Annotated in this window: 99 protein-coding genes and 8 pseudogenes (1 of these 107 cut by a window edge); 46 read left to right on the top strand and 61 right to left on the bottom strand. The window is 71.7% G+C overall.

Annotated features, from left to right (window positions below; genetic code table 11):
* Positions 1 to 425, bottom strand: partial view of a cytochrome P450 gene (locus ACZ4TG_RS17375; RefSeq protein ID WP_468163420.1) — the beginning only. 805 nt of this gene lie to the left of the window's left edge; only the first 425 of its 1,230 coding nucleotides appear in the window; it begins with the start codon at positions 423 to 425; its stop codon lies off the left edge, out of view.
* Positions 426 to 858: 433 nt separating this feature from the next.
* Between ACZ4TG_RS17375 and ACZ4TG_RS17370 the strand changes: the two genes are divergently transcribed.
* Positions 859 to 2,586, top strand: coding sequence for a 2-isopropylmalate synthase (locus ACZ4TG_RS17370; protein ID WP_468163479.1), 1,728 nt, complete (start codon positions 859 to 861; stop codon positions 2,584 to 2,586).
* A gap of 34 nt (positions 2,587 to 2,620) precedes the next feature.
* Positions 2,621 to 3,955, top strand: coding sequence for a cation:proton antiporter (locus tag ACZ4TG_RS17365; RefSeq protein WP_468163418.1), 1,335 nt, complete (start codon positions 2,621 to 2,623; stop codon positions 3,953 to 3,955).
* Between the two features lie 98 nt (positions 3,956 to 4,053).
* Here ACZ4TG_RS17365 and ACZ4TG_RS17360 read toward each other — a convergent pair whose 3' ends face one another.
* The 8 genes from ACZ4TG_RS17360 to ACZ4TG_RS17325 all read right to left on the bottom strand — a co-directional run bounded on the left by ACZ4TG_RS17360 (position 4,054) and on the right by ACZ4TG_RS17325 (position 13,755).
* A complete protein-coding gene (locus ACZ4TG_RS17360; RefSeq protein WP_468163416.1) occupies positions 4,054 to 4,572 on the bottom strand; it encodes a toxin-antitoxin system, toxin component in 519 nt (172 codons plus the stop codon).
* Positions 4,573 to 4,637: 65 nt separating this feature from the next.
* On the bottom strand, positions 4,638 to 5,348 hold the full coding sequence (locus ACZ4TG_RS17355; RefSeq protein ID WP_468163414.1) for a hypothetical protein: 711 nt from the start codon (positions 5,346 to 5,348) through the stop codon (positions 4,638 to 4,640).
* Positions 5,349 to 5,453: 105 nt separating this feature from the next.
* A complete protein-coding gene (locus tag ACZ4TG_RS17350; protein WP_468163411.1) occupies positions 5,454 to 6,704 on the bottom strand; it encodes a DUF6545 domain-containing protein in 1,251 nt (416 codons plus the stop codon).
* A 146-nt stretch (positions 6,705 to 6,850) separates the two neighbouring features.
* The gene (locus ACZ4TG_RS17345; RefSeq protein ID WP_468163409.1) at positions 6,851 to 7,321 is read right to left on the bottom strand and encodes a hypothetical protein; all 471 of its coding nucleotides are present in this window, start codon (positions 7,319 to 7,321) and stop codon (positions 6,851 to 6,853) included.
* Positions 7,322 to 7,470: 149 nt separating this feature from the next.
* On the bottom strand, positions 7,471 to 8,361 hold the full coding sequence (locus ACZ4TG_RS17340) for a DUF4436 family protein (protein WP_468163407.1): 891 nt from the start codon (positions 8,359 to 8,361) through the stop codon (positions 7,471 to 7,473).
* A 31-nt stretch (positions 8,362 to 8,392) separates the two neighbouring features.
* Positions 8,393 to 10,018: an alpha/beta fold hydrolase gene (locus ACZ4TG_RS17335; RefSeq protein WP_468163404.1), complete on the bottom strand. Its 1,626-nt coding sequence runs from the start codon at positions 10,016 to 10,018 to the stop codon at positions 8,393 to 8,395.
* Positions 10,019 to 10,030: 12 nt separating this feature from the next.
* Positions 10,031 to 11,596, bottom strand: coding sequence for an alpha/beta fold hydrolase (locus ACZ4TG_RS17330; protein ID WP_468163401.1), 1,566 nt, complete (start codon positions 11,594 to 11,596; stop codon positions 10,031 to 10,033).
* A 512-nt stretch (positions 11,597 to 12,108) separates the two neighbouring features.
* Entirely contained in the window at positions 12,109 to 13,755 is a 1,647-nt protein-coding gene (locus ACZ4TG_RS17325) for a hypothetical protein (RefSeq protein ID WP_468163399.1), read from the bottom strand.
* Between the two features lie 353 nt (positions 13,756 to 14,108).
* Here ACZ4TG_RS17325 and ACZ4TG_RS17320 point away from each other — a divergent pair, with 353 nt between their 5' ends.
* A complete protein-coding gene (locus ACZ4TG_RS17320) occupies positions 14,109 to 14,324 on the top strand; it encodes a DUF6243 family protein (protein WP_468163397.1) in 216 nt (71 codons plus the stop codon).
* A gap of 127 nt (positions 14,325 to 14,451) precedes the next feature.
* On the opposite strand, the pseudogene ACZ4TG_RS17315 reads toward ACZ4TG_RS17320, so the two are convergent.
* A pseudogene (locus ACZ4TG_RS17315) lies at positions 14,452 to 14,616 on the bottom strand (HTH domain-containing protein); the annotation flags it as partial.
* 878 nt (positions 14,617 to 15,494) lie between these two features.
* Here ACZ4TG_RS17315 and ACZ4TG_RS17310 point away from each other — a divergent pair.
* Entirely contained in the window at positions 15,495 to 16,082 is a 588-nt protein-coding gene (locus ACZ4TG_RS17310; RefSeq protein ID WP_468163395.1) for a sulfite oxidase-like oxidoreductase, read from the top strand.
* A gap of 764 nt (positions 16,083 to 16,846) precedes the next feature.
* On the opposite strand, the gene ACZ4TG_RS17305 is transcribed toward ACZ4TG_RS17310, so the two are convergent.
* The 4 genes from ACZ4TG_RS17305 to ACZ4TG_RS17290 all read right to left on the bottom strand — a co-directional run bounded on the left by ACZ4TG_RS17305 (position 16,847) and on the right by ACZ4TG_RS17290 (position 19,810).
* Positions 16,847 to 17,089 carry a hypothetical protein gene (locus ACZ4TG_RS17305; protein WP_468163393.1) on the bottom strand — a complete coding sequence of 81 codons (243 nt, stop codon included), beginning with the start codon at positions 17,087 to 17,089 and terminating at the stop codon, positions 16,847 to 16,849.
* A gap of 384 nt (positions 17,090 to 17,473) precedes the next feature.
* On the bottom strand, positions 17,474 to 18,166 hold the full coding sequence (locus ACZ4TG_RS17300; protein WP_468163391.1) for an alpha/beta fold hydrolase: 693 nt from the start codon (positions 18,164 to 18,166) through the stop codon (positions 17,474 to 17,476).
* A 213-nt stretch (positions 18,167 to 18,379) separates the two neighbouring features.
* Positions 18,380 to 18,742 carry a hypothetical protein gene (locus tag ACZ4TG_RS17295; protein WP_468163389.1) on the bottom strand — a complete coding sequence of 121 codons (363 nt, stop codon included), beginning with the start codon at positions 18,740 to 18,742 and terminating at the stop codon, positions 18,380 to 18,382.
* Positions 18,743 to 18,949: 207 nt separating this feature from the next.
* Positions 18,950 to 19,810, bottom strand: a complete 861-nt coding sequence (locus tag ACZ4TG_RS17290; protein WP_468163387.1) for a LysR family transcriptional regulator — start codon at positions 19,808 to 19,810, stop codon at positions 18,950 to 18,952.
* An 86-nt stretch (positions 19,811 to 19,896) separates the two neighbouring features.
* On the opposite strand from ACZ4TG_RS17290, the gene ACZ4TG_RS17285 reads away from it, so the two are divergent.
* Positions 19,897 to 20,643 carry an SDR family oxidoreductase gene (locus tag ACZ4TG_RS17285; RefSeq protein ID WP_468163385.1) on the top strand — a complete coding sequence of 249 codons (747 nt, stop codon included), beginning with the start codon at positions 19,897 to 19,899 and terminating at the stop codon, positions 20,641 to 20,643.
* Between the two features lie 118 nt (positions 20,644 to 20,761).
* Here ACZ4TG_RS17285 and ACZ4TG_RS17280 read toward each other — a convergent pair whose 3' ends face one another.
* On the bottom strand, positions 20,762 to 21,712 hold the full coding sequence (locus ACZ4TG_RS17280) for a GlxA family transcriptional regulator (RefSeq protein WP_468163383.1): 951 nt from the start codon (positions 21,710 to 21,712) through the stop codon (positions 20,762 to 20,764).
* A gap of 71 nt (positions 21,713 to 21,783) precedes the next feature.
* Here ACZ4TG_RS17280 and ACZ4TG_RS17275 point away from each other — a divergent pair, with 71 nt between their 5' ends.
* Entirely contained in the window at positions 21,784 to 22,434 is a 651-nt protein-coding gene (locus ACZ4TG_RS17275; RefSeq protein ID WP_468163382.1) for an HD domain-containing protein, read from the top strand.
* Between the two features lie 450 nt (positions 22,435 to 22,884).
* Here ACZ4TG_RS17275 and ACZ4TG_RS17270 read toward each other — a convergent pair whose 3' ends face one another.
* A complete protein-coding gene (locus ACZ4TG_RS17270) occupies positions 22,885 to 23,496 on the bottom strand; it encodes a TetR/AcrR family transcriptional regulator (RefSeq protein ID WP_468163381.1) in 612 nt (203 codons plus the stop codon).
* A 166-nt stretch (positions 23,497 to 23,662) separates the two neighbouring features.
* Here ACZ4TG_RS17270 and ACZ4TG_RS17265 point away from each other — a divergent pair, with 166 nt between their 5' ends.
* The 3 genes from ACZ4TG_RS17265 (at position 23,663) to ACZ4TG_RS17255 (ending at position 26,299) form a co-directional block, all read left to right on the top strand.
* Positions 23,663 to 24,508, top strand: coding sequence for an alpha/beta fold hydrolase (locus ACZ4TG_RS17265; protein WP_468163380.1), 846 nt, complete (start codon positions 23,663 to 23,665; stop codon positions 24,506 to 24,508).
* Positions 24,509 to 24,611: 103 nt separating this feature from the next.
* Positions 24,612 to 25,508 (top strand): MBL fold metallo-hydrolase, encoded by an 897-nt coding sequence (locus tag ACZ4TG_RS17260; protein ID WP_468163379.1) that lies wholly within the window; start codon positions 24,612 to 24,614, stop codon positions 25,506 to 25,508.
* Positions 25,509 to 25,579: 71 nt separating this feature from the next.
* Positions 25,580 to 26,299 carry an alpha/beta hydrolase gene (locus tag ACZ4TG_RS17255; RefSeq protein WP_468163378.1) on the top strand — a complete coding sequence of 240 codons (720 nt, stop codon included), beginning with the start codon at positions 25,580 to 25,582 and terminating at the stop codon, positions 26,297 to 26,299.
* Between the two features lie 82 nt (positions 26,300 to 26,381).
* Here the strand turns inward: ACZ4TG_RS17255 and ACZ4TG_RS17250 are convergent.
* A pseudogene (locus ACZ4TG_RS17250) lies at positions 26,382 to 26,567 on the bottom strand (MmyB family transcriptional regulator); the annotation flags it as partial.
* Between the two features lie 375 nt (positions 26,568 to 26,942).
* Between ACZ4TG_RS17250 and ACZ4TG_RS17245 the strand changes: the two are divergent.
* A complete protein-coding gene (locus ACZ4TG_RS17245; protein WP_468163377.1) occupies positions 26,943 to 28,442 on the top strand; it encodes an MFS transporter in 1,500 nt (499 codons plus the stop codon).
* 125 nt (positions 28,443 to 28,567) lie between these two features.
* On the opposite strand, the pseudogene ACZ4TG_RS17240 reads toward ACZ4TG_RS17245, so the two are convergent.
* Together ACZ4TG_RS17240 and ACZ4TG_RS17235 are read right to left on the bottom strand one after the other, a co-directional pair.
* Positions 28,568 to 28,849, bottom strand: a pseudogene (locus ACZ4TG_RS17240) (DUF1275 family protein); the annotation flags it as partial.
* 16 nt (positions 28,850 to 28,865) lie between these two features.
* Positions 28,866 to 29,540, bottom strand: coding sequence for an NAD(P)-dependent oxidoreductase (locus tag ACZ4TG_RS17235; protein ID WP_468163376.1), 675 nt, complete (start codon positions 29,538 to 29,540; stop codon positions 28,866 to 28,868).
* Between the two features lie 204 nt (positions 29,541 to 29,744).
* On the opposite strand from ACZ4TG_RS17235, the gene ACZ4TG_RS17230 reads away from it, so the two are divergent.
* Entirely contained in the window at positions 29,745 to 29,870 is a 126-nt protein-coding gene (locus ACZ4TG_RS17230) for a hypothetical protein (protein WP_468163375.1), read from the top strand.
* Positions 29,871 to 30,114: 244 nt separating this feature from the next.
* On the opposite strand, the gene ACZ4TG_RS17225 is transcribed toward ACZ4TG_RS17230, so the two are convergent.
* From ACZ4TG_RS17225 to ACZ4TG_RS17210, 4 genes are all read right to left on the bottom strand, one after another.
* On the bottom strand, positions 30,115 to 31,371 hold the full coding sequence (locus tag ACZ4TG_RS17225) for an esterase/lipase family protein (RefSeq protein WP_468163374.1): 1,257 nt from the start codon (positions 31,369 to 31,371) through the stop codon (positions 30,115 to 30,117).
* A 910-nt stretch (positions 31,372 to 32,281) separates the two neighbouring features.
* A complete protein-coding gene (locus tag ACZ4TG_RS17220) occupies positions 32,282 to 32,422 on the bottom strand; it encodes a pirin (RefSeq protein WP_468163373.1) in 141 nt (46 codons plus the stop codon).
* Positions 32,423 to 32,876: 454 nt separating this feature from the next.
* Positions 32,877 to 33,110 carry a hypothetical protein gene (locus ACZ4TG_RS17215; protein WP_468163476.1) on the bottom strand — a complete coding sequence of 78 codons (234 nt, stop codon included), beginning with the start codon at positions 33,108 to 33,110 and terminating at the stop codon, positions 32,877 to 32,879.
* A gap of 171 nt (positions 33,111 to 33,281) precedes the next feature.
* A complete protein-coding gene (locus ACZ4TG_RS17210) occupies positions 33,282 to 33,515 on the bottom strand; it encodes a hypothetical protein (protein ID WP_468163372.1) in 234 nt (77 codons plus the stop codon).
* Between the two features lie 332 nt (positions 33,516 to 33,847).
* On the opposite strand from ACZ4TG_RS17210, the pseudogene ACZ4TG_RS17205 reads away from it, so the two are divergent.
* Together ACZ4TG_RS17205 and ACZ4TG_RS17200 are read left to right on the top strand one after the other, a co-directional pair.
* Positions 33,848 to 35,011: pseudogene (locus tag ACZ4TG_RS17205) on the top strand (cytochrome P450); the annotation flags it as partial.
* Positions 35,012 to 35,453: 442 nt separating this feature from the next.
* Positions 35,454 to 36,167, top strand: a complete 714-nt coding sequence (locus ACZ4TG_RS17200; protein WP_468163474.1) for a terpene synthase family protein — start codon at positions 35,454 to 35,456, stop codon at positions 36,165 to 36,167.
* Positions 36,168 to 36,270: 103 nt separating this feature from the next.
* Here the strand turns inward: ACZ4TG_RS17200 and ACZ4TG_RS17195 are convergent, their stop codons facing one another.
* Positions 36,271 to 37,410, bottom strand: a complete 1,140-nt coding sequence (locus ACZ4TG_RS17195; RefSeq protein WP_468163370.1) for a PucR-like N-terminal domain-containing protein — start codon at positions 37,408 to 37,410, stop codon at positions 36,271 to 36,273.
* A gap of 131 nt (positions 37,411 to 37,541) precedes the next feature.
* On the opposite strand from ACZ4TG_RS17195, the gene ACZ4TG_RS17190 reads away from it, so the two are divergent.
* Both ACZ4TG_RS17190 and ACZ4TG_RS17185 read left to right on the top strand, forming a co-directional pair.
* A complete protein-coding gene (locus ACZ4TG_RS17190) occupies positions 37,542 to 38,552 on the top strand; it encodes a ferredoxin reductase (protein ID WP_468163368.1) in 1,011 nt (336 codons plus the stop codon).
* 7 nt (positions 38,553 to 38,559) lie between these two features.
* Positions 38,560 to 39,678: a fatty acid desaturase family protein gene (locus ACZ4TG_RS17185; protein ID WP_468163366.1), complete on the top strand. Its 1,119-nt coding sequence runs from the start codon at positions 38,560 to 38,562 to the stop codon at positions 39,676 to 39,678.
* Between the two features lie 360 nt (positions 39,679 to 40,038).
* Here ACZ4TG_RS17185 and ACZ4TG_RS17180 read toward each other — a convergent pair.
* Positions 40,039 to 40,278, bottom strand: a pseudogene (locus ACZ4TG_RS17180) (beta-galactosidase); the annotation flags it as partial.
* 21 nt (positions 40,279 to 40,299) lie between these two features.
* On the opposite strand from ACZ4TG_RS17180, the gene ACZ4TG_RS17175 reads away from it, so the two are divergent.
* Positions 40,300 to 40,464: a winged helix-turn-helix transcriptional regulator gene (locus tag ACZ4TG_RS17175; RefSeq protein ID WP_468163364.1), complete on the top strand. Its 165-nt coding sequence runs from the start codon at positions 40,300 to 40,302 to the stop codon at positions 40,462 to 40,464.
* Positions 40,465 to 40,484: 20 nt separating this feature from the next.
* Here the strand turns inward: ACZ4TG_RS17175 and ACZ4TG_RS17170 are convergent, their stop codons facing one another.
* The 11 genes from ACZ4TG_RS17170 to ACZ4TG_RS17120 all read right to left on the bottom strand — a co-directional run bounded on the left by ACZ4TG_RS17170 (position 40,485) and on the right by ACZ4TG_RS17120 (position 53,391).
* Positions 40,485 to 41,291 (bottom strand): DeoR/GlpR family DNA-binding transcription regulator, encoded by an 807-nt coding sequence (locus ACZ4TG_RS17170; RefSeq protein ID WP_468163362.1) that lies wholly within the window; start codon positions 41,289 to 41,291, stop codon positions 40,485 to 40,487.
* Positions 41,292 to 41,398: 107 nt separating this feature from the next.
* The gene (galK, locus tag ACZ4TG_RS17165) at positions 41,399 to 42,532 is read right to left on the bottom strand and encodes a galactokinase (RefSeq protein ID WP_468163360.1); all 1,134 of its coding nucleotides are present in this window, start codon (positions 42,530 to 42,532) and stop codon (positions 41,399 to 41,401) included.
* Positions 42,529 to 43,488 carry a UDP-glucose 4-epimerase GalE gene (galE, locus tag ACZ4TG_RS17160; RefSeq protein ID WP_468163358.1) on the bottom strand — a complete coding sequence of 320 codons (960 nt, stop codon included), beginning with the start codon at positions 43,486 to 43,488 and terminating at the stop codon, positions 42,529 to 42,531. The genes galK and galE overlap by 4 nt, the downstream gene beginning before the upstream one ends.
* The gene (galT, locus tag ACZ4TG_RS17155; RefSeq protein ID WP_468163356.1) at positions 43,485 to 44,534 is read right to left on the bottom strand and encodes a galactose-1-phosphate uridylyltransferase; all 1,050 of its coding nucleotides are present in this window, start codon (positions 44,532 to 44,534) and stop codon (positions 43,485 to 43,487) included. The genes galE and galT overlap by 4 nt, the downstream gene beginning before the upstream one ends.
* A 98-nt stretch (positions 44,535 to 44,632) precedes the next feature.
* Positions 44,633 to 45,757 carry a heparin lyase I family protein gene (locus ACZ4TG_RS17150; RefSeq protein ID WP_468163354.1) on the bottom strand — a complete coding sequence of 375 codons (1,125 nt, stop codon included), beginning with the start codon at positions 45,755 to 45,757 and terminating at the stop codon, positions 44,633 to 44,635.
* A 220-nt stretch (positions 45,758 to 45,977) separates the two neighbouring features.
* Entirely contained in the window at positions 45,978 to 46,220 is a 243-nt protein-coding gene (locus ACZ4TG_RS17145) for a hypothetical protein (protein WP_468163352.1), read from the bottom strand.
* A 167-nt stretch (positions 46,221 to 46,387) separates the two neighbouring features.
* Positions 46,388 to 47,197: a DeoR/GlpR family DNA-binding transcription regulator gene (locus tag ACZ4TG_RS17140; RefSeq protein ID WP_468163350.1), complete on the bottom strand. Its 810-nt coding sequence runs from the start codon at positions 47,195 to 47,197 to the stop codon at positions 46,388 to 46,390.
* A gap of 353 nt (positions 47,198 to 47,550) precedes the next feature.
* The gene (locus ACZ4TG_RS17135; protein ID WP_468163348.1) at positions 47,551 to 48,582 is read right to left on the bottom strand and encodes an ABC transporter permease; all 1,032 of its coding nucleotides are present in this window, start codon (positions 48,580 to 48,582) and stop codon (positions 47,551 to 47,553) included.
* On the bottom strand, positions 48,579 to 50,168 hold the full coding sequence (locus ACZ4TG_RS17130) for a sugar ABC transporter ATP-binding protein (protein WP_468163346.1): 1,590 nt from the start codon (positions 50,166 to 50,168) through the stop codon (positions 48,579 to 48,581). The genes ACZ4TG_RS17135 and ACZ4TG_RS17130 overlap by 4 nt, the downstream gene beginning before the upstream one ends.
* A 132-nt stretch (positions 50,169 to 50,300) precedes the next feature.
* Positions 50,301 to 51,350, bottom strand: a complete 1,050-nt coding sequence (locus tag ACZ4TG_RS17125) for a substrate-binding domain-containing protein (protein WP_468163344.1) — start codon at positions 51,348 to 51,350, stop codon at positions 50,301 to 50,303.
* A gap of 448 nt (positions 51,351 to 51,798) precedes the next feature.
* Positions 51,799 to 53,391, bottom strand: a complete 1,593-nt coding sequence (locus tag ACZ4TG_RS17120) for a ricin-type beta-trefoil lectin domain protein (protein ID WP_468163342.1) — start codon at positions 53,389 to 53,391, stop codon at positions 51,799 to 51,801.
* Positions 53,392 to 54,100: 709 nt separating this feature from the next.
* Here ACZ4TG_RS17120 and ACZ4TG_RS17115 point away from each other — a divergent pair.
* Positions 54,101 to 55,027 carry a peptidoglycan-binding domain-containing protein gene (locus ACZ4TG_RS17115; protein ID WP_468163340.1) on the top strand — a complete coding sequence of 309 codons (927 nt, stop codon included), beginning with the start codon at positions 54,101 to 54,103 and terminating at the stop codon, positions 55,025 to 55,027.
* Between the two features lie 66 nt (positions 55,028 to 55,093).
* Here the strand turns inward: ACZ4TG_RS17115 and dgoD are convergent, their stop codons facing one another.
* From dgoD to ACZ4TG_RS17090, 5 genes are all read right to left on the bottom strand, one after another.
* Positions 55,094 to 56,239, bottom strand: a complete 1,146-nt coding sequence (gene dgoD, locus ACZ4TG_RS17110) for a galactonate dehydratase (protein ID WP_468163338.1) — start codon at positions 56,237 to 56,239, stop codon at positions 55,094 to 55,096.
* Positions 56,236 to 56,988 carry an SDR family NAD(P)-dependent oxidoreductase gene (locus ACZ4TG_RS17105; RefSeq protein WP_468163336.1) on the bottom strand — a complete coding sequence of 251 codons (753 nt, stop codon included), beginning with the start codon at positions 56,986 to 56,988 and terminating at the stop codon, positions 56,236 to 56,238. The genes dgoD and ACZ4TG_RS17105 overlap by 4 nt, the downstream gene beginning before the upstream one ends.
* A gap of 65 nt (positions 56,989 to 57,053) precedes the next feature.
* Entirely contained in the window at positions 57,054 to 57,998 is a 945-nt protein-coding gene (locus ACZ4TG_RS17100) for a sugar kinase (RefSeq protein ID WP_468163334.1), read from the bottom strand.
* A complete protein-coding gene (locus ACZ4TG_RS17095; protein WP_468163332.1) occupies positions 57,995 to 58,627 on the bottom strand; it encodes a bifunctional 4-hydroxy-2-oxoglutarate aldolase/2-dehydro-3-deoxy-phosphogluconate aldolase in 633 nt (210 codons plus the stop codon). The genes ACZ4TG_RS17100 and ACZ4TG_RS17095 overlap by 4 nt, the downstream gene beginning before the upstream one ends.
* Positions 58,624 to 59,586 carry an SMP-30/gluconolactonase/LRE family protein gene (locus tag ACZ4TG_RS17090; RefSeq protein WP_468163330.1) on the bottom strand — a complete coding sequence of 321 codons (963 nt, stop codon included), beginning with the start codon at positions 59,584 to 59,586 and terminating at the stop codon, positions 58,624 to 58,626. The genes ACZ4TG_RS17095 and ACZ4TG_RS17090 overlap by 4 nt, the downstream gene beginning before the upstream one ends.
* 134 nt (positions 59,587 to 59,720) lie before the next feature.
* Between ACZ4TG_RS17090 and ACZ4TG_RS17085 the strand changes: the two genes are divergently transcribed.
* Positions 59,721 to 60,971: an ROK family transcriptional regulator gene (locus ACZ4TG_RS17085; RefSeq protein WP_468163328.1), complete on the top strand. Its 1,251-nt coding sequence runs from the start codon at positions 59,721 to 59,723 to the stop codon at positions 60,969 to 60,971.
* 22 nt (positions 60,972 to 60,993) lie between these two features.
* Here the strand turns inward: ACZ4TG_RS17085 and ACZ4TG_RS17080 are convergent, their stop codons facing one another.
* The gene (locus ACZ4TG_RS17080; RefSeq protein WP_468163326.1) at positions 60,994 to 61,977 is read right to left on the bottom strand and encodes a LacI family DNA-binding transcriptional regulator; all 984 of its coding nucleotides are present in this window, start codon (positions 61,975 to 61,977) and stop codon (positions 60,994 to 60,996) included.
* 387 nt (positions 61,978 to 62,364) lie between these two features.
* Here ACZ4TG_RS17080 and ACZ4TG_RS17075 point away from each other — a divergent pair, with 387 nt between their 5' ends.
* The 6 genes and pseudogenes from ACZ4TG_RS17075 to ACZ4TG_RS17050 all read left to right on the top strand — a co-directional run bounded on the left by ACZ4TG_RS17075 (position 62,365) and on the right by ACZ4TG_RS17050 (position 70,678).
* Positions 62,365 to 64,383: a glycoside hydrolase gene (locus ACZ4TG_RS17075; protein ID WP_468163324.1), complete on the top strand. Its 2,019-nt coding sequence runs from the start codon at positions 62,365 to 62,367 to the stop codon at positions 64,381 to 64,383.
* Positions 64,384 to 64,579: 196 nt separating this feature from the next.
* The gene (locus tag ACZ4TG_RS17070) at positions 64,580 to 65,596 is read left to right on the top strand and encodes a metallophosphoesterase family protein (protein WP_468163322.1); all 1,017 of its coding nucleotides are present in this window, start codon (positions 64,580 to 64,582) and stop codon (positions 65,594 to 65,596) included.
* Between the two features lie 217 nt (positions 65,597 to 65,813).
* Positions 65,814 to 67,262, top strand: a pseudogene (locus ACZ4TG_RS17065) (RICIN domain-containing protein); the annotation flags it as partial.
* Positions 67,263 to 67,832: 570 nt separating this feature from the next.
* Complete coding sequence (locus tag ACZ4TG_RS17060; protein WP_468163320.1) at positions 67,833 to 68,783, top strand: DUF916 domain-containing protein; 951 nt, start codon at positions 67,833 to 67,835, stop codon at positions 68,781 to 68,783.
* A gap of 294 nt (positions 68,784 to 69,077) precedes the next feature.
* Positions 69,078 to 69,860 carry a calcium-binding protein gene (locus ACZ4TG_RS17055; protein ID WP_468163318.1) on the top strand — a complete coding sequence of 261 codons (783 nt, stop codon included), beginning with the start codon at positions 69,078 to 69,080 and terminating at the stop codon, positions 69,858 to 69,860.
* 35 nt (positions 69,861 to 69,895) lie between these two features.
* Complete coding sequence (locus tag ACZ4TG_RS17050; RefSeq protein WP_468163316.1) at positions 69,896 to 70,678, top strand: calcium-binding protein; 783 nt, start codon at positions 69,896 to 69,898, stop codon at positions 70,676 to 70,678.
* Positions 70,679 to 70,767: 89 nt separating this feature from the next.
* Here the strand turns inward: ACZ4TG_RS17050 and ACZ4TG_RS17045 are convergent, their stop codons facing one another.
* Positions 70,768 to 71,448 (bottom strand): Ig domain-containing protein, encoded by a 681-nt coding sequence (locus tag ACZ4TG_RS17045; RefSeq protein ID WP_468163314.1) that lies wholly within the window; start codon positions 71,446 to 71,448, stop codon positions 70,768 to 70,770.
* 184 nt (positions 71,449 to 71,632) lie between these two features.
* On the opposite strand from ACZ4TG_RS17045, the pseudogene ACZ4TG_RS17040 reads away from it, so the two are divergent.
* Together ACZ4TG_RS17040 and ACZ4TG_RS17035 are read left to right on the top strand one after the other, a co-directional pair.
* Positions 71,633 to 71,803: pseudogene (locus ACZ4TG_RS17040) on the top strand (HAD-IA family hydrolase); the annotation flags it as partial.
* A gap of 309 nt (positions 71,804 to 72,112) precedes the next feature.
* Positions 72,113 to 72,889, top strand: coding sequence for a hypothetical protein (locus tag ACZ4TG_RS17035; protein WP_468163312.1), 777 nt, complete (start codon positions 72,113 to 72,115; stop codon positions 72,887 to 72,889).
* 1,227 nt (positions 72,890 to 74,116) lie between these two features.
* On the opposite strand, the gene ACZ4TG_RS17030 is transcribed toward ACZ4TG_RS17035, so the two are convergent.
* Entirely contained in the window at positions 74,117 to 75,082 is a 966-nt protein-coding gene (locus ACZ4TG_RS17030; protein WP_468163310.1) for a pirin family protein, read from the bottom strand.
* A 105-nt stretch (positions 75,083 to 75,187) separates the two neighbouring features.
* On the opposite strand from ACZ4TG_RS17030, the gene ACZ4TG_RS17025 reads away from it, so the two are divergent.
* From ACZ4TG_RS17025 to ACZ4TG_RS17000, 6 genes are all read left to right on the top strand, one after another.
* The gene (locus tag ACZ4TG_RS17025; RefSeq protein WP_468163308.1) at positions 75,188 to 75,538 is read left to right on the top strand and encodes a tetratricopeptide repeat protein; all 351 of its coding nucleotides are present in this window, start codon (positions 75,188 to 75,190) and stop codon (positions 75,536 to 75,538) included.
* A gap of 61 nt (positions 75,539 to 75,599) precedes the next feature.
* On the top strand, positions 75,600 to 76,796 hold the full coding sequence (locus tag ACZ4TG_RS17020; RefSeq protein ID WP_468163306.1) for a methyltransferase: 1,197 nt from the start codon (positions 75,600 to 75,602) through the stop codon (positions 76,794 to 76,796).
* 81 nt (positions 76,797 to 76,877) lie between these two features.
* Positions 76,878 to 77,633, top strand: coding sequence for a MerR family transcriptional regulator (locus ACZ4TG_RS17015; RefSeq protein WP_468163304.1), 756 nt, complete (start codon positions 76,878 to 76,880; stop codon positions 77,631 to 77,633).
* Between the two features lie 238 nt (positions 77,634 to 77,871).
* Complete coding sequence (locus tag ACZ4TG_RS17010) at positions 77,872 to 78,414, top strand: DUF6230 family protein (protein WP_468163472.1); 543 nt, start codon at positions 77,872 to 77,874, stop codon at positions 78,412 to 78,414.
* Positions 78,405 to 78,914 carry a DUF6114 domain-containing protein gene (locus ACZ4TG_RS17005; RefSeq protein ID WP_468163303.1) on the top strand — a complete coding sequence of 170 codons (510 nt, stop codon included), beginning with the start codon at positions 78,405 to 78,407 and terminating at the stop codon, positions 78,912 to 78,914. The genes ACZ4TG_RS17010 and ACZ4TG_RS17005 overlap by 10 nt, the downstream gene beginning before the upstream one ends.
* Entirely contained in the window at positions 78,911 to 79,561 is a 651-nt protein-coding gene (locus ACZ4TG_RS17000) for a hypothetical protein (RefSeq protein WP_468163301.1), read from the top strand. The genes ACZ4TG_RS17005 and ACZ4TG_RS17000 overlap by 4 nt, the downstream gene beginning before the upstream one ends.
* 70 nt (positions 79,562 to 79,631) lie before the next feature.
* On the opposite strand, the pseudogene ACZ4TG_RS16995 reads toward ACZ4TG_RS17000, so the two are convergent.
* A pseudogene (locus ACZ4TG_RS16995) lies at positions 79,632 to 80,048 on the bottom strand (penicillin acylase family protein); the annotation flags it as partial.
* A 238-nt stretch (positions 80,049 to 80,286) separates the two neighbouring features.
* On the opposite strand from ACZ4TG_RS16995, the gene ACZ4TG_RS16990 reads away from it, so the two are divergent.
* Positions 80,287 to 80,595 carry a DUF2087 domain-containing protein gene (locus ACZ4TG_RS16990; RefSeq protein ID WP_468163299.1) on the top strand — a complete coding sequence of 103 codons (309 nt, stop codon included), beginning with the start codon at positions 80,287 to 80,289 and terminating at the stop codon, positions 80,593 to 80,595.
* Here the strand turns inward: ACZ4TG_RS16990 and ACZ4TG_RS16985 are convergent.
* Together ACZ4TG_RS16985 and ACZ4TG_RS16980 are read right to left on the bottom strand one after the other, a co-directional pair.
* Positions 80,568 to 81,332 (bottom strand): metallophosphoesterase, encoded by a 765-nt coding sequence (locus tag ACZ4TG_RS16985; protein ID WP_468163296.1) that lies wholly within the window; start codon positions 81,330 to 81,332, stop codon positions 80,568 to 80,570. The genes ACZ4TG_RS16990 and ACZ4TG_RS16985 overlap by 28 nt on opposite strands.
* Positions 81,333 to 81,521: 189 nt before the next feature.
* Complete coding sequence (locus ACZ4TG_RS16980) at positions 81,522 to 82,736, bottom strand: hypothetical protein (protein ID WP_468163294.1); 1,215 nt, start codon at positions 82,734 to 82,736, stop codon at positions 81,522 to 81,524.
* 132 nt (positions 82,737 to 82,868) lie between these two features.
* Here ACZ4TG_RS16980 and ACZ4TG_RS16975 point away from each other — a divergent pair, with 132 nt between their 5' ends.
* Positions 82,869 to 83,447 (top strand): dienelactone hydrolase family protein, encoded by a 579-nt coding sequence (locus ACZ4TG_RS16975; protein ID WP_468163292.1) that lies wholly within the window; start codon positions 82,869 to 82,871, stop codon positions 83,445 to 83,447.
* A 34-nt stretch (positions 83,448 to 83,481) separates the two neighbouring features.
* Here the strand turns inward: ACZ4TG_RS16975 and ACZ4TG_RS16970 are convergent, their stop codons facing one another.
* The 5 genes from ACZ4TG_RS16970 to ACZ4TG_RS16950 all read right to left on the bottom strand — a co-directional run bounded on the left by ACZ4TG_RS16970 (position 83,482) and on the right by ACZ4TG_RS16950 (position 89,657).
* Positions 83,482 to 84,912, bottom strand: coding sequence for a dihydrolipoyl dehydrogenase family protein (locus ACZ4TG_RS16970; RefSeq protein ID WP_468163290.1), 1,431 nt, complete (start codon positions 84,910 to 84,912; stop codon positions 83,482 to 83,484).
* Positions 84,913 to 84,954: 42 nt separating this feature from the next.
* Positions 84,955 to 85,356, bottom strand: a complete 402-nt coding sequence (locus ACZ4TG_RS16965) for a thioredoxin family protein (RefSeq protein ID WP_468163288.1) — start codon at positions 85,354 to 85,356, stop codon at positions 84,955 to 84,957.
* A gap of 115 nt (positions 85,357 to 85,471) precedes the next feature.
* A complete protein-coding gene (locus ACZ4TG_RS16960) occupies positions 85,472 to 86,911 on the bottom strand; it encodes an aldehyde dehydrogenase family protein (protein ID WP_468163286.1) in 1,440 nt (479 codons plus the stop codon).
* Positions 86,912 to 87,121: 210 nt separating this feature from the next.
* Positions 87,122 to 88,321, bottom strand: a complete 1,200-nt coding sequence (locus ACZ4TG_RS16955; RefSeq protein ID WP_468163284.1) for a thiolase family protein — start codon at positions 88,319 to 88,321, stop codon at positions 87,122 to 87,124.
* Between the two features lie 232 nt (positions 88,322 to 88,553).
* Positions 88,554 to 89,657, bottom strand: a complete 1,104-nt coding sequence (locus ACZ4TG_RS16950) for a LacI family DNA-binding transcriptional regulator (protein WP_468163282.1) — start codon at positions 89,655 to 89,657, stop codon at positions 88,554 to 88,556.
* 253 nt (positions 89,658 to 89,910) lie between these two features.
* Between ACZ4TG_RS16950 and ACZ4TG_RS16945 the strand changes: the two genes are divergently transcribed.
* From ACZ4TG_RS16945 to ACZ4TG_RS16930, 4 genes are all read left to right on the top strand, one after another.
* The gene (locus ACZ4TG_RS16945) at positions 89,911 to 91,176 is read left to right on the top strand and encodes an MFS transporter (RefSeq protein WP_468163280.1); all 1,266 of its coding nucleotides are present in this window, start codon (positions 89,911 to 89,913) and stop codon (positions 91,174 to 91,176) included.
* 87 nt (positions 91,177 to 91,263) lie between these two features.
* Entirely contained in the window at positions 91,264 to 91,959 is a 696-nt protein-coding gene (locus tag ACZ4TG_RS16940; RefSeq protein WP_468163278.1) for an alpha/beta fold hydrolase, read from the top strand.
* Positions 91,960 to 92,017: 58 nt separating this feature from the next.
* Complete coding sequence (locus ACZ4TG_RS16935; protein ID WP_468163276.1) at positions 92,018 to 93,478, top strand: amidase; 1,461 nt, start codon at positions 92,018 to 92,020, stop codon at positions 93,476 to 93,478.
* 196 nt (positions 93,479 to 93,674) lie between these two features.
* Positions 93,675 to 94,148, top strand: a complete 474-nt coding sequence (locus ACZ4TG_RS16930) for a type II toxin-antitoxin system PemK/MazF family toxin (protein ID WP_468163273.1) — start codon at positions 93,675 to 93,677, stop codon at positions 94,146 to 94,148.
* 70 nt (positions 94,149 to 94,218) lie between these two features.
* Here ACZ4TG_RS16930 and ACZ4TG_RS16925 read toward each other — a convergent pair whose 3' ends face one another.
* Positions 94,219 to 95,043, bottom strand: a complete 825-nt coding sequence (locus tag ACZ4TG_RS16925) for a TIGR02452 family protein (protein ID WP_468163271.1) — start codon at positions 95,041 to 95,043, stop codon at positions 94,219 to 94,221.
* A gap of 120 nt (positions 95,044 to 95,163) precedes the next feature.
* On the opposite strand from ACZ4TG_RS16925, the gene egtA reads away from it, so the two are divergent.
* The 4 genes from egtA to egtD are packed head-to-tail and all read left to right on the top strand — an operon-like array spanning position 95,164 to position 99,533.
* Complete coding sequence (gene egtA, locus ACZ4TG_RS16920; RefSeq protein WP_468163269.1) at positions 95,164 to 96,477, top strand: ergothioneine biosynthesis glutamate--cysteine ligase EgtA; 1,314 nt, start codon at positions 95,164 to 95,166, stop codon at positions 96,475 to 96,477.
* Positions 96,474 to 97,787 (top strand): ergothioneine biosynthesis protein EgtB, encoded by a 1,314-nt coding sequence (gene egtB, locus ACZ4TG_RS16915; RefSeq protein WP_468163267.1) that lies wholly within the window; start codon positions 96,474 to 96,476, stop codon positions 97,785 to 97,787. The genes egtA and egtB overlap by 4 nt, the downstream gene beginning before the upstream one ends.
* A complete protein-coding gene (egtC, locus tag ACZ4TG_RS16910; protein WP_468163265.1) occupies positions 97,787 to 98,566 on the top strand; it encodes an ergothioneine biosynthesis protein EgtC in 780 nt (259 codons plus the stop codon). The genes egtB and egtC overlap by 1 nt, the downstream gene beginning before the upstream one ends.
* A complete protein-coding gene (egtD, locus tag ACZ4TG_RS16905; RefSeq protein ID WP_468163263.1) occupies positions 98,559 to 99,533 on the top strand; it encodes an L-histidine N(alpha)-methyltransferase in 975 nt (324 codons plus the stop codon). Before egtC ends, egtD begins: the two co-directional genes overlap by 8 nt.
* On the opposite strand, the gene ACZ4TG_RS16900 is transcribed toward egtD, so the two are convergent.
* The 3 genes from ACZ4TG_RS16900 to ACZ4TG_RS16890 form a co-directional block, all read right to left on the bottom strand.
* Positions 99,416 to 100,375 carry a lysophospholipid acyltransferase family protein gene (locus ACZ4TG_RS16900; protein ID WP_468163261.1) on the bottom strand — a complete coding sequence of 320 codons (960 nt, stop codon included), beginning with the start codon at positions 100,373 to 100,375 and terminating at the stop codon, positions 99,416 to 99,418. The two genes, egtD and ACZ4TG_RS16900, sit on opposite strands and share 118 nt — an antisense overlap.
* Complete coding sequence (locus ACZ4TG_RS16895) at positions 100,372 to 101,211, bottom strand: GNAT family N-acetyltransferase (RefSeq protein ID WP_468163259.1); 840 nt, start codon at positions 101,209 to 101,211, stop codon at positions 100,372 to 100,374. The genes ACZ4TG_RS16900 and ACZ4TG_RS16895 overlap by 4 nt, the downstream gene beginning before the upstream one ends.
* Before the next feature lie 191 nt (positions 101,212 to 101,402).
* The gene (locus ACZ4TG_RS16890) at positions 101,403 to 102,665 is read right to left on the bottom strand and encodes an extracellular solute-binding protein (protein WP_468163257.1); all 1,263 of its coding nucleotides are present in this window, start codon (positions 102,663 to 102,665) and stop codon (positions 101,403 to 101,405) included.
* Positions 102,666 to 102,828: 163 nt separating this feature from the next.
* Between ACZ4TG_RS16890 and ACZ4TG_RS16885 the strand changes: the two genes are divergently transcribed.
* Positions 102,829 to 103,044, top strand: coding sequence for a dodecin (locus ACZ4TG_RS16885; protein ID WP_468163255.1), 216 nt, complete (start codon positions 102,829 to 102,831; stop codon positions 103,042 to 103,044).
* Between the two features lie 117 nt (positions 103,045 to 103,161).
* On the opposite strand, the gene ACZ4TG_RS16880 is transcribed toward ACZ4TG_RS16885, so the two are convergent.
* Positions 103,162 to 103,659: a phosphatase domain-containing protein gene (locus ACZ4TG_RS16880; RefSeq protein WP_468163253.1), complete on the bottom strand. Its 498-nt coding sequence runs from the start codon at positions 103,657 to 103,659 to the stop codon at positions 103,162 to 103,164.
* 133 nt (positions 103,660 to 103,792) lie between these two features.
* On the opposite strand from ACZ4TG_RS16880, the gene ACZ4TG_RS16875 reads away from it, so the two are divergent.
* Positions 103,793 to 104,782: an LLM class flavin-dependent oxidoreductase gene (locus tag ACZ4TG_RS16875; protein WP_468163251.1), complete on the top strand. Its 990-nt coding sequence runs from the start codon at positions 103,793 to 103,795 to the stop codon at positions 104,780 to 104,782.
* Positions 104,783 to 104,912: 130 nt separating this feature from the next.
* Positions 104,913 to 107,357 carry an excinuclease ABC subunit UvrA gene (locus ACZ4TG_RS16870; protein ID WP_468163249.1) on the top strand — a complete coding sequence of 815 codons (2,445 nt, stop codon included), beginning with the start codon at positions 104,913 to 104,915 and terminating at the stop codon, positions 107,355 to 107,357.
* A gap of 20 nt (positions 107,358 to 107,377) precedes the next feature.
* Here the strand turns inward: ACZ4TG_RS16870 and ACZ4TG_RS16865 are convergent, their stop codons facing one another.
* From ACZ4TG_RS16865 to ACZ4TG_RS16850, 4 genes are all read right to left on the bottom strand, one after another.
* The gene (locus tag ACZ4TG_RS16865) at positions 107,378 to 107,788 is read right to left on the bottom strand and encodes a hypothetical protein (protein WP_468163246.1); all 411 of its coding nucleotides are present in this window, start codon (positions 107,786 to 107,788) and stop codon (positions 107,378 to 107,380) included.
* A 233-nt stretch (positions 107,789 to 108,021) separates the two neighbouring features.
* Positions 108,022 to 108,762, bottom strand: coding sequence for a succinate dehydrogenase/fumarate reductase iron-sulfur subunit (locus ACZ4TG_RS16860; RefSeq protein WP_468163244.1), 741 nt, complete (start codon positions 108,760 to 108,762; stop codon positions 108,022 to 108,024).
* Positions 108,759 to 110,711, bottom strand: coding sequence for a fumarate reductase/succinate dehydrogenase flavoprotein subunit (locus ACZ4TG_RS16855; RefSeq protein WP_468163242.1), 1,953 nt, complete (start codon positions 110,709 to 110,711; stop codon positions 108,759 to 108,761). The genes ACZ4TG_RS16860 and ACZ4TG_RS16855 overlap by 4 nt, the downstream gene beginning before the upstream one ends.
* A gap of 1 nt (position 110,712) precedes the next feature.
* Positions 110,713 to 111,417: a succinate dehydrogenase gene (locus tag ACZ4TG_RS16850; RefSeq protein ID WP_468163240.1), complete on the bottom strand. Its 705-nt coding sequence runs from the start codon at positions 111,415 to 111,417 to the stop codon at positions 110,713 to 110,715.
* Positions 111,418 to 111,511: 94 nt separating this feature from the next.
* Here ACZ4TG_RS16850 and ACZ4TG_RS16845 point away from each other — a divergent pair, with 94 nt between their 5' ends.
* On the top strand, positions 111,512 to 112,390 hold the full coding sequence (locus tag ACZ4TG_RS16845; protein ID WP_468163238.1) for a LysR family transcriptional regulator: 879 nt from the start codon (positions 111,512 to 111,514) through the stop codon (positions 112,388 to 112,390).
* Positions 112,391 to 112,671: the final 281 nt, after the last annotated feature.

The raw sequence follows: 112,671 nt of genomic DNA, 5'->3' as shown, positions 1-112,671 counted from the left end.
ATGACGTCCATCCGTCCCTGGTCGATGATCCTGTCCAGCAGTTCATCGGTGAGCTGCTCGATGACCGGGCGCATCTCGCGGATGAACCGGGGGGTCAGGCCCGGCCGTATCAGGTGTCGCAGTCGGGTGTGGCGGGGCGGCTCGTGGAAGACCATCATGTCCGCCAAAGCGTCCTTGAGCGGCTTCAGTTCAGCACGTGCGTCGGGCGGCAGCGCCTCGTGGAAGCTTTCGATCCGGGCGCCCGAGAGGCGGTCGTCCTTGGACAGGGAGCTGATGTCCTCGTAGCCGAGGACCACCCAGCTGCGCATCCAGGTGTCGTAGTGGACCGGGTGCTTTTCGCGGAGCTCGCGATAGAAGGCGTAGGGGTCGGCGGCCAGCTCCGGGCTGAACAGTTTCAGCAGGCTCGGCACCTCTTGGACGGGCATGGTTCGACCAGCTTTCTTTCGGCACGGGAGGGAGCTGAGGACAGTACTTCGAAGTCCTGGGAACACCGGTCAGGCCGGGTTCGCCGGCATGGACGACCGCGGCAACAGCAGCGCGGGCGGCGGGAGAAACAGCGGCGAAAGGGCCGCTCGACCGGCTCGAACCTACCACCGCGCACGGCTTTTCCCAGCGATCTCCGGACCTGACAGATCGGTTGCCGGAGGGTGGACAACCCCTCGGCGTTCCTGGGGAATGAAGCCATGTTCCGCCGGCGAGGGTTGACCGCCGGCCAACCTTGGAGGCTGGCTGAGATTGTCCGAACTCATTGAGGTGGCAGGGGCAGTGACCTCGCCGTGGGGGATGGAATCCGCGGTCGGCGCGGGGGGTGCGGCAGGGACCGGACAGCCCTCGTGGAACGCGCAGCTCGCCTCGCCGATGCCGTTCCACCGCTATGCGCGTGAGGGGAGCAGGCTGCCGCAGGAGCTGACCGACCGCAGGTGGCCCGGGCGGGAGATCATGAAGGCTCCGCTGTGGGCATCGGTGGATCTGCGCGACGGCAATCAGTCACTCGCGAACCCCATGGACGCGCGCCGCAAGAGGATGATGTTCGATCTGCTGGTGCGGACCGGCTTCAAGGAGATCGAGGTCGGCTATCCCGCCGCCAGCGCCGCGGAGTTCGAGTTCGTCCGCGAGCTCATCACGCACGACAGGATTCCCGACGACGTGACCATCGTCGTGTTCACACCGGCGCGGCTGGACCTCATCGACCGGACCTTCGAGGCGATCCGGGGTGCGAAGCGAGCGGTGGTGCACCTGTGTCTGGCGACCGCGTGCCTGTGGCGGGACGTGGTGTTCTCCATGTCTGCCCAGGAACTGCGGGACTTCACGCTGGAGGGGGCGGAGCACGTGGCCGCGCGTGCGGCCGCGATGCGCACGACGGACCTGCGCTTCGAGTACTCGCCCGAGACGTTCAACGTGACCGAGCCGGAGTTCGCGCTGGACCTGTCCAACGCGGTCGCCTCGTTGTGGGAGGCCGGCCCGGACCGGCCGGTGACGCTGAACCTTCCCACCACGGTCGAGACCGATTCCCCCAACGTCTTCGCCGATCAGGTCGAGTGGATGCACCGGAATCTGGACAACCGCGGCTCGATCATCCTGTCCGTCCACCCGCACAACGACCGGGGTACGGCGGTGGCCTCGGCCGAACTGGCGGTGATGGCCGGCGCCGACCGGATCGAGGGCACGCTGTTCGGCAACGGCGAACGGACCGGCAACGTGTGTCTGGCCACTCTGGCGCTGAATCTGTTCAGCCGGGGCATCGATCCGCAGCTCGACTTCTCCGACATCGACGCGGTCCGCCGTACGGTCGAGGAGAGCAACCAGATGCCCGTGCCCGCGCGCCACCCGTACGTCGGCGATCTCGTCTACACGGCCTTCTCCGGCACCCACCAGGACGCGATCGGCAAGGGACTGGCCGCCCTCGAACAGCAGGCTGCCAGCACCGGACGCCCTGCGGCCGAGCTGCCGTGGCAGGTCCCCTACCTGCCCATCGACCCCAAGGACGTGGGCCGGACGTACGAGTCCGTCGTCCGCGTCAACAGCCAGTCCGGCAAGGGCGGTGTCGCCCAGGTGCTCAAGACCCACTACGGCCTCGACCTGCCGCGCGCGCTGCGGGTGGAGTTCGCCAAGGCCGTCCAGCGGATCACCGACGAGACCTGTGTCGAGGTCACCTCCCGCCGTCTGTGGGAGATCTTCAGCGATACCTACGTCGAGCCCCGGCCCGGGCTGCTGCTGAAGGAGGTCCGTGCGACGCGTGAGGAGAACCGCAGCCGCCTCTCGATCACTCTGGTCGAGCACGGCGGGAACGAGCAGACGTTCAGCGGCTCCGGCGAGAGCCCCACCGACGCCCTGGTGGACGCGCTCAGCGGTACGAGCCACCAGGTCCGGCTGCACGCCGTCACGGAGCACGAGATCGACGGCGCGGCCCACCCGCGCACCGCCGTCTACCTTCGGGCCGGCAGTGGCCCGTTCACCGCCTACGGCGTGGGCATCAATGCCGACCCGGCCGTCGCGACCGCCACCGCGCTCGTCAACGCCGTCAACCGCGCCCGCGCCACCTCCCGTGATCTCCCGCCCGTGCGGCTGACCGCAGCCTCCCAATAGCGCGGGACCCACAGATGCCGAGAAAGCGAATCCCTTGAACAGACTCAACGGTCCTCTGGACGTCCCGATGGCCGCCGCTGCCACCCCTTCGGCCTCGGTCGGCACCGCCAGCGTGCTGCTGGGCCTGGCGGTTCTTCTCGCCGTGGCCTACGTGTTCGGCAGGCTCGCCCAGCGGTTCCACCAGCCCGTCGTGATCGGAGAGATCGTCGCCGGCATCGCCCTGGGACCCAGTCTGCTCGGGCTGCTCCCGGGCGACCTCTCCCATCTGTTCTTTCCGCCCGCCGTACGGCCGTTCCTGCAGATCATTGCCCAACTCGGGCTGGTGCTCTTCATGTTCGGAGTCGGCTACCGGCTCGAACTCTCACACCTGCGGGGTGCCGGCCGCCAGGTCACGGCCGTGTCCCTGAGCTCGGTCACTCTGCCGTTCCTCCTGGGCATGGGCCTGGCGGCGGTCATCGCGCCGTGGTTCATCACCTCGGAGATGCAATCGGACGGTCTGCTGGAGCCGGCCCTCTTCCTGGGTGTGGCGATGTCCATCACCGCGTTCCCCGTACTGGCCCGGATCATCGACGAGCGTGGCCTGCACAAGAGCCGACTCGGCTCGATCGCGCTCACCTGCGCCGCGGTCCAGGATTTTCTGGCGTGGTGCGTGCTCGCCGTGGTCGTCGCCCTCGTGCACGCCACCGGCACGGCGTCGCTGGCATGGATGGCCGTTGAAGCGGCCGCGTTCGTCATCGGCCTGCTCTACGTCCTGCGGCCCGCCCTGCGGTGGCTGCTGGCACCCGAGCGGCGTTGGTCGGGAAGTCCCGTCACCCACGCCGCACTGGTCATCGGCCTGCTGATGTGCGCGTGGACGACCGAGGAGATCGGCCTGCACGCCGTGTTCGGCGCCTTCGCCTTCGGCGCGGTGGTCCCGCGCGAGCACATCGGCGCTGTGGCTCCGGAGGTCCCCGAGCGTATCGACCAGACCAGCCTCTTCCTGCTGCCCGCCTTCTTCACCGTGACCGGGCTCTCGGTGAACCTCGGCGGTCTCGGCTGGCAAGGCACGCTCATGCTCCTGGCCGCGGTCGCGGTGGCGTGCGCAGGCAAGTTCGCGGGCGCGTTCGGCGCCGCCGTGCTCACCGGCGCATCGGCTCGTGAGTCGACCGCACTGGGCATTCTCCTCAACGCGCGCGGCCTGACCGAACTGGTCATCCTCAATGTCGGTCTCTCCCTGAAGGTCCTGGACTCCAGGATGTTCACCGCCATGGTCTTCATGGCGGTGATCACCACCATCATGACGGGACCCCTCCTGCAACGGATCTATCCGCTGGAGGGGCAGCCGACGACACGGAAGCGCACACCCGACCCGGTAGGCGCCACACGGTGAACCCACCGTCGCGGGAGCGTGAAGAGCAGCGCCCCGGAACCCGTGAGCGGTACCGGGACGAAGGCGGTGAACCGGCCGGCACCTGCGGTGCCGTGCGGTCAGCCTTCCAGTGACGCCCAGATGCGTCCGGCCACGCCGGACGCGGGCGTCTTGCCGAGGCGCATGGCCTCCAAGGGCGAGCGGAACTTCGCGGCCAGCATGCGACCGAACCTCTCGGCCCTTCGCTCCTCGTCGAGATCGACATCGGTGCGGGCGGCGACATGGGCGACAGCCTCGGCAAGGCTCCACCGGTCCCCGATCATGCGCGCCGCGACAGCGGCGCCTGCGGCGCCGGCGTGCTGCCCGCAGCTTCCTTCCTTGCGGTGCCACAGCTCGTGCCCGAAGATCACCATCTGGTGCAGCGGCGACGTGTTCTCCTCGACCACGATCACCTCGAAGTCACCCATGTCGAGCCACAGGCCGCTGACGGTGTCCTGAGGAAACGGCTCGAGCATCAGGCGCACCTCGCGCCCACTGGTCTTCGTCACGTACGCACAGATCGCCTGGAGCAGCTCGACCGGGGTGGTCGGCGACGAATCGGCCACGCCCGCGAAGAGCTCGTCGCGATGCCGCTTCATCTCTCGGTACGTCCCCACTGTGCCCCCCATGCATCACATCCCGTACCGTCCCCGCAGGTGGGGGTCTACTTGCGCCTGGCCTCCCGGTCCCGCTCCTCACGTGCCCGCCGAGCGACCGATTCGATCAGCGCGATGAGCGGCTGCGCCGTATCGTCGGGCACCTCGGCCAGAGCGCGCGCCGCGTAGCCGACCACTCCGATTCCCGGATCCAGGTCGGGTGCCGCATCCCTGTCCTTCAGGCGCTGGAGGTCCTGGTCCTGGCGCTCGAAGGCCCGTTCCAGGAGATCCTTGTGGATCTCGCGCAGGACCCGGTCCAGCGCCTCCGGCGGCTCGGCCACCAGGAACTCGATGCTCTCCCCGAAGAACTGCGCGATCCCGGCGGCGTGGTCCAGGTTCGGGGCCTTCCCCGTCTTGATCATTTTGTCGAGCCACTGAGGGCTCGTGCCCGCCCCCGCCGCGATCTCCGCCAGCGAGTAGATACGTCGCTGCCCGTCGGCCGAGGGCCGCAGACGCGTGGCGCGCAGGAAGAGGATCCGGTCCAGCACTCGCCGATGGCGTGCCTCCACGGCGTCCGCACCGCCCTCGGCAGCGGCGGACGCCACCGGCTCGCCGCGCAGCAGCGCCTCGACTTCCGCCACGGGCAGCCCGGAAGCGTGGGACAGTCCTCCCTCGCCCTCGACCCTCAGCGCCTCCTCGCGTTCATCACCCAACCGGTCGAGAAGGGGGAGAATGCGCTGGAGCGTGCTTGCAGGATCGGCGGTAGGTCTGTCAGTCAACGCTTACTCCCACAGACTCCGACGGCCTTGACGTTTTGAGCAGTGACCGTAGCCGCTCACTCAACCCGAGAGCAATGACGAACGGTCCGCCCTCAGCGGGAGATTCTACGTGGGAGGCCGTTGCGCCCCGGCCATGGGTGCTGCGCCGTGGCGGTGGGGCTCGCGCCGAGGCGGCAGGGCCCGGGAGATGCGGACCATGAGGTCGCCGTACTCGGTCTCGGACGAGCGCAGGGCGTGGGCGGCGCGACGGCTCCCGTCCTCGCCGGCAGGCGTGCAGCGTGCGCGGGCGTCAGCCGCTGCCTCCAGCATGGCTGCCAAGCCGGCCGCGACGGCGTCCGGCCGGCGCACACCCTTCTGGGCCGCCTCGCGCTGGGCCAGTTCGCGTATTGCGTCGTCGCAGTAGGGGCGCAGTTGGAGTATCCAGTCCTGGATGTTGGTCATGCGGTTGACCAGGTGCTGTTCGGGGCCCGCGTACCAGGGTGTGGTCAGCGCGAGGGAGCCCGGGCCGCTGGTGACGGGCGGGCGCACGAGCCGCATCAGCGGTGCGAGCGCGAGGAACGTCCGCCCGGGCTTGACGAGGCGTTCGGTGAGCCAGGGGCCGAGAACCGGGAGGAGGAAACCAATCGTGACGATCATGGCTCCGAGGGGGCTGAACGAGGTCCCCCTCTCGTTGAGTACGTCCCAGTTCCGTCCGCTCCAGCGGGCGGCGATGGCGAGCAGCTTGGAGGTTCCGATGACGAAGTTCGACAGGAATCCGGCGGCGAGTACGTACAGGCTGGCCCGCAGCCACCCGTCGGCCGTGGCCGCTCCGTCCGTCCGGATCTCTTTGCGGATGGCGAGCGACCAGCTCCAGCACACGACCGTGGCGCCGGCCGCGGCCATGACGTTCGAGGACAGGTAGAGCAGCAGCATCTCGCCGATGAAGGGGGTGGTGGCGTAGTAGGTGTCGAAGTCGCTCGGTCGCTCGTCCGGCGCGTCGCCGAGGATGAAGCAGACGATGACCGCCAGGACCACGAGGCAGTGCCCCAGGATCCAGACGCGTACGCGCCAACTGGTACGGGCCCGTCCTTCCTTGTCCCCTCTCCAGTTCTCCATCAGCGCCAGGCAGGTACACGCGTACGCGCAGAGGATGCAGTGGACCAGCAGGGCCGAGAAGTTGCAGACGCCGGTGATCCGGTTGACCGCCGTTACGGTCGGCGGGGCGGCGAAGAAGAATCCGGCGCAGTGCAGGAGGATCAGGGTGTTGACGGTGCGGACCAGCGGGCTGCGCCATCCCCTCACCAGAGCGGGCAGCTTCACCAGCAGGACGGCGCCCAACGCGGCTGCGGGTACGTAAAAGTTGACGCCCTGTTGCATGGTCAGCCTTCCGATGGTGCCCGCATGCGGCCGGTCACGCCGGTGGGTACGGCGCCGTCCTTCCGGCCCGGCGCGTCGGTCCCCCCGTGCATCACTCCGAGATCATGCCAGTGAAGCGCGGCGCTGCCGAAACCACGGGACGCCTCTCAGTCCACCTTCGCCGCCCCCGGCGCGTCCGGGGCCTCGCGGTTCTCTCGCGCCCGATCCGCACGCGCCCGGCGTGCGATCGATTCGATGAGCTCCACGATCGGCTTGGCCGTCTCATCGGGTACGTCGGCCAAACAGCGGGCCGCGCTTCCGACGAGGCCCAGCTCGCCGGTCACGTCGTCGGCCGGTCCAGCTCTCCTGAACCTCCGCACGTCGGCGTCCCGCTGCTCTACCGCCTGCTCCAAGCCCGAGTGGATGTGCCGCAGTACGCGATCCAGAGCCTCCACCGGGTTCGCCCGGCCGGCCGCCGTACCGGACGGTGTCCGGTCGCCGCGCAGCAGGGCTTCGACGTCCTTGGCCGGCAGTCCGGAGGCGTACGACAGCCCGCCCTCGCCCTCGACCCGCAGCACGTCGTCACGATCACGGCCGGCCCGGTCGAGGAGGGCCACGATGCGTCGTACGGTGCTCACCGGATCAGGAGCAGACCTGTCACCCACCGCACACTCCTACCGGACTCCCGAGCACTGACCATCCGAGCGTGACCGTAACCGCCCCCTACCGCGATAGCAACCACGAATGACAAGCCATCAGCCAGGGTTGCGTCAAAGGGACCCAACCTTCAGGTGGGGTCGGTGTCGTCGTGTCGGAGGGCGGTGCGGACGCCGGTGATGACGACGGCGATCAGGCAGAGGGCGATGACGGTCTCGGCCCACAGGAAGGCGAACCAGTCCAGCACGCAGCCGATCGGGGGTGTGCCGGGGGCGGTGTTGCGGAACGCCGAGAGGGCGAACAGGGTGGCGGCCATCCAGGCGAGTGCGGGCCAGACCAGCCCCTCGCCGCGGGTCGTCAGGTACCAGGCCCCGATGAGCACGGAGGCGGCCAGCGCCCACATCACGATCATCATGAAGACCGCGAAGACGAGCAGGCTGCCCGATCGGGCCAGCCCCAGCGCCACGCCGGCAGCCCCTTGCTCGGGCGGGGTGGGTGTGGCGGAGATCCTGAAGACCGTGTCGTTGTTGGAGAACATCATCCGCACCGGCACCTGCTTGCCGTCCAGCTGTGCCCAGAACTCGATGTCGGTCTCGTAGGTGTCGAACGGGTAGTCGCTGATCGATCCATCCGTGATCGCGACCTGCACGTCCCTGATCGTGAGCCGCTCGTGCGCCTTGAACTCCAGGTCGCCGAGGGTCTGCGCGGAGGTCTGGAGGCTGAGATCAGCCACCGGGGCCGTCCCGCCCTCCTCGCCGAGGGTCCCGCGGGCGGTGACCCTGACCCGCAGTGCCAGCTCTCTGGCCGCGGCGTCGACGCGTTGGACGCTGGCCTCCACGTCCACCCGGTCGGCGGCTTGGGATCCGACCGTGTGGACCGTGTCGAGCGCCTGCCGCTCGGAGAACTGCAGCCACGACCCCACGGCCACCGCCACCACGATCAGGACCGCGATGGGAAACAGGATCGGCAGGAGCGAGGCCCCGGAGCGGTGTGGGTGACGTGAGTCCCAGGTTGGGGCCATGGTGACTCCGACGACGAGGTGGGAAGCGGTTTCAGGGAGCGATCTCGAACGCGGGCGGTTCGAGGCTCTTCAGGCATCCGGTCTTCGGCGCGGCCGGGTTGTCGAAGAACGAGACGGCGATCTCCTGGGCGCACTTCGAGGTGGCGAACACCACGTGCGGCTGGTAGGGGATCGTGACGACCTTGGCCCTGGGCAGCGTACGGGCGACGTACGGGCCGTTGTCCGCGCCGGTCTGGGAGTCGAAGCTGCCCGACAGGGCGAGGGTGGGGATGTCACCGCGCGTGGCGTCCCGGATCGAGGGCGCCGCTGCGGGGACGTTCCAGACGTCGCAGTCCGGACGGAGGAAGGTCAGCTGTGGGGCCTGGGCCTGCACCGAAGGGGGGAAGGTCGGGAACGTTTCCCGCCCGCCCTTGAGCGCCTGTTCCTGGGTCTCGTACGGCGTCCACTCGCTGCAGAAGACTCCGTAGACGAGGCCGTGCGCGATCCGGCCCACGGCCGCCGGGCTGAGCTTGCCGCCCGCCCACTGCTGGGCGATCCGCTCCGGTTTGCCGTGGGCCAGCTCGTCGAGGGCGGCGGGTACCTGGGGCGCCACGTGGGTGGCGGACGTCATCCAGTTCACCAGGGCTCCGCCGTCCAGTACGACCTTCACCGGCTTGTCGCTGCCGGGGAGCGTGACGGTGGTGGTGACCGGCTTGGCTTCGAGGTCGCGGACGAGCTTGTCGAAGGTGGCCGACAGGTTCGGGTAGCGCTTGTTGCACGCCGGCTGTTCCGCGCAGGCCTTGAACAGACCGTCGAAGCCCTGCCGGGCGCTGCTCCAGGTCGCCGCTGACCCGGCCCTGGACGGCGGCAGGATGCCGTCGATGCCCACCGAGCGGAGTCCCTCGGGGTGCAGGCGCATGTAGACCAGCGCCAGGTGGGTGCCGTAGGAGATGCCGTACAGGTTCCACTGCTTGATGCCCAGCGCGGTGCGCAGGTCGTCGTAGTCGGCGGCGCTCTCGGTGTCGTTGTAGGTGCTGAGGTCGAGTCCGCGGGCCGCCAGTTGGTCGCGGCAGGCCTTCGTGGCCGCGACGTGCAGGCGCTCGGTGGACGGAGCGTCGGAGACGAGGCCGACCGCCCGTGCGTTGAACTCGTCGATGTTGGGGCAGAGGGCCGTCGGGACGGCCGAGTACGTACCGCGCTGGGACATGAAGATCACGTCACGGTCCCGGTTCAGGCCGCCGTCGATCGCCATCTTCGCCTCCCCCACGGCATCGTCACCGGGCCCGCCCGCGAGCCATACGATGGGGTCGGGCTTCGGCGTGTCGGTCGCGGCGGGCACGATCGCGACACCGAGTTTGATCGTTCGGCTACTCGGTTTGGCGCGGTTCTCGGGCACGGTGAGCGTTCCGCAGCGGGCTCCCTTCAGCGCCTCGATCGGTTCTGGCGTCTTCGGGCAGGGGCCCGGCTCGAAGCGGGCGTCCCCCACCGTCCGGGCGACCGTGCCGATCGGCGCTTGGGGGGTGGGGGTGGTGTCGGTGCGGGATTGCCCCCGGGCGGGCGCCGCGAGCAGTCCGGTGACGAGGAGGCCGGTCGCCATGGCGGCCGACGTGGCTCGCAGGCGCCGTACGGTGCGGCGGCTGCGGGGCGCGTGGTGGCGGGGCGCGTGGTGGCGGGTCATCTGGTCTCCCGGTCATCTCGGGATGATCGTGAACGGTTCGGGCTCGAGACCGTCCACGCAGGAGGTGTCGGGATCGGTCGGGCGAGCGAAGAACGAAGCCAGCACGCGCTGCGCGCACGGCGACTGCGGGACCACCCAGTGGCCGATTCCGGGGACCTCTATGGCGGTCGAGCGGGACAGGTTGCGGGCCACGCCCTTCGCCCAACTCGCCCCGGTCTTCACGTCGAACGTGCCGGAGATGACGAGCGCGGGCACCGAGCTGACCGTGGCCACCCGCTGGACCTTCGCGCGGTCCGGAACGTTCCAGATGCCGCATGCCGGGTACTGGAAGGGCAGCTGCGGCACTTGGGCCAGGACGGTGTCCGGCCACCCGGGGAAGGCCTTCTGCCCTGCCTTCAGCACGTCGGACTCCGAGTACCCCGGCGCCCACTCGCTGCACGCTATCGAGTTCGTCAGGCCGTGCGCGAACTCGCCGACCTTCTGCACCGAGCCGCCCGCGCGGGCCTGCGCGAAGCGCTCCGGGTTTCCGCGGCCGAGTTCGTCGAGCGCCGCCGGGATGTCCTTGGGCCGGGGGGTGAAGGCGACGATCAGGTTCAGCAGCGCGCCCCCGTCGAGGACGGTCTTGACCGGCTTGCCACCGTCCGGCGGCGTGACGTTCAGCGTCAGGGGGTGGGCCTCCAGCTTGCGCACCTGCTCCGTCAACAGCTGCGGAAGGTCCGGGTACCGGTCCTTGCAGGCGGGCTGCGCCGCGCACGCCTCGAAGATGGTGCGGATCCCCTCGGCGGTGCTGCCCCATGTCCACGGCAGGGTCACGTCCTGGGGAGGGGTGATCGAGTCGATCGCGAACGCGCGGATTCCCTCGGGGTGCAGACGCAGGTACGTGAGGGCCAGGTTGCTGCCGTAGGAGTACCCGTAGACGTTCCACTGGGGGATGCGCAGCGCGTTGCGCAGGTCGGCGAAGTCGTCGGCGTTCTCCGTGGTGTTGTAGGCGCTCAGGTCGGTGCCGGCGGCCGTCAGGCGGGCCCGGCAGTCCTTCACCGCTTTGAGGAAGAGCTGTCGTGCCTCCTGCGCGTCGTAGCCCAGGCCGACGGCCTGCCCGTTGAACCGGTCGACCTCCGGGCAGGCGAGATTCGGCTGGTCGTAGAGGTTGCCGCGCTGGGCCATGACGATCAGTTCGCGGTCCTTGTTCAGGCCGGAGTCGACGAGGAACGGAATGTCGTCGAACGTGTCGGCGCCGGGGCCGCCCGCCATGAACACCACCGGGTCCGCGGCGGGCTTCGCGGAGGCGGCAGGAATGCGTGCGACGGCCAGCTTGATGGTCCGGCCGCCGGGGCGGGAGCGGTTCTCGGGGACCTCCAGGACGCCGCACCGAGCGCCGTTCAGCGCTGCGATCGGCTCGGGCGGCTCCGGGCAGGGACCGGGCACGAACCGGGACGAGCCGGCCGGGCTGGGCTGCCCGGTGGGCTGGTCGAGCGCGGACGCGGCTGCTGACGCGGCGCTGCTGGGTGCGGGGCCGAGTGCTGCCAGACAGACCAGAGCGGCCGCGGCAGTCACCCCGGGGATGCTGTGCTTCGGCATGTGATCTCGTTCCTCTGCCGGCAGAGGCGGCGGCCCTGCGGGCCAGGCCGCAGCGGTTTGGGCGGAACGCGCGATTTCGACGCTACCGGGTGGCGCGTACGCCCGCCACGCGGAGCGGTCGAGCCCCGTCGGCCCGCGAGTACCGGTAGCCGCCTCCCGTCCCTTGTGCGCGTCTCCGGACCAGCCGGTAGCGTTGATTCCATGCGTCCCCCGCACCGCCACGGCATCGCCCGGCGGGGCAGCCGTCGGCGTTCGGCAGAAGAAGATGGGGGGCGTGCATCGGATGGCGTCGTTGTGCGCCGCCGGGGGCGCCATGGTCGTGGTCGTACTGGCCGGTGCCGCAAGGCCGCAGGCGTACGCGACCGGCGATGACCGCGAGAAGCGCGGCGTAGATGTTCTTGTTGGCCGGTCGCGACGACGCGGCGGGCTCCTCGGTCCGGTCCTTCCCGCGTGACGGACGGTGGGCCGTGCGACCCTCGACCGCCCGTCACGCAGCCCGCCCGGCGACCTGGTCAGGAATCGGAGCGGAATGCTCCGTGGACGCGCAGGTCGCCGTTGATCGCCACCTTCCCGTCGTTCGTGTGCATGATCCAGTCGCCTCCGTTACGGACCGACAGATGGGCGCCGGCGTTCACCTTCCCCTGCAAGCGCGACTCACCTTGAACGCGCAGCATGCCGAGGGTGGTGAGGTCTCCGGTGACAGTGACCGTCTGGTCGGCCGTCACCTCGCCCTCGGCATCCAGGCGGCCGTGGACGATCAGCCGCGGCGGACCGTCCTGCGTCTCCAGCACGTTGTCGACGCTCAGCCCGCCCTGGAGGATGAGCCGTTCCTTGACCTGGGCCCGGTGGGTGACCAGGTCGTTCAGGTCTGCCTTGTCGGCCGCGACGGTCCCCCACTGGCGGCTACCGGCGCCCTGGAACACGTTCATCCCGGAGGCCGGGAACTCGATCCATCCGTCGGCAGCCGTGCGGCCCTGCACCCACTTCGTGTTGATGCCGTTCAGGTCCGCCAGGTCGGCGGCGACGGTTCCCCAGTCCTGCTTTCCGTCCTTGCGGACGTTCACTCCCGACTGCGGGAACTCGACCCATCCCTTGCCCGAGTCCCGGTCCCCCACCCACTGGGTGTTGATGCCGTTCACGCTGATCTTGTCGGCCGTGACGGTTCCCAAGTCGCTTCCACCGCCGCGGCCGACCCTGATTCCGTCGGACGGGAACCCGATCCACCCGGCGTCGCTCTCGCGCCCCCGGACCCACGCCGCGGTCACGGTCTCGACGTCGGTCCTGGCGGCGGAGAGGGTGCCGAGGCCGCCCGCGGCGTCGCGGATCTGGGCGCCCTGCGCGGTGAAGGTGATCCGACCCTGGTCCGTCGTGCCCTCGACCCACGGGCTGTGGATACCGGTCGTCGCGGTGACGCTCTCGAACTCGGGGCTGCGCAGGTGGACGGTGGTGGTGAGGAAGTACCCGGGCTGCTGCCCGCCCGGGGAGCTGGCGATCAGGGTGTACGTGGCATCCCGCTTCGGCTCCTGGCCCGCCGCCGGCGACCACTGCCAGCCCGTTGCGCCCTGCGTCGGCGTGACCGTCTCCGGGGGGCCGTCCGGACCCTGGATCCGGTAGGTGAGGGTGTCGGGCCCGTCCCACTGCAGGACGACGTCCTGGCCTCCGGCCACCAGGGACTGCTTCGCACGGAAGTTGCGCGGCACCTTGGGCAGCTGCTTCAGCAGGCTCAAGGTGATGGGGTTCTTCTGCACCCTGGCGCCGTTCGCCGCCCTCTCCATCACGCGCAGCAGCACCAGTCCCGCTGCGCTGGAGACGGGGAAGCCGTCCAGGACCAGGGCCATGGAGCCGGCCTCCTGGAACAGCGTGTTCGGCTGGGCGGTCACGGTGAGGACACCCGTGTTGTCGTCCCAGGCGACGATCGGCTCCTCGCCCTGCTTCGTCGCCGTGTTCCGCTCGACCCGCGCGGTGATCGTCTTCGGATGCGCCGTCAGATCACCGTCCGCCTGGCCGCAGGGCACCCGTATCTCGATGGAGTACCAGATCACCTCGTCCATGGTCGGATTGGAAACGACGATGTAGACCGATCCCTGGCGTTCTTCGCCCGCGACCGGCACCTGGAGCGGAGCCGGATCGGTGAGTATTTCGTAGTGCAGAGAAGCCATCGCTGAAGACCCCCTGTTTACGCTGTCCGAACGCTTGCCCCCGACGGGCGCAGCCCCTTCAGCACAGCACTTATCGGACAACCCGACACCCGGACCCGCCCTAACCGGCGCGAAACAGACGCTCAGTGGCCGAATCGGGAATCTCCTACTTTCCGAGAGCGCGGCTCACGGCCTCGCCGGCACTGGCGCGCGGGGCCGAGGGAACCGGGTAACGTCTTTGTCATGTTCTTCCAGACGCCGATTTACGAGTCGAACGTGACGGGCACGGGCCCCGCTGACGTCCTTCGACGTCGCCGCACCCGTCCCGCACCGATGAATCCGTAGATCACTTCACATCACCACCGGGAGAACCCGTGACCGACAGCAAGAACATCAACAACCCCGTGGGCCAGGGCGGCGGCCAGCGCAAGAAGCTGTCCCGCGCCGAACGGCAGAACAACGGTCCGCACCGCAACCTCGACCGCCAGGGTGCTGCCGACCAGAAGGCGGAGCTGGTGCGCAAGATGCGCGAGAAGGCACGCGCAGCCGAGGAAGCCGGGCAGGCGGGCGACGACACCGCGCAGAGCTGAGGCACCACCGCCGCAGGGCGGCACCGCACGGGGCAGGGCCCGGACCGCGACGCACGGTCCGGGCCCTGCTGCCGTTTCGGAGCTGAATCAGCACGCGCTGCGACGCAAACGCCGCTCCAAGACGAGGCGACCCCTCGACTGGGTAGCCGAGCTCGCGCAGGCGGTCGATGTCGCGGCGCACCGTGCGCAGGGTGACGTTCAGGCGGTCCGCGAGCTCCTGACCTGGCCATTCGCGGCGAATCTGCATCAGGGACAGCAGACGGAGTATCCGGGCGGGCATATCGCTCGTCATGTCTTCCACGATGCGCCGGATTAAGGACGAGTCGTGTCCTAAACCGCTCCTAGCGTGGAGGTCACCGACGGGATGAACCGCAAGATTCCCGCACAGACCCCTCAGGAGAGGAGCCGCCATGAAGATCGGACTGCTCGGTACCGGATTCGCCATCGCCCACGCCGCCGTCTACGCCGCACGCCCCGGCACCGAGGTCGTGGTGTTCGGCCGCAGCCCCGAGAAGCTCGCGTGTTCGCGAGAAGTCCGGCTTTGCAGACGTCCCACACGTCCCGGGCCCTGCGGGAGGACCTGGGCGTGTGAGACGACGCTGCCCCTTTCGCCCTACACGGATGCGGGCAGCTCGGCCGGCATCGAGAAGAGACCGAAGCGCTTGCCTCTCGGGTCGACGAGCCGGGCGAACACCAGCCCGTCGGGATTCCCGTCCGGGCCGTGCTCGTACGCGCCCTCGCCAAGCTGGAGCAGGTCCTGCCGTCCCGGCTGCGCCGCCGGGTCACCGTCCTCCAGGAGGCCGCGGTCGCCTTCCGCCGGGACGCCCAGCCCTCTTCGACGCGGCCGAAGTCACCCCACCGCCCCTGCCCGGACCCGGATTCCAGGGCGTCACCCTCCACGAGCAGCGCGCCCGCACCCTCCTCACCACGCTCCCCGTCGGCGTGGCCTGGACCCTCAACCTGTACCGGAGCTGGACGCGAGGTATTCGGCCGTGCCCACGGAGCGCCCCGTGGTGAATCGCGCGATCAGGTCCGCCAGTGCCTCGGGCCGCTCGCCGCTGTCGGCCTCCGCGTCTCCGACGCGGGTGAGCAGCGGATGCTGGCAGACTTCTGCCCGCGGAGAGGCGTTCGCCGTCACCGCGTCGGCAAGCGGGAGAACAGGGCGGCATCGTGGGATCGGGACAACTTCCTCCTGGCCAGAAGCTGGCGAAGGGCTGGCCGGTGTCGCACTACGGGCCGGTGCCGAAGTTCCGGCCCGAGCGGTGGACCCTGCAGGTCTTCGGCGCCACTGCCTCGGGCGAGAAGTACAGCTGGACCTTCGACGAGGTCTCCGCCCTCCCCGGCACCACGATCGTCACCGACATGCACTGCGCGTCGGGGCCCTCGACGACCGACCACGAGTTCTACGGCGTGCCCGCCCGGGCCTTGCTGGAGCTGGCGCCGCCGGCCCCCGAGGTCACCCACGTCATGGCGTGGGCCGAGTACGGATACAGCGCCAACCTGCGCCTGGCCGACTTCGCCTCGGACCGGACCCTGCTGGCCATGCACCACAACGGGGAGCCGCTGACCGTAGAGCACGGCTTCCCCCTGCGCCTGGTCGTACCGCACCTGTACGGCTACAAGGGGCCCAAGTGGCTGCGCGCGATCGAGTACATGACCCAGGACCGGCGGGGGTTCTGGGAGGAGCGCGGCTACCACAACATCGCGGACCCGTGGAAGGAACAGCGGCACTCCTACCAGGAGGACGACTCCCCTTAGGGCCTGCCCAGCGGATCGGATACCGCCGGACAGGCCCCGCGTTGGAAGGACTCAGCCCTTGAGCTCAGCCCTTGAGCGTAAAGGTGAAGCGCCCGAGAGCTAGCCGCTCAGGCGGACCGGCCGCACAGGTATTCGCGCGGCAAGGAGGACCGGGGATGTGCCACCCCCGGCACGGGGGCCCAACGGCCGCGGTGGGCCCGGTGCGACGGCGGACCGTACGGCGACTGCCAGGCCGGCCGGTCGCTTCGACCCGAGACACCCGGGTAGAGGAGCTGGTGGTGCGGGTTGACGTGGAACTTGCCGTGCGCCCGGAAGTGCCCGGAGGGGCACCCGCGGCAACGGCGGAGGACGATCGGCAGGCAGGTGGGCACGACCACCCAGTTTTTGGACACAGAGATACACCGGTTCCAGTGAGAAGACCGCAGCGAAAAGGAGCGCGGCGCACAGGTGCGACGCGCGACGGTTCAGCGCTCGGGGTGTCTCACTTGGTGTACAACGGCACGTCCTTGCCAGGGGCGACAGCGATCGGGAGCACGCTAACGGCCCGCGGGAGCACGACTCCACTGAATTTCGGGCGGATGGCGATGCCCCGCGGCGAGCAACACCCACACAAGACGAGTGTGCGGCCGGGTTACACGCCGTGCCCGAAGGGCGTGACGGCCCGGTACTCCGATCTTCCCACGATCTTGGGGCGCGGACCGGCTCTCGGATGACGACGCCGACGCAGACGGCCGACTCGGGTCGCCGTCGGGACTCCGACCCACCTACGCGCCGAGGTAGACCCATGCCTTCGTGCCGGAGCGCAGGACGACCTGGGTCCTGGCGTAGTCGTCGACCTCGTAGCCGTCCGCCGAACCGAGTTCCTCATCGGTGAGCGCGAAGACGGTGCCATCGATGGCGCGCGGGTCCGGGCATGCGGAGATCCTCCAGGAGCAACTGCCTCTGAACTGGCCGTCCCGACCTATCGAATGGGGACCGACCCCGACCACGGCGGAGGCGTCACCCACCGGCACCCCGGGAAGGGACGCCTCACGGCGCCGTCGACGATCCGGGCGACGGCGCCCGCGATCTGGTTGCGGACGGAGATGCCCTCGACCGGTCCGGTCGCGGTGTTCGATGTGCACGGGCTCCGTCAGACCCGGACCTCTTCGGGCGCCTCTGCGAGCGGCTCTGGCCCCGCTACGCACGGCCCGGGTCACGGCGACCTGACCCACTCGGTCGCGTCGGCCGATGGACCTCCGCCGCACCGGCCGACCCGCCCACGCCGACCGCGTCGATCGTGGGCGCACGGACTTCGTTCGCCGCGCCACAGAGAGGGAGGGGCTCCGGTGCGCGGATGTTGGTGCGTATCCGCCAGGGCTGAGGCACTGCTGGGCCGGCTGTCGTCGGGGTCAGCTGCGGGCGGCCTGTCGGATCAGGTCGGCGACGGCGTCGGGCTGGGAGACGTACACCGAGTGACTGGCGGCCACTTCGACGGTCTGGGCTCCGATCCGCTCGGACATCGCGTGCTGGGCCGGGGGCGGGATCATGCGGTCGTCGGTGGCGATCAGGTACCAGGCCCGCTTGGTCCGCCAGGCGGGCTGGGACACCGCGCCGCCCAGTGCTTCCACGCCCCAGGGGACCTGGGAGTCGGCCATGAACTCGGCCTGGGCGCGGGGCAGGTCACCGGCGAAGGACTCGGCGAACTTATCGCGGTCCAGGAAGAGGAAGCCCTCGTCCGGCGGCAGGATGGGCGGGACGGGGGCACCGGGGGGCGGGTCGGCGATCAGGGTGCTGACCGACTCGCCCTTGTCGGGAGCGAACGCGGCGATGTAGACGAGCGCATTCACCTTCGGGTGGTTGCCGGCCTCGGTGATCACGACGCCGCCGTACGAGTGGCCGACCAGGGTCACCGGTCCCGGCAGGCGGTCGATCACCTGCTGGGTGGCGGCTACGTCGCCTTCGAGGGAAAGGGTGGGGTTCTGCACGACGGACACGTGGTACCCGTCGGCCCTCAGGGCGTCGTACACGCCCTGCCAGCCGGAGCCGTCCACGAACCCACCGTGGACGAGCACGACATTCCCGCGCGGTGCGTTGTCTGCCATCTTTCCTCCAATGATCTGCGGGCCCGGTCTGCTCGGGCCGTGCGACGAAGGTGCGAATGCGGCCAATTTCGCCGCTTCCAAAGTGCTGAGCCATCGAGCACGGATGGAGGCGCTTCCGTGCCGCCGCTGGGCGGCGCCGGCTCACTCCGGGCGGGGCCGCGTGCCATGTCGGCAACTCGGCTGAAGCCAAAGCCCTGAGCGGGTGACCCTCGGTCAGCAGGGCCGGTAGGACGAGATCTTGTTGTCGATCCAGGAGGGGATCGTGGCCCACCACTCGCCGGGGCCGATCCTGAACTCGAGACCGCCGTAGTTCTTGTGCTCGTAGAAGCACATGGAGAGGTTCGTGCTGTTGCCGATGGAGGAGGTGGAGTCCTTCCCCGACCCCGTCAGCTCGGCGACCTGCACGGGAGCGCCGCTGGGGTAGACCGGGATGGAGTAGTTGGGGTTGGCGTAGATGAAGACGCCGGCGAACGCGGCGGCCGGAGTGGCAGTCGCCACGACGCCCGTCGATCCGGCCAGGGCGCCTAAGACGCCTACCACGGCCAGGCGCTGCTTGGTCTTGCGCAGGAACGACATGAACTCTTCCTTCTCTTCAGGGGAGGAATCCGGCCGTGGAGCGACTCGAGCCGGGCCGGATGGGAGCCGTACCGTGACGCCATGCAAGAACTTTCCGCAAGCATTGAAAGGGTTTCACGGCAACGGCCGGTAGACAACTCCCCTGCACGGATGAACAGTTCCTGACTCAGACCGATGGTCGGGAGGACGCCGATGCTGGGATCGCGGTCAACACAGCGGCTGGAGACGTGTCGCGGTTCGGACCAGGTCGGCGACGGCTCTGGACCGGCTGTGCGGCGGCCACGCGATCACGGTGGTGACTGGCGGCGCATCCAGCACGGGCACGGCGGCTAGGTCATCGTGCAGTTGGGCTCGGCACGACTCCGGGGAGACCGCGCAGGCACGGCCGAGGGCGACGAGCTGCAACAACTGCGCGTGGTCGCGGACCTGCGGGCCGGGGCCGGGCGGGTAGGTGCCGTCGGGGTCGGGCCAGCGTGGCAGCGGCAAGCCGGGCAGCCCGCTGATGTCGGCCATGCGCACATGGGGCCGGGCCGTGAGCGGATGCCCGGCGGGCAGGACCACAACCTGCTTCTCCGTGCCGAGTTCCTCGGTGTCGAATCCGGCCGTCGAGTCGAACGGACGGTGCAGCAGCGCCACGTCGGCCCGGCCTTCCCGCAGGAATCGCTCCTGCTCGGCCGGACCACACAGGATGACGTCGACAGCAACCGCGCCGGGTTCGGCGGCGTACGCGTCGAGCAGTTGCGCCAGCAGCTCTCTGGACGCGCTGGCCTTCGCGACAAGGACCAGGCCGGGACGGCCGGGTACGGAAAGCGCGGCACGGCGGGTCCGGCGCTCGGCCGCGTCGACCGCGTCGAGGGCCGCCCGCCCCTCGGCCAACAGCACCGAACCGGCCTCGGTCAGCGTGACCGTGCGGCTGGTCCGATCCAGCAGCGCCGCCTCCAGCCGACGTTCGAGCTGCTGGATCGCCCGTGACAGAGGCGGCTGCGAGATCCCGAGCCGCTGCGCGGCACGCCCGAAATGCAGCTCTTCGGCGACAGCGACGAAATATCGCAGTTCCCGGGTCTCCATGCGGCTACGTCACTCCGGTTCCATACCCTGACGGTATCGATGGCCACCCTATCGGTCTTGGACCTCGCGCCGGGTCCGGAGGCAGCATGATTCCCATGAGTGAACGTGAGCGAACGATTGCGCTGGTCACCGGCGCGAACAAGGGAATCGGCTACGAGATCGCCGCAGGCTTCGGCGCCCTCGGCTGGAGCATCGGAGTCGGCGCCCGCGACGATCAGCGACGCAAGGCCGCGGTGGAGCGCCTACGCGGGGCCGGAGTCGACGCGTTCGGGGTACCACTGGACGTGACCGACGACGCGAGCGTGACCGCCGCAGCACGACTGATCGAGGAACGGGCTGGACGCCTCGACGTGCTCGTCAACAACGCCGCCATCACCGGCGGCATGCCGCAGGAACCCACCCTGGTCGACCCCGCCACCATCCGTACGGTCGTGGAGACCAACGTGATCGGCGTCGTCCGCGTCACCAACGCCATGCTGCCGCTGCTGCGACGCTCCCCCTCACCGCGGATCGTGAACATGTCCAGCAGTGTCGGATCCCTCACCCGCCAGTCAGGAACCGCTGCCGAGCAGACGACGGTCCCGGTGGCCGTCGCGTACGCGCCGTCGAAGACGTTCCTGAACGCCGTCACCCTCCAGTACGCCCGGGAGCTGAGCGGCACGAACATCCTGATCAACGCCGGCTGCCCCGGCTACGTCGCCACCGACCTCAACGGCTTCCGCGGCGTGCGCACCCCCGAACAGGGCGCGGCGATCGCCGTCAAACTCGGCACCCTGCCCGACGGCGGTCCGACCGGCAAGTTCTTCGAGGACGCCGGCGAAGTGCCCTGGTGATGTGCACGACGGACGTGCAGAGGGCACGGCACTCACCCGCGCTACGCCCAGCAGCTGCGGCAACCTCCTTGGGAGCGCACCTGTGCACCCCTGGGAGGAGACTGCGCCCGGGCGTCCGTCAGCCGGCGAACGTCTCGCGGTAGACGCTGGGCGGTATTCCGACGTGTGTCTTGAAAAGCGTGCGGAAGTTGGCTGGGGTTCCCAGGCCGCAGTGGCGCGCGATGGCCTCGACGGTGAGGTCGCCGGATTCGAGGAGTTCGCGTGCGCGGGCAAGCCGGGCGTCGAGCAGCCACCGCATGGGCGGCAGGCCGGTGTCGGTGTGGAAGCGGCGGATCAGCGTCCGGCGGGACATGCCGGCCTGGCGCGCCAACTGGTCGACGGTAAGCGGCTGGTGCAGGTTGCGCACGGCCCAGTCGTACAGCGCAGCACCGTCGGCCGGCTCCGGTCGCACCGGCAGGTCGATGAACGGGCTCTGGCCGCCGGTACGGTGCGGGGCGGCCACCAGCAGGCGGGCCTGCTGGTTCGCCAGGCGGGGGCCGTGGTCGCGGCGGATGAGGTGGAGGCACAGGTCCAGGCCGGAGGACACGCCGCCCGAGGTGAGCACCTGGCCCTCGTCGACGTACAGGTCCTCGGGCACGACCGTCACCCGGGGGTACCGCCTCGCCAGCGCCTGCGCGTACAGCCAGTGCGTGGTGGCCCGGCGGCCGTCGAGCAGGCCGGCTGCGGCGAGGGCGAACGCGCCGGTGCAGATGGACGCCATGCGGGTGCCACGGGCTGCCGCCCCCGCCAGTGCGGCGGTCACCTCGTCGCCGGGCGCGTCCGGCTCCAGGTAGCCCGGGACGATCACGGTGTCGGCGGATGCCAGGACGTCCAGACCGTGCGCGACGGACAGTGCAGGGCCGCCGTGCATCGGGACGGGGCCGGGCCGCTCCGCGCAGACCGTGAGCGTGTACGGGCTGTCCCGCCAGCTCCCGAAGACCTGCCAGGGGATCCCGATGTCCAGCGCGAGGACGTTTTCGAGGGCCACCACGACCACGTGGTGTGCTCCGCCTGATGCCCGACCGGTCATGGCACGATCCTATCGCCTCATGGCATGGGTGCCACTGACGGTTGGGTCCGATACGCGCCTACGGTCGCCTCATGGACACCGAACCCCGCCTCCTGCCGGCGCTCCCCGACTCACCCGTCGCCCGTGCCGCCGTCGAGCTCGTCCGGTCGAGCGAGAGCGAGCCCGTCGCGAACCACAGCATCCGCAGCTTCGTGTTCGCCGCGCTGCTGGCCGAACACGAAGGGCTGAGGCCCGGCGTCGACTTCGATGCCGATCTCCTCTTCCACGCCTGCGTCCTGCACGACCTCGGGGCCTCGCCGGCGGCCCCGGGCAAGGCCCGCTTCGAGGTCGAGGGCGCCGACATGGCCGCCCGGTTCCTCACCGAGCACGGTTACGGCGCCGACAAGACCGACCCGGTCTGGGAGGCGATCGCCCTGCACACCTCGGACGGCATCGCGGAGCGCCGTGGCGTGCTGGCCTACCTCACCCGCCGGGGCATCGGCGTCGACATCGGCTTCGGCACCGAGTTCGTCACCGACGCCCAGGGCGAGGCGCTCCACGGCCGCTACCCGCGGCTGGACATGGCCGGCGTCCTGGTCGACGACGTCGTGCGGCAGGCCGCCCGCTCCCCGCAGGCCGGCGCCCGCTACACCGTCCCCGGTGAATTCCTCCGCGAACGCGGCGAACCCGGCGCCGTGACCGCCCTCGAACTCGCGGCACGGGCCTCCCGCTGGGGCTCCTGACACCGACACCGCGCCGCAGGGCGGCCCGTCGGCACCGGGCGCTCCCGACGGGCCGCCGCGCACCCGATCCCCTGCCGTGCAGGGCAGGCTGCGTACCGGCGTTGGCGAGGTACAGCTCGCGGTCCGCACGCGTGTCCGCCAGCTCGGTGCACAGCAGGTAGCAGAGGATCTCCTGGCGCCGCTCCGGCAGGAGAAGCAAGGAGGACTCCGGCCTGAAGTACGAGCTTCCGGTCACCGAATGGCGCCAAGTCCGCGCCGTCATCGGGACGCTGCCCCAGTTGTCGGCGAAGATCTCGTTGCGGGCTTGCAGCAGCATCGCGTCGTACCTGTCGTCGAAGGGCACGATCCGCGTGCCGGACGCAAGCTCCGGCGGGTCCACGGGCCGATGCTCCTCCGCCAGGTCCAGCCGCATGCCCCAGTACGTACGCTCGCGCTCGTGACCCGCTGCGGTCACCCTCCGGGCGCAGCGGCCAAGGCAACGTTCAGGAGCGTCTTGGCGGCCCGCCGGGCATCCGTGAACACCTGCGCGTCGTTGCACGAGGCTGCCAGAGCATTGGCTCCTTCGAAGATCACGGCCAGTTGCCTGCCGAGGACCTCCGGGTCGGCTGCTCCGGCTTCTGACGCGGTGGCCACGAGGCGATCGCGGAATGCCTGCTTGTGCCGCTCCGTGAGGCGGGTGATTTCGGGGAGTTCTCCGGCGCCCTCGATGACGGCGTTGTGGAAGGGGCACCCGCGGATGAGCGCCGGCGGGTGGCCCTCAACGGGCGCGAAGATCGCCAACAGTCGCTGGGCCGGGGACAAGTCGTCGCGGTCCAGCTCTGCTTCGGCGGCGATCGGCTTCTCCGACTCGAACCGGCGGAGGTACTCCTCCACCAGTGCGTTCTTGGTCGGGAAGTGCACGTAGAAGGTCCGGGACGAGACGTGTGCGGCCTCGATCAGCGCCGCCACGCCCGTGGCGTGTATTCCGCGCGTGTAGAAGAGCTCCTCCGCCGCCCGCAGGATGCGCTCACGCGCACCGCGTCCGCCGCGGGACGTCCCGGTGGTCGATATCGCTGCCCCCATACCCACAAGTATAGCGATCGCTTTACTTTCAACGGGCACGGGCGTAGCGTCGACATCAGGTAAGGCGATCGCTATACCTTCCTGGGGTTCAGTGGCCCGCTGCCGGTTCACGCCCGTCCGAGCGTCGACCGCGACGCCTGCAGTGCAGGCCCGACGGGAGGCTCCGATGAAACGCTCCTACGCGCAGGCGCCGATCACGACGGTGTCTGCCGCCAACGGCATCGAGTACGCGTTCCGCGAGGTCGGCGAGGGCGGTGTGCCGCTGGTCCTGCTCATGCACTTCCGGGGCAACCTCGACAACTGGGATCCCGCCCTGGTCGACACCCTGGCCCGAGACCGGCGCGTCATCGCCTTCGACAACACCGGCGTGGGCCGGTCCAGCGGCATGACGCCAGGCACGATCGGGCAGATGGCACTGGACGCCATCGCCTTCACCGACGCCTTGGACCTGACCCAGGTCGACTTCCTCGGCTTCTCCCTGGGCTCCTTCGTCGCCCAGGAGATCGCCCTGATCCGGCCCGCGCTCGTACGACGCATCGTGCTCGCCTCGTCGGCGCCACAGGGTGCACCCGGTATGCACGGTTGGGCGCAATGGGTCATCGACGCGGTGGGCGAGCCGGAGATCGTCCCCGCATCGGTTCTGGACGTCTTCTACACCCGATCGCCGGAGAGCCGGTCGGCCGGCGAGGAGGCCATGGGGCGGATGTTCACCCGCGCCGAGCTGGACGCGCCCACGACGTGGCAGACGCGCCAGGCGCAGTACGACGCGATCTGCGCCTGGGGCATCCCCAACGTCTCGCTCCTGGAGCGGGTGACCGCGATCCAGGCACCGGTGTTCGTCGCCAACGGCGACAGCGACCCCATGATCCTCCCGCGCTACTCCCACCTGCTCGCCGGTCTGATCCCGCAGGCACGGCTGAAGATCTACCCCGACTCGGCCCACGGGTTCCTGTTCCAGCACCACGCGGAGTTCGCCGCCGACGTCGAAGCGTTCCTCGCCGCTCTGCAGTAGCCGACTCGACGACCTTCACAGAAGGGTGGCCGACGCCCCCGGCGGACAGCCCGCGCCCGTCCACCCGAACCGCACCGTCCACCCGACAGAAGGGCCGGCCCCCATGGCCACGCAATCTCTCGGCTACGCCGTACACGTCTGCGACCCGGTCCCGATCAGCGTCACCGAACCCCTGCCCAACGGCGAAGGGCGCACCTTCCAGCCGATCTCGACCACCCTCGTCCACGGCGAGCGGGACGCCGTCCTCGTCGACCCGCCGTTCACCGCGGACCAGATCCAGGAGGTCACCGCATGGGTGGCCGCCAGCGGGAAGAACATCATCGCCATCGTCGCCACCCACGGCCACGGCGACCACTGGTTCGGCGACAACGAGTTCGTCAAGCGGTTCGACGCGCCCGTCGTGGCCACCGCCGGGACCATCACCGTCATGCACGGCAACGTGGGAGCCCGGCCCTTCGCCTGGGACAGGCTCTGGCCCGGGCAGATCCCCGACGCCCCGGTCACCGCCGTCACTGTCCCCGACAACACCCTCACCCTCGAAGGGCACGAGCTGCACCTCGTCGATGTCGGCCACACGGACACCGAGAAGACCAGCGTCCTGCACGTCCCCGACCTCGCACTCGTGGTCGCCGGCGACGCGCTCTACAACGGCGCCCACATGTACATCGGCGAGTCCGCCGGAGGCGGCCTGGACGCCTGGCGGGGCGCCATCAGCACCGTCGAGGACCTCGCACCCCGGCACATCGTCGCCGGCCACAAGAACAAGGACCTCGACGACGACGCCACCCGTGTCATCGCCGAGACCCGCCGGTACCTCGACGACGCCGAGGCGGCCCTGGAGGAGTGCTCCTCCGCCACCGAGTTCTTCCACACGATGGTCGACCGCCACCCTGACCTCCCTTACGGCAAGACCCTCTTGTGGGTCGGCGCGAAGACGATCTACGCCCTGCGCGAGCCGGGCGCCGACCCCGTCGCCGCTGCTGTGGGCGGCTGGTTCTAGCAGCGACCGTCCGGTGGATCCGCCGACCTGCCGCGCGGCGGCGGCGTCCATGAGCAAGCTCGGAGGCGGGCATGAGCAATCCATTCGAGACGGCACCAGCATCTCGCGCGCGTGCCGAGCGGATGCACCCCCCGCCGACACATCTGATCGTCCTGCCGGGCGGAGGCTATGCCTCGCACGCCCCACATGAGGCGGAGCCGGTCGTTGCGTGGCTCTCCACGCTGGGCCTGTCGGCAAGCGTCTTCCGCTACCCGCTCCACGTGCGGCATCCCGAACCCCTCCTGGCGCTGCGGGCCGAAATCCGCAGCAGGCGCGAGCAGGGGGCGGACCGCATCGGGGTGATCGGCTTCTCGGCCGGCGGGCATCTGGCGGGCCTGGCCGCACTCTCACCCGGCGACGATCGACGCGAGTCCGTCCAGTTCGCCATCCTCGGCTACGCGATCACATCGATGGAGACCGAGACCTACCGACCCGCTCGGATGATCCTGCTCGGCGAGGACGCTCCACCGGACCTGCGCCGCCGGACATCCCTCGACGCGCTGGTGACCACCACGTCTCCGCCCTTCTTCCTCTGGCACACCGCCGAAGACATCTCCGTCCCGCCGGAGCACACCTACCGCCTCGCCTCGGCACTGGCCGCGCACGAGGTACCGCACACGGTGCACGTCTTCGCCCACGGGCCGCACAGTCTCGGTCTTGCCCAGGGCTCCGGCGATACCGCCGCCTGGACGAAGTTCGCGGAATCCTGGATCACCGAACAGGTCCGTATGCCTCACCAGAACACGTCCTGACAGATCCCCCACAGCTCACCGATCCAGACCGGTCGCTGCCGCCGATGGCAGCGAGATGCACTACCGCTGACCCGCAGCGGCGTCACGCCCGTCCCGTTCCGCTGCCTTCGAGCGCGCACGAGGACGAGCCGATGAGGGCGAGGGTGTCGGCATCCGGGCTGCCCGGCTCCGCGGTGCCGATCAACAGGTGCTGGCCGGGGGCGCTCTGGACGTCGAAGGACTGGTACGTAAGGGTGAGCCGGCCGACGAGGGGATGGTTGAAGGTCTTGGACCTGAGGCCGAGAGAGCTGCCGCGGTGGGGAAGGCCAGCCCGTCGAGGTCGACGTCAGCGAGATCGTCGTGCGACCCACCGCCCAGGGCTGAGACGGCAGACCACGCAGATGCGTCGTACGGAGATTCGACAGCGACGGGAAGTGCACGGTGTTCCGCATGTGGAACACCGAGGTCTGACGCGCACCGCGCCGCAGGTGCCGACCGCCACGCCGCGCCCACGCGTCTTCCACCGGCGAGCGCGACCACTATGGCTACGCTTGATCTTCGGCGCGCGGGCGCTGGACCACGGCTGGGAACCGGCGTACGGATCCTCCGGGATGCCGGATATCGCAGGAACGCTGGGCTGCCTCTCCGTCGAAAGGAGCCCCCCGTGAAACCGAGTAGGCGCCAATCAGGCACGGCGACGTCAGCCAGCCGGCCAGGTCCGAGCCGGTGGCATGCCTTGTGGGTCACCCTGGTGGCGGGCTTCATGATCCTTCTTGATGTCACGATTGTCGCGGTCGCCCTGCCCTCGATGCAAAGGGGTCTGGGCGCCTCCCCGGCCTCAGTGCAATGGGTGGTGTCCGGGTATGCGCTGACGTTCGCCCTTGCGCTGGTACTGGCCGGACGTCTTGGCGACGCGATCGGCCGGCGCCGGATCTTCCTCGGAGCGCTCGCGGCCTTTGTCTTGTGCAGCGTCGCGGCGGGGGCGGCCCCGACGATCACGGCGCTCGTCATCGCCCGCATGGCGCAAGGAATCGCCGCCGGCTGCCTTGCTCCTCAGAATTCCGCGCTGATCCAGCAGATGTTCACCGGAGCCGAGCGTGCTCGCGCCTTCGGCTTGTTCGGCGCCATCGTCGGCATCTCCAGTGCGGTCGGTCCGATCACCGGAGGCCTCATCCTCGCCTTGGCCACCGGACCCCAGGGCTGGCGCTGGATCTTCTTCGTCAACGTTCCCATCGGCGCCGTGGCACTCGCGTTCGGCCATCGGCTGCTGCCCCGCGTCGCCCCGGGCAAGAGGGGGCACCTCGATCTGCCGGGTGTTGCCCTGCTTGGCTGCGGTGTCCTGGCGGTCATGCTGCCGTTGGTCCTGGCCGACTCAGGCGGCCTGCGCCGTCTGTGGTGGCTCTTCCCAGCAGGGGCAGCGCTGCTGATCGGCTTCGGGTGGTGGGAGCGCCGAGTCGCGGCGCACGGCGGCCAACCGCTGCTGGATCCACGGTTGATCACCGAAACCCGCGGCTACGCCACCGGAGCCGGCCTGGCGACGCTCTACTTCATGGGATTCAGCGGTGTGTGGATCGTGTTCGCACTGTTCTTCCAGAACGGCCTGGGCTATTCACCGCTGCAGTCGGGACTGGCTGTGACACCGTTCGCGGTGGGCTCCGCGGGCGCGGCCGTCGTAGCCGGACGGCTCGTGGAGCGGATGGGCAGGCTGCTGACCGTGCTCGGCCTGGTCGGCGTGATCGTCGGGCTCGCCACAGCGGCCTTGCTGCTCAGGTTCGCCCCGCCATCGGTCGCCGTCTGGGCCGCTGTGCCCGCCCTCCTCGTGGGCGGTATCGGCAGTGGCTTCGTCATCTCCCCGAATGTGACGATGACGCTGCGGGATGTGCCCGTGCGGATGGCGGGCGCCGCAGGCGGCGCGCTGCAGACCGGACAGCGGCTGGGCGGGGCAGTGGGGACGGCCGCGCTGCCCGGCACGTACTACCTGGTACTGGCCTCCAGCAGGGACGACTACCGGCTGGCCGTGGCAGCGTCCGTCGGCGTCGGCATCGCCGCCATCTGCGCGGCGTTGGGCATCGCACTGATCGAGTGGCGTACCGACCGAGGCGCAAACGCGGCCCCGTGCCCAACCGAAGTCGCCCACAGCCACTGCCATGCCACCCACATCTGAGTCTGGTCGGACCAGACCGCCACGCCGCCGCGCGGTCCTGTGCTGCCTGCCGCCGTGGAGTCGGCGGCGAGTCCGGTGAGAGTCAGCGTGAGAGTCAAGGTGAGGACGGTCGTGGTGAGGTCGGGAACGCCGAGGCGCCGGACGACAGCGTTCTGCACCCCCATGCCCATCGCGACCCCCATGCCCATCGCGAGGAGCACGATGAGCACGATGAGCACGTACTGGACACCCGAAGTCACCTCGTCGTCGGTGGCCGCAGCCACGACCACCGCCACAGCCACCAACAGCACTTGTGCCCCGAGGGCGACGGTGAGCAGCCGACCGCGATGCGTGCCCAGCCGGGCGTGCAATACGACGTTGCCGGTCATGTTGGCGACGAAAACGTGGCCGAGTCCCAGATAGCTCACCGCATCGACCAGGGCCTCAGCGAACGACGGCCCACACGCGGACTACGGCGGCGGCTTCCGCAGGTAGTCGACGGCAGCGAGGTCGTCGTTGTCGTGGCCGGCCTCGACCGTTGCTCCCAGCCGGTCCCGGACGACCGACCGTCGCGGCAGCCATCCAGGCGTTGACCGCAAGCTTGACGGCGCTGCCCTCGGTCCCCGTCCCGACGTGGAGCACGGACGAGCCAAGATCGTCGAGAACGGGTCGCGCCCGCGCGAGGGCGTCCTCGGTGCCGGCGGCCAGCCAGACGAGTTTGCCCTGCCGAGCGGGCGCGGTGCTTCCCGAAACCGGTGCGTCGAGGTAGGCGATACCGTGATCACGCGCCAGACCGGCCAAGGCGCCTGCGCTCTGTGGCCCTACCGTACTCGCCTGCACCCAGACGGCATCTCTGTCGAGCCGGTCGATGGCCTCCGACATGACGTCCGCGACCGCATCGCCGTCACGGAGCACGGTGACGACGACGGACGCGCCGGAGACCGCACCGCCCACCGAGCTCACTGCTGTGACCCCGGCAGCGCCGTCCGCCACCGCACGGGCCCTCTCCTCCGTACGGTTCCACAGCCTTACCTCGTGGCCAGTGTCTCCGAGCCGCGTTGCCATCGCGGCACCCAGCGCGCCTGCTCCGAGAACAGAGACGGTGGAAGCGTGAGCCATGGGGAACTCCCTATCTGTCTCCCCTTACCCATGTTCCACCAGCAACCCGACTCCTTCCTGGCAAAGGAGCGCGCACCGAGATCGTAACGGCGCCTACTGCGACCGCTCCGAGCCCCTCGCCCCGGCCGTCCGCCCGCCACCAAGGCGCCTCCACAAGCTCGCCGACCTCCTCGTCGGCCACACCACCTGAAACGATCCACACACGTGTCCAAGCGCGCCCGCAAGAGCAGACCCGCCGCAGGAGACGTCCTCGACCAGGCCCTCTTCCATGTGGAGCACCTGCGCCTGGGGCTGCACGACACCCCCATGGCCGAATCCGTACGGCCTTGAGGCTCACGGACTGCCGAGGAGGCGGTCGGGCGTGGCTGCCCAGCCGTCCCGGCCCGAAGGTGCGCACCGGCCGAGCGCCACGCGACGACGGCATCAGGGCGGCTCGACAGCCATAGGTGCCCGCGACTGCGCGACACACCGGCCAAGCCGTACACCTCCGCGACAGCCACGCCCCTCGGCGACATCCCGGGGCGAGCCGGGGTGGGCGGGACGGCCGTCGGGCCAGCCCCGCCCACCCCGCTGGTCACTCGGCCGCGATCTCGTTCACCAGCCACGCCCCGAGTTCTTCGGTCATGGTGGTGTGGCCCTCGTTGCGGCCGGCACAGTGGAAGGCGTCGAGCGCGCTGTCGCCCGCGGCGATCGGGCGGTACAGCGCCTTCTGGTCATTGATGTCGCCGGACGCGACGGCGCTGATCGCGGGGATGAAGCAGGACGTGGTGATGACGTCCGGGTCGACCACGTTGCCCAGAAGGCTCATGAGGAGGGCGGCGAGGCCGAAGCTGCCGGTGTCGCCGGCCGGGGACTGCATGGTGAACAGGCCGCCGGGAGCGCCGTCGATGTCGGGCAGCCCGCTGGTGCGCACCAGGGTCTCCTCGTCGCCGGCCTTCTGCAGCCTGGCGACGATCTGGTCGCCCTGGGCCTGGATCTTCAGCCAGGTGTCCTGCAGGGTTTCACCGTCGCCCCGCACCGCGATCTCGCCGGCCTCGGCGCCGTTTCCGACTCCGGTCTTCACGCCGTTGGCGACACCGATCTTGCGGACGGTCCGCGGCCACCCGCCGAGTTCGTCGAGCTTGTGGAGGAACGCCAGCCGCTCCGGTGCCTGCTCCGGCTCGGCGTCGACCTTGCCGATGTGCCACCGCGCCATCTCCTTCGCCGCCGGGCTGTTGAGCAGCCCGGAAAGCTGGCGCAGCACGGGGCCCAGCGTGGGATTGTCTCCCCACTTGTCCGTCGCGTAGTGGGTGAAGGCCTGGAGGGAGACGGGGAACCAGGCCCCCTGGTGAGGGGTGTCGTAGGAGAGATACGTGGCTGTCTCGTGGTCCGGAAGGCCGGGGTCGTTCTCCATCCTGGCCAGCGCGTAGCGGGTGATGAGCCCGCCCATGCTGAAGCCGCCCACGGCCAGCTTCCGGTTACCCACCCGCTCGGCGATGGCCCGGCGGATGCACTCGATTGCGGTCTCCGCGTTGGCTGTGATCGAGGCGGTCCGGTCGTGGTAGCCGAGGATGATCACATCGCGGCCGGCGCCGTGCAGTTCACTGATGAAGCGGTAGTTCCCGTTCTCCTCCAGCCCGTGCCAGAGCTGGTCCAGGTTGGTCGATCCACCCGAGAAGCCGTCGGAGAGGATGACGGGCCGAAGGAGCTGGCGGCGGTTCAGCGGGCTGTAGTACACCCAGGCCGTGCCGCCCTCCAGGGGCCACTCGGCGTGCGCGTCCGGCGCGGGAGGAAAGGAGGAACGGGCCTGCGGGGAGGCAGGCCCCCAGATGTCAACGACGGTGTTGGACATACTCGGTCGGCTCCTTGCGTAGTCATGGAGTCTCCGCACGCACGCGCGGTGACTCGGGGAGGGCCGGGAGTTCCTGAGGCCCAGCAGCTCCCTGCCGCACGGCATCCTCACAGCATGACTCCGGCCGCTCCCCGCGCCTCTGACCAGGGAAACCATCCCTCCGAGTGATCATCTTCGGCATTCGGACGAGACGCGGCACGCCAAAATCGTTTCGCCATCAGGGAGTTACGCAAGGGATCCCTACGACTAGGGGTGCCTTTCCGATCACCGTTGGTCCGGGTGTCAGAGAAGCCGAGTTGCCTGACGCCGTGTGGGCGGTGATGGCGCCGCTGTTACCGCCGGTTAGAAGGGTTCGTGACAATGGCGTGGGACCATCAGGTCTCTGCCCGCGAACGCGCCGTCGCTGCAACCGGGCTGGGCTGTCCGCCGTGGGAGATCGGACCGTGCATGCTCTGTGCGGAGCCCATTCACCGTTACGCCCGATCCGGCCCACTCACCTGCTCCGGCTGCCAGGCACCACCCAAGTCCGGTATGGGTCACCGCCGCGGGCGGCGATTCACCCCGGCAGCGGCACGGGCTGTTACATCGGTGTGCTCCGAAGCACGCTGCCGGATACTCACCGTCTGGTGCCCTGACGATGGGGTGCGGAGCCAGCCGCTGCGGGGAGATTTGCCGTTCGCCGCAGGCCCCGGACCAGGACATCCATGACGTTGTCAGCAGACTCCAACCCGCGCTGGTTGACGGAGCCCTGGAGCAGGGCCGTCGGCTCCTAACCTGCTCGTTCGGCTTCGTCGAGCGTGGCCGCGAGTGCGTCCCAACCAGGATCGGCGAGAACCTGATCGACGCGATCGGGAAGAGCCAAGCTCACGGCGTCGGCATGTCGTCGCCGAGTGGATGGCGTGAGCAGGTATCAGCGCACCCGACCCCGTGCCTTCAGCGGCCCCGGCGGGAGCTGCGGGGCGGGGATCGGGGGGCCGTCGTAGCCCTTTACCTCGCCGTAGCGGGTGCCGTTCGTCCGGTCCTCGCGGAACTGGACGATCTCGGCGGGCATGCACAGGCACCCGAACGTGCGCCCAGCCGCTCGACGTATCCGCCATTGCCGCCGAGGCCACGTCGCGCGTCGTCGGGAACAGGTCGGGGACTGGCCACCAGCGACTGAGGGCAACGAGACACAGTGCGGCCATCGCGGACATCGACAGTGCGCGGTCCTCGAGGTTTTCCAGCCGCAGCAGCCTTCGTCGGCGTTCACCCCCCGGGCACAGCGCCCAAGGCAATGTCCAGCAGCGTCCGGGCCGCCTGCCTGACATCCGTGAACACCTGCCTGTCGTTGCAGGAGGCTGCTGGCGCATTTCCCTCGAAGAGGACGGCGAGTTACCTACCGAGGGCTTGGGGGTGGCCGCCCCGGCTGCTGCGGCCGTGGCCACAAAGCGATCACGTAGGGCCGCTTGCGCCGCTGCGCTGGGCGGGCAACCTCAGGAAGTTCTCCTGCCCCCTCGATGACGGCATTACGGAAACGCCATCCGCGGATCAGCGTCGGCGGCGGCGAGGATCGCCAGCAGCCGCTGGGCCGGGGGTAGGTCCTCGCGCTCCAGTTTGGAGTCGGCAGCGATCGACTTCTCCGACTCGAACCGATGCGGGCACTCCGCCACCAGCGCCTTCAGGGTCGGAAAGTGCACGTAGAAGGTCCTGGGTGAGAGGTGGGCGGCTTTCATCAGCGCCGCCACACCCGTGACATGTATGCCACGGGCCTAGAAGAGCTCCTCCGCCGCCCGCAGCATGCACCCACGCGCGCCGCGGCCGCCGCGAGTTGTCTTGTCCCGTTCGCGGTCCTCGGCTACGCGATCACCTCGATGGAGACCGACACCTACCGACCCGCAAGGCCGATCACCGGCGGCCCGCCCCTGTGACCCCTACCCGCCCTGTGGGCCGGGGTCGCGGGGCGGCCAGGAGACCCCGCGCAGCGCGGCGACCGCCTGGAGCGTCCCGTCCGTATGGCCGGCCAACAGACCCCGGGGCGTGCGAACGCTCCAGAGGGTGTCCGCACAAGGTGCGGCCCGGCCCAGGGAAAGCGGATGCGTAATGTCCGTGACGTCCTGGATGACGACCTCCTCGTCGGAGCGGGCCGCGCTGTAGCTGCGCCCCATGCATTTGAAGACCGTGGGCCTCGAAGTGACATCGGCGAGCCCCAGGGGAAATACCCCCGGCTCAGGACCGCTACCGGACAGTGGACCGCGCATGACGCCTCCGTTACAGCACGCGACCGATCAAACGCTCATCGTAGCCACGAGGCGGCAGTGATCCTGCGGCCCAACGAGTTCGCCCGTCCGCGATACCTGCGCGGCAGTCCAGAACGGGCAGTGGCGGACTCTCGCGCAGGAAGCCCGGACGGTTGCGCATTCCGTCCCGATAGCGGGCAAACCTAGCCTGGCTCTCCGCGGGCGCCGGAAGCCGGCCAACGGGCCCGCTGGGCGACCTGGTGGAGATCCGGCTCGGCACCCTGTCCGTGTACGCCGTGAACTCGCCCGCGCTCCTGCGGGAGATGCTCGTGACCGACGCGGTCTCTTACGAGAAGGGCCGCTACTTCCAGAAGTCCCGCCCCTTCCTCGGCAACGGACTGCCCAACTCCGAGGGCGACTTCCACCGCCGGCAGCGCCGCCTGATGATCCCCGCCTTCCACCGCGAGAAGCTCAACTCCTACACCGGCGTCATGCGCCTGAGCGCCACCACGTACTCCGAGGCCTGGACACCGGACAGCACGATCGACGTGGCCTCCGAGATGTACGCGATCGGCAGCGAGGCCGTGGCCAAGGCCCTCTTCGGCAGCGCCCTGGGCAACGAGGAGGTGCGCCTCATCCGGCGCTGGCTGCCCACCTACGTCCACGAGCTGATGCGCCGCGTCGTCTCGCCCGTCGACTGGCTGGACCGCCTCCCCACCCCCGGAAACCGCCGCTTCCGGGAATCGGGCACCCAGCTGCGCAAGGTCGTCGACCGGCTGATCCGCGAACGCCTCGACGACGGACGGCCCCGCGCGGACCTCCTCGGCATGCTGATGGCCGCCCGCGACGCCGACACCGGTGAACCGATGAGCCCGGACCAGCTCCACGACGAGGTCATGACCGTCATGGCCGCCGGGATCGAGACCGCCTCGACCAGCCTGACCTGGCTCTTCCACGAAGTCGGCTCCCGGCCCGACATCGAGCGACGGCTCCACGCCGAACTCGACGAGGTCCTCGGATCGAGGCCGGTCACCTTCGAGGACCTGCCAAAGCTCGTCTTCACCCAGAACCTGGTCAGGGAGACGCTCCGGCTGCGCAGCCCGGCCTGGATCCTGATGCACCAGCCCGCCCGCCCCGGCGTCGTCCTCTGCGGAGTGGAGAGCCCCGCGGGGACCGAGTTCCTGTTCAGCCCGCTCACCATCCACCGCGACCCCGGCCTCTACCCGGACCCGATGGAGTTCGACCCGGACCGGTGGCTGACCGCCGACCCCCGCGGCTGGGCCTTCCTGCCGTTCGGCGCAGGCCCCCGCAAGTGCATCGGCGACCACTTCGCCCTCACCGAGATGGCCACGGTCGTCGCCACCGTCGCCGCCCGCTGGCGGCTGGTCCCGCTGTCCGAGGAGCCGCCCCGCGAGGTGCCCGGGGCCGTACTGGTCCCGAGCCTGTTGCGGATGTCCCCGCAGCCCCGCGCCGCGCAGACCCGCAGCGGCGGCAGCCGGAGCGACGCCGGCCTCCGCCTTCCGTTCCCCGCACGGATCAGCCCCGACGCCGCACGCGCGGCCGCCGAACACCTGCAGTGGCCGCGGTCCCTCGGCCTGCTCCCCACCGACGCAGCCGCCGAGCGCCACGCCCGCGGCCACTACGCCGAACTCGCCGCCCGCTTCCACCCGGCCGCGACCGGGCCGGACCTGGCCCTGGGCGTGGACCAGATGAGCTGGTTCTTCTGCTTCGACGACGCCTTCGACGGCCCGGCCGGCGACGACCCCGAACAGGCCCGCACGGTGGTCGACGCGGTCGCCGCCGCCCTGGACCAGCACCCCGCCCCCCGACGCACCACCACTCGCCCGCGCCTTCCGCGACCTCTGGCTGCGCAGCCGCGAGGGCATGTCACCGTCCTGGTCCGAGCGGGCCGCCGCCCATTGGCGGGCGTACCTCTACGGGCACGTCCAGGAAGCAGCCAACCGGCACTCCGGCACCCCGCTGACCGTGGACGAGTACCTGCGGCTGCGCCGCGACACCATCGGCGTGCAGCCCACGCTCGACCTCGCCGAACGGATCGGCCACTACGAACTGCCCGCCGTCCTCTTCGCCTCGGACACCGTGACAGCTCTGCGCACCCTGGCCGCCGAGATCGACTCCCTCCACAACGACCTCTACTCGCTGGCCAAGGAAGACGCGCTTTCGGACCCGCACAACCTCCTGCTGATCCTCCAGCGCACGGACGGGGCGGACCAGGATGCCGCCTCCGCGAAGGTGCTCGGCATGCTGCACGAGCGCATCACCCGCTTCCGCAGCCTCGAAGGCGAACTGCGCGCCCCGACGGCACGGCCCTGGACCTCTATCTCCGGGACGCCCTGCACACGGTCATGCGCGGCCCCTACGACTGGGCACCACGATCCGGGCGCTACAGCACCGGCCCGGTGTGACCACCGAAACCGTCCCAGACGCCGCTCGTACGGATGGCGTCACGGTACTGGCGCCAGGCCTGCCGGTCGTGCGCAGCCCTCGGGTGTACGCCGGGCTGGTACGGCACTGCTTCGGCATCCCAAGGCGAGAGTCGACGAGCGTGGCAGCACATGACGCGGCACCACTTCCAACCGCCGGTCCTCACTCAAGTGCTCGACCCACCACCAGCCAGACCCCGCCATGACCGAGCTGAGGCACGGCTGGCGTGGAGTACGCGTCAGCTGACCCGAAGACCGACCGCCAGCGTCAGCTCGAGGACCCGGTGTGGCGATGCGAGATCCGGAAACAGCTCCCGCAGCTGCGACATCCGGTATCGGACGGTCTGGGGATGGACGAACAACGCCGCCGCCACCTCGTCCCGCCTGCCTTGGTGAAGCAGCCACGCCCGCAACGTCTCCTCCAGCCGCCGTGCGGTCGCGACAGGCAAGGTCCTCAACGGTGCGAGGGCTCGGGCCCGCAGATCTGCGAACGCGTCCACGTCGGCACTCAGCACCAGCTCGGGCAGGTGGTCCTCGGTATCGCGGATATCGGAGGAGAGGGAGCGCGCGCGTGCGGCTCGTGCGTACGAGGCGGATGCACGAGTCCATGGCCGGGCCGGGCCGACCACGGCGGTGCGGTCGGTCAGCTGACGCAAGAGATGCGGCCGGTCGGCATCGGGGACGAGCAGCACGCCGAAGGCGTCCGGCAGATCGTCGAGGACGAGGGTGCTCGGGTCGAGCGCGCGGTAGGCAGGCCGGGCCTGGGCGGCGGGCAGCAAGACGGCGGTCAGCGAAACCGGAGGCTGCCACCCGGCCCGTTGAACCGAGGCCAGCAGGACGTCCGGGGTCGCGCCGGCGAGGAGGTCGCGGGCCAGGTGTTCCAGGTGGCGCTCGTGGTCACGGCCCCGGGCGGCCAGTTCGTCGGCGTGGCCCGCGGCGCTCGCGGCGGAGAGCTCGTCGATGTAGGCGAAGGTCAGCTCGGCGAACTTGGCGACCTCGGCGGCGGGCAGACCTGCGGGTACGGCGCCCGCCGCCAGGCATCGCCAGGCCACGCGGGCGCCGACGCGGTAGGCGCTGAGCAGGGCGTCCATCGAACGCCCGTCGCGCACCTCGCCGCGGCCCAGCTCGTAGGCTGCGTCACCGGCGTCGCCGCCTGTGGCGTTCCCGCTCGCGAGGTCCAGGTAGTGCCCCAGGGCGGTGCGGACGGCTCGGCGGATGGTGACGCCCATGCGGCCCGAAAGGGCGTTGGCGTAGGGAGGGACCTCGTCGATGATCGCCTGGACGACCTCGTCGGCGGTGGTCTTCAGCGCGGCCCGAACTGCGGTGACCGTTGTCTGATCCAGGGCCAGTTCGGTGACCCTCCGGATTGGATGGCTCATGTTTTATTCCCTGCGAACAATTCGTCCGACTAAATTCACGTCTTGCGGTCAGGACTTTACGCCTTGAGACGTATCAAGCTGGGGTCATGACGCGTGCAGCCCTCCGGAGTAGGGCGTGGAAACTGCTGGAGATGATCACGACGCCGCTGCTGCCGTCGGACTACCTCGACCTGGTCAGCCCGCTGCGTGCGGGCGCTGACCTGCGTGGGCGCATCGAGGCCGTGCACCCCGAGACGGGTGACGCCGCGACCATCGTGATCAGGCCGGGAAGAGGCTGGCGCGGTCACACGGCCGGTCAGTACGTGCGGATCGGGGTCGACGTCGACGGGAGGCGCCTGTGGCGTGCCTACTCCATCACCTCGCCGACAGACCGCCAGGACGGCCGCGTCACGATCACCGTGAAGGCGATCCCGGACGGCAAGGTCAGCAACCACCTGGTCCGCAGGGCGAAACCGGGCACGCTGGTCCAGCTCGACCAGCCAACCGGTGACTTCGTACTGCCGAAGGCCAAGCCCGCCAAGGTGCTCTACCTGACGGCCGGCAGCGGCATCACGCCTGTGATGGGCATGCTGCGTGACATCGAGTTCGACGACGTCGTCATGGTCCACTGCGCGCCACAGCCGCAAGATGTGATCTTCCGCGACGAACTGCACGACCTGGTCGCGGCCGAGAAGCTGCGGCTCACCGAGGTGCACACCGACACGGACGGCGTGCTCGACATCGCCCGGCTCGACGAACTGGTACCGGACTGGGCCGAGCGCGAGACATGGGCCTGCGGGCCCGCGGGCCTGCTCGATGCCGCCGAGGAGTTCTGGAGCGGCCACGGCGTCGGAGAGCGCCTGCACACCGAACGCTTCCGCCCCGGCATCGTCGTCGCCGGTGACGGCGGCGAGGTCACGTTCAGCGCCACCGGCAAGACCGTCGACGCGGACGGCGCCACGCCGTTGTTGGACGTCGGCGAGGAGGCCGGCGTGCTCATGCCGTCCGGGTGCCGCATGGGCATCTGCTTCGGCTGCGTCACACCGCTCAAGGCGGGCGCCGTCCGCGACCTGCGCACCGGCGCGATCACCGAGGCCGAGCCGGGCGTCCTCATCCAGACCTGCGTGTCCGCCGCGGCGGGCCCCTGCGATATCGAACGGTAGGAGCACCTTGACCGCCATCGACCCCACCGCCCACCTGACCGCGGAGCAGATCGAGGAGCTCGGCCGCGAGCTGGACGCGATCCGCGATGAGGTCATCGCCAGCCGCGGCGAGAAGGACGCCGCCTACATCCGGAAGGTCATCTCGGCGCAGCGCAAGCTCGAGCTGGTCAGCAGGGGCGTGCTGCTGTTCTCGTTCTTCCCGCCCGCTTGGCTGATCGGCACCGCCGGGCTGTCCGTGGCGAAGATCATGGACAACATGGAGATCGGCCACAACGTCCTGCACGGCCAGTGGGACTGGATGCGGGACCCGAAGATCCATTCCACCACCTGGGAGTGGGATCACGTCTCGCCGTCCGATCAGTGGAGGCATTCGCACAACGAGCTGCACCACACGTACACCAACGTGATCGGCAAGGACAACGACCTCGGCTACGGCATCATGCGCGTCGACGAGGACCAGAGGTGGCACCCGTTCCACCTCGGCCAGCCGCTGTGGAACTTCGTCAACGCCTGCTTCTTCGAGTACGGCATCGCGGCGTACGATCTGGAGCTCGGCAAGAACCTGCACAAGCGGCGCCGCAAGAACCCTGAGTTCCGCGCGCGGGCCAAGGCCGTTGGCCGCAAGATCCGCAAGCAGGTGCTCAAGGACTACGTGATCCACCCACTGCTGTCGGGCCCGTCGTTCCTCACCACGCTCGCCGCCACGTTCACCGCGAACCTGGTCCGCAACATCTGGTCCCACTCGGTGATCATGTGCGGGCACTTCCCCGAGGGCGTGCAGGTCTTCGAGCGCCGGTCGATCAAGGGCGAGACGCGCGGCCAGTGGTACCTGCGCCAGATGATGGGATCGGCGAACATCAGCGGCAGCAGGGCCATGCACTTCATGACCGGCAACCTGTCGCACCAGATCGAGCACCACCTGTTCCCGGACCTGCCGAGCAACCGGTACGCCGAGGTCGCGGTGAGGGTGCGCGCGCTGTTCGAGAAGTACGAGCTGGAGTACGTCACCGGGCCGCTGCCCAAGCAGGTGTTCTCCGCGTGGCACAAGGTCTTCCGGCTCTCGCTGCCGAACAAGAAGCCCAAGGTCGATGCGCCGGACCGCGAGCAGGAGCTCGTCGCTGCCTGATTTCCCAGTATCGGTTCAGATCCTTCGGCCGTACCGGCGGCACCGCCGGGTTCGGTGATGGGGTGAGTGCTGCGTGTGCGTGACCCAGGGTGTGCAGGTCCGGTAATCCGGGAGCGAGGTCAGGGTGCCGGCCTGTGAGGTAGTCGAAGGCGAGCGCGATCCAGCTGCCCGGACAGAAGTGGAGGACGTCCCGGGCGGGCCCGACCGGCACGCGGCTCGTCCCGTGGACGTGCAACGGAGGCGACAACCAGAAGTGGCTGCGCTCGGCGGTCTGACCCGCCCCGCCCCTTCGCCCCGGCACCGGTGGGGGCCGTGTGGACCCGCGACGTGGGACACGGCCCCGCACGGCCGCCGGGGCGGTCAGTCCTCGACGGGTCCGAGGTCGGGCGCGTCCCAGAAGGCCACCTTCCGGTCAGGGCCGGGTGCGTGGAGTTCGAGTACGACGACCTCGTTCGCCCCCCTGCGCAGCACCGGGCCGGGGACGTACAGCGCGCGCTGGGGGCCCCGGGACCAGTAGCGGCCGAGGCCGAAGCCGTTGACCCAGACGCTGCCCCTCCGCCAGCCGTCGAGGTGGAGGAAGGTGTCGGCCGGCCGGTCCACGTGACCGGCACGCTGCGCCGCTTGGAGGAGAAGGGGTTCGTCGACCGGACCGTGTACCCGGCGGTGCCGCCGCACGTGGAGTATGCGCTCACGGCGCTCGGCCACAGCGTGGCGGAGCCCTTGGGGCAGCTGCGGAACTGGGTCGAGAACCACCTCGACGAGATCCGGGCCCTCGATCCCGCCTGAGACCTTGTCGGTGCCGGCCTTCAGGGCTGGGTGGTGCCCAGGAGCAGTTCTCCCACCGAATCCCTCAGGACGGAGCACGCCTCGGGGTCGAGGCCGTCGTCGGAGACGAAGTAGTCGATCTCCGGGAGGGCGATGAACCGGCTGAGACCGACGACGCCCCATTTGGTGTGGTCCGCGACCACGGCCACCTGAGTGGCGCAGTCGATCAGAGCCCGGTTGGTCTGGGCTTCCGCGAGGTTCGGAGTCGTCGCGCCGGCGCGCTCGGAGACGCCGTGCGCCCCGATGATGAGCAGGTCCACCTGGAGGGAGCGGATCGCCTGGTCGGCGAGTGGTCCGACGAGCGAGGCCGACTTGGTGGGAGTGCCGCCGGTCAGGAGCAGCGTGGGACCCGCGGGGCCGGCCTCGGCCCCGGTGGGCCGCAGCAGTTGGGCGACCGGCAGGGAGTTGGTCACCACCGTCAGACCCGCGACGCCCCGGATCCGGGCCGCCACCGCGTAGGACGTCGTTCCGCCGGAGATGGCCACGACACTGCCCGGTTTCACGAGGGCGGAGGCTGCCTCGGCCACCGCCGACTTGGCCCGCGACTCCAGACCGGCCTTCGTTTCGAAGGGGGGTTCGTCTCCTGTGGTGACGGAGGCGCTGATCGCGCCCCCGTGCACCTTCGACAGGGAACCGGTGCGGGCGAGCACGTCGAGGTCACGGCGAATCGTCATGTCGGAGACGCCCAGCTGTTCCACGAGATCGGCCACCCGCACGGCGCCCTCGCGGCGCACGATGTCGAGGATGAGAGCCCGCCGCTGCGGTGCAAGGCGTGCTGTCTCGGTCACGATCTCGTCCCCGGTCCTCTGCACGTCGTCCGTGTATGCCGCCGCATTCGCACGGCATTCCTCACGAACGAACAGTCTACGTCGCAGGGCTTGGCCTCACCGTGCTCTTACGCAATGCGCCGGGCGCCGGCGGCCGGGGAGACCGGGAACAGGTGCGGAGCCTGGTACCCGGCCGCACCGAACGCGGTGGTGACCGCGGCGCCGATCGCTTCCACCCGGTCCTCCTCCGCCAGCACGATGACGGACCCTCCGAAACCGCCACCGGTCATGCGCGCGCCGAGGGCTCCGTACGCCAGGGCGGTGTCCACGACGAGGTCGCTCTCCGGGCAGGAGATCCGGAAGTCGTCGCGCAGCGATGCGTGGCCGCCCGTGAGGATCGGTCCCAACGCCGCCAGGTGCCCGGCCCGAAGGCGGGCGACGGCGTCGGTGACCCGCGCGTTCTCCGTCACGACGTGCCGGACCAGGGGCACCAGGCGGTCGGGGAGCGCTCCGGCCGCCCCGTGCAGGTCCGCGGGAGTGAGGTCGCGCAGTGCCGCCAGCCCGAGCAGCCGGGCGGCTTGCTCGCACCCGGCGCGCAGAGCCGCGTACGCGCCGTCGCCGAGGTCGTGCTTCACCCGGGTGTCGACGACCAGCAGGCTCATCCCCTGGGCCTCGGGGGCGAACGGGACCTGCTCGTGGGCGCCGGCGCGGATGTCCAGGTGCAGGGCCGAACCGGCGGTGCAACAGGCGGAGGCCAACTGGTCCATGGCTCCGCACGGCACTCCGGCGAAGCCGTTCTCCGCACGCTGGCCGATCAGTGCGAGGGCGGGTGCGCTCAGCTTCAGCCCGTAGAGGTCGTTGTAGGCGAAGGCGACGGCGCACTCGAGGGCGGCGGAGGACGAGAGGCCGGCGCCGGTGGGCACCGTGCTGTCGATGTGGAGGTCGGCGCCGCCGGGCCGGTGTCCGGCTTCGCGCAGCGCCCAGACGACCCCCGCCGGGTAGGCGCCCCAAGTGGTGACGGCGCCGGGGGTGAGCCGGTCGACGTGGAGGTCGATGACCGGGCCGTCCCCCTGGGCGCTGTGCAGCCGCAACCGGCCGTCCTGGCGCCTGCGGGCCGCGACCAGGGTGTGCTGGGGGATGGCGATGGGCAGTGCGAAGCCGTCGTTGTAGTCGGTGTGCTCGCCGATCAGGTTGACCCGGCCGGGCGCGGCCCAGACCCCTTCCGGGTAGGCGCCGTAGATGCGCCGGAAGGCCTCCTTCATGCGGTCACCTCGCGTGCGAAGGCCCAGGCGTCGGCCACGATGGAGTCCAGGTCGGTGTGGCGGGGCCGCCAGCCCAGGCGCTCGCGCGCGCGGGCCGCGGAGGCGACCAGTACCGCGGGGTCGCCGGGGCGGCGGGGGCGGACGACCTCCGGGATCGTCCGGCCGGTGACCCGTCGTACGGAGTCGATCACCTCCCGGACCGTGAAGCCCTCGCCGTTGCCCAGGTTGCAGATCAGGTGCTCGCCGGGGCGGGCTGCCGCGAGGGCCAGCAGGTGGGCCTCGGCGAGGTCGGCGACGTGGATGTAGTCGCGTACGCAGGTGCCGTCGCGCGTGGGGTAGTCGTCGCCGTGGACGTCGATGTGCGGGCGGCGTCCCAGGGCGACTTGGAGGACGAGCGGGATGAGGTGCGACTCTGGTTCGTGGCGCTCGCCGTGGCCCGCGTGGGCGCCCGCGACGTTGAAGTACCGCAAGGAGACGGCGGCCAGGCCGTGGGCGGCGGCCTCGCCGGTGATCAGGTGGTCGACGGCCAGTTTGGTCGCGCCGTAGGGGCTGGTGGGCGCGGTGCGGGCGTCGTCGGTGATCGGCAGCCGGTCGGGTTCGCCATAGACGGCAGCGGTGGAGGAGAACACCAGGGTGCGCACGTCCGCGTGCCGCATGGCGGCCATCAGCTCCAGCGAGCCGGTGACGTTGTTGCGCCAGTACTTGTCCGGATCGCGTACGGACTCGGCCACCTGCGAGGAGGCGGCGAAGTGCAGGACGGCGGCGTGGTCGGCGGACAGGAGGGCGGCGGCGTGCCCGAGACCGCCCCGGACGAACTCGGCGCCCGCGGGTACGGCTTGGGGCGTACCGGTCGACAGGTCGTCGAGCACCGTCACGCGGTGGCCGGCTTCGAGGAGGTGGGCCACGACCACGCTGCCGATGTAGCCGGCTCCCCCGGTGACGAGGTACCGGCTCATGACGCGACCTCGCGGAGCCGTCGGGCCGCGTCCTCCGGGGCGATGTCGTTGACGAAGGAGTCCATGCCGGATTCCACCCCGGCCAGGAACTTGAGCTTGCCCGCCGATCTGCGCACGGTGAACAGCTCCAGGTGCAGAGCCAGTTCCCGGCCGCCGGTCTTCGGCGCCTGGTGCCAGGCGGAGATGTAGGGGGTGGGGGCGGTCCGGGCCGGCTCCCCTTCCTGCCGGAACAGCCGGTCGAACCTGCGCAGCAGCTCCAGGTACATCCCGGGGAACTCGGCGCGCTCGGCCTCCGTGAGGTGGGTGAGATCGAGGACCCGGCGATGGGGGTAGAGGTGCACCTCGTACGGCCAGCGGGCGGCATAGGGGACGAACGCCGTCCAGTGCTCCCCCGCCAGCACCACGCGCGAGGTGGCGGCCCGGGCCTCGGCGAGCAGGTCCTCGAAGAGGTTTCCGCCGGTGACGGCCCGGTGGGTGTCGGCGACGGCGATCATCTTGGCGGTCCGCGGCGGGACGAAGGGGAAGGCGTAGACCTGGCCGTGCGGGTGCGCGAGGGTGACCCCGATCTCCGCGCCGCGGTTCTCGAAGCAGTACACCTGCTCGATGCCGGCGAAGGACGACAGCCGCTCGGTGCGGTCCGTCCAGGCGTCGAGTACGAGCCGGGCGCGGTCCTCGGTCAGATCGGCGAAGCTCGCGCCGTGCTCCGGGGTGAAGCACACGACTTCGCAGTGTCCGAAGCGCCCCGCCAGCGAGGGGAAGCGGTTCTCGAACACGGCCACCTCGTAGTCCGCCGCCGGTATCTCGCTGTGGCGCCCGTTCCCCGAGGGGCACAGGGGGCACGCTTCGGCCGGCGGATGGTGGACGCGCCCCTGCCGGTGCGAGGCGATCGTGACCCAGTCACCGGTGGCCAGATCCAGGCGCAGCTCCGGGTGGCTGTCGACGGGTTCCAGCGCGCGCCGGTCGACCGTGTCGCGCTCTGCGCTCTCGTCGAGGTCGAAGTAGATCAGCTCGCGGCCGTCCGCGAGCTTCGTCGAGGTTCTCTTCACGGAAACGTGCCCGTCTCTCGGAGTACGGTACGGCGCTGTCGCGAGCCATACGTCGACAAGAGTAAACAGAAAACAACTAAAGTCAACGTTTGGACTTGTCAGGTGCGTGCCCGGCGATGCGCGCTGCGGGGCGAGCCCTTCGCGGTGCGCCGCCGCAGCAGGACGAAAGCGCCTCCTGCCAGGGCTGCGGCGCCGCCCACGGCACCCCCGACGACGCCGATCCGACCGGCGCTCCCGTGCGCGGCCGCGTCGGTCCGCACCTCGTGTGCGGGCCCACCGGGAGCGGTGTCACCGGGAGCGGTGTCACCGCCGGCCGGCGCTTCACCGGCCGGGGCGGACGAGGAGGCGGAGGGCGAGCCCGTCGGGGTGGGGCCGGTCGACGCCGCCGGGGACTGCGAAGGGGAGGCAGCACCCCCCGGGGTGGCCGCAGGGACGTCCGGTCGGGAGTCGGCGGTCGTGCTGGTGATGGCGATGTCGTCGATGAAGAGGACCGCTTCGGCTGCTCCGGCCCGCTTCTCCGGGCCCTTCTCAGGACGCCAGTTGGGGCGGTAGGCGCCGATCCTGAAGTGCGGCGGTTCGCCGCGGTGGTAGTTGTTGGCGCCCTGGTGCGAACCGACGGTGACGCCGTCCCGCGCGACGCGGATCGAGCCGGGCCTGCCCGCGGAGGACCACGTGATGTCGAAGGCCCACCGGTTCCAATGCCCAGGACGCGCAGCGCCGAGCGGGATGAGGGCCTCCTGTATCTCACCGTTGGCCATCCAGTGGACCTTCAGCTGCCAGTTGCCGCCGTGGACCGACAGCGCGACGACGGGCTTGATGCCCTCGCCGTCGTCCTGCGTGCTGAACCACTGGGCGACGATGGTGTCGAGGTCCCGCTCCTGCCAGTCGCCGGGCAGGTAGTTGGCGAAGTCGAACCGATGACTGCCCGCGTCCAGGCCCTTGATGACCAGTTCGGACTTGAACGAACGTCCGTCGTTGGGGATGTTGACGCGCGCCGCCTGCCCCGACCTCCCTCCCGGCGCGGGCCCGACGAGGACACGGCCGAAGCCGTTGATCGCCATGAACGGCAACTTCTGGGAGGGGGACTCGAAGTCGTAGGACACGGAGTCGGCGGCGGATGCCGGGGAGGCGGCGGCCAGGCCGGCGACGAGCAGGGCGCCGGTGCAGGCGGCGACGAGGCGGACCGGCCGACCGGTGGGCGACAGCGGTATGGCGAGGGGCATGTACATATGTCCTTGCAGGAGGAGGTGATGACGATCGGTCGACAGGGACCGGTACGGCAGGACGGGCTCGGCGCCCTCACGCGCACCGTCGCTGCGCGGGGTTCGGCCTTCCGGTACGGCGCTCACAGGCGCTCGCCCGCCGGCCGAAAGTGTCGCGACCCTGCTGGGCAGGGAGCCGGACGGACCGGCAACTACGGTAAATCCAGGGTTGGTTGTCGGCTCAGCCGGGCAGCCTGAGCCCTTCGACGGCGGTGTCGAATACGGGTCGGTGCCGGTCCCCATCCGCATCCGCATCCGCATCCGGCGCAGAGAAGTAGACGACGTACTGCGTACCGGCGGTGTCGGCGCCCGCGGAGGCGTCGGCCCTGACGCGCAGCCCGAGGAGGCCCGACGGATCGACGAAGGCGATTTCTCCTGCGCGCCCGTACGGCGGACCATAACGCCACGCCGTATATCCGGCCAAGAGGTGCCGGGAAATACCTTGCGCCGCCGCCCGAGGCTCCGAGTGGCGTGCAGCGCAATGTATTTCGGTCCGGCTTCTCACCCGCCACGATGAACGCAGAAATACAACTTTGGCACGGAACGTTTTTCGGGGCGCCGGAAGCCGTTGGACGGAGCGGTCGGGGCCCCTCAGGCCCGCTGGGTCTCCGCCAGGATCAGCCGGCCGGCCTGTTCGCCGAGGACGGTGCGCGCCTGCTCGGCGAGTCCGTCGTCGGACACGAAGTAGTCGATCTCGGACAGGCCGGCGAACCGGCTCAGCCCGACGACGCCCCACTTGCTGTGGTCGGCCACCACGGCCAGCCGGGTCGCGGCGGAGATCAGGGTGCGGTTGGTCTCCGCCTCCGCGAGGTTCGGGGTGGTCACCCCGGCCCGCTCGGAGACGCCGTGCGCGCCGACGATGAGCAGGTCGACCTGCAGGGAGCGGATCGCCTGGTCCGCCAAGGGCCCGACCAGGGACGCGGACTTGGTGGGGGCCCCGCCCGTGACCAGCAGGGTCGGGGCCGCGGCCCCGTCCTCCGTCCCGAACGACCGCAGCAGCTCCGCGACGGGCAGGGAGTTGGTCACCACGGTCAGGTTGGGGATGTCGCGCAGCCGGTGGGCGACGGCGTACGTCGTCGTCCCACCCGAGATCGCCACGACGCTTCCGGGCTGGACCAGTTGGGCGGCCGCTTCGGCGATCGCCGCCTTGGCCGCGGACTCGAGCGTGGACTTGGTCTCGAAGCCGGGCTCGTCGCCCGTGGTGCCCGAGGTACTCACCGCGCCGCCGTGCACCTTCTCGACCGACCCGGTCCTCGCGAGCACGTCCAGGTCGCGGCGGATGGTCATGTCGGACACCCCGAGCTGCTCCACGAGCGCGGCGACGCGCACCGCTCCCTTGCGGCGCACGATCTCGAGGATGACTTCCCGCCGCTGGGCCGCCAGCGGTGCCGACTCCGTCACAGTCCCACCCAATGATCTCTAGCGAATTCCAGACAGAGATCAATTGTACACTGCATCCAATAACGGCAGGCAAGGGGTTCGCGGCACCCGGTCCTGCCGAACCTTCGTACCGAAGGGCGGATTTGCCGGGATGCGTATCCAATTGACCATCCCTCGTGACCGTCCCACTCCTTTGCCCCTGCGTGCAATTATCGGCGGCGCATCCCGAAATGCTTCTCCCCGATTCCCCGCGGCCTCTGTGTGATTGATCGTGTTTCAGGCCGGTGGACCCATTTGCCGGGCGAGGCCCGTCCCTTGCGGGGCGGGCCTCGTCGACCGACCGCGCCACCGTCGCGTACGTCGCGTTCGCCGTGTCAGTGCGGCAGTCCGACGGCCCGTTCGCCGCTTCGGCGCTGCTGGATGACGACGGCGGCGACGAGGAGGGCGCCCTGGGCGACGTTCTGCCAGAAGGTGTTGATGCCCTCGACGGTCAGGCCGTTCTCCAGCGCGCCGAGCAGCGCCACGGCCAGCAGCGTGCCGCCGATGCCGCCCTTGCCGCCCTTGAGCGCACAGCCACCCAGCGCCGCCGCCGTGATGGCCTTGAGTTCGAGGCCCTCGCTGCCCGAGACGGGCTGCCCCGATCCGGTCCGCGCGGTGAGGAGGATGCCCGCGACCGCCGCCACCACACCGATGAGCGCGTAGACGGCCACCAGGTACTTGTTGATGTTGATGCCCGCCAGTCGCGCCGCGGTGTCGTTGCCGCCGATCGCGTAGATGTTGCGGCCGATGTCCGTGTACTTCAGCATCACGTGCACCGCCAGCGCCACGATCACCAGGATCCAGATCATCACCGGCACCCCGGCGATCTTCCCCCGCCCGAGGAACACGAAGAAGGGGTCGTTGAGTACGTAGCCCTGCGCGCGGCCGTCGGAGACGAGCTGGGCCACGCCCTTGTAGGCGGCCAGGCCCGCGAGCGTCGCGATGGTGGGGTTGACCCGGCCGTAGACGATGGCGACGCCGTTGACCACACCGACGAGGATGCCGATCCCGATGGCGGCGGCCATCCCCAAGTAGGGGTTGGACCCGCCGGAGGTGAAGACCATGGCGCTCACGACGGACGCCAGGCCTGCCTGGGAGCCGACGGATATGTCGAGGCCGCCGCAGATGATCACGACCGTCTGGACGATGGCGAGCAGCCCCGTGATCGTCACCGCCTCGCCGATGACCTGGATGTTGGCGAGGCTGAGGTAGTTGTCGTTGAGGAACCCGAACAGGGCCAGGACGAGGACGAGGGCGCCGATCAGGCTGAGGTTCTGCCCGCCGAGCGAGGTGAGCAGGGCCCCTGCGGTCTTCCGCGCCGGAGCGGGGAGGGTCTCGGTGGTGGCCGGCGTCTGGGTGGTGGTCATCGAGCGTCTCCATCGGCGGAGTCGGTGAGCGGTCGGTCGGATGCGGCGGGGGCGAGGTCGTCCGCCATGGCGAGGCCCAGGATGGCTTCCTCGGTGGCTTCCGCCCGGCCCAGTTCGCCGGTGATGCGGCCGTTCTGCATCACGACGATCCGGTCGGCGAGGCCCAGGACCTCGGGGAGTTCGGAGGAGATCACCAGCAGGGCGACCCCTTCCCGGGCGAGGTCGGCGATGATGCGGTAGATCTCGGCCTTGGCACCGATGTCGATCCCGCGCGTCGGCTCGTCCAGGATCAGGACCTTGGGCTTGCGCAGCAGCCAGCGGGCGAGCACGACCTTCTGCTGGTTGCCGCCCGACAGTTTGCGCACTTCGTGCTCGATCGAGGGGGTGCGCACCCGCAGCCTGTCGGAGAAGTCCTGCGCCACCGCCTTCTCCTGGCGGCTCTGGACGAAGCGCCAGCGGCGCAGCCGGTCCAGGCTGACGAGAGAGGTGTTGTCGCGGATGGAGCGGTGGAGGAACAGCGCCTGGGCCTTGCGCTCCTCGGGGGCGAGCCCGATGCTCGCGCGGATCGCGTCCCGGGGGCTGCGCAGACGCAGGGGACGACCGTTCACGCACACGCGGCCCGATCGGATGGGACGGTCGCCGGCGAGGGCGAGGGCCAGCTCGGACCGCCCGGCCCCCATGAGCCCGGCCAGGGCGACCACCTCTCCGGCACGGACCTGGAGGTCGATCCCGCTGACGTCGTCCGTGGTGACGTCCTCCAGCTCCAGGACCACCTCGTCACGGGCGACGTCCTGTCGCACGAACAGGGAGGACAGGTCACGGCCCACCATCAGGCGGACGACCTCCCCCTCGTTGGTGTCGCGGGCCTCCAGCACGCCGGCGACCGTGCCGTCGCGCAGTACGGCGATGCGGTCGGCGAGGCGGAAGATCTCCTTCATGCGGTGGGAGACGTAGATGACGGCGATGCCCTGGTCCCGGAGCCGGTCGATCAGGCCGAAGAGGGCTTCGACCTCGTTCTCGGAGAGGGAGGAGGTGGGTTCGTCGAAGGCGATGACCTTGGCGTCACCGGTCAGTGCCCGCAGGATCTCCACCAACTGGCGTTGTGCTGGGGTGAGTTCGGATCCCAGCTGATCGGGGTGGATGACCTTCTCAAATCCGAGCCGGGCCAGGTCCGCGGTGATGCGGCGCCGTAGCTCCGCCCGGTCGAGGCGGCGCAGGGCGGTGCGCGGCAGGGCCCCCGCGTACACGTTCTCGGCGACCGAGACGTGCGGGATGATCTCGGGTTCCTGGGGGATGATGCGGATCCCGGCCTTGTGGGCGTCGTGCGGTGAGGACAGGGTCCGCGGGCGCCCGTCCCAGAGGATGCTCCCCTCGGTGGGCTGGTGGTCGCCGGTGAGGATCTTCAGCAGGGTCGACTTGCCCGCTCCGTTCTCCCCCATGAGGGCGGTCACCCGGCCGCGGAGGAAGGTGAGCGTGACGCCGCTGAGCGCCTGTACCGCACCGAACCGTTTGGTGATGTTCTCGACGGAGATCTCTTCGCCGGGATCCCGGACGGGGACGGGTGGCTCTGTACCGGCTGTGGTCATGGGGGCCTCGCAAGCTGGGGTTACGTGGGGCGTTCGGGCCGGCGGCGCTGCCGGCCGGCGATGGTGCTCTGGGCGGGGGCGGGTACGGCCGCCGGTGCGGCGGCCGTACCCGTCCTGGCCGCGGGCGCGGGCTCAGCCGCAGGTGACTCCCGCGTCCTTCCAGTTGGAGGCGTCGACCATCTTGGTCGGGGCGAAGGCTTCCTTCGGGAAGTCCTTGCCGTTCTTGAGCTTGTCGTAGATCGTCTGCACCGCCAGGGCGCCGACGTCCCGGCCGTTGATGAACAGCGCGGCCTTCATCCCGGACGGCTTGCCGGAGCTCCAGTTCTTGCAGGCGAGGTAGGCGCCGAGGCCGACGCCGATCACGTTGTCGGCCGTGAAGCCGGCGTTCTCCAGGGCGGTGACCCCGCCCTGGACGTTCTCGTCGTTGCAGCCCCAGACCACCCAGTGCTTAACGGAGGCGTTGGCGGTGACCGTCGCGGCGATCTTGTCCTGGGCGCCCGTCGGGGAGTTGTCCGTCGGCACGTCGATGTTCTGCACCGCCGTGCCCGCGGCCTCCGCGAATGCCTTCTTCGACGCGTTGACACGGTCGGTGCACACGGTGACGTCCTGCTTCCAGGCCGATATGGTCCGCGTCTCCGCCGGGTTCCAGCCGGCCTTCTTGAACTCCTCGGCGGCCCGCTTGCCGACCTCGCCGCCCATCTGCTGGCCGCTGAACCCGATGCGGGGCACCAGGTCGTCGGCGCCGCAGGCGGAGGGGTCCGGGCCGGTGCTGCAGATCTGGTCGTCCGACGTCAGGAGGGCCACCTTGCCGGTCTTCGCCTGCTGTACGACCTGCGGGCCCACGGCCGGGTCGGGAACGACCACGATCAGCCCGTTGCTCTTCTGCGAAATGGCCGCCTGGGCCTCGCTCACCGTCTTGTTCGCGTCGTTGCCCAGGTTCACCACCTTCAGGTCGATCCCGAGCTCACTCGCCTTCGCCTTCGCGCCGGCGGCCTCGCCGATGAAGTACTCCTGGTCGCCCTGCTTCTGCAGATAGGTCAGGGAGATCTTCCCGTCGACCTTCCCGATCTCCGCGGCGGCGCCCGTCGTCTCCTGACCACTGGAGCACGAGGACAGGACGAGCATCGTGGCCAGGCCCAGGGCCGCGGCCGCTACCGGACGGCGGTGGTGGTGAGTGAGCATGTCGATCCCTTTGCTTGAACGGGTCGCACCGGGCGACCAGTGGGGCACGTGCGATGGGGTGGGGGTCCGGCCGCCGTCGTGAGCGCCGCCCGGGGCTGCAGGTCCCTGGAGACTCGCAGGGAGGGGTGTCCGGCCTCGGCCGACGAGTCCCCGGCGGTGGATCCCTCACTGGGTAATCCGCCACAGTCGGCCGTTTTCAAACTTGATGCAACAGAGAAAAGCGCCGTTTCCGCCATAAGTCAACAGTGTGAACCGAGGGTTTCCGATTGATGCACCCCCGTGACCTCCGGGGACGCCACAGCGCGACAGGACCGCCCCAGCAGCGCTTCCGGGCGAAACCCGGCAAAGGCGCAGGGCGGGAGGCCGCACGGCATGACGGCGTCGCAGGTCTGGACCTGGACGGATCCCGCCTGTTGATTTCCATCGGAACGTGTCTGAATCTGTTTGGCTACTGACGCGCCGTCGATGGCCCGGCGGGCTCGTTCCAGCGCTGCTCGGCCGCCGGGCCCGTGCGGCCGAAGGTGACGGGCGCTCCGGGCTCACCGCTCCCGGCGGTCACGGCGTAGCCCGGTGCGATCCGCGGCTTGATGCGTCCTGTCGCATCGGTGGAGAAGACCAGGTTGTTCCCCTCGGGCCGGCCGAATGCCGAGCACGACCAGATGCCCACGCCGTCCCCTGCGGAACCGCGTGCGTCCATGCAGTAGCCCGGGTTGGCGGCATTGCGCAGGAGTCCCTTGTCGTCCAGGCGCCACTGCTGGACCGGTGCTCCGGCGCGGCAGTGTGCCGTGATCACGTCGACGCCGTTGGCAAAGGTGCCGCCGCGGACGTCCAGGCACAGACCGGTGGCGGAATTGACGGCCGGAACGAACGACGAGGCCCTGAAGGGTTGAACGGGATCGGCCGTCGCGGCCTCCGTGGTCGGCGTGGGGCTGGGCGTGGGCTCGTCACTGGGCGACGGGCCCGTCGCGGACGGCGACGCGCTGGGGGAACGGGTGGGCGAGGCGGATGCGGAGGGGCGCGGCCTGCTCGCCGACGGCGCCGGCGACCCCGCGCCGCCCGCCTCTACGCGTGCTCGCGGTGGCTGTTCCTGGGCCGGGGCGGGCGGTTCGGGCCCCCAGGCCGTCGGGACGACGACGGCGAGGGCCGCCGTCGTGATCAGGACCGCCGCGACACCCAGGGAGATCCGCCCTGCCGGCCTCCGTAGAAAGACGGACGGTTTCCGGTCGCCGGCGGTCTGCTCCGGCCCGCCCGCGACCGCCGTCCCGGTCGTGACCGGGAGGGACAGCGTGTCCTCGGTGTCGGCGTCCTGGTCCGTGCGGGTTGCCGCGGAGAGGTAGAGCGGGCCGACAGTTCCCAGCAGGGAGCCTGCCAGCAGCGGGCCGGGGGTCTCGCAGAGGGCGACCAGGCCGCGCAGCGCGGCCGCGCACCCGGGGCATCCGTCGACATGGCGCGTCAGGTCGGGGTTCCCCCGCACGTCGGCGCGCCCCGCGGCGGCGTCCAGCATGCGCGCGTACGCGGGACAGTGCGGGGTCGGTCGCGCCTGCAGGTGGACCCGCAGGAAGGCATCACGGCACGCGGCCAACGCCCGGTGAGCCAGGTCCGGTACGGACTCGGGCCGGTCACCGGTGATCGTCGCGACATGCTCGTCCGGCTCCCGTTCGACCACCGAATGCCACAGGACGGACTGCGTGCGCGGCGACAGGGTGATGAACCCCTTGCTGACGAACGACCGGAGCCCCGGGTCCAGCGGAACGGATCCCGCCCCGGCGGGCGCGGGCGGTGCGGCGGACGCGGACACGGACACCAGCGCCAGCAAGGCCAGGCGAGGGGGCTGGTCCGGGGCCTCGGTCGCGGCGGCCAGCAGGTCGAGGAACTCCTCCGTCGCGCGGTCCGCGGCGCGCCGGGCCGCTGCCGGGTCGCCGCAGACCGTTCGCGCGAAGGCGGAGACCCTCGGCCCGTGGCGTCGGCGCAGCTCGGTCTCGGCCGACGGGGCGGCCGGGTCCGCGGTGCGGATGGTGTCACACAGTTGCTGGTCGGTCATTCGACCCACAGCAGAGGGATGATTCGTCGACACGTGGGACATCCTGGGTGGGAGGGAAAGTCGCCCTATTGTTCAGGACACGACACGTCCGTCGATAGTTCTTTCCGGCGGGAATTCAAGAAACCGTCCTCGGAAATGCGGACGTGTTTTATCCGGGCAGGGCGAGCCACCGGAATTCTCCGCGCACAGAGAGATCCGGTCTCGATTTCGCCCGCCGTCGGCTGGATAGCACGCGGTCGCCGCCGGGGAGAACCCCCGGTCGGCGCGCCTCGCCAAGGGCGGCTGCAACCACCCTTGCACCGAACAGAATCAGACACACGCGCAAGGAAGTCAACACTGACGATCTTGCGCGATCGGCCGCAGCACCCGCCGATCCCCCAAGGCTGACACGGCAGGAGCCGGACCGTCCTATTGACAGAAATTCGAACAGTTCAAGACATCGCCCGCTGCGGGTCCTTCCAGGGGGAGGGCCGGGGCGGCGCCGGTCGGACGTTTAGCCGATCGTTATCAACTGGGCCCCGACCGGGCTGGATTCAAGAGCTCCGCACACAGTAGATTCACCGTTCACTCCCTCCTTCCCCACACGCATGTCCCACATCGGACAACCATCGGGGCACCCTCGACATAAGGGCCCGGCAATTCAAGAGCGGTGCGATGTGGCACGCCGAGGGCTCATTCTGCATTTCCCGGAACAGCCGACTGGAGTTTGGTGAGCACCCCTTTCTGCCCCCGATGCGGTGACCCCTTGCGCTGCGCCTGCGCCATCGCGCACCACGACGCGAGCGCCGGGCGGACCGCCGCCCCGGCGCGGTTCGACCGCGACTGGGTCAGGCCGTACATCGCCCCGCACGAACCCGCGCCGGGGGGCGCACCGAGCACCATGGACACCGCCACGGTGTCGTGGGTCGCAGCGCAGGCCGCGTACGAGAGCGGCCCACCGTCCGGCGGTGACATCATCGGCCAGCCCGTTGTCATGAGCAGGTCGGCGAGTCACCGGGCGCACCGGCCCGGGAAGCAGCGTCGGCCGCTGCGGGTCACCGCGGCCCTCGCCACCCTGATCGGCTCCGCGGCCATCGCGGGTACGTACGCCTTCGCCCGGAGCCAGGACACCGGGGAGGCGACGGCGCAGGCCCCCGCGAGCCGGCTCGACGTACTCGATGTGGAGGACGAACCGAGCACGTCGCCCGAGGCGTCCCGGTCCCCCGGCCCGCTCCCGAGCCCTCCCCGGCGCACCACGCCGACGACCGGGAACAGCCCGGTGCGCACCCCGTCCGCGTCGGCTCCGTCCGCGACCGCCGCGGGCGCGTCCGCCGCGGGCGCGTCCGCCGGTACGGACGCAGCACCGGCCGCCGGGCAGCAATCCGGCAGTCCGAGCACCGTGCCGCCCTCCCCCGCGCCGCCGACGGCGCCCGAGGAGAAGCCGACGCTGCGCCGGCACGACTCGGGCCCCCACGTCGTCGATCTGCAGCGGCGCCTCGGGCAGCTGGGGCTGTGGACCCTGCCCCAGCGAGGCCGTTACGACCAGCACCTCGCCGACGTGGTGCAGCGCTTCCAGGCGAAGTACGGCGTCCGTGGCGACCCGCCGGGGGTCTACGGCCCGGCCACGCGGCGGCGGCTGGAGTCCTTGGCCTCCTGACGCCGGGCCGGGACCTCCTGACGCCGGGCCGGCTGCCGTGCCCGTACCGCGCGGGGGCTCAACGCCTCACCATTCGGCGAGGGAGCCGTCGCCCCGCCGCCACACCGGGTTGCGCCAGCGATGGCCCGTCTCGGCGGCGCGTTCGACGGCCTTCTCGTCGACGTCGATGCCCAGGCCCGGTGCGGTGAGCAGGGCGACGTGGCCGTCCTCGTAGCGGAAGACGGACCGGTCGGTGAGGTAGTCCAGCAGGTCCGACCCGGCGTTGTAGTGGATCCCGAGGCTCTGCTCCTGGATCAGCAGGTTGGGTGTCGCGAAACCGACCTGGAGGCAGGCGGCCAGCGCGATCGGGCCGAGCGGGCAGTGCGGCGCCAGGGAGACGTCGTGAGCCTCCGCCATCGCCGCGATGCGCCGCACCTCCGAGATCCCGCCGGCGTGCGAGAGGTCGGGCTGGGCCACGGCGATCCCCTGCTGGAGCACCGGCTTGAAGTCCCACCGGGAGTACAGCCGCTCTCCGGTGGCGATGGGGATGCTGGTGGAGCGCACGACCTCGCCGATGTGGGCGCTCATCTCGGGAACCACCGGTTCCTCGACGAAGAACGGCAGGTACGGCTCCAGGAGGGGAAGCACCCGCCGTGCCATGGGGAGGGTGAGACGGCCGTGGAAGTCCACGGCGATGTCGAAGCCGTCGCCGACCTCCGCGCGGACGCTCTCCACCCGTTCGACGATGTCGCGGACGGCCCGCGGCGTGTCGATCAGTTCCAGCTGGGGCGAGGCGTTCATCTTGATGGCCGTGAAGCCCTCGGCCTCGCGGGCGGCGGCCTGCTGCGCGACGTCGGTCGGCCGGTCGCCGCCGATCCAGCTGTACACCCGTGCCCGGTCGCGGACGTTGCCGCCGAGCAGCTGCCACACCGGCACGCCCAGCGCCTTGCCGGCGATGTCCCACAGTGCCTGGTCGATGCCGGCGACCGCGCTGGACAGGACGGGGCCGCCGCGGTAGAAGCCGCCCTTGGTCAGGACCTGCCAGTGGTCCTCGATGCGCATCGGGTCCTGGCCCACCAGGTAGTCGGACAGTTCCTCGACGGCGGCCGCGACGGTGTGCGCACGGCCCTCGACGACGGGTTCGCCCCAGCCGGTGATGCCCTCGTCGGTGTCCACGCGCAGGAAGCACCAGCGGGGGGCGACGAGGTAGGTCCGCAGGGAGGTGATCTTCACTTGGACTCCTTCTTCACGGACCAGCCGCCGTCCACGGTCAGGTTCGTGCCGGTGATGTACGAGGCGTCGTCGGACGCGAGGAAGGCCACGGCGGCCGCTGCTTCGTCGGGGTGGCCGAGCCGTCCCAGGGCCGTGGCACGGGCGGAGAGCAGGCGGCCCTCCTCGTCCACGTCCTGCCAGTTCTCGGTGAGGATCGGACCGGGCAGCACGGAGTTGAACCGCACGTCCGGCCCGTACTCGACCGCGAGCTGGCGGACGAGCGCGCACAGGCCGCCCTTCGCCGCGGCGTAGGCCGGGTAGCCCGGCAGGCTGCACAGTGCGTGCACGCTGGAGGTGGCGACGAAGGAGCCGCGGGCGGCGCGCAGGTCGTCGAGGAAGGTCCGTACGGCCAGGTAGGGCGCCTTGAGGTTGACGGCCATGTCACGGTCCCAGTCGCTGCCGGGCAGTTCGTGGGCGGGCGCGGGCGTGTGGGTGAAGGCGTTGCTGTGCACGACGGCAACCGGGCCGAACAGCGTGTGGGTGCGGTCCCTCAGGCCGCGCCAGTCCTGTTCGCGGGAGACATCGCACCGCACGAACTCCGCGCGGCCCCCGTCGTCGCGGATCTTCCGCGCGAGTGCGGTGCCCGCGGCCTCGTCGATGTCGGCGAGGACGACGGCGGCCCCTTCGGCGGCCAGACGTACGGCGCTGGCTGCGCCGATGCCGGACGAGGCGCCGGTGACGACGGCGGTTCGCCCTGTGAATCGGTTCATGGCTGGTCTTTCGTGGGTGGAGTGGGCGGAGTCGAGTGGTGAGGCGGGTGACGTGGACGCACGGGTCAGCGGGTGACGTCCGCCCCGTGGAGCATGTCCAGTTCGGCGCGCCGCGGCAGGCCCTCCCAGTCGCCTGGCGAGGCCACCGCGAAGGCCCCGCACGTCGCGGCCAGCAGGAGCCGGCCCGGGAGATCGGTACCGTCGAGGAGTCCGGCGAGGTATCCGGCGACGAAGGCGTCGCCCGCGCCGATCGGATCCACCGGGGTGACCGGCACGATGTCCTGGACGGCCTCGCCGCCGTGCGTGACCGCGACGGCCCCTCGGGCGCCGAGCTTCAGGACCGCTTCGCGCGGGCCGAGGTCGAGCAGGGCGCGCGCCATGGTGGCGGGGTCGTCGGCCTCGGGAACGACCAGCGAGGCCTCCTCGGGACCGGCGAGGACGATGTCCGCGCGGGTGACGAGGTGGGTCAGCTCGGCCCCGGCCTCCTCCCGGTTCCACAGCCGGGCCCGGTAGTTGAGGTCCAGGCTGACGGTGACGCCGGCGGCGCGGGCGAGGTCGACGGCCCGCCGTACGGCCGCCCGCGGCCCCTCGCCGAGGGCGGGGGTGATGCCGGTGACGTGCAGGATCCGGGCCCGGGCGACGAGTTCCGGGTCGATGTCCTCGGGGTCGAGGCGGGCTCCCGCGAGTCCGCGCCGGTAGTAGGTGACACGGGTGTGGTCGGGTGTGCGGCGCTCGCGCAGCATGAGTCCGGTGGGGGCCGTGTCGTCGACGCGTGCGCGGGTGACGTCGACGCCCTCACCGCGCAGCCCGTCCAGGATCATCGTGCCGGCGCTGTCCGCGCCGACCCGCCCGGTCCAGGACGCCGCGTGGCCGAGGCGGCTGACGCCGATGGCCACCGTGGCCTCCGCGCCCGCGAATCCCAGGCGGAGCGGGGTGCCGGAGGCGAGCGGGCCGGGCCGGTCGGCGGCCAGGACGGCCATCGTTTCCCCGAGGGTGACGAGCGCGGTCACGAGCGGATGCCGTCCAGCAGTGCGGCGGCGCGTTCCCGGAGCGCGTTCAGGTCGCCGCCCTCGCAGGCGTCCCCGACCAGCGGGCTGCCCATGCCGAGCGCGGTCGCGCCCGCGGCGAAGTAGGCGGGGGCCTGGTCGAGTTCGATTCCTCCCGTGGGGACGAGCGGGACGTGCGGCAGGGGTGCCCGGACGGCCCGCAGGTACTCCGGGCCTCCGGCCGAGGCGGGGAAGAGCTTGACCATGGTGGCGCCCTTCCGCCACGCCGCGACGATCTCGCTCGGCGTCAGGGCGCCGGGGAGCACCGGGACGCCGAGGCGGCGGCCCTCCCTGATGACGTCCGGGCAGACGGCCGGCGTGATGAGGTAGGTGGCGCCGGCTTCCACGGCGCGCATCGCGTCGGCCGGGGTCATGACGGTGCCCGCGCCGAGGGCGGTACCGGCCGGCTTGGACGCGGCGTACTCGCGCAACGCGTGCAGGGCTCCCGGTGTGGTGAGGGTGAACTCCATGGCCCGGATGCCCGCTTCGTGCAGGGCGTCGGCCGTTGCGGCGAAGTGGCGGGGCGACTGGGAACGCAGGATCGCTATCACCGGTGCGGCGGCGAGTGCGGGAGCCAGGGGATCGCTCGTCATGCGGAACCTCGGAGGTCGTATGAGGTGGTGGAGGACCCGGGGAGCTGCGCCGGGTCGTCGGCGAAGGGCGTGACCGGCAGGCCGGTGGCACCGGGCCGGCAGATGAAGATCCGGCCGGCGTGCGGCTGCGCCGCGAGTTGCGCGGCCGTCAGTCCGTCGGCGGCGGTGGTGATGATCAGGAGGTCCAGGTCGGGGCCCGCGAAGGCGCAGCTGGACACCTGGGAGGCGGGGACGGTCACGACGGCGTGGAGTGCGCCGTCGGGGGCGTAGGCCCGGACCTGTCCCGCTCCCCACACCGCCACCCAGACCCGGCCCTCGGTGTCGACGGCCAGGCCGTCCGGCATGCCGGCGGGGCTGGTGTCGGCGAAGGGGCGGCGGCCCGAGAGGGTGCCGGTGACGGGGTCGTGGTCGAAGACGTCGACACGGTGCGTCGGGCTGTCCGCGTAGTACAGCAGCCGGCCGTCGGGGCTCCAGCCGAGGCCGTTGGAGATGGTGACGGGGCTCAGCACGGTCGTCACGGTGCCGTCGGGGTCGAGGCGGTAGAGGGTGCCCGCGCCGGGGGTCGCGTCGTAGGCCATGGTGCCGGCGAGCAGCCGCCCGCTCGGGTCGCACTTGGCGTCGTTGAACCGTCGCGGCGTGCCGTCGTCGGGGACGGCGGGGGCGGCGAACTCCGTGGCCGCCCCGGCCTCGTCCACGCGCAGGAAGGAGGTTGCGGCGGCCGCGAGGAGCCCTCCGGACGCGCAGAGCGCGACCGCTCCGACGGGCCGGCCGAGACTGACGGTCGTCCTGTCCCCCAGGTCCGGCAGACCGCTGTCGTCGTCGCGGGCCACCAGAGGGGCCCGGTGGACGAGGCCGGCCGTGATGTCCACCCACAGCAGGTGGCCGCGTCCGGCGTGCCAGACGGGTCCCTCGGTCAGACGTCCCGGCACGGGTGCGCACGGCAGTGCGGTCAGGTGCATGGTGTCGCTCCTCTCTTGTGCGACGAAACTCTAGGAGTTCTTCTAACCCATGTAAATACACATCGTCCAAGGCATGGAATAAGCTCGGCCCGTACCCGACGACGGTCTCTGCCACGACGTAGAAGGACGCACCCATGGCGAAACGCACCGCCCAGGACATCCGCCGCCGCAACCGGTTCGACGCGCTGCGCTGCGTCTTCGCGGCCTCCGGCCCGGTGAGCCGGCAGGAGGTCGCCGCGGCGACCGGCCTGTCCTTCGCGACCGTGGCCAATCTCGTCGCCGAGCTCCTGGAGGCCGGAGTCCTGCGCGAGGCCGGCCACGAGGACTCGAAGGGCGGGCGCCCGCGGGCCCGCCTCGCGGTCAACGCGGAGCGCGGTGCGCTGGTAGGGATCGACGTGGCGGAGACGTCCGTCCAGGTCGAGCTGTTCGACCTGGCGCTGACGGTGCTGCGCAGCGTACGGCTGCCGCTATCGCAGACCGATGTCCGGCCGGACGACGTGGTCGACGCCATCGTCACGGGGGTCGAGGGCCTCTCGGACGCGGCGGGCACGCCCCCGCGGATCCTCGGCGCGGGGGTCAGCATCCCCGGTCTCGTGGAGCGCGAGGGCGGTGTGTCCGTCTTCTCGCCCTACTGGTCCTGGCGCGACGTGCCCCTGCGCTCCCTCCTCGCCGAGCGCCTCCCGATGCCCCTGTACCTCGACAACCCCCTCAAGGCCGGCACCGTCGCCGAGATGTGGTTCGGCGCCGGACGCGAGGTCGACGACCTCCTCGTACTGACCCTCCGGGCCGGAGTCGGCGCGGGCATCGCGGTCGACGGAGCCCTCTACCGGGGCGCCACCAACAGCGCCGGGGAGTGGGGCCACACCTGCCTGGTCCGCGACGGACGGGAGTGCAGGTGCGGCAGGCGGGGATGCGTCGAGGCCTACGTCAGCACCCGCGGCATCGCCCGCACCGTACGGGAACTGGACGCGGAAAGCCCCCTCCTGGACCCCGACGAGGACACCGTCGTCAGCAACGTCGCCCGCGCCGCGGCGGAGGGCGACCCCGTGGCCACCGAAACCGTGGCGCGGACCGCCCGCCACCTGGGGGAGGCCGCGGCCGATCTCCTCAACCTGTTCAATCCGCAGGCCCTGGTACTGGGCGGCCGGGTGGCCGACCGGCTCGGCGAGCCGCTGCTGCGGCAGACCCGCGACGTCATCGCGGCGCACGCGCTGCCGGCGACGCTCCAGGCGCTCAGCTTCCGGCTGAGCACCGTGCCGGACAACCCGGTGAGCCTCGGAGCCGCCACCTTCGCCCTGGAGGGCTTCCTGGACGACCGCGAGACCTTCCCCGCCGTGGCGGCGGGGCGCCGGGCCGCCAAGGCGGCGAAAGCCGGGACGTCCTGAGGTTGCCCCGGCGTCCGGCCGCTCAGCCGGCCGGGGCCGCCGTACTCTCGCGCACCACCAGGACGGGCGCCACCGATGCCTGGCGCGGGCCGCCCGTCCCGCCGCCGATCTGGTCGAGCAGCAGTCCGACGCAGTGCCGACCCACGGCGTCGAAGTCCTGCCGGACCGTGGTGAGCGGGGCGGGGAAGAACGCGGCCTCGGGGACGTCGTCGAAACCGGTCACGCTCACGTCCTGCGGAACCCGCCGACCCGCCTCCTGCAGGGCTCGCATGACACCGAGGGCCATCTGGTCGTTGGCGGCGAAGATCGCGGTCACTTCCGGGCGGCCGGCCAGTTCACGTCCGGCGCGGTACCCCGAGGCCGCTGACCAGTCCCCGTAGAGCAGCGGTGGCACGACGGCGCCCGCGTCCTTGAGCGAGCGGTGCCACGCCTCGGCCCGGCGGCGCGCCGCGTAGGAGTCGCGGGGCCCCGCGACGTGCCAGACCGTTCGGTGGCCGAGGCCCAGCAGGTGTGCCACGACACTGCGGGTGCCCTCGGCCTGGTCGATGTCGACGTTGGCGTAGCGGTGACCGGTGTCCCCGTCGGCGAAGACCACGGGAACGGTGGACGGCAGCCGGAGTTCGGGGGTGTCCAGGATCTGCGACTCGATGAGGATGATGCCGTCCACCGACTGGACCATCAGCTGCTGGAACGCCTGGCGCACGGCGGCTCCGGTCTGCGCCCGTGCTCCCATGAAGTTCACGAACAGGTCGGCTTCGCGGGCGGCGTCGGAGATCGCGGCGAAGGTCCTGGCGTTGCCGTAGGCGCTGATGTCGAAGCTGATGACGCCCAGCGTGCCGAACCGTCCGGTGACCAGCGCCCGGGCGGCCGTGTTGGGGCGGTACCCGAGCATCTTCATCGCGGCCAGCACCCGCTCACGGGTGGACGCGTCGACGTTCTCCCGGTTGTTGGCCACGCGGGAGACCGTCTGCGACGAGACCCCCGCCATCGCGGCGACGTCGGCCATGGAGGGTGACTGGCGCAGCGGACGGGACCTCGGTGATCTTGCTCCGACCTCGCGCGGCATGTGAACCGGACCTCCGAACCCCTGCTCCGAGCCGAGTGCGTGGCGCACTCCGTACGGATGTTAGCGCCGCGCACCGAAAGGGCGGGCGCGCACGCTACTCGCCGGTTCTCTTGACACGCCCGTCCGCCGCTCCGACACTCTCCTCACTCCGTTATGTTTACGTAAACATCACGTTGCTGCGCCCGGCAGGGCACACGCGCCCCGCCCCATGCCCGGAACTGCCGAGAACTGCCGCGAACGGCCCCACGGCCGCACCACCTGCACCGGCGCGGCACGGCCGGGCGCCACTCCCCCGCGTACACATCCGCTCCCGACAGGAGACCAGCTGTGCTCGGTACCAGAAGAAGGCCCCCGTGCGCCGCCCGGCGCCGCATGCGCACCGCCCTCGCGACCTCGCTCGCGGCCGTCGCCTCACTCCTCGTCGGGGGAACGGCGTTACCCGGGGCCGCAGCTGCCGCCGACCGGCCGGCAGCGGTCCCCGTCCGCCTCGATCCCGGTTACCAGCAGGCCCCGTTCGAGGGGTGGGGCACCGCACTCTCCTGGTTCGCCAACGTCACGGGCGGCTGGCCGGACGCCCAGCGCAACCGGCTCGCCGACGCCCTCTACGGCGCCGAGGGGCTCGGCCTCACCATCGCCCGCTACAACATCGGCGGCGGTGACAGCCCGGAGACCACGCCCTACATGCGCGCCGGGGCAGCGATACCCGGCCACTGGAGCAGGTCCGGCCCCGGGGCGCCCGACGGGTGGGACCCGGACCACCCGGCCCACTGGGACCCGTACGCCGACGGGAACCAGCGCTGGTGGCTCAAGGCCGCCAAAGCCCGGGGCGCCGACACCTTCGAGGCGTTCTCGAACTCACCGCCCTATTTCATGACCCGCAGCGGACTCGTCTCCGGCGCCGTCGACCCCACGCAGGACAACCTCCGCCCGGACCAGTACGAGCCCTTCGCCGCCTACCTCACCGGGGCCCTGCAGCGCGTGCAGAACAGCACGGGCGTCACCTTCGCCTCCGTGTCGCCCGTCAACGAACCGGGCACCGCCTACTGGCGCGCGGGCGGCCGGCAGGAAGGCTCTCACTGGGACCGCGGCTCCCAGGCCCGCATGATCACGGCACTGCGCGCCGAACTGGACCGCAGCGGACTGCGCACGCCGGTCGCGGCGATGGACGAAACGGACCCGGACATGTTCCGCGCCGACTGGGACAGCTACGGCAGCACGGTCCGCTCCGCCGTCGGACGGCTCAACACCCACACCTACGGGACCAACGGGCGCAGCGGGGCACGGGACATCGCCAAAGGCGCGCACAAGCCCCTGTGGATGTCGGAGGTGGACCTCGGCGGGACCGTCCCGCAGAGCTTCACCGACATGAGCCCGGCCCTGGACCTCGCCGAGCGCATCACCGACGACCTCACACAGCTCGAACCGCGCGCCTGGGTGCTGTGGCAGGCCGTGGAGGACTACGAGAACATGACCCCGGCCCACGAGGACTCCAACTGGGGCCTCATACAAACCGACTTCACCCCGGCCGACGCCGCGAAGGAGCCGCTGCGCAAGAACAAGAAGTACTGGGCGATGGCCCAGTACAGCCGGTTCATCCGGCCGGGTTCCCGCGTCATCGGCACGGACGACGACCACACCCTGGCGGCGGTGCGTCCCGGTGGCCGGGGCGCGGTCGTGGTGCACACCAACCCGACGGATTCGGCCCGGACGATCGCCCTGGACCTCACCGGCTTCCAGGACGTCTCCCCCGCACCGGTGCAGCGCTACACCACGGACGCGACCCGCAACATCCACCGCGAGGCCGACGTCGCCGTCACCGGCAAGCGCCTCACCGTGACCCTCGCCCCCCACTCGGTCACGACCCTCGTCGTACCGGGCGCGTCCGGCGTCGACCCCGAGCGGGCGGCTCCCGCGGCCGGTCCCCGGCTCCTCGTGAACGACCACAGCGGCCTGGCCCTCGCGGCCGCCCCGGCCGGGGCCGGCAGCGCCGTGATCCAGCACCCCCCGAACCCGTCCGACACCGCACAGCAGTGGACGCTCACCAGGTCGGCGCCCGGCGATTGGAGCAGCACGGCCTCGTACCGGGTGACGAACGCGGGCAGCGGGCGGGCCCTCGCTGTCGCCGACGGTGAACTCGCGCTGCTCCCTGCGGAACCGTCCGCGCAGCAGCAATGGATGCTGTCCACCTCCGGAGACGGGCACCACACCTTGATCAACAGAGCGACCGGCACCCTTCTCGACGTCACCGGCGCCTCCACCGCCGACGGCGCCCCGGTCGGCACCTACCGGCCCAACACGGGCCGCAACCAGTCCTGGACCTTCCGCGCGGACCCGGCGGGCGGGTAGCCGCGACGGTGTGGCACGCACTGCCGGTGGCGGACCCTGCGGCCCGTCGCCGGCGGCGCCGGGGCGGGGGCGGGGGCGGGGGCGGGGGAAGCGTTGCCCGTCATTCACGCGCCGGCCGCATTGGTTGCGTAAACATGTGCCGTCTCGCCCACGGGGCGCTCGATCGCGCCCCACACCACCGGAAGGGCTGCACACCATGAAACGCAGGTCTCTGATCACCGCGGCGGCCGGCGCCGTCGCCCTCGGCACCGCGACCTCCTCGCCCGCCTCGGCACAGCCGCTCGGCCAGGCCCCCACCGCGCCGCTTTCCACGTTCAACGTCATCAGCGACATCCAGGGCGACCTGGGAGACTTCGCCGTCGCCCTGCGCGACATCCGGGCCACCGCCCCGCACGGCTCGGGGCTCGCGGTCGCCGGCGACATCACTCCGCGCGGCTACGACTTCGAATACGCGGCGGTACGGCAGGTACTGGAACGCGACCCGCGCCCGCCCGAGGTCGCGTGGGCCATCGGGAACCACGAGTTCTACGTACCCAAGTACGCCGATCCGCAGACGCTCTCCCTGGCGACCTGGCCCAACGGCACCACGGAGGACTCCCTGTTCCGCAGCTTCCACCGGTTCGCCGGCCGCGGCACGGTGTACGCCGAGACCACCTTCGGCGGCATCCCCGTCCTCACCATCGGCACCGAGCGGTACATGCACTACCACGACCCGAAGCTCTGGGACGAAGTATGGCTGAGCGAGGCGCAGTTGCGGTGGCTGGAGCAGCGTCTGCGCCACTGGAGCGCACGCCGCAAGCCCGTCATGGTGATCGCGCACCACCCACTGCCGAACACGGTCTCGGGGACACGGAACAAGCTCTACGCCACCGACTACCTCCAGGCGGACGCGCTCCTGGGTCTGCTGGGGCGCCACCGCGACGTGTTCCTGTTCAGCGGACACACGCACTGGGACCTGGCGCTGTCCGACTGGTACGTGCGGCGTGTCGTACCCGGAACGGCGAACCTGGACGGGTTCTCGGTGATCAACACGGGGGCCGTGCAGACCGGCTTCGCCGACAACGGCCAGGGGGGCGAGAGCACGGTCCCCGGCGTCTTCAACCAGGGCCTCCAGGTGGAGGTGCACCGCGACCGCGTCGTCATCAGGGCCCGGGACTTCGCAGCGGGCGCCTGGCTGAAGCAGATCTCCGTCCCGCTGGCGACCACGATCTGAACCGGGGCGCCATACCCCGGAGGTGACGCTGTGGTCGTGGGTCATGCACGGAATGTCGAATTTGTTTACGAGCCGTTGACATTCAGGTGATGCGTGCGCCAGCCTCTGCTCAAAGTTGTTGGTTCACGCGCAGAAATGTTGGTTCCTGTGCACATGGGGGGCGGGACTCCCCCATGTGCCGGGTACCGGCGCACGCGCGGTGACATCAAGGATCTGCATGCGAAGAGTGAGATCCGTCCTCGTCGGCCTGAGCCTGCTCCTCCCCGTACTGGGTGGGGCGCCGACGGCGCTGGCGGCGCCCGTCACCACCGAACCCGGCACCCGGTTCCCGGACACCGCGGGACAAGGGGTGCAGGCCCACGGCGGCGGCGTACTCAAAGTCGACGACTACTACTACTGGTTCGGTGAGGACCGCGGCGACGACAACAAGTTCCGCTACGTCTCGGCGTACCGCTCCAAGGACCTGAAGAACTGGGAGCCCCGCGGCCACGTCCTGACACAGGAGACCGACCCCGAGATACGTTCCGCCGTGATCGAGCGGCCCAAGGTCCTCTACAACGAGAAGACCCGGCAGTTCGTCATGTGGATGCACAAGGAGGCGGACGACTCCTACGCCGAGGCTCGCGCCGCCGTGGCGGTGTCCTCCACGATCGACGGCCCCTACACCTGGAAGGGGTCCTTCCGGCCGAAGGACGCCTCCGGCGCCGAGCACATGTCCCGCGACATCACCGTGTACGAGGACAAGGCCGCCGGCAAGGCCTACATGATCTCCTCGGCCAACTACAACGCCGACCTGCACATCTACGAACTCACCGACGACTACACGCAGGTGAAGGCCCTGGTGGCCAACCCCTGGCCGGGCCGGCACCGCGAGTCACCGGCCCTGTTCAAGCGCGGTGACGTCTACTTCATGCTCACCTCCGGAACCAGCTACTGGGACCCCAACCAGCAGAAGTACGCCACCGCCACCAGCCTGGCGGGGCCGTGGTCGCCCATGAAGGACGTCGGAAGCCACGACGGCCACCACTCCCAGACGGCGTTCGTCCTGCCCGTGGAAGGCAGCGAGACCACCTCCTTCCTCTACATGGGAGACCGCTGGGCGGGCGTGTGGTCCGACCCGAAGCACGTCAACGACTCCACGTACGTGTGGCTCCCACTGGCGTTCCCCACGGCCACGACCATGACCCTTCCGTGGTACCCCCAGGTCTCGATCGACACCGCGACGGGCCGGATATCCGGCTCCGGAGGGGACCCTCGGACGGTCGCCAACAAGGGGAGCGGCGCCTGCGCCGCCGTGCCCGGCAGCTCCTCCGACAACCAGGTGCCGGTGACCCAGCAGACCTGCGCCGCCGGCACCCTGAACAGCCAGTGGCGGTTCACCGACAACAGCAACGGCTACGTGCGCGTCCTCGCCCAGCACAGCGGCAAGTGCCTGGACGTCGCGGACAAGTCGACCGCCGACGGCGCCGAGGTCAAGCAGTACGACTGCGGCTGGGGGGACAACCAGCGCTGGCGCTTCGAGACCCTCCCCGACGGGTACGTCCGCATCGTCGCCAAGCACAGCAGCAAGTGCCTTGCCGTCCGGGACGGATCCACGACGGCCGGCGCCGGGATCGTCCAGTCCGCCTGCGACGACTCGCCCGGTCAGGCCTGGAAGGTCTCCGCCGCAGCCGGCCCGGCCGACCCGGGCGACCCGAGCGACCCGACCGACCCGCCGGCCCCCGGTACGGCCGAACGGCAGCTCACCGCGTCGGTCGGAGCCGGCGTACTGACCATGGCCACCACCGCGGACCCCGTCCGGCTCCCCCCTGTCGACTTCGGCACCGGCGGCACCTCGGCAGGAGCGCTGGGCACCGTCACCGTGAAGGACTTCCGCGGCGGCACGGCCGGCTGGTCACTCACCGGCAAGGTCACCGACTTCGCCGGACCGCGCGGGAAGATCGGGGCCGACCGGCTCACGTGGACCCCCGTCTGCTCCACCCGGAGCGACAGCCCCAGCACGTGCGCCGCGGGCAGCCCGGGCGTCGTCGGAACGGGCGGCGCGACCCTGGCCTCCGCCGCCGCGGGTGACGTGACGGGCGGAGAGTTCACCGCCGACGCCACCGTGTCCCTCGACATCCCGAAGTACACCCCCGTCGGCGACTACACCGGCATCCTCTCCCTCACCCTCCTCTGACGGCGCCCGCGGGCCGGACGCCACGCGTCCGGCCCGCGACGCCCGGAAAGCCGACGAGCCATGCGCACCGCCATCGTTACCCTGCTCCTTCTCCTCCTGACGAGCCTTTCCCCCACACCGGCCGGGGCGGCGGACAACGGCGAATGGTCGGTCCGACCCGCGGACTCCGCGATCACGCCGAGGGCGGCCTTCGAGCTGCCCGCCCGGCCCGGCACGACGCTCACCGACCGCGCGGTCGTCACCAACACCACCGCCGCGGAGCTGACGTTCCGCCTCTACGTCGCGGACGCCCACAACACGGAACGCGACGGCGGACTGGCCGTACGCGGCATCGAGGAGGCCCAACGGGACGTCGGGGCCTGGGGGAAGCCCGAGCACGACACCGTCACGGTGCCGGCCCGCTCGGCGGTGACGGTCGGCCTCACCCTCACCGTCCCCCGCGACGCCCCGCCCGGCGACCACGTGGGCGCCCTCGTCGCGGTCGACACCCGCGTGCGGCCTGCCGACGGCTCCCACCTCGGCGTCCGGCGCGGTGTCGGAGCCAGGATCTATCTGCGCGTCGAGGGGCCGCGACAGCCCGGCCTGGCCGTGAAGGACGTACGGTTCACGGCGCGCAGCCCGCGGATACCGTGGACCGGCACCCGCGAATCGACCGTCTCCTACACCCTGCACAACACGGGAAACGTGAAGCTCACCCCCAGGGTCTCGCTGCGCGTCGGCGGCGTGGTCGTGGGAGGGCCCGGCGAACGGCGGCTCGCCGACGTACCGGCCGAGCTGCTCCCGGGGCAGAAGGTCCGACTCACCGAGACCTGGGCGGGAGCCCCCTTCGCTGGCTGGGGACAGGTCACCGTCATGGCGAGCGCGGACGACGTCCGCGCTTCGGGAACCGACAGCTTCCTGAAGGTCCCGTGGCTCTTCGCGGCATGCCTGGCCCTCCTGTCGGCCGCCTGGTGGCTGCTCCGCCGCAGGCGCAGGGCCGCCCGCGCGGCAGGCGCCGCCGCCCGCGGCTGATGCCCACCCGATCGAGCCGACATTTGGCCGAAGCCCGTTCTTCATGAGCCCCGCTCTCGACGGATCGACGCAGGTCGCAGACTCGGACGGGCGCGGGGACGGATCAGGGACTGCTTGACACCGATCCCTCGGCCCCCCAGTCTCATCCCGATCCAACGTTTGATTTTGTTCGCACACGTTGAATCATGGTTGCTTCTCGGGTGGTCGACGCCTGCGTACGTCGTTCCCATGCCCTGGTGGGCGCTCAGGCCATCCGATCTCCGATCTGCCCGAACGCTCTCCAGGAGGTAGACCATGGACAAGGCGTTACCCCGCGCCCTCGCATGCGTGATCGCGGTACTCGGCCTCACTCTGGCCCTCGCCGGCCCGGCGGCCGCGGCGCCCGGCGCGCACACGCCCGAAGCATCGGCGGACGGCACGCTGGTAACCAGGACCGGCACGTCCCTCACGGTGACGGCCGCCGTCGGACTGAGCAACACCATCTCGGTGTGGCAGGCCGGCGACACCATCCGGGTCAGGGACACCGGCGACACCGTGACCGCCCTGGGCGGGTGCAGGGCGGTCGACGCCCACGAGGCCGTCTGCCCGGGGGCCGGCAGCCTGACCGAGCTCGTCGTCCACGCCGGTGACCAGGCCGACGACGTCACATCGTTCCTGGAGAGCTTGGGGGTGACCCTCGTCGGTGGCGCGGGAGACGACAGCCTCTACGGCGGCGGCGCCAACGACACCCTGGAGGGCGACGAGGGCGCCGACTTCCTCTCGGGGGGAGGCGGCAATGACACGCTCACCGGATCCAGCGGCCGCGACCGCCTCTTCGGCGGCCCCGGCAACGACTCGATCGAGGGCCGGGGCGGCTCCGACCTCATCAACGCGGGCGCCGGGAACGACGTGGTGAACGGCGGCAACGGCAACGACCAGGTGATCGCGGGAACCGGAAACGACTTCGTCGACGGCGGCCCGGGCCGGGACACCCTCGACGCCGTCGACGAGGTCGGCGGCAACGACTACGTGCGCGGCGGCGACGAGAGCGACACCTGCCGCGCCGACCTGGGCGACAGCGTCACCGAATGCCCGTGACGAACGCGTACCGACGACGAGGGAGACACACGAACATGGCAGTGCGACACATCTGCGCCTTACTCACCGCGGCAGCACTTCTGTGCGCCGCGTCGGCCGGCACCGGCGCCTCGGCGGCGCCGCTCACCTCCGCGTCGCGCGACCTCGCGGGCGCCACGGTGGTCGAGATGTCCGGAGGCACCCTGCTCATCACCGCCGGTCAGGGCGTGGACAACGACATCACCGTCCGCCGCCAGGGCGACATCGTCCTCGTCTCGGACACCGCTGCCGAGGTACGCGCCCCGGCCCCCTGCGCACCCCGCGCCCAGGACACCGTGGCCTGCCCGCTCCCCACGGACGTGCAGGCCCGCGGCCAGGACGGCGACGACACCATCACGGTCTCCCCCAACGTCGACGCCCCGGCCACCTTGTACGGGGGCAGTGGCAAGGACCGGCTCAACGGCGGCCCGCACGCCGACCGCCTCGTCGGCGACGAACCGGCCGGAGCCACCGGCCTCACGGCAGCGACCCCCGGCAACGACACCATCAACGGCGGCCCCGGCAATGACACCATCTTCGGTCTGGGGGGCAACGACACCATCAGCGGCGGGCCGGGGAACGACACCCTCAACGGGAACGAGGGCAACGACACGCTGAACGGGGACGCCGGCAACGACACGCTGACCGGCGAGGACGGCAACGACACCCTGAACGGCGGGGAGGGCGTTGACACCCTCGTCGGCGCCGACGGCGTCAACGCCAACGACAGCCTCGACGGCGGACCCGCGTTCGACTCCTGCACCCGCGACACCGGCGACACGATGGTCAACTGCCCCTGACCCCCTGGCCCTGACGACACGGCCTGTGTGCGCCTCCGGAGGAGCGCAGGCGCACACAGGCCTGTACGGGACCCGCCGCTTCGCGGGACTCAGCGATGGATATGGAGAGCGGTGTCGTCGAGCACGAAGTAGGTGGGGGCGGCCAGATCCTCCCTGGCGGTGAACGCCAGGGTCACGAACTGCCCCTCCATGCCCTTGAGTTCGATGCTCCGCCATTCATAGCCGGCGCTCGCGTCCAGGTTCGAGAACGTCACCGGACCCGCGCCGTTCACATGGACCGCCAGCGTGTCGTACGGGACGGTCGTGGTCTCCTCCCTGGTGACGACCCGCAGCCAGAAGCCGACCGTGGCCCGGCAGCCGTACGGGATGAAAGCGGTCTGGGTCAGGGTGTCGGTCACCGAGCTCCCGTGGCCCCCGAGCAGGGCCTTCCACGAGCCCGTGCGGGCGGGGAGCCAGGAGTTGTCGGCAGTGATCAACGACGAGTTGCTGTTGGCCTGCCAGGCCTTGGGCCCCGACTCGAAGCCGGCGTTGTCGAGCAGCTGTGTCGTGGCGCAGTTGCCGGGGGCGTAGACGAGCCAGGAGAACGAGACCACGTCGACGGCTCCGGCCGAGTCCGGTGCCGTGAGGGTGACGGCCGAGCTGCCGTCCGCGGTCGGCGTGCCGGTGATCGCGCCGGTCGAGGCGTCGAGGGCCAGGCCGACGGGCAGGGCGGTGGCCGCGTAGGCCAGCGTGGCTCCCGGGTTGCCGTTGACGCCCGCACCGGCACTCACTGGATCATCCGCGCCCGTACGGTGCGACCCGTACCGCGCGTTGCGGCCGCCGCACGCCCGCTCGCCCTCACCGTTCCCGTCGCGATCGCCTCGGCCAACGACGGACAAGTCGTCCACGCAGCCCTGACCGCAGTCGGCCTCACCGACCTCTTCGACGTCCTCATCGGCCGGGAACACGTCGGCCCACCTCAAACCCGCACCCGACGCCTACCTCCTCGCCGCCGAGAGAATCACTGTCGCCCCCCAGCGCTGCCTGGCGTTCGAGAACACGGCCGAAGGCATCGCCGCAGCCCACGCCGCCGCCATCCCCGTCATCGATGTCCGCAACACCACCTGGACCGTCCAACAGCCCTGAGAGGAACTACCAGGCGCTCCTTGAGGCACCGCGGGCCCAGCTTCCGCCCCCCGTCTCCCACCCGAGCGGGCACCGAGACCAAGGCACGGGGCTTTCGGCTGCGACGGTGTCGAGTGCCGAAAGGCTCGGCAGCTCGCCCCGGCCGCGCTCCAGCGCGGCGCCGAACGTGCTCCGCGCGCTTGCCGTCATCCATTGGATCGCCGCTGCGGCGGTCAGCACCCGGCCAGCTCAGCGACCGTCAGAGCGACACCAAAAGTGATGACACAATCACTCACCGCCACCTACCGTTCGCGTGTGAAGGGCTTCGCCATGCCACTGAACCCCCGCCCCAGCCATCTCCACAACCGGGCCGCGGCGCTGACCGTCGCCACTGTGGCGCTCGCCTCGCTGGCCGGGCCCGCCTCCGCCGCCACGAACGACACCGCGCCCGTCGGTGCCCTGACGGGCCTCCTCCAGACCGCCGCGCCGAGCGAGAGCCCGCTGGCGGGCCCCGGCCTGGCAATCGACCTGGAACGCGCGCTCGACCTGGACGGACAGGGCGTCGCGACGTCCGCGGTCAACGGCGCGGTGACGGAGGACGACGAGGTCCGGCTCAAGGTCGGCAAGGGCAGCACACTCACGTACGAGCACGGCAAGCGGGGCGTCGCCGGCAAGGTCGTCCTCACGGGCGGCGTGCAACTGGCCAAGGGCGGCAAGAAGATCGTGATCTCCAAAGTGACGGTCGACATCAGGAGCGGCGCCATCACCGCCCAGGTCGGAGGCACGGCCAACGTCAGGATCGGCACGGTCAACAAGCCCGGCACCGCTGAGATCGTCAAGCCCCGGGACACCACGGTCGCCACCCTCAAGCTCGCCCAGCACGGCGTCAAGCTCAGCGCAGGGCTGCTCGACCGGATCGACGCCGCTCTCGGCACCAACCTCGACCCCGACAACGCCGGCGCCGAGGCCACCGCCAGCCTGGACGTCGATGTCGACCTGGTCCGCGGCGACAAGGTCAACCACGACCTGGTCTACGCGCTCTCTCTGGACGGCAGCCTCGACGAGAACACGGACGAGAACGACGTACTGGCCATCGAGCTGCTCTGAACCCACCACCACAGACCGCCCCCTGCCCCTGGGACCCGGCCTCACACCGTGACGCCGGGTCCCAGGGCGTTGCGACGCCCGGGCCCGGATCGCCACGCCCGCCGACCGCTCTTGGCCATGACACCGGATCGCCGCGATGAAGTCGTGGCCGTGGCTTGGGCGTTGCAGTCCTGGCCGAGCGAGGCCGCACGCGCGCGGTAGGTACGACGAGCGTTTCCCCGGGCCGTGCCCGAAAGGGCGGACCGGCAAGTGCGGGGGTTGGCACCCCACCACCCGGCCCGCGGAACGTCCCTTCGATGAGTTCATCCGAGATGCCGCCTCCGGCCTCTACGTGCGGGCAATCGTCAAGGTGAAGCGGACCGCGTTCGAGTTCTGGACCCCGACCACGGACCACGCCGCGTACCTCGATGCGAGTTCGGGCGAACCACCGGCAGTCATGCCGAGGCAGCGGCAGGTGAGGCAGCCCATGGAAGACGGGGATCCGACGTGCCGCGTCCGGCCACCGGCGGTGCCCGACCAGGAGGCCGCGTCGCTCGCGTACATCCCGGCACCCCGATCGCCGCGGCTGGCGCCAGTCTGCGTGCACCGGACCGCGGCAGCAGGGCGGACGCCTTCTTCCCCATGGGCGAATACCGCGCACTGCGAATAGCGCTTCCCGCTGGCCGAGCGGGCCCCGCGGTCGGAGGCGTATGCGAACGACCGAGCTTCCCCGGACACGCACCGATCCCGACTCCGACCGCCTCGACCTTCCCGCGCCGCTTCGTACACCCGCGCCTCGAAGCCGACGGCGTGCGAGCTAAGGCACAGGCCACAGATCCGGCGAGGCCTGCCGAATGACAGTTGCCTCAACACCCCGCTTGTTGACTACCCACAACACCGCGCACCGGCTTCCACCACAGACCAACGGCCGGCTGCGATCCCGGAGGAGCACCTACCTGGAGCTGCCCGCGGCGGCCGAGAAGTCCGGGGGCCAGACCTCTCGGCATGAGGTTCCTCTGCCGAGAGGCGTGCCCGCACTCCCTCCCCAAGAATCTGGCTACTCGTCAGTAAAGTGAGCAAAAGGTCAGCATTCGTTCAACTAGACCTGACCACAGCCTGCTTCACATGACACTCGACCTCAAGACCAGGAAGCACTCCCAGAGGCCTCGCCGACGTCCGACGAGCCTCCGGAAGCGGAGTGGCGACATGGCCACTGCACCGAGCCCGCCTTCAGGGCGTACATGCAGTTCAGCGCACTCTTCCCCTAGGCTTCAAGCGAGTTGGAGGAAGCTCAGGGGCCGGAATCGGAGGGCCGTCGTAGCCCTTCACCTCGCCGTAACGCGTCCCGTTCATCCACTCCTCGCGGAAGCCTGCGATGTCCTCTTGGGACCGGCCGATCCAGTTCCAGAACATGACGATCTCCTCCTCGAACGGCTCGCCGCCCAGGAGCATCAGGCCCGCGTCCGAGACCGCCCGCAGGGGGAGTTCGGTGCGGCCGCAGCCCAGGTAGAGCATCGAGCCCGGCAGGAGCGGGACGCCGTCGACCTCGGCCTCGCCGGACATCGACAGGACCGCGTACTCGAAGTCGCGGTCGAGGGGGAGCCGGGTTTCGGTGCCCGCCGCCAGTGCGAGGTCGGCGCCGACGATGGGGCTGTACGTCGCGCCGGGCGAGGTCGCCTCGTCCAGGGTGCCCAGGATCACGGTCGCCGTCAGGCCCGGGGCCGTGACCTGCGGGAGTTCCGCGTGGTGCTGGAAGTGGGGGTCCACGTCGCGGTGGGCGTCCGGCAGGGCCACCCACAGCTGGGCGCCGTGCAGGAAGCGGGCATGCGGGCGCGGGCTCTCCTCGGAGTGGCTGATGCCGCGGCCGGAGGTCATCAGGCCGAGCTCGCGCGGGCGGATCGTCTCCAGGCTGCCCACGCTGTCGCGGTGCAGTACCTCGCCCTCGTGGAGCCAGCTCACGGTCTGCAGCCCCGAGTGCGGGTGGGGCGCCACCTGCATGCCGGGCTCGTCCGCGATGTCGTCCGGGCCGTAGTGGTCGACGAAGCACCAGGCCCCGACCATGCGGCGGCCCAGGTTCGGCAGGAGACGGCGGACCTCGGTGGACTCCCCCAGCTTGACGGTGCGCGGGCTGAGGAGCTCGCGCACCGGCTCGGCCACGACGAATCCGCGGCCGCCGCAGGCGGAGAGAGCGGGCTGGCGATCGAGATTGCTCATGGGGCACAACCTAGTGCCCCGCCCCGCCCCGCGTTCGGCGGAATGTTCGGCCGGATCCCCGTGTTGGAGCACCGGACAGAGCACCTGAACGGAGGAAGGGACGCGATGAACGCGCCGGCGGAGTACTACGGGCACGGGACGGCGGCCGAGCGCTGGGCGCGCGCCCAGCTCTTCTTCGAGGCGAAGGAGTACGGAACGGCCGCCGGCATCCTGGAGCCCCTGACGGCGGAGGCCCCCGAGCAGCTGGCGCCCCGGCTGCTGCTGGCGCGCGCCTACTACCACTCGGCCCGGCTCTCCCCGGCCGAGCAGGAGCTGCGCGCGATCCTGGAGCGCTGGCCGGTGGAGGACTACGCGCAGCTGCTGCTGGGCCGCACGCTGGAGCGCCAGGGCCGGCCCGCCGAGGCGGCCGCGTACCTGCGGATCGCCGCCGCCATGGCGGGAGAGTTCCCCGAGTAGCGCGCCGCCCGGCCCCGCCCATGCGGGGCCGGGCGGCCGTCTCGGTTAGCCTGGGTCCAATATGAACCGTCTGACCACGCCCTTCGGCTCCTACGAGCTCACCCGCTTCCCCCAGGACCCGCGCGACCGGCTCCGCGCCTGGGACGCCGCCGACGAGTACCTGCTGCGCCACCTCGACTCCGGGACCGGGGACCGCGGCCCGGTGGACCTCGGCGGCGGCCGGCAGATCACCGTGGTCGGGGACCGCTGGGGGGCGCTGACGACGGCGCTGGCCGCGTTCCGCCCGACGCAGATCACCGACTCGGCCCTGACCCGCTCCGCGACCGCGGCGAACCTGGACCGGGCCGGGATCGGCACGGCCAAGGACACCGTGCGGCTGCTGACCACGCAGGACGCGCCGCCGGAGCGGATCGACGTGCTCCTCGTCCGGGTCCCGAAGAGTCTGGCGCTGCTGGAGGACCAGCTGCACCGGCTCGCTCCGCACGTGCACGCGGGCACGGTCGTGGTCGGTACGGGCATGGTCAAGGAGATCCACACCTCCACGCTGCGGCTGTTCGAGCGGATCCTGGGGCCGACGAAAACCTCGCTCGCCGAGAAGAAGGCCCGGCTGATCTTCTGCACGCCGGGCACCCCCGGGGCCACGCACCCCGTGACCCCCGGGCCGTGGCCGCTGACCTACGTCGTGGACGAGGACGGCGGCTCGGGCGCCGGGCTGACCGTGGTCAACCACGCGGGGATCTTCTGCGCGGACCGGCTCGACGTGGGCACCCGCTTCTTCCTGCAGAGCATCCCGACCAACACGGACGGGGCCCGGGTCGTGGACCTGGGCTGCGGCAACGGCGTCGTCGGCACGGCGGTCGCCGTCGCCGACCCGAAGGCCGAGGTCATCTTCACGGACGAGTCGTACCAGGCGATCGCCTCGGCGAAGGCCACGTTCCGCGCCAACGTCACGCACGAGCGGGAGCGGGCCGACTTCCTCGTCGGTGACGGGGTGGCCATGCTGGACCCGGGCTCGGTGGACCTGGTGCTGTGCAACCCGCCCTTCCACTCCCACCAGGCGACGACGGACGCCACGGCGCTGCGGATGTTCGCGCAGTCCCGCAAGGCCCTGCGGCCGGGCGGCGAGCTGTGGGTGGTCGCGAACCGGCACATGGGCTACCACACGCACCTGAAGCGGCTCTTCGGCAACAGCGAAGTCGTCGCGAGCGAGCCGAAGTTCGTGGTGCTGCGGGCCGTCAAGCGCATGGAGCGGTACTGAGCGGCACCGAGCGGAAACCGACCCCCTCGCAAGACCGCGCAGAGCCCATGTGACCTGCCGGTACGTCCTACACTCTGCCGCGTGAGCAGCCAGGGGGAACAGGACCGCAGCGCGGGCGGGCGCTACCGCCGGGAGGACGTGGCCCGGGCGGCGGGCGTGAAGGTGCGCAACCTGCGCTACTACCAGGAGCGCGGGCTGCTGCCCCCGCCCCGCCGCGAGGGCCGGGTCGCCTGGTACTCCGACGATCACCTGGCCCGGCTGCGGCTGATCAGCGACCTGCTGGGGCGCGGCTACACCGTGAACGGCATCGCCGAGCTGCTCGACGCGTGGGAGCGGGGCGGCGGGCTGTCCCAACTCCTGGGTCTGGAGCGGGAGATGACCCGCGACTGGGTGCAGGAGGAGCCGGTCACGATGACGCTGGCCGAGCTGCGCACGCTGTTCGGGCCGACGGCGACCGCCGAGGACACCCGGCGGGCGGCCGAGCTGGGCTACGTACGGATCGACGGGGACCGGGTCACGCACCTGAGCGGGCGGTTGCTGGAGGCGACGCTGGCGCTGGTGCGGCAGGGGGTGCCGCTGGCGGAGATCCTGGACGCGGGGGACTTCGTACAGAGGCAGGCGGCCGCGATCGCGGACCGGTTCGTCGGACTGTTCCGGCGGCATGTGATCGGGCCGGAGGGGCTGGAGCATCTTTCGGCCAGCCAGCTGGATCACGTCTCGCAGGCGGTGGCGGCGCTGCGTCCCGTGGCGGGCGAGGTCGTGGCCTCCGAGTTCGCGCGCGCCATGGAGCGGCGGGTGGCGGCGGAGGTCGCGGAACTGCTGCGCGCGGAGCAGTAACCGGCGAGTAGGAGTCGGCCGAAAAGGTACGCTCGAGCAACCTTGCCAACCTTCATTGGCACTCTTACATTCAACTCGTCGGTAACAAAGGTGCACAGTTGAGATAAGGGACGATCTCATGGCAGATTCCCCGAACTTATCCGAACCGTCCGGCACCGGGGGCGACGGCAGCGGAGCCGCCCGAAGAGGCGACGGCCGCGTCCGCTGGCGCAAGTTCGCCCTCCTGACCGTGCCCGCCATGGCCGTGACCGCGGGGCTCGGCATAGCCCTCGCCCAAGGAGCGCTCGCCGCCTCCTTCGCGGTCTCCGGGCAGCAGTTCAAGGTGTCGGCGGAGAGCCTGGAGGGCGAGGGCTTCGCCCAGTACGGCAGCGTCGACGTCAATGCGCGCAACGAGCTCATCCCGGTGGCGGTCACCGCCATCAAGGAGGCCAAGCTGCACAGCCTCTGCCAGTCGGTGGTCACCACCCTCCCGATGATCGGGGACATCTCGCTCAACCTCAGCGCGGGCAAGAAGACCCCCGTCGAGGCCAGCAACCTCTTCGTCGACGCCACGCAGCTCTCCGGTGACGCGGTCTTCTCCAACATCGAGATCGGGCGCGACGCCTCCACCCTCGACAAGGGGCCGGCGGAGGCGGTCGGCATGCAGGACCTGTTCGCCCAGCAGGCGGACACGGTCAGCATCACCGGTCTGCAGCAGACGGCGTGGGCCACGAACGCCGGCACCTTCAAGCTCTCCGGGCTGAGCATGAACATCAGCAAGGGGAAGAAGGAATGCTTCTGAGCCGCTGGCGGCGGTGGCGGCGCAGCAGGCCCTTCTGGGGCGGGCTCTTCGCCATCCTCACCGGGGTGTGGATCTGCGTCCTGCCGCTGGCACCACTGAAGATCATGCTCCAGCAGGGGGTGGCGGGCATCCCGTCCGTCCTGATGGGGATCGTCATGGTCGTCCTCGGGCTCACCGCCTGGTTCTCGCCCCAGCAGCGCACCCTCGCCGGGATCCTCACCACGCTCATCGCCACCGCCGCGCTGGTCCTGTCGAACCTCGGCGGGTTCCTGATCGGCACCCTGCTCGGCATCGTCAGCGGCGGGCTGATCTTCGCCTGGCAGCCGTACGACGACCCGCGCTCCGGGGGCTCCGCCGCCCCCGTCGCGGAGCCCGGAACGAACCCCGCGGCGGACCCCGCGACGAACCGCGCGGACCCCGCGGACCCCGACTCGGACGCCGGCGCGGACCCCACCCGCGCCTCCACCCCGCACCACGATCCCCAAGGAGCACAGCCATGAGCCGTACGCGCACCGCGCTCGCCCTCGGGATGGCCGCGGCCGCAGCCCTGACGGTGGCCTCGGCCACCGCCACCGCCGCGCCCTTACCGCTGGCCGGATCGACCACCGTCACCCCGGCCGGGCACGCCTTCAAGGCCACCCTCAGCGGAAAGGCCACCCTCAAGGCCGGGTCGGTCACCGTGACCTGCACGGTCTCCGTCTCCACCGGTACGGTCCCGGCCGCGCCCGGCAACCAGAACCCCGCTGGAGCGGTCTCCTCGCCGATCTCGCCGCCGACGTACTCCTCCTGTACGTCCAGCATGCCGGGCGTGACCCCGACGGTCACCACCAGCGGTGCCTGGACGGTGTCGATGCAGAACGGCTCACCCATCACCGCCACCATGAAGGTGCCGGTCGGCGGACTCGTCGTGACGACGAGCGGCCTGGCCAACTGCACCGTCACCGCGGCGCCCACGGCCCCGGCGAACGTCGGCGGCACCTGGGTGAACGGCGCCCCGTCGAGCCTGACCTTCACGAACGCGAGCGTGCCGGTCACGGTGACCGGTGGCTTCGGCTGTCCGACGAGCGCGACCTCTTCGCTCTTCAACGCCGTCTACAAGGTCGCCGACACCACCGACCCGGCGCAGCAGATCACCGTCGGCCCCTGAGGCCGCCGGGTACGAACGGGCCCGCCGGCCCCGGGGCGATCCGGGGCCGGCGGGCCTTTCGCGCTCCTGCTCAGCGGTGTGCCGGGAACTCCACCACCTGCTGATAGGTGGGCCGGTTCTGCCAGTTGACCTGCGGGTGGCTCAGCCCGCCCACCGGCCGCTGCACGATGGAGTCCGCGCACCACTGGTTGCCGGCCGCGCAGGTCCCGTCGGCCGGGTAGACCTCGGCGGGGGTCGCGGCGGCCGCCTGTTTCAGCGTGGCGAGCAGCGCGTCCCGGCAGGCGGAGAGCACTCCCCCGCCGCAGTACACCCGGGACGGGGGATCGGCGACCGGCCGCCCGAGCACCATGCGCAGGTCCTCGTCGGCATAGCTCCACCAGCCGTACTGGAAAGCCGATCCGGCATGCGAACCGGTGGGCCCGTGGCCCGCGTTGGGCGCCTCGTCGACGGTGAGGGAGGCGCGCAGGGCGTCGTACAGCGGGGCCCCGCGCCGAGTGCCAGGACTGCGGCGGCGACGGCGGTTCTCAGGCGGGCGGTGGGGCGTCGCATACGTGCTCCTCCGTGGGGGGCAGGAACCGGTCACGGGGAGGGTACTGGCGGGACTACCGCTGGGTAATGTGAGCGACCGTCACTTTCCTTATCGGTGAGGGAAGTTGGGGACAGGCGCGTGGGCGTCGGGAAAATTCCGTTGCCCGGCGGCCGCGGACCGGGGGAAGCTGCGGGGCATGTCACAGAGCACCGCACCGCATCCGCAAGCCGACGCGCCTCGAACCTCCCGGGGCGTCCACGACCTCTTCTCCCGCGGCCGCCTCATCGCGATCCCGCGCAAGGCCGCCCGCCGCGAGCAGTTGCTGGCGCACCTCACGGAGACCCTGTTCGCGGCGGACCGGGACTACACGGAGCCCGAGGTGAACGAGGCGCTGCGCACGGTGCACGAGGACTGCTCGGCACTGCGGCGGTACCTGATCACCTCGGGCCGTCTCGAACGTACCCGCGACGGCAGCCGCTACCGGCGGGCCACGACCACCCTGTAGTGGGTCGTCAGCCGTCCGTCGTCGCCGATCACGTGGAAGGCGACGACCGGCGGTTCGTCGAGGTGGACGTACTCGTTGTCCCCGCTCCGCGCCTCCCACGGAAGCCGCGTCGTGGACACCACTCCCGGCGCCACGAGCAGCGGGCGCCCCGCGAAGGTGGTCGCGGCGGCGGTGTGCGCGTGCCCGCACAGGAACGCCTTCAGGTGCGGGTGCCGCTCGGCCAGGGCCGCCAGCCGCTCCTCGCCGAACTGCCGGATCCCGTCGACGTACGGGATGTGCAGCGCGACGGGCGGGTGGTGGAAGGCCACCAGGACGGGCACCTCGGGCGGGGTGTCGGTCAGTACGCGGTCGAGCCAGACGAGCGTGGATTCCTCCAGGAAGCCCTGGTGCTCGCCGGGGACCGAGGAATCGCAGACGGCCAGCACGAAGCCCTCGCCGCGCAGCACCTGGTCGACGGGGGCCGCCGTCGCGTCGGCCTCCCCGAGCAGGTCGCGGCGGAAGGCCACGCGCTCGTCGTGGTTGCCGGGACAGACGACGAGCGGGTGACGGGAGGCCAGCTCCTTGCGGGCCTCCTCGTACTCGGCGGAGGTCCCGTGATCGGCTATGTCACCGCTCACCAGTACCGCGTCCAGGTCGTAGGGCAGTTCCTCCAGGTACTCCATGACGGTGCGGGTGCGGTCCGCGGCGCGCGCGTCGCCGTCGAGGTGGACGTCGCTGAGGTGGGCGATGACGATCACGGACGGTGGCTCCTTCTGTAGTCGGTCCCCTCATTCAACAGGCCCCGCCGCGGGCCACCCAGGGGTTTCTCGTCGATCAGGCCGGGTTCCCCCTCAGCCCGTACCGGCCCCGCCCGGCCGCGGCCGGGCGTTCGAGGACGCCCGGCCGCGGATCTGGACGCCCTGGTCCTGCTGGTCCTGCCAGTCCCGCTAGTCCTGCCAGTAGAAGAGCAGCGTGTGGACGTCCAACGGGTCGCGGCTGCCGAAGTAGTACACCCCGAGGTCGGTGACCCGGATCGAGCCGACGGCCTGGTCGATCCAGCGGAAGCCGGCCGATTCGAGGGCGCGGCGGACGGCCGGATCGTCGTCGTGATCGGCGGCGAACCGGCCGAGCGTGCTGATGAGCACCTCACCGCCGCTCCCGCCGTAGCCGATCACGTCGTACGTACCGTCCCCCTGGTGGTGGGCCTCTCCGCAGGAGACCGGCGGCTTCGGCGCGAGCCCGGCGGCGGTGAGCGCGGTCGTGGCCCGCAGCAGCCGCTCGGCCGGGTCGGAACCGGTGGGAGGCTCGGTGCACAGGGCCTCGATCCGCCACCGCGGATCGCTCCGCTCCTCGCACCACTGCCCGTACTCGTGGACGATCGCCGCGCGCAGCTCCTCGTCCAGTCCGGCCACCTCGACGCGGGGCCGCCCCAGCGCCTCGTACACCCTCCGGGTCTCGGCGGCGTCATCGGTCAGCCGGTACAGCGCGTAGGCGGCCCACAGCTTCGCCTCCTCCGTAGGCGCCTCGGCGAGGTGGCCGCGCAGCCGTTCGGGGTCGGTCAGGAGCATCTGGGCGCGGTACGCGACGCCCCGGTCGGGGTCGGCGAGCGCGCCGGTCACGTCCTCGCCGGCGCGGTGCCGCATCCGGACGCCGAAGGCACGGTCCTCGGGCCGGGCGCCGCCGAGTTCGGCCAGCAGCGCCGGGGCCCCGTACCGGGCGGCCAGTTCGTCCAGCCCGGCCTCGCCGATCTCCCGCCGGTGGCGCCACGGGCTGAAGGCCAGCGTCGCCAAGGCGGCCGCCGCCGTACGGTCGCCCAGCGCGCCCCGGGCCTTGAGGACCGCCTCGGACATGCCGTACGCGCTCTCCTGGAGCCGGTCCTCGTGCCGAAGCCAGGGGAGCAGCTCCGGCCGGTCCGCGAGGAGGTCCAGCAGGGCGATGCGGACCGCGCCCGAGCCACCGGCGTCCTGGACGCAGGCGATCAGCTCGGCCGCGCGCTGCTCCGGCACGCGTCCGGCCAGCGCCTCCGCGCAGGCTTTGCGGCGCCACCACGGCTGTGCGGCGTCGGCCGCGCAGCGCGCGAGGGCGTCCGGGTCGTACCCGCGCAGGGCCGCGGTGTCGGTCCGCCCGGCTTCGGGGCTCAGCTTCTCGATCGTCGTCGGCATCCCGGGATGCTACTCGGCGCCGCCGGATGTCCAGCGACCTGATCCTGTCCGACCGGGGCCCGCGGATGTCAGTGCCGCGGGCCATACTCGTGCCGCGGCGCCGCCCGGGTACCGCAGCAGGAGGGGAGCGACATGGCCGAGGTGCTGGTGTTCCACCATGGACACGGGCTGACCGCCGGCGTGCGCGAGTTCGCCGAGCAGCTGCGTCGGGCCGGACATACCGTCCACGTCCCGGACCTGTATGAGGGGCGGGTGTTCGACAGCTTGCAGGAAGGCATCGGTTACGCCGGGAACGCCGGGTTCGACACGATCACCGCGCGGGGAACCGCCGCCGCCGAGGGGCTGCCTGCGGAGCTCGTCTACGTCGGCTTCTCGCTCGGCGTCCTGCCTGCGCAGAAGCTGGCACAGACCCGCCCCGGCGCCAAGGGCGCGCTGTTGCTGGAGGCATGCGTGCGGGTCTCGGAGTTCGGCGGCGCCTGGCCCCAGGACGTCCCGGTCCAGATCCACGGCATGGACGGCGATCCGTTCTTCGCCGGGGAGGGCGATGTGGATGCGGCCCGCGCGCTCGTCGGGACGGCGGCGGATGCCGAGCTGTTCCTCTACCCCGGCGGCAGGCACCTGTTCACCGACAGCAGCCTGCCGTCCTACGACGAACAGGCCGCGACGCAGGTCGGCCATCGGGCGCTCGGCTTCCTCGACCGCATCAAGTAGGGGGATCGACAACCCGATCCGTCCCCGGCGGTGGCTACCCCCGGTACGTCTCCAGCAGTCGCAGCCAGATCTCGCTGATGGTCGGGAAGGCCGGAACCGCGTGCCACAGGCGGTCGATCGGGACCTCCCCGGCGACCGCGATCGTGGCCGCGTGCAGGAGTTCGGCAGCGCCCGGGCCCACGAAGGTGGCGCCCAGCAGGACTTCCCGGTCGAGGTCGACGACCATCCGGGCCCGGCCCCGGTAGCCGTCGGCGTACAGCCCCGCACCGGAGACCTTGCCGAGGTCGTAGTCGACGGCGCGGACCCGGTGGCCGGCCCGTTCGGCCTCGGCCAGGGTGAGGCCGACCGCCGCCGCCTCGGGGTCGGTGAACACCGCCTGCGGGAGGGCCCGCGTATCGGCCGTGGCCGTGTGCGCGCCCCAGGGGGCGGTGTCGAGCGGTCCGGTCCCGGCCGCGCGGGCGGCGATGGCGGCGCCCGCGATCCGGGCCTGGTACTTGCCCTGGTGCGTGAGCAGTGCGCGATGGTTGACGTCCCCGACCGCGTACAGCCAGTCGTGTCCGGGGACCCGGCAGCTGTCGTCCACGCCGATCCAGTCACCGGGGGTCAGGCCGACGGTGTCCAGGCCGATGTCCTCGGTCCTCGGCGTGCGGCCGGTCGCCATCAGCAGTTCGTCGCCCTCCAGGGACTCGCCGCCCTCCAGCACCACCGTGACGGGCCCGGTCGGCCCGTCGCGGACGACCGCCTCGACGGCGACTCCCGTACGGACCACGGCGCCCGCCTCGCGCAGTGCTTCGGCGACCAGTTCCCCGGCGAACGGCTCCATCCTCGGCAGCAGCCGTGAGCCCCGTACGAGCACGGTGACCCGGGAGCCGAGCCCCTGCCAGGCGGTGGCCATCTCGGCGGCCACGACCGAGCCCCCGACGATCAGCAGCCGGCCGGGCACCTCCCGGGAGGAGGTGGCCTCACGGCTCGTCCAGGGCCGGGCACCGGCGATTCCGGGAAGGTCGGGGATCACGGCCCGGGTGCCGGTCGCCACGACCACCGCATGCCGGGCGGAGAGCACGTGGTGCTCCCCCTCGGGGCTGGTGACGGCCACCTTGCGGACCCCGTAGAGCCGCCCGTGACCCCGGTAGACGTGCGCGCCGATGGAGTCGAGCCAGTCGATCTGGCCGTCGTCCTTCCAGTTCCCGGTCCAGTAGTCGCGGTGCGCGAACACCGCCTCCGCGTCCAGCGGGCCGCCGACGGCCCCCGCCAGCCCGGGCACCCGGCGCGCGTCGGCCCGGGCCAGGACGGGGCGCAGCAGCGCCTTGCTCGGGACGCAGGCCCAGTACGAGCACTCGCCGCCGACGAGTTCGCTCTCCACCAGGGCCGTGCTGAGCCCGGCCGCGCGGGTGCGGTCCGCGATGTTCTCGCCGACCGGTCCCCCGCCCAGCACCACGACGTCGTACTCCACCGCTTCAGTCATGCGGTCCAGTGTCACCGCAGCCCGGGGGCCCTGGTGGCAATCTCAGGCCTCCGGCGTGCCGGACTCGCCCGCGGCCTCGCCCTTGGCCTGGTCCGCGGCGATCTTCGCGCGGATCTCGTCCATGTCGAGCGCGCGGGCCTGCGCGATGAGGTCGGTCAGCGCCGCCTCGGGCAGCGCGCCGGGCTGCGCGAAGATGGCCACCTGGTCCCGGACGATCATCAGGGTCGGGATCGAGGTGATCTGGAAGGCCCCGGCCAGCTCCTGCTGCGCCTCGGTGTCCACCTTGGCGAACAGGAGGTCCGGGTGCGCCTCGGAGGCCTTCTCGTAGACCGGGGCGAACTGCAGGCAGGGCCTGCACCAGCCCGCCCAGAAGTCGATCAGCACGAACGGGTTCTCGCTGACCGTCTGGTCGAAGTTCTCCTTGGTGAGCTCGACTGTTGCCACGGTGTTCAGACCTCCTGATTGGTGCTTGTCCTGCTTGAACGAACGACCCGCCCCGTGAATTCCACACGGCGCCGAGCGGCATCGGCGCGCGGATCGCCAGGACGCGCGGCAGGAGCTAGAACGGGTGGTCCGCCGGTGTCGTGCGGACCGTGGTCCAGCGGAGCTCGGTGAAGGCGTCCAGGTTCGCCTCGCCGCCGAACCGGGCGCCCGTGCCCGAGGCGCCGACCCCGCCGAAGGGGGCCACCGCCTCGTCGTTCACCGTCTGGTCGTTCACGTGCGCGATCCCGGTGGGGATGCGTCCGGCGAGCTCCAGCCCGTGCGCCGCGTCGCGGGTGACGATGCCCAGGGACAGCCCGTACGGGCCCGCGGAGGCCAGCGCGACCGCCTCGTCCTCCGTCGTGAAGGACCGTACGGGCGCCACCGGGCCGAAGACCTCCTGCGCGTACGCGGGGGTGTCGTCGCCCACGCCCGCGAGCACCGTCGGCCGGTAGAACAGCCCCCGGCCGGTGCCGCCCGCGACGAGCTTGGCCCCCTGCGCGGTGCTCGCCTCGACCAGGCCGTGGACCCGCTCCAGCTGCCCCTCGTCGATCAGCGGGCCGAGGTGCACCCGCTCGCGGTACGGGTCCCCGACCGCCAGCGCCTCGGCGCGCGCGGCGAGCCGCTCGACGTAGTCGTCGTACAGCGAGGCGTGTACGAGGTGCCGCCCGGCGGTCATGCAGATCTGGCCCTGGTGGAAGAAGGAGCCCCAGGAGGCCTGCGCGACGGCGGCCTCGACATCGGCGTCCCGCAGTACGACGAGTGCGGAGTTCCCGCCCAGCTCCAGGTGCGCGCGCTTGAGATGACGGCCCGCCAGTTCCCCGACCGCGCGGCCGGCCGCCGTGGAGCCGGTGAACGACACCACCCGGACGCGGGGGTCCTCGACCACCGCGGCCCCCGTCGCGGCGTCTCCGGGCAGTACGTGCAGCAGCCCGGCCGGCAGACCCGCGGCGGCGAAGACCGCGGCGAGGGCGAGGCCGCCGCAGACGGCGGTGCGGCGGTCCGGCTTGAGCAGCACGGCGTTGCCGAGCGCGAGCGCCGGTGCGACGGAGCGGACGGACAGGATAAGCGGCGCGTTGAACGGGGCGATGACCCCGACCACCCCGGCCGGCACCCGGCGGGTGAAGGAGAGCCGGGGCGCCTCGCTCGGCAGCACCTGCCCGGCCGGCCGCGAGGCCAGCGCGGCGGCCTCGTAGCACTCCTGCGCGGCGACGTGCAGCTCGAACTCCGCCTTGCCGGGTATCGAGCCCGACTCCCGGACCAGCCAGTCGCGCAGTTCCTCCGCGTGCGCCGCGAAGAGGTCCCCGGCGCGGCGCAGTACGGCCGAGCGCTCCAGGTGGGTGGCCCGTGCCCAGTCGGACTGCGCGGCCCGGGCCCGTACGGCGGCCTCCGCGACGTCGGCGGGCGCGGCGAGGTCGAGGGTGGCGAGGGTGCGTCCGGTCGCGGGTTCGACGACCGGGGCGGTGCCGCCGGTCAGGGTGGGTCCGTCCTGCCAGAGCGTCGGGTCGAGGAGCGGCATGGCGCGGGGCCTCCGGTGGGGAGAGGGGCGGGGCGGGGGGCGGCAGCACGCGCCATCGTGCCAGACCGGAGGCACCAATTCTGTTCAGTTATTGGGCAGTTGGCCCGGCGGGTGACCGGAAACGATCGACACCGCCGGGCAGCCGGAGGCGCCCCCGGCTGCCCGGGGCGCTCCCCGTCACCGAGGCGCGCTCCCGGTCACCGGTGCGGCTCAGCGCTCCAGCACCAGCGCGATGCCCTGCCCGACCCCGATGCACAGCGTCGCCATGCCCGTTCCGGAGCCCGCCGCCGCGAGCTGGTGGGCGACCGAGCCCGCCAGCCGCGCGCCCGAGGCGCCGAGCGGGTGGCCGATCGCGATGGCACCGCCGCGCGGGTTGACCGCCGCCGGATCCAGCTCCGGCCAGGCCCCCAGGCAGCCCAACGCCTGGGCGGCGAAAGCCTCGTTCAGCTCCAGGACCGTGAGATCGGCCAGGCCGCGGCCCGCCTTGGCCAGCGCCTGCGCCACGGCGTCCACCGGGCCCAGCCCGAACAGCTGGGGCTCGATGCCGGTGACGGCGGAGGCGCTGATCCGGGCGAGCGGCTCCCTGCCGGTGGCCGCCAGCCCCGCCTCGTCGGTCAGCAGCAGCGCGGCCGCGCCGTCGTTGAGCGGGGAGGCGTTCGCGGCCGTGACCGTGCCGGAGCCGTCCGACCGGAAGGCGGGCTTCAGCCGGGCGAGCGCCTCGGGCGTGGAACCCTCGCGGATCGACTCGTCCCGTACGAGGTCCACGCCCGGGTACGGCACGACCTCGGTGGCGTAGAGCCCGGAGTCCCACGCGGTCGCGGCCTTGCGGTGGCTCTCCAGGGCAAAGAGGTCCTGCGCCTCGCGCGTGATGCCGTGCTTCTCGGCGATGAGCTCGGCGCCCTCACCGAGCGAGCCCGTCCACTCCGCGGGCATGCGCGGGTTCGTCATCCGCCAGCCGAGGGTGGTGGACCACATCTGCTGGTGCCCGGCGGGGAAGGCCCGCTCCGGCTTCTGCACCACCCAGGGGGCGCGGCTCATCGACTCGACCCCGCCCGCGATGGCGACGGAGGCGTCCCCGAGCGCGATGGCCCGGGCGGCCTGGATCACGGCTTCGAGCCCGGAGCCGCAGAGGCGGTTGACGGTCACGCCGGGGACGGTGACGGGCAGCCCGGCGAGGAGCACCGCCATCCGTGCCACGTCCCGGTTGTCCTCGCCCGCGCCGTTGGCGTCACCGAAGACGACGTCGTCGATGCGGGCCGGGTCGAGGTCGGGCGTACGGGCCACCAGCGCGCGGACCACATGGGCGGCCAGGTCGTCCGGCCGGACCCCGGCGAGGGCCCCGCCGAACTTGCCGATCGGGGTGCGGACGGCGTCGACGACGTACACGTCGCGGACGGTGCGGATGCTCATGGGGTCTCTCCTGGGCGGATCCGTACGGGCGGTGCCGCGACGGCGCCGGTGTGGGCACCGGCGTACGGCACCGGGCGCGCCCGGTGGGGCGCGCCCGCAGTCTCCGTCCGGCGATCACCGCCTGTCAACGGCCCGCGGGGCATCGCGGGGGCGGCCGGTCCGGATCCGGTGCGCCCGGGCCGTCCGGCGCACCGGCGCGGGGACCACCCCGGCCCCCGGGGGGCCGCCGCCGTCAGGTGGACTCGCGGTGGACGGCCACGGCCGCCATCAGGTCGCGCCGCTCGCAGACCTCGGCCGGCTGCCGCACCGCCGCGTCCACCAGCGAGGCCAGGTGGTCCCCCGTCGGCAGCTCGATCGCCACCGTGCTCAGCCGCGGCCGCAGCAGCCGGCCGATCAGCAGGTCGTCGGCCCCCATGACGGCCACGTCCTCGGGGACGCGCAGGCCGGCGTCCTGGAAGGCGCGCATGAGCAGCATCGCGTACTCGTCGTTGTACGCGAAGGCCGCGTCCAGCCCGAGCGTGCCCCAGCGGGCCGCGAGCGCCGCGGCCGACTCCTCGGTGTAGGCCATCGGCAGCGCCTCCACCTCGGCGCCGGGCACCGAGCGGGCCCCTGCCAGCCGGGGTGCGGAGAACAGCTCCAGCCCCGCCTCCTCGGGAACGATCACGCCGATGCGGGGCCGCCCCCGCTCGACGAGGTGGGCGGCGGCGCGGGCGCCGACCTCCGCCTGGTCCATGACGAGCGCGTGCGCACCCGGCACGCCGACCGGGCCCAGGGTTATCACCGCGCGGGCGCCGGCCCGCTTGAGGGTGGCGACGTTGCGCGCCGACAGGGTGATCTCCCCGAGCGAGATCACCGCGACCGGGCGCAGCTCGGCCCAGGCGCGGGCGGCCTCGTCGCCGCTGAGGCCGAGACTGCCGTACTGGACGACCGTGTAGTCGAGGCGGCGCAGGGCCCACTGGAGCTCGTTGAGGAAGGCGCTGTAGAGCGGGCCGACCGGAACGTGGGAGGTGGGCAGCAGGACGATCCGGGTGTGTCCGGCGCGCAGGCTGCGGGCCGCGGCGTGCGGGACGTACCCGAGCTCCTCGGCGGCCTCGCGGACCTTGCGCCGGGTGGGCTCGCTGATGCGTACGGCCTCCGCGTTGTTCAGCACGTACGAGACCGTCGCGCGCGAGACGCCCGCGAGGCGGGCGACGTCGGCGCTGGTCGGCACGGGTACCGGTACGGGCACGGGGGTGGATGCCGGTACGGGTGCGGGGGGTGGCGCGGCGGGCGAGGCGGCCGCGGGCGCGGGGTTCGGCGCCTGCGGCGACTTCGCTGGGTTCGATGACTGAGACATTGCCGTGGCATCTTTCCAGACCGGTTGCGCCCGGGGGCTAGCGGATGGCCGGAAACGAATGCTACACAGTGGTTACACGTTTCATTGACACGTGTAACCCAGCTTCACAGCCCGTTCGACGGTCATGTCGTCGGGCGTGACCAGCCGTGCCGTCGCCCTGTCGTGTTCCGTCGCACCCCCGCCGTCGCGACAGGGCGGCGCGCACCCCTCCCTCCCCGTCAACCCGCATGAAGACCCTGCCCAGGAGGGCACCGTGGCCCTTTCCTCCCCCGGCACCGCCACCGCCGCCGCCACCCCCGACGACGCCTCCGCGAAGTCCGCGGGCTCCGGCCCCGGACGCGGACTGCTCGCGCTGCTGCTCGTCGGCAACACCGCCATGTACTCCCTCTACATCGGCGTCGCCGGCATCCTGCTCGCACTTCAGGTCGAGCACATCGATCCGGCGAACAAGGTCTCCAACTTCGGCCTGATCGCAGGGGTCTCGGCGATCTTCGCCACGATCTTCAACCCGGTCGCCGGCGCCCTGTCCGACCGCAGCGGACGGCGCAATCCGTGGATCCTCGGCGGCGGGCTCGCCGCGGTCCCGGCCATGTTCCTGCTCGGGTTCGCGGACACGATCCTGCTGATCACGATCGCCTGGTGCCTCGGCCAGGCCGTGATGAACGTCTACCAGGCCGCGATCACCTCCGTGGTGCCCGACCGGGTCCCCGTGACCGCCCGCGGCAAGGCGTCGGCGGCCGTCGGCCTCGGCCTGCCCTTCGGCTCCGCCCTCGGCGCCCTGCTCGGCGCCGCCTTCTCCGAGAACTACCGCACCGGGTACCTCGTGTTCGGCGCGATCGTCGCGGGCGCCGCCCTGCTGTTCACCTCCTGCACCCGGGAGGAGCGGCTGCCGGCCCGCGCCCAACTGCCGGTGAAGGCCCAGCTCGCCGCCTTCACGAGCGCGCTCGGGGACCACGACTTCCGCTGGGCGTTCATCGGGCGGGCCCTGCTCGTCCTCGGCTACTTCGCGGTGAGCGGCTACCAGCTGTACATCCTCCAGGACCACACCGTGCTGCCCGAGGGGATGAAGCCGGAGGCGGCGGTGGCGGTGCTGATGCCGCTGACCAGCGTGGCCATGGTCGTCTCCACGGTGCTCGGCGGCTGGCTCTCCGACCGGTTCGACCGCCGCAAGGCGTTCGTCGGCGCCTCCGCCCTGCTGTCGGCGATCGCCCTCGTGATCCCGGCCCTGTCGACCAGCTGGACGGCGATGCTGGCCTTCTCCGTGGTCAACGGGCTCGCCTTCGGCTGCTACATGGCCGTGGACACCGCGCTCGTCACCATGGTGCTCCCCAAGGCCGAGGACGCGGCGCGGGACATGGGCGTGCTCAACATCGCGAACGCGGGACCGCAGATCATCGCACCCTTCATCGCCTCGCTGATCGTGTCGGCGAGCGGGGGCTACACGGCGCTGTTCATCGTCGCCGCGTTCCTGGCGGTGGCGGGCGCCCTCGCGGTGAAGCCGATCCGCAGCGTGCGCTGAGGACGGCGTACGCCCCACGTGCCCGTTTGCGCCCGGGACCTGACCCTTCGAACCACCACACCTCACAGCACCGAGAAAGGCACCATCGTGCAGCTCCACACCCAGACCTGGGGCGAGGGCGACCGCATCGCCCTCCTGATCCACGGCATCATGGCCGACCACCGCACGTGGCGCCGGGTCGGCCCCGCCCTCGCCGACCGCGGCTACCGCGTCATCGCCGTGGACCTGAGGGGCCACGGGGCCAGCGGCCGGGGCGAGTACAGCCCGGAGATCTTCGCCGACGACGTCGTCGAGACCCTCCCGGCCGGCGCGGAACTCGCCATCGGCCACTCCCTCGGCGGCCTGACCCTCTCCCTCGCCGTGGACCGGCTGAAGCCGCAGCGGGCGGTCTTCTCCGACCCGGCCTGGCACCTCGACGCCCGGGAAGGGTTCGCCCCCGAGATGTTCGCGCAGTTCAAGGCGACGGCGTCCAGGGAACGGGTGCAGTCCATGAACCCGCGGTGGGAGGCGGTCGACGTCGACACCGAACTGGCGACCCTGGCCGTGTGGGACGAGGCGACGGCGCTGTGCCTGGCCCCGTTGTCCGGCGCGGACCTGCTGCCGGCCGCGCCGGTGGTTCCGTCCCTGGTGCAGCTCGCCGACCCGAGCTTCCTGATCTCGGCGGAGCGGGCGGCGGTGCTCAAGGGGCGTGGTTTCGAGGTCCGTTCGGTGGCGGGCGCCGGGCACACCATTCACCGGGACGATTTCGAGGGGTTCATGAGCTCCCTGGAAGGCTGGGTCTAGCGACCCTCCATCGCTCCCCGTTACCGTCGGTGCTACCGATCGGTAAGGGGGAGGTCCGATGTCGGCTTCATCGGTGGATTCGACCGGCTCGGCCGCGTCGGCGCAGGTGCGGGCCCGGGCGCAGGTGTCCGCGGGGCTGCTGGAGATGGCGACCGCTCTCGCCGAAGGCAGCGTTTCCGCACGCCGGTTGACCGAGGAGGCCCTGGCGCGCATCGCGGCCTCACAGCCCTCGCTCAACGCCTTCCGCATCGTCCGCGCCGAAGCCGCGCTCGCGGAGGCGGACGCCGCCGACCGCCGGCTGGCCGCCGGTGAGCGGCTGCCGCTGCTGGGCGTGCCGCTGGCGGTCAAGGACGACATGGACGTGGCCGGCGAGCCGACCGCCTTCGGCAGCGCGGGGGCCTTCCCGCCGAAGACCGTCGACAGCGAGGCCGTACGCAGGCTCCGCACGGCCGGCGCGGTCATCGTGGGCAAGACGCAGACCCCGGAGCTGGGCCAGTGGCCCTTCACCGAGGGGCCCGCCTTCGGGGAGACCCGCAATCCGTGGAACCCCGCCTACACGCCCGGCGGTTCCTCGGGCGGCTCGGCCGCCGCCGTGGCCGCGGGGCTGGTCCCCGCGGCGCTCGGGTCCGACGGTGCGGGCTCCGTACGCATCCCCGCGGCCTGGACCCACCTGGTGGGGGTGAAACCCCAGCGCGGGCGCATCTCCACCTGGCCGGAGCCCGAGTCCTTCAACGGGCTCACGGTCAACGGCGTGCTGGCCCGTACCGTCGCCGACGCGGCTCTCCTGCTGGACGCGGCGAGCGGCCCGGACCCGGGGGACCTGCACCGTCCGGCGCGCATCTCGGCCCTCGACGCGGCCCGGCGCGCACCGCGCCGCCTGCGCATCGCGCTGTCCTTCGGGATGGCCTTCACCGCGTCGCCCAAGTCCCTTGACCCGGTGGTGCGTTCGGCGGTAGAGCGGCTGGCCGGGCGGCTGGAGTCACTGGGACACGAGGTGGTGCCGCAGGACCCGCGCTACGGCCTGATCGGCCTGACCTTCGCGCCCCGGGCGACCGGCGGCGTACGGGAGCTGGCCGCCCGCGTCCCGGACCCCTCGCTGCTGGACCCGCGTACGCACGGGGCGGTACGGACGGGCCGGCTGCTGGGCGGTGTGGCGCTGCGCGTCTCGCGCCGGGCGGAGGCCGCCCTGCAACGCCGGGTCGGGGAGGTCTTCGACCGCTTCGACGTGGTCCTCACCCCCACGACGGCCACCCCGCCGCTGCGCATCGGCGCCCTGGCCGGGCTGGGGGCCCTGGCCACGGACCGGGCGATGATAGCGGCGTGCCCGTACGCGTGGACGTGGAACGTCCTCGGCTGGCCGGGCGTCAGCATCCCCGCGGGCTTCACCCCCGGCGGACTCCCCCTCGGCGCCCAGCTCCTGGGCCCCGCCCACGCGGAGCCCCTGTTGCTTTCCCTGGCGGCCCAGCTGGAGGCGGCGGAGGGCTGGGCCGCGAAGTGGCCGGGCGGGTCGGCGGCTTAGGGCGTCTCTTGCGGCTTGGGCCGTCTCTGCGGCCCAGGGCCGTCGGACGGCCGGTTCAGCGGGGTCGGCGGCACGGGCCGCGCGGTGGACCGGCGCGCAGCCCACGGCACGGCCGCGAGATGGAACGCCGGGCAGCCCACGGCACGGGCCGTGAGGTGGACCGCCGGCCGGCCCCGGACCCAGTACCCTCGCCCGAATGACGGCACTTTCCCACCAGGGCAACCACGGCAACGGGCACATCGAGCAGCCCGGCCGCGACGGCGACACCGCGACCACCGAGGCCGATCCGCGCTCCATCGGACCGGTGCGCACCGAGTACGCCCCCGATCCCGACGGGGACCCCGACCCCGGGGAGATCGTCTGGACCTGGGTCCCCTTCGAGGAGAACGACGGGCGCGGCAAGGACCGGCCCGTGCTGGTGGTCGCCCGGGAGCCCGGCGGGCGCACGCTGCTCGCCGTACAGCTGTCCAGCAAGCGGCACGACCACGACCACGAGTGGGTGCCGATCGGGACCGGGCCGTGGGACGGCGCGGGGCGCGAGTCCTGGGTCGATGTGGACCGGGTGCTGCGGGTGCACGAGTCGGGCATGCGGCGCGAGGCGTGCGCGCTGGACCGGGGGCGGTTCCGGCTGGTGGTGGACCGGCTGCGCGAGCGGTACGGCTGGCAGTAGCCGGCGGCGAGGAGGGCCTCGTCCGGCCCGCGGGGCCCTCAGAGGCGCAGCTCACCACCGCGGGCCCGGTTCAGGCGCCGAAGGCCCTCTCGAAGGCCTCCCGGGTCCCCGGGTCGCGGTCCAGGATCCCGAACACGACCCGCTCGAAGACTCCCGCGAACCGTCCGGTCAGCAGCCCCCGGAAGGCTTCCGCCACCACCGCCGGGTCGTTCATGAAAACCCCGCACCCCCACGCGCCCAGCACCAGCCGCCGGTACCGGTGCAGCGCCGCCACCTCCAGGACCAGCTCGGCCCGCCGGGCGACGGCGGCCGGGATCTCGTGGGCGCGCTCCGGCTCCTGGCGGCGGATGGTGCCCGCGTTCGGGGCCGGGGAGGTGAGGAACCCGGCCCGGAAGGGGGTCTCCAGCAGTTCGCCGCGGTCGTCGCGGAAAACGGGGACCCCGGGCGAGTGAATCACCCGGTCGGTGTAGAAGGTGCTCTTTCCCGCGCGGTGGGTCTCGTAGTACTCCGGGGCCTCCAGCAGGGTCTCGTACAGCGCCGAGGCGCGGCACAGCGCCTCCTCCTGGGCCTTGGCCCCGCGCACGTACCCGCCCCCGGGATTGCGGGCCGAGGCGTAGTTCAGGACGGCGACGCGGGGGTCCTGCGGGGTGCCCTCGGCGAGTCTGCGGGCGGCGACGGTGCTGCTCTCCCCGGTGACCTCGAAGACCGTCCCGCCGTCCCCCGACACGGGCGCTCCGTCTGGAATGACCCGGTTCGGCCCATATATCCTGGTTCCTGCCTTGGCCTCCGCCAGGGCGGCGGCGAGGGAGACCTGCCGCCCCGACCGCGTCCGGTACCCACCGGCCGCCACGATCAACGCGTTCTCCCGCGCGATTTCCCGCAATCTGCTGCTCACGCCGACCATCCTCGGACGTATGCCCGAAGAACGGCAATGGAATTCCCGGGTGCGGGTAGGCACCGGTGAGATCACGGCCGCCGACAGGAACGGCCGACGACAGGAGATGAGGTTCCGGTCATGCGCCAGGACGCACCCGCTCCGCCTGCCCACCATCCCCCGCACTCCCCCCTGACCGAGGTTGCCGCCGAGGACCTGATCCACGGCATCTGTTTCAAGACCGGCCCGCCCCGGCTCCTCGGCGCCGAGCTCGAATGGCTGGTCCTGGACACCGAGCGGCCCTCTCTGGCGCTGCCGCCCGAGCGACTGGCCGCCGCGCACGACGCGGCCCGCGCCCTGCCCCTGAACTCCGGGTTCACCGTCGAACCCGGCGGCCAGCTGGAGCTCAGCTCGGCACCCGCCGACTCCCTCACCGGGTGCGTGGACAGCCTCCAGGCCGACCTCACCGCCGTACGGGCCGTCCTGCGCGAGCGCGGGCTGGTCCTGCGCGGCCTCGGCCAGGACCCCCGGCGCCCCCTGCGCCGGCTGCTGGACAGCCCGCGCTACCGGGCGATGGAGACCTACTTCGACCGCACCGGCCCGGCCGGGCGGGCCATGATGTGCTCCTCCGCCTCCGTGCAGGTCTGCGTGGACGCCGGGCAGGAGGAGCCGGGCCCGCTCGGGCACGGCCGCCGCTGGCGGCTCGCGCACCTGCTGGGCGCGGTGCTGGTGGCCGCGTTCGCCAACTCCCCCGCGCGCGAGGGTCCGTACGCGGGCTGGCGGTGTGCCCGGCAGGGAATCTGGAGCGACATCGACACCCGGCGCGCGCTGGCCCCGGCGCTGGACGCCGAGCCGCGCGGAGCATGGGCCCGGCACGCGCTGGACACCGAGGTGATGTGCGTACGGTCCTGCGCCGACACGGGCCGCGGTGCGCCCTGGGAGGTGCCGCGCGGGCTGACCTTCCGCGACTGGATCAAGACCGGCGCCGGTCCCCGGCCGCCCACCGCCGAGGACCTGGACTACCACCTGACCACGCTGTTCCCGCCGGTCCGGCCGCGCGGGCACCTGGAGTTGCGGATGATCGACGCGCAGCCCGGCGAGGACGGCTGGCTGGTCCCCGTCGCGGTGGTGCACGCGCTGTTCGACGACCCCGAGGCCGCCGAGACCGCGTACCGGGTGACGAAGGCCCTGGCCGACGGGTACGGGTCCCAGCGCGCCCCGCGCAACCCGCTGTGGCGTACCGCCGCCCGGGCGGGGCTGGCCGACCCCGACCTGCGTGCGGCGGCGACGGCCTGCTTCCTCGCGGCGGGCGAGGCGCTGCCCCGGCTCGGGGCGGGCGCATCCGTGCGGGACGCGGTCGGCGCCTTCACCGAGCGTTACGTACTGCGCGGGCGCTGCCCGGCCGACGACGAAGAGGATCAGCGGCAGCCCGCCGGGAAGGAAGCGCGCCCGTGACCACCGAATCCCACCCCGACATACTCCGCGAGCGGGCCGCCGAGGCGCTGACCGCCGCCCGCGCCCGCACCGCCGGGCTCACCGACCCGGTGTCCGACCCCGACCTGACCGCGCAGCACTCCCCCCTGATGTCCCCGCTGGTCTGGGACCTGGCGCACATCGGGAACATGGAGGAGCTCTGGCTGCTGCGCAACGTCGCCGGCCGCGAGTCGATGCGGCCGGAGATCGACCCCCTGTACGACGCCTTCGAGCACCCCCGCTCCGAGCGGCCGAAGCTGCCGCTGCTGGCGCCCGAGGAGGCCCGCCGGTACTCGGCCGAGGTGCGCGGACGGGTCCTCGACCTGCTGGAGCACACCCCGCTGGAAGGCACCGCGCTGCTGGACGGCGGCTTCGCGTTCGGGATGATCGCCCAGCACGAACAGCAGCACGACGAGACGATGCTGATCACCCATCAGCTCAGGCAGGGCGCCGCCGTGCTGACCGCCCCGGATCCGGATCCCCCGCTGGGCCCGCCCCCGGCGGCGGCCGAAGTCCTGGTCCCCGGCGGGCCGTTCACGATGGGCACCTCGGCGGAGCCCTGGTCGCTGGACAACGAGCGGCCCGCGCACACCCGGGACGCCGCCCCGTTCTGGATCGACACGGTGCCGGTGACCAACGCCGCGTTCCGGGCGTTCATGGCGGACGGCGGCTACCGCGAACCCCGCTGGTGGGCCGCCGCGGGCTGGGAGCAGGTGCGCGGGCACGGGATCGAGGCCCCGCTGTTCTGGCACCGGGAGGGCGACGTCTGGCTGCGCCGCCGTTTCGGGGTCGTCGAGCCGGTGCCGGACGAGGAGCCGGTGCTGCACGTCAGCTGGTACGAGGCGGACGCGTACGCCCGCTGGGCCGGGCGCCGGCTGCCGACCGAGGCCGAATGGGAGAAGGCCGCGCGGTACGACCCGGCCACGGGCCGGTCCACCCGCTACCCGTGGGGCGACGCCGACCCGACACCGGCGCACGCCAATCTGGGCCAGCGGCACCTGCGCCCGGCTCCGGCGGGCAGCTATCCGGCCGGAGCCTCGCCGCTCGGGGTGCGCCAGCTGATCGGCGACGTGTGGGAGTGGACGGCTTCGGACTTCCTGCCGTACCCGGGGTTCCGCGCGTTCCCGTACCGCGAGTACTCGGAGGTGTTCTTCGGCCCGGAGCACAAGGTGCTGCGGGGCGGCTCCTTCGCCGTGGACGCGGTGGCCTGCCGGGGCACCTTCCGCAACTGGGACCTGCCCGTGCGGCGGCAGATCTTCTCCGGCTTCCGCACCGCCCGGGACGACGCCTGATGTGCCGTCATCTCGCCTACCTCGGGCCGGTGGTGAACCTGGGCCGGGTACTGAGCGAGCCGGAGCACTCCCTCGTTCGGCAGTCCTGGGAGCCGCGCCGGCAGCGCTACGGCACGGTCAACGCCGACGGCTTCGGCGTCGGCTGGTACGCGCCGGGCGATCCGGTGCCGGCCCGGTACCGGCGGGCCGGGCCGGTGTGGGGCGACCTCACCTTCGCCGACCTCGCCCGTGTGGTGCGCAGCGGGGCCCTGCTGGCCGCCGTACGGGACGCCACGCTGGCCGGGGCCGACGGGGAGGCGGCGGCCGCTCCGTTCTCGGCCGGGCCGTGGCTGTTCAGCCACAACGGCGCGGTGCGCGACTGGCCCGACTCGGCGGCGGCGGCCGCCGCCGCGCTGCCCGCGCAGGAGCTGCTTCAGCTGGCCGCGCGCACGGACTCCGCGCTGATCTGGGCGCTGGTCCTGCACCGGCTGCGGGCCGGGGACGACCTCGGCACGGCTCTCGCCGAACCGGTGCGGGAGCTGGCCTCGGCCTCGCCGGCGTCCCGGCTGAACCTGCTGCTGACCGACGGCCACCGGATCGCGGCGACCGCCTGGGGCGATTCCCTCTGGTTCCTGGCGGATCCCCGGGCCGGGCGCACGGCCGTGGCGTCCGAGCCGTACGACGACGACCCCCGCTGGTGCGAGGTACCCGACCGGACCCTGCTGACCGCCACCCGCGCACGGGTCGAACTGACCCCGCTCAAGGAGGCACCGCTCGATGAGGAGAAGCGCAGTGAGTGACTTCCAGCTGACCCGGACACTCGACGAACACGCGGCGGAGAAGGCGCTGCGCACGGATGTGCTGAACGGGCTGACCGGCTCGCCCAAGGAGCTGCCGCCCAAGTGGTTCTACGACGCGCGGGGCAGTGAACTCTTCGAGGAGATCACCCGGCTGCCGGAGTACTACCCGACGCGCGCCGAGCGGGAGATCCTGCTGGAGCGGGCCCGGGAGATCGCGACGGAGAGCGGCGCCCGCACCCTGGTGGAGCTGGGTTCCGGTTCCTCGGAGAAGACCCGGCACCTGATCGAGGCGATGCCCGCGCTGGAGACGTACATCCCGGTGGACGTCAGCGAGAGCGCCCTGAAGGGGGCGGCCGAGACCCTGCTGGCGGAGCATCCGGGGCTGAAGGTGCACGCGCTGCTGGCCGACTTCACGCAGCCGCTGCGGCTGCCCGAGTCGCCGGGCCCGCGACTGGTGGTGTTCCTGGGCGGCACGATCGGGAACCTGCTGCCGCCGCAGCGGGCCGCGTTCCTGGCTTCCGTACGGGCGATGCTCTCGCCGGGCGACGCGCTGCTGATCGGTACGGACCTGGTGAAGGACGAGGCCGTGCTGGTGGCGGCGTACGACGACGCCCAGGGGGTGACGGCGGAGTTCAACAAGAACGTACTGGCCGTGATCGACCGGGAGTTGGGTGCGGACTTCCACACCGCCGACTTCGCGCACGTGGCGGTGTGGAACAGGGAGCACGAGTGGATCGAGATGCGGCTGCGGGCCCGGTCGGATGCGGTGGTGAAGATCCGGGCCCTGGATCTGGTGGTGCCGTTCGCGGCGGGCGAGGAGATCCTGACGGAGATCTCCGCGAAGTTCCGTCAGGAGGGCGTACGCAAGGAACTGGCGGCGGCCGGGCTTGAGCTGACCCAGTGGTGGACGGACGCGGCGGGCCGCTTCGCGCTGTCCTTGTCGGTGGCGGACGGCCGGGCGGGCTGAGCGGGGATGCCCGGCAGCAGCGGCTTCCCGGTCTGCTCCGTTCCCGCGCGGACGGCGGCCTGAGCCGCGGCCGCGAGGTCCCGCCGGTCCTTGTGCCGGCCCGGCGGGATCCGCGGCAGCAGCCACACCTCCGCCCGCACCCCGCGGGCCCGGGCGATCCGCCACAGCGAGGCGGTCAGCGGATCGTCCCCGACGAACGCGGGCGCCCCGGCGAGTTCCCCGGCAGGCCCGGGACCGCCCAGCCGGTACGCGAGCCGCACGGGCTGTACGGGTACCCGCGCGTCCAGCGCCGACTGGAACGCGGCCCGCCGGAAGGGTCCCTGGGCGCGCCCGCACCAGGTGGAGCCCTCGGGGAAGACGGTCACCCGGTCGCCGGCCAGCAGGGCCCGGGTGACGGTCTCGACCGTGTCCGGCAGCGCCCTGATCCGGTCCCGTTCGATGAACAGGGTCCCGGCCCGGGCGGCGAGCCGGCCGAGCACGGGCCAGGCGCCGATCTCGCTCTTGGCCAGCATCCGGCAGGGCAGGGCGGCGGCCACGAGCGGGACGTCCAGCCAGGAGATGTGGTTGGCGACGATCAGCCGGCCGCCGTCCGGGCCGGGGTTGCCGTGCACGGTGATCCGTATCCCCAGCGCCCTCACCAGTGCGGCCGCCCAGCCGCGCACCAGGGCGTGCCGGGAGCGGACCGGGAGCAGCCGGACGGGCGCGGCGGTCAGGACGGCGAGCAGGACCAGGGCCAGGGCGCCGCCGAGCCGGAGCACCGCCCGCGGGACTCCCGCCGCCGGCCCCTCGTGGGCGGCGCAGTCCCCGGGGGTGCAGGGCGCGGTGGGCAGCCAGACGCTCATGCGCCCGGGGCGAGCGAGAGGAAGTGGTTCAGGTAGCGCGGGTTGGTCCGGCGCAGGGAGAGCAGCACGTACAGGTCCGCGCAGCCGAACTCCGCGTCGAGCGCGGGCTCCCCGCAGACCCAGGCGCCCAGGCGCAGGTAGCCGCGCAGCAGCGGGGGCAGCTCCATCCGGCCGGGGACGGTGATGCCCTCGGGGCTCCAGGGGAGGTGCGGGGTGACGCGGTACTCCTCGGGGGCGAGGTTGCGGTGCAGGACGGTCTCCCGGGTGGCGGCGGCCAGCACCCCGCCGTCGGAGAGCGGTATCGAGCAGCAGCCTGCCAGCCAGTTGTGGCCCGAGCGGTCCATGTAGCGGGCGAGGCCGGCCCAGATCAGGGCGATGACGGCGCCGTTGCGGTGGTCGGGGTGCACGCAGGAGCGGCCGACCTCGACCAGGTCGGGGCGGATGGGGTCGAGGGCGGCGATGTCGAATTCGCCTTCGGAGTAGAGGCGGCCCGCGACGGCGGCGCGCTCCGGCGGCAGCAGCCGGTAGGTGCCGACGACCTGCTCGGTCTCCTCATCGACGACGAGGAGGTGGTCGCAGTACGCGTCGAAGGCGTCGCAGTCCAGGCCCGGCTCGGGGCCCTCCAGGCGGGCGCCGAGCTCGCCGGCGAAGACCTGGTGGCGCAGCCGCTGGGCGGCGCGCACCTCGGCCTCGTCGCGGGCGAGCCGGACGGCGTACCGCGGGGTGGCGGGAGCGGTGGGGGCGGGAGCGGTCGGGGCTGCCGCGGCAGCGGTGGCAGGGGCAGGGGCGGGGGCGGGGGCTGCGAGGGGGGACGGGGACAGGGGGGCGATGGTCATGGCTGCTCCTGATCCGGACACGGAGAGCCAGGCCGGCAGGTTGGTGGCCTGGCTCCTTTACTTCTTCCGTGACCGGCTGGATTCGACATGACCGCTCAGCGGCCGCCGGATGTGCGAACGCTGAACTCGGTGGTCGCGGTCCTGCGCCGCCGCTCGGGACGCCCCCCGGCACGCCCCCGGGACGCCCGGCGTCAGTGGTCGGAGCCGAGTATCCGGCTGATGGCGTCCGAGGCCGTCCTCGCCGCCTGCTTGGGGTCCTGGCCGGTGAGGGCGGCCGTCATGTACGGCTTGATCGGGTTCTCGGCCTCGACCTCGGCCCAGCGCGCGGACTGCGGGGTGGCCCGGCCCTGGGCGGCTCCCGAGGCCATCGTGGCCGCGCCCTCGTTGCCCTCGACCACGTGCGCGAGGGTGGTCTTGTTGGGGACGTAGCTCATGGTGGTGGCGAGTTCGGTCTGCCACTTCTCGCTGACGAGCGCCGTGATCAGGTCGACGGCGTTGCGCCGCTGCCCGGTCTTCGCCGGGATGATCAGGTCGGAGCCGCCGGTGAAGACGGCGCCCGGCTTCTCGGAGGTCTTGCCGGGGATCGGGAAGAAGCCGAGCTTGCCCTTGAGCGCGGGGTTGGCCGCCTCGATCGCCGCGGCCTGGCTGGGCGGCCCGATGATCTGGGCGACCTGGCCGCGGGCGAAGACCTCGGACTGCGGCGGCGTCTCCTCGTCGGCGCCCTTGGGGCCGTCGCCGAGTGCCTGGAGCTGCTTGTAGAACTCCATGGCGTTCACGGCCTTCTCGTCGTCGAGGGCGCCGGCCCACTCGCCGTTGGTCTGCACGGCCAGTTCGCCGCCCTCGTCCCAGATGAACCCGGAGAGGACGTACCAGTTCTGGCCCGGCAGGTAGATGCCCTGCTGGTCGCCCTTGTCGAGCTTCTGGGTGGCCTGGATCCAGTCCTGCCGGTTCTTCGGCACGGTCTTGAGCCCGGCGTTCGCGAAGAGCTCCTTGTTGTAGATGACCACCCGGTTGGCGGCGTACCACGGGACTCCGTACTGGGCCCCGTTGACGCTTCCCGGCTCGGACAGGCCCTTGAGCCAGTCCTTGCTGTCCCACTCGCGCAGGCCCTCCAGGGTCAGTTCGGAGAGGCCTCCGGTCTCCACGTACTGGGCGACCTGGGTGTTGCCGACCTCGATGACGTCGGCGCTCCCCTTGCTCGTGCCCTTGAGGATGGCGTTGACCTTGTCGCCGATGCCCGTCCACTCCTGGATCTCGACCCGCAGGTCGGTCCCGGGGTGCTCCTTCTCGAAATCGGCGGTGAACTTCGCGATGAAGTCCTCCGAGGCGCTTCCCTTCATCAGCCAGAGCGTCACCTTTTCGGACCCGCCGGCCGATCCGGCCAACTGGCTGCAGCCGGTGAGGGCGGCCGTGGCCGCGAGGGCGGTGCACACGGCGAGGAAGCGCATCTTCACGAGGGTCACCTTCTGGGGATGGATCTCAGATGGCTTGAAATTGGCATAGACCAATAGGCTGGTCAAGGGTCTTCCGCTCGGGACTGTTCACCCAAAGTTCGCGGAGGCGGACTTACTGGGGCACCGTGGAACAAGGCAAAAGCGACCACTGTCGGGAGACCCCATGTCCAACCACACCTACCGGGTGACCGAGATCGTCGGCACCTCCCACGAGGGCATCGATCAAGCCATCCGGAACGGGATCGCCCGCGCGGCCCAGACCGTCCACAACCTCGACTGGTTCGAGGTCACCCAGATGCGCGGACACATCAAGGACGGCGAGATCGCGCACTACCAGGTCGGCCTCAAGGTGGGATTCCGCCTCGACGGCGAGGACTGAGGCGCGGACCGGGGCGAGGACGCGGGCTCGGGCGCGGACGCGGGCGCGGAACCGGAACCGGAGCGAGGGCCGGGGCAACGGCCGACGGGCAACCGGGCGCTCGCGGGATCCCACCGCTCAGGTGCGGCCCTCACCCTCCTGGGCGGACCTGAGTTCCGGCGCCTCCGCCGCCCAGTTCGCGAGCACCACACGGAAGCCGGCCGCCCGGGCGGCCTGGCAGACCAGTTCGTCGTCGTCCACGAGCATCCGTACGTCCCGGCCCCGGGCGATCCGCCCCAGCACCTCCAGTTTGGTCGTCCGGGCCGGGCGGCGGTCCTGGTTGCCGCGCATCCACAGGCGCCCCTCGGGCAGCCCGTGCCGGGCGAGCCACTCGACGGTGTCCTCCCGGCACCGCTCCGGGCGCCCGGTCAGGTACACCACCTCGCAGTCGGCCGCGCTCTCCACGGCCAGCGCCACGCCCCGCGCGAGCGGCGGATCGGCCGGGGCCGCGCCGAAGAAGCCCGCCCAGTCGCGGGGCCGGCGCTCCAGGAAGTGCTGGCGGTGGCCGGTGTCGGCCAGGGTGTTGTCGAGGTCGAAGACGGCCAGCGGGCGGCGGGTGTCGGTCTCACGCGTCATACGGCCAGACTAGGGTCCGCCGCACGGCCGGCCACCGGCGCCCGGACCCGGGGTTGCTCGAAACACGGTGGAGTTCCGGCCGCGACCGCGCCGCCCCGGGGAATCCCCGACGCCCCGGGGCGTTGAGAGCAGTGTGATCCGAAAAATCTCGATACTCGACCGGTCCCGGACCCGCCAGGGCCACACCGCCCCGCAGGCGCTGCGCGACACCGTGGAGCTCGCGCGGGCCGCGGAGGAGCTCGGCTACCACCGCTTCTGGGTGTCCGAGCACCACAGCGTGCCCGGGGTCGCGGGCTCCGCGCCCACCGTGCTGGCCGCCGCGGTCGCCGCCTCCACGCGACGGATCCGGGTCGGCACGGGCGGGGTGATGCTGCCCAACCACCAGCCGCTGGTGGTCGCCGAGCAGTTCGGGGTCCTGGAGGCGCTGTTCCCCGGCCGGATCGACATGGGCCTCGGCCGCTCGGTCGGCTTCACCAACGGCATCCGCCGCGCCCTGGGCCGGGACACCGAGGACGCCGACCGGTTCGAGGAGCAGCTGACCGAGCTGCTGGGCTGGCTCGACGGCACCCAGCAGGCCCACCCCGAGGTGCACGCACGCCCGGCGGAGGGGCTGGCGATCCCGCCGTACGTGCTGGCCACGGGCGAGGGCGCGGGGATCGCGGCGCGCGCCGGGCTGCCCATGGTGGTCGGGGACCTGCGGGCCCGCGGCAAGGTCGCCGAGGTGGTGGAGAGGTACCGCAAGGAGTTCCGGCCGTCCGCCTGGAGCTCGGAGCCGTACGTGGTGATCTCGGGGACGGTGGCGGTCGCCGGGACCGCGGAGGCGGCCCGGCGGATCCTGGTCCCGGAGGCGTGGGCCCTGGCGTACTCCCGCACCCGGGGCAGCTTCCCGGCGCTGCGGCCCGCCGAGGAGGTCGCGGGGCTGGAGATGACCCCGAAGGAGCGCGAGCTGTACGCGGGCGCGCTGAGCGGGCACATCCACGGCACCGAGGAGCAGGTCGCGGCGGAGCTGGCCGAGGTCTCCGAGGCCATGGAGGCGGACGAGCTGCTGGTCACGACCTCCACCTACGACCGGACGGCGCTGCTGGACTCCTTCACCAGGCTGGCCCGGCTCGCGGGGCTGTGAGCGGGGCCGGGCCGGGCGGATACGTCGGCCGGTGAGCGGGGCCGGGCCGGGCGAATGCGTCGGCCGGTGAGCGGGGCGGAGTCGGGCAGGGCCCGCGGGTCCCGGACGCGGCCCCACTAAACTGGGGCGAATGCACCACTCCCCCGCCGCAGACCCGCACGCCCCCGGCCCGCACACCCCCGGCACCCTGAGCCCCGGCCGCGACCCCTACGTACGCGTCCGGGGAGCCCGGGAGCACAATCTGCGCGGGGTCGACGTGGACATCCCGCGCGACGCGCTGACCGTTTTCACCGGGGTCTCCGGCTCCGGGAAGAGCTCACTGGCCTTCGGCACGCTCTACGCCGAGGCCCAGCGCCGGTACTTCGAGTCCGTGGCCCCGTACGCCCGGCGGCTGATCCACCAGATCGGCGCCCCGAAGGTGGACTCCGTCACCGGACTGCCGCCCGCGGTCTCACTGGAGCAGCGGCGTTCCTCGCCCGGCTCGCGCTCCTCGGTCGGGACGGTGACCCTGCTGTCCAACTCGCTGCGGATGCTGTACTCCCGGGCCGGAAGCTACCCCCCGGATGCGCCGCGGCTGGACTCCGACGCCTTCTCCCCCAACACCGCCGCCGGCGCCTGCCCTTCCTGTCACGGGCTCGGCCGGATCCACCGCACCAGCGAGGAACTCCTCGTCCCCGACACCGAGCTGTCGATCCGTCAGGGTGCCATCGCCGCCTGGCCGGGAGCCTGGCAGGGCAAGAACCTGCGGGACATCCTGGAGGCGCTCGGGTACGACGTGGACCGGCCCTGGCGGGAACTGCCGGCCGAGGACCGGGAGTGGATCCTGTTCACCGAGGAGCAGCCGGTGGTCACCGTGCACCCGGTGCGCGACGCCGACCGGATCCAACGCCCCTACCAGGGCACGTACATGAGCGCCCACCGCCATGTGATGCGGACCTTCTCCGACAGCAGGAGCGCCACCCTGCGGGCCCGTGCCGAGAAGTTCCTCGCGGACTCCCCGTGCCCCGTGTGCGAGGGCCGGCGGCTGCGGCCCGAGGCCTTGGCGGTGACCTTCGCGGGCCGTACGATCGCGGAGCTGGCGGGGCTGGCGCTGACCGACCTGGACGGCGTACTGGCCTCCGCGCCGCTGGACGGAGAGGCGGCCCGGGTGCTCACCGAGGACCTGCGCTCCCGGATCGGGCCCGTCGTGGAGCTCGGGCTCGGCTACCTGAGCCTGGACCGGACGGCGCCGACCCTGTCGGCCGGCGAGTTGCAGCGGCTGCGGCTGGCGACGCAGCTGCGGTCGGGGCTGTTCGGGGTGGTCTACGTACTGGACGAGCCGTCCGCGGGGCTGCACCCGGCCGACACCGAAGCCCTGCTCGGCGTACTGGACCGGCTCAAGGAGTCCGGGAACACGGTCTTCGTCGTGGAACATCACCTGGATGTGGTGCGGCACGCGGACTGGCTGGTGGACGTCGGCCCGCTGGCCGGGGAGCACGGCGGGCAGGTGCTGCACAGCGGGCCCCCGGACGCGCTGGCCGGGGTGCCCGGATCGGCCACCGCACGGGCCCTGTTCGGGACGGACGAGCCCGCCGAGGCCCGTCCGGCGCGGGCGGCGGCCGGGGTGATCCGGCTCAGCGGTGTGCGGCAGCACAATCTGCGGGGTGTGGACGCGGAGTTCCCGCTCGGGGTGTTCACGGCCGTCACCGGCGTGTCCGGGTCGGGGAAGTCCACGCTGGTCGGCCGGGCGCTCGCCGGGGAGGTGGCCGGGCGGCTCGCCGATCCGCGGTTTCCCGTACGCCGCCTCGTGGAGGTGGACCAGAAGCCGATCGGCCGCACCCCCCGCTCCAACCTGGCCACGTACACGGGGCTGTTCGACGTGGTGCGCAGGCTCTTCACCGCCGCGCCGGAGTCGAGGGCGCGCGGCTGGAAGGCGGGCCGGTTCTCCTTCAACGTGGCCGGCGGCCGCTGCGAGACCTGCCAGGGCGAGGGCTTCGTATCGGTGGAGCTGCTCTTCCTGCCGAGCACGTACGCCCCCTGCCCGGACTGCCGGGGCGCCCGCTACAACGCCGAGACGCTGGAGGTGCGGTACGGGGGCCTGAACATCGCGGAGGTGCTCGGTCTGACGGTGGAGGCGGCGGCGGGCTTCTTCGCGGAGGTCCCGGCGGCGGCGCGGAGCCTGCGGGCACTGGAGGAGATCGGGCTGGGCTACCTGCGGCTGGGCCAGCCCGCGACCGAGCTGTCGGGCGGCGAGGCGCAGCGCATCAAGCTGGCGACGGAGCTCCAGCGGCTGCGCCGCGACCACACGCTGTACCTGCTGGACGAGCCCACGACGGGGTTGCACCCGGCCGATGTGCGGGTGCTGCTGCGGCAGTTGCACGGGCTGGTGGACGCCGGGCACTCGGTGGTGGTCGTGGAGCACGACATGGCCGTGGTGGCGGGCGCCGACTGGGTCATCGACCTGGGCCCGGGCGGCGGTTCGGCGGGCGGGCTGGTCGTCGCGTCGGGCACCCCGGCGCAGGTGGCCGCCACGCCGGGCAGTGTCACGGCGGGGTACCTGGCGCGGGCGCTGGGTTCCGGAACGGCGGGGCGATAGCGCGGGGCCGGGCGGGCCGGTCAGGCGTCGCCGGGCAGCAGGTGCTGCGGGAGTTCGCGGAAGCTCCGGCGCCCCCGGCGGCGGGTCAGCGTCCAGACGAGGTCGTAGCGGTCGGGCCACGCCGCGGGGAGGCCGAGGACCTGATGGGCACCGAGGGCGCGGATCAGGCGGGGCATCCCGGTGTGCTCCCAGCAGACGAGCACGGGCATCGGCGCGGCCAGGACGGCGCGGGCCAGGGCCGCTTCGGCGCCGGGGGCGAACTCGGCACGGACGGGGGTGTGCAGGGCGAGCGCCAGCGCGCCCACGGTCTGCTTGCAGCGGGCGGGCGCGGCGGGCTCCTGCGAGGTGCAGCCGGCCGCCGCGAGGGGAGCGAGGGCGGCGGCCAGCACGGTACGGCGGCGCGGTCCGGTCCCGGCGGGGGCTTCAGGCACGGGGCCGCTGTCGCCCGGCCGCCGGACGCGGCCCGGGCGCGGCACGGCGCGCGGCCCGTACGAGCGCCCGGTCGGCGGATCCGCTCAGCCGATCGGCCCAGGCCGGGGAAACCCGGGCCGCCCGGGCGCTCGTACCGGTGCGGGGCTCAGCCCTTGCCGGTGCGGGGCAGGCCCTTGCCGGTGCCGGGCTCGGCCCGTACTGCTGAAGGGCCGAGTCCTTGCCGGTGCCGGGCTCAGCCCTTGCGGACCGCCCGCAGCCACTCCTTGTTCATCGCGGCGATCGACGGCAGCGGGATGCCCTTCGGGCAGGCCGTGGCGCATTCGCCGGTCAGGGTGCAGCCGCCGAAGCCCTCGCCGTCCATCTGGGCCACCATGTCGAGGACCCGGGTCTCGCGCTCGGGCGAGCCCTGCGGCAGCACGTTGAGGTGGTTGATCTTGGCGGAGGTGAACAGCATGGCGGAGCCGTTGGGGCAGGCCGCCACGCACGCCCCGCAGCCGATGCACTCGGCGTGCTCGAAGGCCTGGTCGGCGTCCGGCTTGGGAACGGCGGTGGCGTGCGCCTCGGGGGCGGACCCGGTCGGCGCGGTGATGTAGCCGCCGGCCTGGATGATCCGGTCGAAGGCGCTCCGGTCGACGACGAGGTCCTTGACCACCGGGAAGGCCGAGGCCCGCCAGGGTTCGACGTCGATGGTGTCGCCGTCGGCGAAGGAGCGCATGTGCAGCTGGCAGGTGGTTGTCCGCTCCGGGCCGTGGGCATCGCCGTTGATGACGAGGCTGCAGGCTCCGCAGATGCCCTCGCGGCAGTCGTGGTCGAAGGCGACGGGGTCCTCACCGCGCAGGATGAGGTCCTCGTTGAGGGTGTCGAGCATCTCCAGGAAGGACATGTCCTTCGAGATGCCGTCGACCTCGTACGAGGCCATCGCGCCGGGGGTTTCGGGGTTCCGCTGGCGCCAGACGCGCAGGGTGAGCTTCATGCGTAGCTCCGCTGGGTGGGGTGGACGTACTCGAAGACGAGGTCTTCCTTGTGCAGGACGGGCGCGATGCCGGTGCCCTGGTACTGCCAGGCGGCCGCGTACCCGAACTCCTCGTCGCGGCGGGCGGCTTCGCCGTCCGGGGTCTGGGACTCCTCGCGGAAGTGGCCGCCGCAGGACTCGGCGCGGTGGAGGGCGTCGAGGCACATCAGCTCGGCCAGCTCCAGGTAGTCGACGATGCGGTTGGCCTTCTCCAGCGACTGGTTGAACTCCGCGCCGCTGCCCGGAACCTTGATCCGCTTCCAGAACTCCTCGCGGATCTCCGGAATGCGGGCCAGGGCCTTGCGCAGGCCCTCCTCGGTGCGGGCCATCCCGCAGTACTCCCACATGAGTTCACCGATTTCGCGGTGGAAGGAGTCGGGGGTGCGGTCCCCGTCGACGGCGAGCAGCTGCGCCAGACAGTCGCGGGTCTCCCGGACGGCCGCCGCGGCCTCGGGGTGCGTGTCGTCGATCTCGTCGTGGTGGGGGTGGCGGGCGAGGTAGTCGTTGATGGTGGAGGGGAGCACGAAGTAGCCGTCGCCGAGGCCCTGCATCAGGGCGGAGGCGCCGAGGCGGTTGGCCCCGTGGTCGGAGAAGTTGGCCTCACCGATCGCGAACAGGCCCGGGATGGTGGTCTGGAGGTCGTAGTCGACCCACAGTCCGCCCATCGTGTAGTGCACGGCGGGATAGATCCGCATGGGGACCTCGTACGGGTTCTCCGCGGTGATCCGCTCGTACATCTCGAAGAGGTTGCCGTACTTCTCGGCGACCTCGTCCTTGCCCATGCGGCGGATGGCGTCGGCGAAGTCGAGGTAGACGCCCTGGCCCCCGGGGCCGACGCCGCGGCCCTCGTCGCAGACGTTCTTGGCGGCGCGGGAGGCGATGTCGCGGGGCACGAGGTTGCCGAAGGAGGGGTAGATCCGCTCCAGGTAGTAGTCGCGCTCCGCCTCGGGGATGTCGGCGGCGGGGCGGGTGTCGCCCTTGGCCTTGGGGACCCAGATGCGGCCGTCGTTGCGCAGGGACTCGCTCATCAGGGTGAGCTTGGACTGGTGGTCGCCGGTGCGCGGGATGCAGGTGGGGTGGATCTGGGTGAAGCAGGGGTTGGCGAAGTACGCTCCGCGCCGGTGCGCCCGCCAGACGGCGGTCGCGTTGGAGTTCATGGCGTTGGTGGAGAGGTAGAAGACGTTGCCGTAGCCACCGCTCGCCAGCACCACGGCGTCGGCGTAGTACGTGTCGATGCTGCCGGTGACCAGGTCGCGGGCCACGATGCCGCGGGCCACTCCGCCCACCGTGATCAGGTCGAGCATCTCGGTGCGGGCGTGCATCTCCACGTTCCCGGCGGCGATCTGCCGGGACAGCGCCTGGTAGGCGCCGAGGAGGAGCTGCTGGCCGGTCTGGCCGCGGGCGTAGAAGGTGCGGGAGACCTGGACCCCGCCGAAGGAGCGGGTGTCGAGGAGGCCGCCGTACTCGCGGGCGAAGGGGACGCCCTGGGCGACGCACTGGTCGATGATCTCGACGGAGATCTGGGCGAGGCGGTGGACGTTGGACTCGCGGGCGCGGAAGTCGCCGCCCTTGACGGTGTCGTAGAAGAGGCGGTGTACGGAGTCGCCGTCGTTGCGGTAGTTCTTGGCGGCGTTGATCCCGCCCTGGGCGGCGATGGAGTGGGCGCGGCGCGGGGAGTCCGAGAAGCAGAACTGGACGACGTGGTAGCCCTGTTCGGCGAGGGTGGCGCCGGCCGCGCCGCCGGCCAGGCCGGTGCCGACGACGATGACGGTGTGCTTGCGTCGGTTGGCCGGGTTGACCAGCTTGGCCTCGAAGCGGCGGCGGTCCCAGCGTTCGGCGATCGGGCCCTCGGGGGCCTTGGTGTCGGCGATCGGTTCGCCTGTGGTGTAGTCGGCGTAAGGGGTGCTCATGTCAGCTCACCACTCCGGTCATGACGGCGACGGGGACGGACACGAAGCCCGCGAAGAGGACGAGGGCCAGGGCGTTGGCCAGGAACTTCAGGGTCCGGTCGCGCCGGGCGTTACCCGCGCCGAGGGTCTGCGCCGCGCTCCAGAATCCGTGGCGGACGTGCAGGCCCAGAGCCGCCATCGCCACGATGTAGACGGTGTTGCCGTACCAGGTGGAGAAGGTGGCCAGGACGTTCTCGTAGGGGTGTCCCGCCCAGGCGCGCTCGTTGACGGTGAGCGTGGTGAGGTCGAGGAGGTGCCAGACGATGAACAGGGCGAGGATGATCCCGCCCCAGCGCATGGTGCGGGTGGCATAGCTCGCGCGGCGGCGCTTGTGGGCGTACTTGACCGGGCGCGCCTTGATGTCGCGGCGGCTGAGCTGGTACGCGGCGACGGCGTGTGCGACGACGGCGGCGACCAGCACGACGCGGACGATCCACAGGGCCCACTCGTGGTGCAGGAACGGGGAGCCGAGGGTGCGCAGCCAGTGGGCGTAGCCGTTGAACTCGTCCGCCCCGAAGAAGATCTTGAGGTTGCCGAGCATGTGGACGACGAGGTAGCCGAGCATGATCAACCCGGAGACCGCCATCACGGACTTCTTGCCGACGGTGGAGTCCCAGAGCGTGCGCGTGGTGGACGGCCGTCGATCCGTCCGCGTTGCCAAAGCCATGACACCGACGGTAGGGACGAAGGTCCCGAAAGGTCCAAGACATGGTGGAGCTGATCTCGATAGGAACCGTCTATGGACGGGCTACGCTGGTGCGATGCAGTTCCAGCAGCTCGTGTACTTCGTGGCAGTCGCGGAAACCCGGCACTTCACCCGTGCCGCGGAGCGGGAGCACGTGGCGCAGCCCTCGCTGTCGCAGCAGATCAAGGCGCTCGAACGGGAACTGGGGGCCGAGCTGTTCAGCCGGGCGCGGGGCAACATCGCGCTCACCGACGCTGGCGAGGCGCTGCTGCCGCTCGCCCGGCGGATCCTCGCGGACGCGGACACGGCGCGGCTGGAGGTGCAGGAGCTGGCGCAGCTGCGGCGCGGGCGGGTCCGGCTGGGGGCCACGCCGAGTGTCTGCACGGGTCTGCTGCCGGGTGTGCTGCGGGCCTTCCACCGCGCGCATCCGGGCATCGAGCTGCTGATCGAGGAGAGCGGTTCGCTGGACCTCGTACGGGAACTCGCGCGCGGGGTCCTGGACCTGGCCCTGATCGCGCTGCCGCTTCCGCCGTCCGCGCCCGCGCTGACCACGGTCGAGCTGCTGACGGAGGACCTGGTGGTGGTCTCCTCGGCGGAGCTCCCGCCGCCGGCGGGCGGCGGGCCGCTGACGATCTCCGCGCTGCGCGACGAGCCGATGGTGATGTTCCGGCACGGCTACGACCTGCGGGACCTGACGGTGGCGGCCTGCCGGGCGGCGGGCTTCGAGCCGGTGTTCACGGTGGAGGGCGGCGAGATGGACGCGGTGCTCGGCTTCGTCCGCGCCGGCCTGGGCATCGCCGTGGTCCCGGCGATGGTCGTAGCCCACGGCGGCCCGGGCCTACGCGCCATCCCCCTGGCGGGCTCCCCCCTGCGCCGCACGATCGCCCTGGCCCACCGCACGGACGTGGCTCCCCCACGCGCGGCCCGCGAACTGAAGCGCATGCTGCTGGCCTGACCGGCACCACCGCACCCCGGCCGGGGCGGTGGTGCGGTGGGGGGGCGGCGCGGTGCGGCGCGAGGCGGCGGGTGCGGGGCCGCGCGAGGCGGGGGCCGCGCGGTGCGGGGGGTGCGGGGCGCGGCGGAGGCGGGGGGTGCGGGGCCGCGCGAGGCGGGGGCCGAGGCGCGCAGCGGAGGCGGGGGCCGAGGCGCGCAGCGGAGGCGGGGGCCGAGGCGCGCGGCACCACGCAAGCAGGAGCGGCGGGACCCCGCACAGACGGGGGGGCCGAGGCGCGCCGC

This window comes from Streptomyces sp. NPDC028314 (genome assembly GCF_055565795.1).
The sequence above is the reverse complement of the archived record's forward strand: the minus strand, read 5'-3'. Positions and strand labels throughout refer to the sequence as shown.

Coding starts and splice junctions, on each gene's coding strand:
- ACZ4TG_RS17370 (WP_468163479.1), top strand. CDS start 859: ATGCCGTTCCACCGCTATGCGCGTGAGGGGAGCAGGCTGCCGCAGGAG.
- ACZ4TG_RS17360 (WP_468163416.1), bottom strand. CDS start 4,572: ATGAAGCGGCATCGCGACGAGCTCTTCGCGGGCGTGGCCGATTCGTCG.
- ACZ4TG_RS17350 (WP_468163411.1), bottom strand. CDS start 6,704: ATGCAACAGGGCGTCAACTTTTACGTACCCGCAGCCGCGTTGGGCGCC.
- ACZ4TG_RS17340 (WP_468163407.1), bottom strand. CDS start 8,361: ATGGCCCCAACCTGGGACTCACGTCACCCACACCGCTCCGGGGCCTCG.
- ACZ4TG_RS17335 (WP_468163404.1), bottom strand. CDS start 10,018: ATGACCCGCCACCACGCGCCCCGCCACCACGCGCCCCGCAGCCGCCGC.
- ACZ4TG_RS17330 (WP_468163401.1), bottom strand. CDS start 11,596: ATGCCGAAGCACAGCATCCCCGGGGTGACTGCCGCGGCCGCTCTGGTC.
- ACZ4TG_RS17325 (WP_468163399.1), bottom strand. CDS start 13,755: ATGGCTTCTCTGCACTACGAAATACTCACCGATCCGGCTCCGCTCCAG.
- ACZ4TG_RS17300 (WP_468163391.1), bottom strand. CDS start 18,166: ATGGCAGACAACGCACCGCGCGGGAATGTCGTGCTCGTCCACGGTGGG.
- ACZ4TG_RS17295 (WP_468163389.1), bottom strand. CDS start 18,742: ATGTCGTTCCTGCGCAAGACCAAGCAGCGCCTGGCCGTGGTAGGCGTC.
- ACZ4TG_RS17290 (WP_468163387.1), bottom strand. CDS start 19,810: ATGGAGACCCGGGAACTGCGATATTTCGTCGCTGTCGCCGAAGAGCTG.
- ACZ4TG_RS17285 (WP_468163385.1), top strand. CDS start 19,897: ATGATTCCCATGAGTGAACGTGAGCGAACGATTGCGCTGGTCACCGGC.
- ACZ4TG_RS17280 (WP_468163383.1), bottom strand. CDS start 21,712: ATGACCGGTCGGGCATCAGGCGGAGCACACCACGTGGTCGTGGTGGCC.
- ACZ4TG_RS17275 (WP_468163382.1), top strand. CDS start 21,784: ATGGACACCGAACCCCGCCTCCTGCCGGCGCTCCCCGACTCACCCGTC.
- ACZ4TG_RS17270 (WP_468163381.1), bottom strand. CDS start 23,496: ATGGGGGCAGCGATATCGACCACCGGGACGTCCCGCGGCGGACGCGGT.
- ACZ4TG_RS17265 (WP_468163380.1), top strand. CDS start 23,663: ATGAAACGCTCCTACGCGCAGGCGCCGATCACGACGGTGTCTGCCGCC.
- ACZ4TG_RS17260 (WP_468163379.1), top strand. CDS start 24,612: ATGGCCACGCAATCTCTCGGCTACGCCGTACACGTCTGCGACCCGGTC.
- ACZ4TG_RS17255 (WP_468163378.1), top strand. CDS start 25,580: ATGAGCAATCCATTCGAGACGGCACCAGCATCTCGCGCGCGTGCCGAG.
- ACZ4TG_RS17235 (WP_468163376.1), bottom strand. CDS start 29,540: ATGGCTCACGCTTCCACCGTCTCTGTTCTCGGAGCAGGCGCGCTGGGT.
- ACZ4TG_RS17225 (WP_468163374.1), bottom strand. CDS start 31,371: ATGTCCAACACCGTCGTTGACATCTGGGGGCCTGCCTCCCCGCAGGCC.
- ACZ4TG_RS17220 (WP_468163373.1), bottom strand. CDS start 32,422: ATGCCCGCCGAGATCGTCCAGTTCCGCGAGGACCGGACGAACGGCACC.
- ACZ4TG_RS17210 (WP_468163372.1), bottom strand. CDS start 33,515: ATGGGGCGCAGCTACAGCGCGGCCCGCTCCGACGAGGAGGTCGTCATC.
- ACZ4TG_RS17195 (WP_468163370.1), bottom strand. CDS start 37,410: ATGAGCCATCCAATCCGGAGGGTCACCGAACTGGCCCTGGATCAGACA.
- ACZ4TG_RS17190 (WP_468163368.1), top strand. CDS start 37,542: ATGATCACGACGCCGCTGCTGCCGTCGGACTACCTCGACCTGGTCAGC.
- galK (WP_468163360.1), bottom strand. CDS start 42,532: ATGAAGGAGGCCTTCCGGCGCATCTACGGCGCCTACCCGGAAGGGGTC.
- galE (WP_468163358.1), bottom strand. CDS start 43,488: ATGAGCCGGTACCTCGTCACCGGGGGAGCCGGCTACATCGGCAGCGTG.
- ACZ4TG_RS17150 (WP_468163354.1), bottom strand. CDS start 45,757: ATGCCCCTCGCCATACCGCTGTCGCCCACCGGTCGGCCGGTCCGCCTC.
- ACZ4TG_RS17135 (WP_468163348.1), bottom strand. CDS start 48,582: ATGACCACCACCCAGACGCCGGCCACCACCGAGACCCTCCCCGCTCCG.
- ACZ4TG_RS17130 (WP_468163346.1), bottom strand. CDS start 50,168: ATGACCACAGCCGGTACAGAGCCACCCGTCCCCGTCCGGGATCCCGGC.
- ACZ4TG_RS17125 (WP_468163344.1), bottom strand. CDS start 51,350: ATGCTCACTCACCACCACCGCCGTCCGGTAGCGGCCGCGGCCCTGGGC.
- ACZ4TG_RS17120 (WP_468163342.1), bottom strand. CDS start 53,391: ATGACCGACCAGCAACTGTGTGACACCATCCGCACCGCGGACCCGGCC.
- ACZ4TG_RS17105 (WP_468163336.1), bottom strand. CDS start 56,988: ATGAACCGATTCACAGGGCGAACCGCCGTCGTCACCGGCGCCTCGTCC.
- ACZ4TG_RS17095 (WP_468163332.1), bottom strand. CDS start 58,627: ATGACGAGCGATCCCCTGGCTCCCGCACTCGCCGCCGCACCGGTGATA.
- ACZ4TG_RS17090 (WP_468163330.1), bottom strand. CDS start 59,586: ATGCACCTGACCGCACTGCCGTGCGCACCCGTGCCGGGACGTCTGACC.
- ACZ4TG_RS17085 (WP_468163328.1), top strand. CDS start 59,721: ATGGCGAAACGCACCGCCCAGGACATCCGCCGCCGCAACCGGTTCGAC.
- ACZ4TG_RS17080 (WP_468163326.1), bottom strand. CDS start 61,977: ATGGCCGACGTCGCCGCGATGGCGGGGGTCTCGTCGCAGACGGTCTCC.
- ACZ4TG_RS17070 (WP_468163322.1), top strand. CDS start 64,580: ATGAAACGCAGGTCTCTGATCACCGCGGCGGCCGGCGCCGTCGCCCTC.
- ACZ4TG_RS17060 (WP_468163320.1), top strand. CDS start 67,833: ATGCGCACCGCCATCGTTACCCTGCTCCTTCTCCTCCTGACGAGCCTT.
- ACZ4TG_RS17055 (WP_468163318.1), top strand. CDS start 69,078: ATGGACAAGGCGTTACCCCGCGCCCTCGCATGCGTGATCGCGGTACTC.
- ACZ4TG_RS17050 (WP_468163316.1), top strand. CDS start 69,896: ATGGCAGTGCGACACATCTGCGCCTTACTCACCGCGGCAGCACTTCTG.
- ACZ4TG_RS17035 (WP_468163312.1), top strand. CDS start 72,113: ATGCCACTGAACCCCCGCCCCAGCCATCTCCACAACCGGGCCGCGGCG.
- ACZ4TG_RS17030 (WP_468163310.1), bottom strand. CDS start 75,082: ATGAGCAATCTCGATCGCCAGCCCGCTCTCTCCGCCTGCGGCGGCCGC.
- ACZ4TG_RS17025 (WP_468163308.1), top strand. CDS start 75,188: ATGAACGCGCCGGCGGAGTACTACGGGCACGGGACGGCGGCCGAGCGC.
- ACZ4TG_RS17020 (WP_468163306.1), top strand. CDS start 75,600: ATGAACCGTCTGACCACGCCCTTCGGCTCCTACGAGCTCACCCGCTTC.
- ACZ4TG_RS17010 (WP_468163472.1), top strand. CDS start 77,872: ATGGCCGTGACCGCGGGGCTCGGCATAGCCCTCGCCCAAGGAGCGCTC.
- ACZ4TG_RS17005 (WP_468163303.1), top strand. CDS start 78,405: ATGCTTCTGAGCCGCTGGCGGCGGTGGCGGCGCAGCAGGCCCTTCTGG.
- ACZ4TG_RS17000 (WP_468163301.1), top strand. CDS start 78,911: ATGAGCCGTACGCGCACCGCGCTCGCCCTCGGGATGGCCGCGGCCGCA.
- ACZ4TG_RS16990 (WP_468163299.1), top strand. CDS start 80,287: ATGTCACAGAGCACCGCACCGCATCCGCAAGCCGACGCGCCTCGAACC.
- ACZ4TG_RS16980 (WP_468163294.1), bottom strand. CDS start 82,736: ATGCCGACGACGATCGAGAAGCTGAGCCCCGAAGCCGGGCGGACCGAC.
- ACZ4TG_RS16975 (WP_468163292.1), top strand. CDS start 82,869: ATGGCCGAGGTGCTGGTGTTCCACCATGGACACGGGCTGACCGCCGGC.
- ACZ4TG_RS16970 (WP_468163290.1), bottom strand. CDS start 84,912: ATGACTGAAGCGGTGGAGTACGACGTCGTGGTGCTGGGCGGGGGACCG.
- ACZ4TG_RS16960 (WP_468163286.1), bottom strand. CDS start 86,911: ATGCCGCTCCTCGACCCGACGCTCTGGCAGGACGGACCCACCCTGACC.
- ACZ4TG_RS16955 (WP_468163284.1), bottom strand. CDS start 88,321: ATGAGCATCCGCACCGTCCGCGACGTGTACGTCGTCGACGCCGTCCGC.
- ACZ4TG_RS16950 (WP_468163282.1), bottom strand. CDS start 89,657: ATGTCTCAGTCATCGAACCCAGCGAAGTCGCCGCAGGCGCCGAACCCC.
- ACZ4TG_RS16935 (WP_468163276.1), top strand. CDS start 92,018: ATGTCGGCTTCATCGGTGGATTCGACCGGCTCGGCCGCGTCGGCGCAG.
- ACZ4TG_RS16930 (WP_468163273.1), top strand. CDS start 93,675: ATGACGGCACTTTCCCACCAGGGCAACCACGGCAACGGGCACATCGAG.
- egtA (WP_468163269.1), top strand. CDS start 95,164: ATGCGCCAGGACGCACCCGCTCCGCCTGCCCACCATCCCCCGCACTCC.
- egtC (WP_468163265.1), top strand. CDS start 97,787: ATGTGCCGTCATCTCGCCTACCTCGGGCCGGTGGTGAACCTGGGCCGG.
- ACZ4TG_RS16900 (WP_468163261.1), bottom strand. CDS start 100,375: ATGAGCGTCTGGCTGCCCACCGCGCCCTGCACCCCCGGGGACTGCGCC.
- ACZ4TG_RS16895 (WP_468163259.1), bottom strand. CDS start 101,211: ATGACCATCGCCCCCCTGTCCCCGTCCCCCCTCGCAGCCCCCGCCCCC.
- ACZ4TG_RS16885 (WP_468163255.1), top strand. CDS start 102,829: ATGTCCAACCACACCTACCGGGTGACCGAGATCGTCGGCACCTCCCAC.
- ACZ4TG_RS16880 (WP_468163253.1), bottom strand. CDS start 103,659: ATGACGCGTGAGACCGACACCCGCCGCCCGCTGGCCGTCTTCGACCTC.
- ACZ4TG_RS16870 (WP_468163249.1), top strand. CDS start 104,913: ATGCACCACTCCCCCGCCGCAGACCCGCACGCCCCCGGCCCGCACACC.
- ACZ4TG_RS16860 (WP_468163244.1), bottom strand. CDS start 108,762: ATGAAGCTCACCCTGCGCGTCTGGCGCCAGCGGAACCCCGAAACCCCC.
- ACZ4TG_RS16855 (WP_468163242.1), bottom strand. CDS start 110,711: ATGAGCACCCCTTACGCCGACTACACCACAGGCGAACCGATCGCCGAC.
- ACZ4TG_RS16850 (WP_468163240.1), bottom strand. CDS start 111,417: ATGGCTTTGGCAACGCGGACGGATCGACGGCCGTCCACCACGCGCACG.
- ACZ4TG_RS16845 (WP_468163238.1), top strand. CDS start 111,512: ATGCAGTTCCAGCAGCTCGTGTACTTCGTGGCAGTCGCGGAAACCCGG.